Source organism: Streptomyces sp. NPDC096040, from assembly GCF_040303265.1.
Lineage (GTDB): Bacteria > Actinomycetota > Actinomycetes > Streptomycetales > Streptomycetaceae > Streptomyces.
In genome coordinates this window covers 1-89,760 of the sequence record NZ_JBEOTA010000031.1, presented here as the reverse complement: position 1 = coordinate 89,760, position 89,760 = coordinate 1, and the positions used below count along the sequence as shown (strand labels likewise).

Genomic DNA, 89,760 nt, shown 5'->3' with positions numbered 1-89,760 from the left:
TCGTCGAGCAGACCCGCCGGCACGCCGCGATCGCCGCCCTGCTGCGCGTCCCGCATGTCGTCCTCGCCGTCAACAAGATGGACCTGGTCGGCTACGAGCGGGCCGAGTTCGAGCGGATCGTCGCCGACTTCACCGCGCAGACCGCCGAGCTGGGCCTTCCCGAGGTCACCGCGATCCCGGTCTCCGCGCTGGTCGGTGACAACGTCGTCGGCCGTTCCCCGCACATGGACTGGTACAGCGGGCCGGCCCTGCTTGAGTTCCTGGAGAGCGTCCCGGTCGCCGCGGACGCGGCCGACGCCCCGGCCCGCTTCCCGGTCCAGTACGTCATCCGGCACGGTGACATCCGGCACTACGCCGGCCAGCTGGTCTCCGGCTCGCTGCGGGTCGGCGACCGCGTCACCGTCCACCCCTCCGGCGAGACCTCCGAGATCGCCGCGATCGACGTGCTCGGCAGCGGGGTCGAGGCCGCGCACGCCCCGCAGTCCATCGGGGTGCGCCTGGCCGACCAGCGGGACGTCTCGCGCGGCGACATGATCACCGCCGGGCCTGAGGTGCCCGTGCTCACCCGGGACGTCACGGCGGCCGTGTGCCATCTGGCCGACCGGCCGCTCCGGGTCGGCGACCGGGTGCTGCTCAAGCACACCACGCGGACCGTCGAGGCGATCGTCCGGGACCTGGCGGGCGCGGCCGAGCTCACCGCCAACGACCTGGGCCGGATCACACTGCGCAGCGCCGAGCCGCTGCCGCTGGACGCCTACGCGGTCTCCCGGCGCACCGGCGCGTTCATCCTGATCGATCCGGCGGACGGCGCGACGCTGACCGCGGGGATGGTCGACTTCGCCTGATCCCCTCTTCCGCGAAAAAGCCCCCGGCGTCCACCGGGGGCTCCTTCGCGTGTACGGCGGTCACAAGGTCACGGCGCGTCAATAAGGCGGTAACAGCGGGGCCGGTCGTGCGAGACGGCCCGCCGGGCGGGGTAAGCAGCCCGATACCGGGCCGAAAGTCCCGCCCGGGGCCCGCCGACAGGCTCCGGGACGGGACCCGTACCATTCCTACAGTTGAAAGCAGGACAAGCATGATCGCCTGCGCCACGAACGGAACCGCCGTGTACGAACCACCTTCCGCCGCCGCCTCCTGGCGCATCGCGCTGCCGCACACCGTCGCGGCCGTGCCGGTCGCCCGTGCCCTGGTGCGTTCGGCGATGGAGGAGTCGGGCCATGCGGCGGACACCGACACCGCCGAGCTGCTCACGGCGGAACTGGTCGCCAACGCCGTCGAGCACACCGCCGGCAAGGGGCCGATAGAGCTGGTCGTCGAGCTGATGCCGAGCGGCTGCAAGGTCGAGGTGCACGACCCGGACCCGGCGCCGCCCGGTCACCTCACCCGTCCGGTGATCGAGGAGCCCGACCTCATGCAGGAGGGCGGGCGCGGTCTGCTGCTGATCCGCGCCCTCAGCGCGTCCTGCGGGCACCGCCCCACCGAGTCCGGCAAGGCGGTGTGGTTCAGGCTTCCTGCAGTACCGCGTCAGTGGCGTCCGGCGTGATCACCTCGGCGCGGGCCAGCGTGGAGTTCCGGCGCCCGTAGCCGACGTAGACCAGCAGGCCCACCGCCAGGAAGACGGCGAACTGGATCCAGGTCGCCCACCCGGTCTCGTACATCAGATACAGGCAGAAACCGACGCCCAGCAGCGGCAGGACCGGGTAGAGGGGCACCCGGAAGGTGCGGGCGAGGGCCGGTTCGCGGCGGCGCAGCGCGATGACCGCGATGTTCACCACGGCCATGATCGCGAGGGTGCCGATGGTGCACAGGTTCATCACCGCGTCCAGCGAGGCGAAGGCCGCCGGCAGCGCGAAGACGACCGCGACGATGAGGGTGCCCGCGACCGGGGTGGCGGTCTTCGGGGAGACCTTCTCGAAGACGCGCGGGATCAGCCCGTCCCGGGACATGGACATGAGGATGCGGGTCTGGCCGTACATCACCGCGAGCACGACGGAGGCGATGGCGACGACCGCGCCGAAGGCGATCACACCGCCGCCGACCGTGGAGCCCGTGACCTGGTTGACGACGTAGGAGAGGGCCGCGGGACGCCCTGCCACCTGGTCGCCGCCGATGGCGCCGGTCGCGGCAAGGGCGACCGCGCAGTAGAGCAGCGTCACCACACCCATGCAGACGAGGATCGCGACGGGGATGTCCCGGCGCGGGTTCTTGGCCTCCTCGCCGGCGGTGGTGATCGCGTCGAAGCCGATGTACGAGAAGAACGCGGCGGTGGTGCCCGCACCGATGCCGCCGAGCCCTGCCGGGGAGAACGGCACCAGGTTGCCGTCCTTGAAGGCGCTGAAGCCGATCACACAGAAGGCGACCAGGATGACGAGCTTCACGGCCGCCATCGCGGCGGTCGCCCGTGCGCTCTCCCGCGCCCCGCGCACCAGCAGTACGGCGGCCATCGCGATGACGATCACGGCCGGGAGGTTCACGATCCCGCCGTCGCCGGGGCCCGCGGACAGGGCGTGCGGGAGCTGGAGGCCGGTGAGGCTGTGCAGCAGTTCGTTGACGTACTGGCTCCAGCCGACCGCGACGGCCGAGATCGAGATGCCGTACTCGAGGAGCAGGCACCAGCCGACCAGGAACGCGGTGGACTCGCCGAGACCGGCGTAGGCGAAGGAGTACGACGATCCGGAGACCGGGATCGCGCCGCCCAGCTCGGCGAAGGAGAGGGCGGTGAAGACGCAGGTGACCGCGGCGAGGACGAAGGAGATCACGACGGCCGGTCCGGCCTGGGCGACCGAGTCGGAGAGGCCGACGAAGATGCCGGTTCCGACGACCGCGCCGATGCCGAAACAGATCAGCTGGAAGAGGCCCATGGTGCGGCGGAGGCCGTGGCCCGCGCGGTCGGCGCCGGATTCGGCGACCAGCAGGTGCGGGGACTTGATGCGGGGCATGCGGGTGGTGCTCGTTTCTGGTGGTGCGGGTGCGATCCGGGGTCGGTCGCCGTGGCGGCCGCGGCAGGGGTGGCGCCGGGCCGCCGGACAGAATAGGGCCTGGTGGGGCCTTTGCGGTACGGCGGTCAGGCGAGCGTGGCCACCAGCACCGCCTTGATCGTGTGCATCCGGTTCTCGGCCTCGTCGAAGACGACCGAGTGCTCGGACTCGAACACCTCGTCGGTGACCTCCAGCTCGGTCAGTCCATGGCGCTCGTAGATCTCGCGGCCGACGTCGGTGCCCAGGTCGTGGAAGGCCGGCAGGCAGTGCAGGAACTTGACGTCGGCGTTGCCGCTGGCACGCAGCACGTCCATGGTGACGGCGTAGGGGCCGAGCAGCGCGATCCGCTCGTCCCAGACCTCCTTGGGCTCCCCCATCGACACCCATACGTCGGTGGCGATGAAGTCGGCGCCCCGCACGCCCTCCTTCACGTCGTCGGTGAGGGTGATCCGGGCGCCGGACGCGTCGGCGAGCCGCTCGGCCAGTTCGACGATGGTGCCGTCCGGCCACAGCAGCCGGGGCGCGACGATCCGCACGTCCATGCCGAGCAGGGCGCCGGTGACGAGGTAGGAGTTGCCCATGTTGTAGCGGGCGTCGCCGAGGTAGGCGAAGGCCGTCTCGGTGAGCGGTGTGTCGCTGTGCTCGGTCATGGTGAGCACGTCGGCGAGCATCTGGGTGGGGTGCCACTCGTCGGTGAGGCCGTTGTAGACGGGGACCCCGGCGAACGCGGCCAGCTCCTCCACGACGCCCTGTCCATGCCCGCGGTACTCGATCGCGTCGAACATCCGGCCGAGGACCCGGGCGGTGTCCTTCACGGACTCCTTGTGCCCGATCTGCGAACCGGCCGGGTCGAGGTAGGTCGTGACGGCGCCCTGGTCGGCGGCGGCGACCTCGAACGCACAGCGGGTGCGGGTGGAGGTCTTCTCGAAGACCAGCGCGATGTTCTTGCCGCGCAGGTACTGCGTCTCGGCCCCGGCCTTCTTGGCCGCCTTCAGCTCGGCGGCCAGCTCGACCAGCCCGCGGAACTCCTCCTGGGTGAAGTCCAGCTCCTTGAGGAAGTGGCGGCCGGCGAGGGCGGTCGGGACTGTCGCCATGGGGCGCTCCAGCAGTAGAGGTCGACGCGGGGACTTTTGGAAGTCTATACGATGTTTCACATTTCTATACAGCCAATGTCGCTCTTGGCACGGCCCTCCTTATACGGCGTCCCGCTCCACCGGGCAGCTCATACAGCGCGGGCCGCCCCGCCCCCGGCCCAGCTCGCTGCCCGGGATCTCGATCACCTCGACGCCCTGCTTGCGCAGATGGGTGTTGGTGGTGGAGTTGCGCTCGTAGGCGACGACCACACCGGGTTCGACGGCGAGGACGTTGCAGCCGTCGTCCCACTGCTCGCGCTCGGCCGCGTGCACGTCCTGGGTGGCGGTGAGGACCCGGATCTCACTGAGGCCGAGGGCGGCGGCGATCGCGCGGTGCATGTGCTCCGGCGGATGGTCGGTGACCTTGAGCTCCTTCTCACCGGCGCCCGGTTCGATGGTGTACGAGCGAAGCATGCCGAGCCCGGCGTACTGGGTGAAGGTGTCGCCGTCGACCATCGTCATCACGGTGTCGAGGTGCATGAAGGCGCGCCGCTTCGGCATGTCCAGGGCCACGATCGTCTGCGCGGAGCCCGCCGCGAAAAGCTTGTGCGCGAGCATCTCCACGGCCTGCGGGGTGGTGCGCTCGCTCATCCCGATCAGGACGGCCCCGCTGCCGATCACCAGGACGTCGCCGCCCTCGATGGTGGAGGGGTAGGCGGCCTGCCCCTCCGACCAGACATGGAACGTTTCGTCACGGAAGAGCGGATGGTGCCGGTAGATCGCCTCGAAGTGCACGGTCTCGCGCTGACGGGCCGGCCAGCGCATGGCGTTGATGGAGACGCCGTCGTAGACCCAGGCGGAGGTGTCCCGGGTGAAGAGGTGGTTGGGCAGCGGTTGCAGGAGGAAGTCGTCGAGGTCCATGACGTGGAAGCGGACCGAGGTGGGCTCCGCGTGCTCGTCCAGGAACTCCCGTTTGGTCATGCCGCCGACCAGTGCCTCGGCCAGCTGGGACGCGGGCAGGTTCTCGAAGGCGGCGCGCAGATGGTCGGTGGCCAGTGGGCCGTACTCCTTCTCGTCGAAGACCCGGTCCAGGACGAGGGCGCGAGCCGCCGGGATCGCCAGCGTCTCGGTGAGCAGGTCGCCGAAGAGATGCACGGCGACCCCGCGGTCGCGGAGCACGTCCGCGAACCCGTCGTGCTCGGCCCTGGCCCGGCGCACCCAGAGTAGGTCGTCGAAGAGAAGGGCGTCCTTGTTGCTGGGGGTGAGCCTTTTGAGCTCCAGATCCGGCCGGTGCAGGATGACGCGGCGCAGCCGCCCGGCTTCGGAGTCGACTTGGAATCCCATGCCTCCATCCTGACCATCGCGGACCGGGTTCACCCCCAGGTCGACCGTTTCTTGTTCTCGTCCCCTTGACGACAAACGAAGGGGAGGTAATTATTGTCATGTTGACTCTAAATCACGAGGGGGACTTCATGGCCGACATCACGCGGCGGCTGGGCAGGCGCCACCTGCGCGGGGCCCCGACGGCGCACATCAGACATCACCGGGGCGGAAGGCTGCTGCACGACGGGCCGGGCATCAGCTTCTGGTTCCGCGCGCTCACCGCGGCGATCTCCGAGATACCGGTCGACGACCGCGAGCTGGCGATGACCTTCCACGCGCGTACGGCCGACTTCCAGGACGTGGCGGTGCAGGCGACGGTCACCTACCGCATCGGCGACCCGGCGCTGGCGGCCGCCCGCCTCGACTTCTCGATCGACCCCGACACCGGCGTCTGGCGGGGCACCCCGCTGGAACAACTGGGCACCCTGCTCACGGAGACGGCCCAACAGCACGCACTGGCCGTGCTGGCCCGCACCCCGCTGGCGGAGGCGCTGGTCGACGGGGTAGCGGCGGTCCGGGAGCGGATCGCCGAGGGGCTGGGCGCGGAGCCCCGGCTGCCGGCGACCGGGATCGAGGTGGTGGCCGTGCGGGTGATGGCGCTGCGGCCGGAGCCGGAAGTGGAGCGGGCACTGCGTACCCCGGCCCGCGAGCAGATCCAGCAGGATGCCGACCGGGCCACCTACGAGCGGCGGGCGGTGGCCGTCGAGCGGGAGCGGGCGATCGCCGAGAACGAGCTGGCCAGCCAGATCGAACTGGCCCGCCGCGAGGAGCAGTTGGTCGAGCAGCGAGGCACCAACACGCGGCGCGAGGCGGAGGAGCACTCGGCGGCCGACGCGGTGCGCGCGGAGGCGGAGGCCGCGAGGTCCGTGAAGCTGGCAGAGGCGGAAGCGGCGCGCATGGTGCGGCTCGCGGAGGCGGAGGCTGCCCGGTCCGTGAAGCTGGGTGAGGCCGAGGCGGCCCGGGCGGTCACCCTCGCGCGGGCCGAGGCCGAGGGGGCCCGGGCGGTCGGCGAGGCCCGGGCCGCGGCACAGGCGGCCTGGCTGCGGGTGCACGGCGAGGTGGACGTGGCCACACTGCACGCCCTCACGGGCACGCGGCTAGCCGAGAACCTGCCGCGTATCGACAGCGTGACCGTGTCGCCTGACGTGCTGACGGGGTTGCTGGCGAAGCTGGGCTCGGCGGAGGGGCCGTGACCGCGGACCGCAGGCCCCCGGTCGCGGGCGGCACGCACGGCGCGGCCGCCCAGCGGGCCACTGAATCGGCGGAGCCCCGGCCGGCCGCCTCACCGAGGGCCTGTCGTTTGGATCAGGCCGGCCTGACGCACGGTTCCTTGTCGGCTGACCCGAGCGGAAGGCCTGCCGCCCGGCTCGGCCGGCCACCGGAGGCGGCGTCATGAGCCTCGCGCCCCGGGTGGTCCTCGTCCACCGGACCACCGAGTACGACGAGTTGGTGGCCCACCACGGCACTCACGGGCAGGCCGCCTTCTTCCTCTCCACCCGGGGGCGGGACATCGAGGAGGTCGCCGAGCGGCACCGCCGGACCGGGCGGGCACTGGCCGAGGTGGCCGCAGCGATTCCGCTGACCTGGCGTCAGGCGCGGGTCGAACGGGGCGACCTGGCCCGTTTCCTGTTCGCGCCCGAGGACGTGGTCGTGGTGGTCGGCCAGGACGGGCTGGTGGCGAACGTGGCCAAGTACCTGGACGGCCAGCCGGTGATCGGGATCGACACCGACCCCGGCCGCAACCCCGGTGTGCTGGTGCGGCACCGGCCGGAGCACGCGGCTGTCCTGCTGGCCTCGTTCCAGGGCACGGGCGCCGACGAGCTGACGATGGTCGAGGCGGTGGCCGACGACACACAGCGGCTCGTGGCGCTCAACGAGATCTATCTGGGTACCGCCGGTCATCAGACCGCCCGTTACCGCCTGGGCCTCGAGGACGACGGGGGTGTCGTCGAGGCCCAGGCCTCCTCCGGGGTGCTGGTGGGCACCGGCACGGGGGCCACCGGCTGGCTGCGCTCCCTGTGGCAGGAGCGCGGCGCCCGGCTGGCGCTGCCCTCCCCCACCGAGGACCGCCTGCTGTGGTTCGTCCGGGAGGCCTGGCCCTCGCCGGCGACCGGGACCTCCCTGGTCGCCGGCGAGCTGACCGCCTCGGCGGTGCTGACGCTCACGGTCGAGTCGGACCGCCTGATCGCCTTCGGTGACGGCATCGAGACCGACGCCCTGGAGCTCACCTGGGGGCAGACGGTCCGGGTCGGAGCCTGCGCCCACCGCCTCCGACTGGTCGGCTGACCCGACAAGCCGGTCGGCCGACCTCACAGCCGGGGGTCGACCGGCTCCGATTCCAGGGCCAGCACCCCGAACACCGCCTCGTGGATCCGCCACAGCGGCTCGCCGTCCGCGAGGCGGTCCAGGGCCTCCAGGCCCAGCGCGTACTCGCGGATCGCCAGCGACCGCTTGTGGTTGAGGAACCGGTTGCGCAGCCGGGCGAGGTTGTCGGGGCGGGTGTACTCGGGGCCGTAGATGATCCGCAGGTACTCGCGGCCCCGGCACTTGATGCCGGGCTGGGCCAGCCGGCCCTTCGGGTCGCGCACCACCGCGCCGAGCGGCTTGACGACCATGCCCTCGCCGCCCCGGCCGGTCATCTCCAGCCACCAGTCGACACCGGTCCGCACCGACTCCGGGTCCCCGGTGTCGACATACAGGCGCCGGGTGGTCCGGAGCAGTTCGGTCGGGTCGTGCTCCACCAGTCGGTCCAGGAGTGCGAGTTGCTCGTCATGCGGGAGCGTGGCGAGGCTGCGGCCCTCGACCGCGAGGATCTGGAAGGGGGCGAGGCGCACCCCGTCCAGGCCCTCGGTGGTCCAGCAGTAACGGCGGTAGGCGTCGGTGAACGCGGTCGCGTCGGCGGCACGTTCACGCTGCCGGCTCAGCAGCCCGGTGATGTCCACACCGCGCGCCGCCGCGCCCTCCAGGGCCGCCAGCGCACCCGGGAACACCGCGCCGGAGGCGGCGCCCACGGCCGCGTACTGGGTGCGCAGCAGGCCGCCGGCCTTGAGCGACCAGGGCAGCAGCTCGGCGTCCAACAGGAGCCAGTCGGTGGCGAGTTCGTCCCACAGTCCGGCCGTGTCGACCGCCGCGCGGATCCGGCCGAGGATCTCCTCCGTGACCGACTCGTCGTCGAAGAACGGGCGACCGGTGCGGGTGTAGAGGGAGCCGGTGGGGCCGGGTGCGACGCCGAAGCGCTTGTGCGCCACCTCCGCGTCCCGGCACACCAGGGCCACCGCCCGCGAGCCCATGTGCTTCTCCTCGCACACGACCCGGGCGACCCCGTCCTCCGCGTACCGCGCGAAGGCCTCCACCGGGTGCTCCAGACAGCCGTCGATGTGACTCGTAGCGGTGGGAGCCATGGTCGGCGGCAGGTACGGCAGCAGGCGCGGGTCGATCGCGAAGCGGCTCATCACCTCAAGGGCGGCCGCCGCGTTCTCCTCGCGGACCGCGATCCGGCCCTGGTGCCGGGTCTCCACGACCCGCCGGCCGTGCACGTCCGCCAGGTCGAGCGGGCGTCCGTCCTGGCCGCCGGGTGCCTCGGAGCGCAGCGGCCTGGCCGGCTCGTACCAGACCCGCTCGGCCGGTACGTCGACCAGCTCCCGCTCCGGCCAGCGCAGCGCGGTCAGCTTGCCGCCGAAGACGGCGCCGGTGTCCAGGCAGATGGTGTTGTTCAGCCAGGTCGCCTCCGGGACGGGTGTGTGGCCGTACACGACGGCTGCCCGGCCCCGGTAGTCCTCGGCCCAGGGGTAGCGCACCGGCAGGCCGAACTCGTCGGTCTCGCCGGTGGTGTCGCCGTACAGGGCGTGCGAGCGGACCCGGCCGGAGGTACGGCCGTGGTACTTCTCGGGCAGTCCGGCATGGCAGACGACCAGCTTTCCGCCGTCGAGGACGTAGTGGCTGACGAGTCCGTCGATGAACTCCCTTACCTGCTGCCGGAACTCCTCGCTCTCGCCGTCCATCTGCTCGATGGTCTCGGCGAGTCCGTGGGTGTGCTGGACCTTGCGGCCCCTGAGGTACCGCCCGTACTTGTTCTCGTGGTTGCCGGGCACGCACAGCGCGTTGCCCGACTTCACCATGGACATCACCCTGCGCAGCACGCCCGGGCTGTCCGGGCCGCGGTCGACGAGGTCGCCGACGAACACGGCGGTCCGGCCGTCGGGGTGCACGCCGTTCGCATAGCCCAACTCGGCCAGCAGGGCCTCCAGTTCCGAGGCGCAGCCGTGGATGTCGCCGACGATGTCGAAGGGGCCGGTGAGGTGGGTCAGGTCGTTGAAGCGCTTCTCGGTGACGACGCTCGCCGACTCGGCCTCCTCGACACCGCGCAGGATGTGCACCTTGCGGAAGCCCTCGCGCTCCAGGTGCCTGAGGGAGCGGCGGAGTTCGCGGATATGGCGCTGGATGACCCGGCGGGGCATGTCGGCCCGGTCGGCGCGGGCCGCGTTGCGTTCGGCGCACACCTCCTCGGGCATGTCGAGGACGATGGCGATGGGCAGCACGTCGTACTGCCTGGCCAGGTCGATCAGCTGGCGCCGGGACTCCTGCTGCACGCTGGTCGCGTCGACGACCGTACGGCGGCCGGCGGCCAGCCGCTTGCCGGCGATGTAGTGCAGCACGTCGAAGGCGTCCTTCGTCGCGCCCTGGTCGTTCTCGTCGTCGGAGACCAGCCCCCGGCAGAAGTCGGAGGAGATCACCTCGGTGGGCTTGAAGTGGCGGCGCGCGAAGGTGGACTTGCCGGAGCCGGAGGCGCCGACGAGGACGACCAGGGAGAGGTCGGTGACGGGAAGGACCCGTCCGTGTGTCCGCTCGGTCATGCTGCCTTCGCCTCCTTCACGGCGGGAGTGGTGCTTATGTCGAAAACGGCCATCTGGGTGGGCGGGCCGACCTCGGGGTCGTCCGGGCCCACGGGGGTGAACTCGACGTCGTAGCCGTGGAGTTCGGCGACCCGGGTGGCCCAGGCGCGGAACTCCTCGCGGGTCCATTCGAAGCGGTGGTCGCCGTGCCGGACGTGTCCGGCGGGGAGGGACTCCCAGCGGACGTTGTACTCGACGTTCGGCGTGGTCACCAGGACCGTGCGGGGGCGGGCGGCGCCGAACACGGCGTACTCGAGGGCGGGCAGCCGGGGCAGGTCGAGGTGTTCGATCACCTCGCTGAGCACGGCGGCGTCGTACCCCTTGAGCCGCTGGTCGGTGTAGGCCAGTGAGCCCTGGAAGAGCTTGACGCGGGACGCCTGCCGCTCGCCCATACGGTCCAGCTTGAGCCGGCGCGCGGCGATGGTGAGCGCCCGCACCGACACGTCGACGCCGACGATCTCGGTGAAGGCGGGGTCCCTCAGCAGCGCCTGCACCAACTGGCCCTGCCCGCAGCCGAGGTCGAGGACCCGGGCGGCACCGGACCGGCGCAGCGCGTCGAGGATCGCCCCCCGGCGCTGCACCGCGAGCGGCGCCGGCTTCTCCTCCGCCTCCGTCTCCTCCTCGACCGCGTTGTCGATCTCCTCGACCTCGCTGTCGTCGGCCTCGGCGAGCCGCACCAGCTCCAGCCGCTCCATCGCCTGCCGGGTCAGCGACCAGCGGCGGGAGAGGTAGCGGGTGGTGATGAGCTTCTGCTCGGGGTGGCCGGGGAGCCAGCCCTCGCCCGCCCGAAGCAGCTTGTCGACCTCCTCGGCGGACACCCAGTAGTGCTTGGCGTCGTCGAGGACGGGGAGCAGGACGTAGAGGTGGCGCAGCGCCTCGGCGAGGGTGAGCGACTCGGACTCCAGGACGAGACCGACGTACCGCGAGTCGCCCCACTCCGGGAACTCGGTGTCCAGGGCGACCGGTTCGGCGGTCACCGTCCAGCCGAGCGGCTCGAAGAGGCGTCGTACGAGGTCGGGTCCGCCCCGTGCGGGCAGCGCCGGGACCTCGACGCGCAGCGGGAGCGGGGCGGCGGCGCGCTCGGGGCGGGCCCGGCACACTCCGCGCATCGCGCTGGAGAAGACGTTGCCTATCGCCACGGCGAGCAGCGAGGAGGCCGCGTACGGGCGATCGTTGACGTACTGCGCGAGCGCCGCGTCGGGTGCCCCGCCGCGTCCCTTGCCCTTGCCGCGCCGGACCAGCGCCACCGCGTCCACCTCCAGGAGCAGCGCCGCCGTGCAGCGCTCGGCATCCGCCTCGGGGTAGAAGACGTGCGCGATGCCGTAGGAGGTCGAGAAGGTCTGCGCGTTGTCGGGGTGCTTGTGCAGCAGGAACCCGAGGTCGGTGGCCGGGGTGGCGGCGGTGCCGCTCGTGGAGATCGTCAGGAACACATGCCCGAGTCTGCTGGGTTTGCCCCGCCGTGACCACTGGTTTTACCGGTACGGCCGTTCGCCGCTCCGTCAGTTCGGCAGTGCGGTGAGCACCCCGGACGTCCGGTCGAGCAGGTACTGGAGCGGTTCGGTGGTCCACGGGCCGCGTCCGGCGACGAGTTCTCCGGCGTGCCGGCCGAGGTCCTCGGCGCTCAGCCAGCTCGGGCTGTCCGCGCCCGTGGCCGCGCGGGGGCGGGTGCGGATGGGGCCGATGACCAGTTCGTGGATGCGCGGGCCCTTGCCGCCCAGCTCGGCCGTCAGGGTGCGCAGCAGGGACTTCTTGGCCGCGTTGGTGGCACCGACGAGGGCGTTGCCCGGGTAGGGGATCTCGGCGCTGAAACCGGTGAGGTGGACCAGGGCGCCCTCGGGGTCGAGCAGCGGGGTGATGGCGCGCAGCGCCCGGAAGTGGCTGGTGAGGTTGTCGGCGATCATGGCGTCCCAGGTCTCGTCGTCCACCTCCAGCAGGCCGGTGCCGCCGGGCGGCCCCCAGTTGCCGATGGTGAGCACGGCCCCGTCGAAGTGGCCGTGACGGTCGGCGAGCCGGGCGCCCACGGCAGCGCTGTCGGGGTCCGACACGTCGACGAGGTGGGTGCGCAGGGTGCCGGGACCGGTGCCGCCCGCGTAGTCGGCGAGGGCGCGCAGCCGGTCCTCACTCCGGCCGGCCGCGACCACGGTGGCCCCCAGCGTGAGCAGCGCTCGCGTCACGCCTTCCCCGATACCGCCGGTGGCGCCCACGACGAGCACGCCACGGCCGCGCAGAAACGGTTCCTCGGACCCTGCTGAACGACTGGTCATCTCCCCGAGCGTAGCCCTCGGGCGCACTAATGACCAGCTGTACATTAGGCCTCGTGACCACGACGTCCGACAGCAAGCCACCGGCCCGCAAGCGGGTGCGGGCGCCCGAGGCGCACCGTGAGGCGATTCTCGAAGCGGCGCGCGCCGCGTTCGCCGAGCGGGGATACGCGCGGGCCACGATCCGGGAGATCGCCGGGCGGGCCGGGGTCACCCACGGCCTGGTGATGCGGCACTTCGGCTCGAAGGAGCGGCTGTTCCTGGCCGCCGTGCCCGGCACCCGGGACCTGCCGGAACTGGTGCCCGGGCCGCCCGGGACCCTGCCGGACCGGATCGCCCGGGCCTTCGTCGAGCGGATGGAGCGCGCCGACGGCGGCGATCCGTTCCTCGCACTGATCCGCGGCGCCGCCTCCGACGAGAGCGCGGCGACCGCCCTGTACACGGCGATGCGGCAGAGCAGCACGGAGGCCTATCGCACGGTACTGACCGGGCCCGACGCCGACGAGCGCATCGATCTGCTCGGCGCGCATCTCATCGGGGTCGCCTTCAGCCGGTATGTGCTGCGCAGCGGGCCGGTGGCCGAGATGGCGCCGGAGCGGCTGGTGCGGTATCTGACGCGGACGCTGCGCTGTGCGCTGGAGCCGCTCGACGAAGCCGACGAGGCCGACGAGGCCGATGGCAAAAAGGAAGGGAACACCCCGTCATGACGTCCACGCTGCCGCCGGTCCCGCCGTCCCTGGCCGGGCGGATCGTCGTACCGGGCGACGCACGGTACGAGCGGTTACGGCACGGCTATGTGCACCGCGGCTCCCCCGCCGCCGTCCTGCTGCCCGAGGACGCCGGGCAGACCGCCGAGGCGCTGGGGTACGCGCGCTCGCTGGGCTCGGTGGTCTCGGTGCGCAGCGGCGGGCACGGCATCAGCGGCCGCTCCACCAACGACGGCGGTGTCGTCGTCGACGTGTCCCGGCTCGACGAGGTGCGGATCCTCGATCGGCCCCGGCGGCGGATCCGGGTCGGGGCGGGCGCCCGCTGGGGTCAGGTGGCGCAGGCCCTCGCGCCGCACGGGCTCGCCGTCAGCTCCGGGGACACCGGGGACGTGGGCGTGGGCGGGCTGGTCACGGCGGGCGGCATGGGCTGGTTCGCGCGGCTGCACGGGCTGACCGTCGACCATGTGACCGCGGTCGAACTCGTCCTGGCCGACGGCACGTCGGCACGGGCGGACGCCGAGCGGGAGCCCGACCTGTTCTGGGCCGTGCGCGGGGCCGGCGGGAACTTCGGCGTCGTCACCGCCGTGGAGCTGGAGGCGTACGAGACGGATGACGTGGTCTTCGCCGACCTCGTCTTCGACGCCGGGGACGCGGCGGCACTGATCGAGGCGTGGGGTGCGGCACTGGAGGCGGCGCCGCGCGAGCTGACCAGCTTTCTGACGTTCATGCCCGGCGGACCGGGGCGCCCGCCTCTGGCCCGTTTGGCCGCGGTGTACGCGGGCGACGAAACCCGGTCGGCCGAACGGGCGTTGACCCCGCTGTCCGGCCTGGGACCGCTGCTCCAGCAGCGGGCGGTGCTCGCCCCGTACCCGGCGCTGGTGCCGGTGAGCGGTGCCGCGCACCACGGGCAGCAGCAACTCAGGGCCACCCGCTCCGGGTTGCTCGACCATCTCACCCCGGACGCGGCACGGGCGGTCGCGGACGCCCTGGAGTCGGGGCAGGTGCTGATGGAGCAGTTCCGTTCGGTGGGCGGGGCGGTCAACGACACGGACCCGGCCGCCACCGCCTACGCCCACCGCACCCAGAACTTCTCCCTGCTCGCCGCGACCGTCCCCGAGCTGGAGCGGGACCTAGACGCCCACTGGGCGAGGCTCGCCCCGCACCTGAACGGCATGTACCTCAGCTTCGACACCCGGCGCACGCCGGAGGTGCTGGCGCAGGCGTTCCCCGAGCCGGCTCTGTCCCGGCTGCGCACCCTCAAGGACCGGTACGACCCGGAGAACGTCTTCGACCGGAACTTCCCCCTGAGGTAGCCGGCTTCAGGCCGTCCGAGGCGGCGGAGCTCAGAACGCGCCGTGCGTCCGCGCACCCTCCATCGCCTTCTGGTACGACGCCGCGGCCATCTCCTGGAACTGGGCGAGCCGGGGCACATGCGCCGACTTGGTCATTTCGGCGTGCAGGAAGGTGAGGTCGGTCGCCAGGCCGACCATGCCGAGGGCGGCCTTCAGGTACCGCTCCTGGTGGTCGGAGTCGTGGCGGGGCGTGCCGGGACCGTAGGCTCCGCCGCGCGCCGAGGCCACCACGACCTTCTTGCCGGACAGCGGGCCCTCACCGGTGGCCGGGTCGACGATCAGCGGGGCGATCAGCACACGGTCGAACCACGCCTTGAAGGTCGACGGCACCGAGAAGTTGTACATCGGCACGCCGAGCAGGATGGTGTCGGCGGCGACGAGTTCCTCGATCAGCGGCCAGGTGACGGCCCAACTGGCCTGCTCCTCGGGCGTGGTGGCCGCCTCCCGGGCCGCGGTGAGGTCGCGCACACCCTCCTTCTCCAGGCGGTGCATCACCTCGATCTGCGGGTGGTCGACATGCGGCACGGGGTCGGCGGCGAGGTCGCGGTAGACGTGGGTGCCCTCGGGGTTGGCCTTGCGCCAGGCCTCGGCGAACTCGCCCGAGATCTGGCGGGAGACCGAGTTCGCACGCGGGCTGGAGTCGAGGTGGAGCAGCGTCGGCATGATGGGAATCCCCTGTCTGATCAGGTCGTTCGTGTCCGTCTGTGATCCATTGAAAGTCCCGGCAGGAGGGTTGTCCCGTAATCTGGCGTGGCAGTTCATAACCGGAAGCGTTAGCGAGGGTGACGGTGCTGGACGTACGGAAACTGGTTCTGCTGCGTGAGGTCGGCGCCCGGGGGTCCATCGCCGCAGCCGCGCAGGCCCTCAACTACACGCGGTCCGCGGTCTCCCAGCAGCTCTCCGCCCTGGAGTCGGAGACCGGCACCGCTCTGCTGGACCGGGGCAGCAAGCGGGCGGAGCTCACCGCGGCCGGGCGGCTGCTGGTGGCGCACGCGGACAAGATCGTGAGTCAACTGGAGGCGGCCGAAGCACAGTTGCTGGCCAGGGACGGGGAGATCGGCGGCGAGCTGCGGGTGGGCGTCCCGCTGCACGAGGGGCCCGCGCTGCTGGTGCCGGCGCTGAACCGGCTGCGCGCGGACCATCCGCAGCTACGCATCACGCTGCACGGGGTGGCCCCGGACGAGGGGCGGCAGACGGTGCGGCTCGGCCGCCTCGACGCGGTGCTGGCCGCCGGCTACCCGCAGGTGCCCGAGCCACGGGTGCCCGGCCTGTACGAGGAGGAGGTGCTCAGTGACCGGATCCGGCTGATCGTGGCGCCGGACCACCCGCTGGCCCGGCGTGAACACCCTTGCCGACTGGAGGAGCTCGCCGGGGAGCAGTGGCTGCTCGACCGGACCTCGCGGCTCGGCCGGCTCGCCCTGCACGCCTGCGCGGGGGCCGGTTTCGTGCCCGACATCGTCTCCGACATCGGCGACATGCAGGCCGTGTTCGGGCTGGTCTCGCTGGGCTGGGGCGTGGCGCTGGTGCCCGACCTGGTGCCGAGCCGGCCGGGACTCCCGGTCGCCCGGGTCACCCCGGACGGACCCGAACTGACCCGCCGTATCACCCTGGTGGTGCGCGAGGGCGCCGTACGGAGTCCGCAGGTGGCCGCACTGCTGCCGGCCGTGCGCGAGGCCGCGGCCGAGCTGACAGAACGTCAGGATGCGGCGGACCAGCGGGGATAGCTGCCGAGGAACCGCACCTCCACATCCCGGGCCCCGACCTCCGCCATCGCCATCCTCAGCCGTCTGCTGTCGATGTGCGCGTCGACGTCGAGGAACACGTGGTAGCGGCCGAGGCCCTCGCCGGTGGGCCAGGACTGGATCCAGGACAGCTCGACCGCGCGGGACCGGAAGGCGTGCAGGACGTCGGGCAGCAGCGCGGGGCCGCCGTCCCCCAGGGCGAGCAGCAGCGAGGTGCGTTCGCGTGAGGTGCGGGCCGGGTGGTGCCAGCGGGGCGCCACCGACACGAAGCGGGTCACCGCGGCCGCCTCCCGGCCGAGACCGACGGCGAGGATCCGCAACCCGTACAGCTCGGCTGCGGCCGGTGCCGCGACGGCCGCCCGGCCCGGGGTGTCGGTCCGGGCGACCTCCTGGGCGGCCGCCGCCGTGGACGCCGCCGCCAGGGTCCTGGCCCCGGGCAGGCGGGCGCGCAGCCAGTCCTCGCACTGGCCGAGCGCGTGCGGATGACTGAGCACCTCGGTGACGTCCGCCGGGCCGGTGCCCTCGGGAGCCATCAGCGCGAAGCTCACGGGCACCTCGACCTCGGCGTTGATATGCATGTCCGCCGCGGCCAGCTGGTCCATGGTGGCGGGTACGACCCCGCGCACCGAGTTCTCCAGGGGCACCACGGCCGCCTCGCACTCCCCCCGCCGGGCCGCCTCCAGAGCGGCCGGGACGGTGGGGAACGGGCGGTGCGGGCCGCGCCGGCCCGGCGGGACCACCGACAGCAGCCGCCGTACGGCGGTCTGGGTGAAGGTCCCCTCGGGGCCGAGGTAGGCGTAGGTCATCGCGGGCCGTCAGCTCTCGATGACGCGGAGGAAGGCGACGGTGTCGAAGATGTCCTCCATCCGCACCGCACGCCCGTCGCGCAGCACCCAGGAGTGCACGAACGGCAGCGACTCGGTGTGGCCGGACAAGGAGACGACGTCGCGGTGGCCGAAGACCACCACCCGGTCGCCCTCGCGTACGAACTCCTCGGGGTGCAGCCGCATCCCGCCCACCACGGTCGGCACGTGTGCCAGGAACTCCTTGACGCCGGCGTGCCCGTGCTTGGTGCCGCCGAGACCGTACTTCGCCATGCCCTCGGGGTGCACCCACTCGATGTCCGGGTGGAAGGCGTCGAGCAGCGCGCCCACGTCCCGGGCGGCGAAGGCCGCGTAGGCGGCGTGGACCGGGGCCAGTGGATCGGTGGTGTTCTCGCTCATGTGTGCCTCAGCCCTTGAGGTGGTCGGGATACAGCGCGGCCAGGGTCCTGCGGAGGCCCTCGCGCCAGGGCACCTTGCACGGGCCGGTGATCGAACGGCGCAGGGTCGAGTCGAACTGGTAGGTCTCGCGGGTGACTTCGCTCGGGACGAGGTTCGCCTCCACCCCGGTCAGCTCCTCCAGGTACCGGACGCAGTCGGTGATGCCCACCGACTCATCGCCGCCCCAGTTGGTCAGGGTCACCGGCACACCGGCGGCGTTCCACAGATGGGGGACCTGCTCGACGAGGTCGTCGGTGTACAGCAGGGAGCACCAGTTCTGTCCCTGGGCGGGCACCGGGATGGGTTCGCCGGCGAGCATCCGCTTGAAGTAGAGCATCGGGACACCGCCGTAACCGCCGGGCCCGTAGGCGATGTTGAGGCGGGCGATGACGGTGGGCAGGCCGAGGGTCTGGGCGAAGGCGCGGACGGTACCCTCGGCGGCGATCTTGACCACGGGGTAGGCGGGCAGCCAGTCGGCCCTGCCGTCCAGCGGGTCGGTCTCGGTGTACTTGTGGTCGAGGGTCTGGCGGGCGTACAGAGCGCCCGTGGACACGTAAAGGAACGCCTCGGCGGTACGGCAGTGGGTCATCAGGCGTCCCGCGGCGACCGAGTTGACCTCGACGGCCGCGTTGAAGTCACCGTCCTCGCCGCGCCGCACCGCCGAGTGGAAGACATGGGTGAAGTCCTCGGGCAGGCCCTTGAGGGAGCCGGCGCCGGTGTCGTCCATGTCCCAGCGGAAGGTGCGGACGCCGTGCCGGGTGAGGTCCTGCTCCGCGCCGGGGGTGCCGAAGCGGCCGAGCGCCCATACCTCGTTGTCCGGGACCAGGGCCTTGGCCACCGGTCCGGCGACCTGTCCGGTGGCGCCGGTGACCAGGATCTTCTTGCCGTTCACTGATTCTCTCTCCTGTGGTCAGGCGTCGCCGAGGGCGCGGTCGAGTTCCTTGCGGAGGATGGACTGGAAGGTCGCCACGTGCCGCGGACCCATCAGGGTGTAGTGCTCGCCGGGTACGTCGATGTAGCGGTTGGCCTCGGTGGTGTGCTCGTCCCAGCGGCGCAGTTCGTTGTTGAGCCAGTCCTCCTTGGTGCCGCGCAGCGGGATGGCGTAGAAGACGCTCATCGAGCGGACCTTGCCGCCGGGGGCGTAGGTGCGGCCCAGGTTGGTGAGGCCGTCGGCGAGTTCCGCCCAGGCCCGGAACTTCTCGAACGTCAGGTCGAGTTCGGCGAGGCGGCCCTCGGGGGCGTGGTCGATGAAGTACGCCAGCTGCTCGTCCTTCGCCAAGTGGCGCAGCTTGTGCGGGAGTTCGAGGGACTGCTTCTTGTCGATGAGCTCCAGGAAGAACGCCAGGTTGGCCGCGGTCTCCACGAAGTCCAGTTCGTCCATGCGGTACTTGATGTGCGGCGGCAGGTTGAAGCTGCCGACGAAGTCGACACGTTCGCCCTGGTCCTGGAGCACCTTGGCGATCTCGAAGGCGACAGCACCGCCGTAGGAGTATCCGGCGACGGCGTAGGGGCCGTGCGGCTGCCGTGCGCGGATCGCCCGCACATAGGTGTCGACCATCTCGGCAAAGCTCTCGAAGGGGGTCTCCCCGGGGTTGAAGCCGCGGGCGCGCAGGGCGTAGAAGGGCCGGTCGCCGACGAAGTACTTGGCGAGGTTGACGAAGACGAGGACCTCGCCGACACCGGGGTGGACGCAGAACAGCGGGGTCTTGTCGCCGTTGACCTGCATGGGCACGATCGGGTCGTACTCCTGCTCGCCGTTCGCGGCGCCGTCGAGGTGGGCGGCGAGGGCACGGACCGTCGGGGCCCGCAGCACGGTGATGATCTGCAGGTCGGCGGCGCCGAGGCGCTGGGCGACCAGGGAGCGCAGCCGCAGGATGTCCAGTGAGGTTCCGCCGAGGTCGAAGAAGTTGGCGGTGGCGCTCAGCTTCTCCGGGTCGGTGTCGAACATCTCGGCGTAGATCCCGGCGAGGACCGTCTCGGTGTCGCCTTCGGGCGCGTTGTAGCCGCCGAGCCGCCGCAGCACCAGGTCGTCGACGGTGGCCCGGATCTCGTCGTACGCTCCCGCCTCCAGGCGTTTGCGCATGAGTGAGCGCTGGATCTTGCCGAGGCTGGTCTTGGGGAAGGCGTTCTCGGGCAGCGGCAGGATGAGGGCGGGCCGGAAGCCCCAGTGCATGACGACACTGCTGCGGACGGCGGTCAGCACCCGGTACAGGGCGAGTTCGTCGCCGTCGGCGGACTCCGGGTGGAAGGCGATCACCAGCTGCTCGGTGTCGCTGCCGGGGGCCCGGGTCGGGAAGGCGGCGACATAGGAGCGGGCCACGTCGTCGAGGCCTTCGAGAACCGACTCGATGTCGTGGCTGAAGTAGTTGACGCCATTGACGATGATGCTGTCCTTGCTGCGCCCGACCAGGGTGAGCCTGCCCTCGTCGAGGCGGCCGAGGTCGCCGCTGCGGAACCAGCCGTCGGGGGTGAAGGCGTCCCTGGTGGCCTGCTCGTTGTTGTGGTAACCGGCCGTGATCATCGGGCCGTTGAGCTGGAGCTCGCCCACCTCGCCCTCGGCCAGCTCGTGGTGGTCCTCCTCGTCGGCTATCCGGATGCGCAGTCCGTCGACGGGCCGGCCCAGGTTCGCGAACTCCTGGCCCTGGTCGGCGGCCGGGAACTCGACGGAGTAGATGCTGCCGGCGCAGGTCTCGGACATGCCGAAGGCGGGCCAGAGGGCGTCCGCGCGCAGGCCGTAGGGGGCGAAGCGGCTCAGGAAGGTCTCGCCGGTGGTGCGTACGACGGCCTCGCCGCCGCTGATGATGTGCCGCAGCCGGGACAGGTCGAGGCCCGCGCCGTCCTCCTCGTCGAGCCGGTCGGCCTGTGGATTGATCAGCCCCAGCAGGAAGTTGGGGGTGAAGGTCACGGTGACCCCGAAGCCGGATATGAGCCGCAGGAAGTTGAGCGGCTCCTGGAGAACGACGGGCGCCTCGACGTGCAGCTGGGTGCTGCCCGCGTACAGCGGCAGCATGTGGCACTCCAGCAGGGCGGCGACATGGTCGAAGGAGACCCAGTTGAGGGTGGTGTCCGTGTCGGTCAGCCGGTGGTAGCCGTTCTTGCCGGCCATGGAGGCGAGCAGATTGCCGTGCGAGAGCATCACGGCCTTGGAGTTGCCGGTGGATCCGGAGGTCAGCACCAGGACGGCGGTGTCCTTCGGGTCGGCCTCGTGGAAGGCGTCGGCGGGCTCGGCGTACAGCTCCTCCAGGGCGACGACCGACAGGCCCTCGGTGCGCGGGAGTTCGGCGGCGAGGGTCTCGCTGGTGACGATCAGCGGGTGGTCCAGGAGGGTGTCGACATGGGCGAGCTGGGCGGCCCAGCGCTCCGGGTCGCCGCCGAGCGCGGCCATCGGGCAGGGCACGAAGCCGCCCAGCTGGCAGGCCCAGAACGCGGCGAGGAACTCCTTGGGCCGCTCCAGGAGCAGTACGGCCTTGTCGCCGGCGGTGAGCCCGCGCTCGCGCAGGCCGCCGAGCACGGACCGGGCCGCGTCGAGGAGTTCGGGATAGCTCTGGAAGGGTGCGTCGGGGTCGGTCGCGGTCCGGGGGTAGCGCAGCCCGGATGTGGCGTGGTTCCGGGCGGCGTCGCGCAGCAGGTCCACGATGGTGCGTGTGGTGGATACGGCTGTGGTCATGGCGATGCCTTCTCTTCCTGTCGCGTCGATGGCCGAGGTGTGGCGGCCGTGGACGGGTGGCGGCCAGGTTGCGGCCACGAGGGGTGGCCGAAACGCCGTGCCGGTACGGCGGGTCGAATGGCTTACGGCGCGCCGGCCAAGGGCGTACGGCACACCGTTCAACTGAGGAAACCGGGCAGGTCAGCCGGGGAAACCGGGCAGGAAAAAACTCCGGGAAACCACACCGGAAGCGTGCACGCCCAGGCTCAGAGGCATCTACAGGGCATCACGACGGAACCTCGGAAACAGAAATCGACCGTTCCGGAACATCGGGCAAGTACCTGTACATCGTCCCCCACCGACCAGGTCAGTACCGAGAGCCACGGCGCCGGAGCTCTGAATACCCGCCGAGAATAGAAACCTGCGCACCGAGTTGTCAAAGGACTCAGGAAAGCACAAAGTAAAAACCGGTTGGCGCAGGAAAGCACGGTACCTGCGACTCGCTCCCGCAAATCCACCACTTGCCTCTCGGCATTAAGTCCTGGAAGGCCCGGAATGAGGCGGGTGGAATTTTTTCTTACGGTCGGTGTCACTAATAGCGACGTCCGGAAAAGCAACCGCCCCCGGCCCCGGTGACGGGGGCCGGGGGCGGCCGGGCCGGTCCGGGTTACGACAACTGCGACTGGACCTGGGCGGAGATCAGCTCCAGGTGGTCCAGGTCCGAGAGGTCGAGGACCTGGAGGTAGAAACGCTGCGAGCCGATCTCGGCGTAGCGGCCGATCTTGTCGACGACCTCGGCCGGGGTGCCGGCCAGGCCGTTCGCCTTCAGCTCGTCGACCTCACGGCCGATGGCGGCGGCGCGGCGGGCGACCTCCTGGTCGTCCTTGCCGACGCAGACCACAAGGGCGTTGGAGTACGTAAGGTCGTCGCCCTTGCGGCCGACTGCCTCGGCGGCGGCGCGCACCCGGCCGAACTGCGCCTCGCTGTCCTCGATCGAGGCGAACGGCATGTTGAACTCGTCGGCGTACCGGGCGGCCAGCTTCGGGGTGCGGGTGGCGCCGTGGCCGCCGATCAGCACCGGGATCCGCGCCTGGGCGGGCTTGGGCAGCGCGGGCGAGTCGGTCAGGTCGTAGTAGGTGCCGTGGAAGTCGAAGGTCTCGCCGAGCTTGGTCTCCCACAGCCCGGTGACGATCGCCAGCTGCTCCTCCAGGCGGCCGAACTTCTCCTTCGGGAACGGGATGCCGTACGCCTTGTGCTCCTGCTCGAACCAGCCCGCGCCGAGACCGAGTTCGACGCGGCCGCCGGACATCTGGTCGACCTGGGCGACCTGGATGGCGAGCACACCGGGCAGCCGGAAGGTGGCCGCGGTCATGAGGGTGCCGAGGCGGATCCGCTTGGTCTCGCGGGCGAGACCCGCCAGGGTGATCCAGGCGTCGGTGGGGCCGGGCAGGCCGTCTCCGTCGCCCATCTTCAGATAGTGGTCGGAGCGGAAGAAGGCGTCGAACCCGAGTTCCTCGGTCGCCTTGGCGACGGTGAGAAGGGTGTCGTAGCTCGCGCCCTGCTGAGGCTCGGTGAAGATGCGAAGGTCCATGCGTCCATCCTGCATGGCCGTGGCCCCGTCAACCGCATCGGCCCGGGGCGTGGCGTGCGTCCCCGCCAGGGGGAATATCGTCAACGGCGGTTCGCGGAGCGGGGCCGGGCCAGTGACCGGCCTCTGCGGTGATCGTTGGCTGGAGGGAGCCGGGCCGTCCGGCACCCGCGCCGGACGGTCCTCGCCGTCGCGCGTAGTTCGTGCCCCGCCGACGGCGGGCCGGGGGCCGGGGAGGCCGTCTTGTCCGAAGAGTCCGTTCCACACCAGGGTGGCCCCACCGGTCAGCCGAAGGGGCTGCTCCAGCAGATGGAGGAACTCATGGCAGCGTTGAACGCGGATCTCTCCGCGCTGGACGCGGATCTGCAGCGGGCCCCGAAGGAAGAGGCCGACCTGAGGTAGGGCCTGCCGTTCGGACCAGGTCGCAGAAAAGGGACAGTGCCGAAGCAGCGCTGGTGAGCGGGGCCCGTGCGTGCGGTTGCAAGGCGGAGGAGACGTGAACATCGGCCTCCCCCATCGCGGCGGGCGACACGGTGGGGGCACCCCCGGCCGAAGGCTGGGAACGTCGGCAACCGACGACAACGCCACTGGGCCCCCTCTGGGAGTGCCAGACCCCGCGTCCTGCGGCATGATCCAAACCACAGGCCTTGGGGGCTCCTGGCCGTCGCCGCAGCTCCGGCGGCCACATCCTGATCGCCTCCCGGCCGGCCGCCGACGGCCCGTGCGCGTCCGGCGCCGCGGGCGACTCGGCCAGCCACCGGGGAAGATCGACGGGCAGATCAGCGGGCTGATGCCCGGCGGCGAGCCGGCGGCGCCAGGACCGCAGGTGCGACTCGAACCGCCGCAGCCGCCGAGTACGCCCTGACGGAGCGGGACGGGTACGAAGACCTCCAGTCCTGGCTGCAGGCAGCCCGAAGACGTGCCGCTGCCGCACGGGAGGTGCCCGCTCCTGGCCCGGCGCCGCCGGCGCACCTGTCACTGGCCGAAACGCCCAGGGGACGGTGAGACGCGGCACAGGTTCAACGGGACAGTCGGGTTGGCCAGTTCATCCTGACCGTGTGACCTGCACATTCTTCCGTTGCAGGCGGCGCCCGCCGTCTAGCCGTCGCGGACTTCCTCCCGTGCCGCCAGTTTGCGCAGCATCTCCAGCACCCGGTCCCGCGACTCGTCGGCCGCGTCGATGGCCTCCATGCACTGCCAGTACGTCGCCTCGTCGGCCGCGGCGCTGGCCATTCCGACCAGCGTGATGCCGACCTCGCCCAGAAGTCCGCCGAGACTCAGCAGGGTCAGCCGCGCGTCGTCCAGTTCGGTGAGCTGGGCGGCACGCAGGGTGCCGGGGTCCAGGTCAGGGGCGCCCAGAATCCCGCAGCCCCGGCCCGCCAGCTCGGTCAGGCCGAGGGCCTCGCCGCGCAGTTCTGGTGGGCCGGAGACGGCCAGCCGGCTGCCGATCGCCTGGGCCAGGGCCTGGGCCTGCCACACCTCGGTCATCATTTCCGGTACGCCGGCGCCGCTCGCCAGCGCCCGTCTGCTCGCCACGATGAGCCGCATCGCGTCCATCCGTCGCCCCGTCCCCGTCGGTCCGAACTGCCTTGCAGCACTCAGTAGTTCACTACCCAGAGTGAGGGCATGTGAGACGTGGAGCCAGAGGAAGAGGGAAATCTGTGGACAACAATTCGGATTCGGGCGGGGTTTTGGCTACCGAGCGTTATTCCGGAGTACCGCACTTCCGCCGTGACCCTCCGTCAGGGGCGCGGGAACCGCTTCTCGTTGCGCGCGATCTTGGCGTCCAGTGCGGCCAGCGGGTCGATGTCGAGGACTCCACAGAGCTGGAGCAGATAGGACAGGACGTCGGCGACCTCGTCAGTGACCTTGTGGGCGGTGTCGGGGTCGTCCATCACGCGGGAGGACTCCTCCGGGGTCAACCACTGGAAGATCTCGACCAGTTCGGATGCCTCCACGCTGAGGGCGGCCACCAGGTTCTTGGGCGTGTGGTACTGCTGCCAGTCGCGGGCGGCGGCGAACTCGGCCAGCCGGCGCTGGAGCTTCGCCACGTCGAGGGGTTCTTCGTCGGTCACGCGTCCAGATGTACCACTGTGATCGCCCCCGCTCCGACGGCCCAGGTCGCGTCGCTCACCGCGCCGACGAAGCGGATGTGGCCGCGCTCGCCCATCAGGACGGCCGTGCGCAGGAGTTCGGTGCGCTGGCGGGGGTCGAGGCAGCGGTCGAAGCCGTCGGCGAGGACGGTGAGGCTGCGCATCGCGTCGGGGACCTCGCCGGGTGTGTCGACCTCCAGGACGCCGGGGCCGGTGAAGAGGACCAGGGCGAGGGCGAGGTAGCGCAGCTCGCCGTCACCGAGCCGTGCCAGCTCCGAGCGGTGGCCGTCGCCGCGGTCGAGCAGCGCCCGTACCGTGCCGTCGCCGAGCGGCTCGGCGAGCAGGTCGGTCACGGGGCCGGCGCAGCCGGTGCGCACCGCGTCGACGAGCAGTCCGTGCCGGCGGCCGCATTCGGAGCGGGTGCGCCAGAGGACGTCGGCGAGGTTGTCGCAGCCTCGCAGCAGCCGACCGGAGCCGACGAGGACCGGGGTGCGCATGCCCTCGGGCCGCGGATCACAGGCGAACACCGACCGCAGGGCGACGACCATCTGCTCGGCGGCGGCGAGGACCTGGCGCTGGCCGTCGGTCTTTCCGGCGACGCGCAGGGGCAGCAGGGCGGTGCCGAGCCGGTCGTCGGGCAGCGGGGCCCTGGTCACCGGGGAACTGCCCGCCGTGTGCCAGGCGGCCTGTACGGACCGCCGCCCGGGGTCGCGCAGGGCCGTCTCCAGCAGCACGAGGCCGCCGGCGGTCAACCGCTCGCCGACGATACGGAGTTCGGGCTCGGCCTGCACGGCGACATCGAGCCGTACGGGCCCTTCGGGGCCGTCGGCGGTACAGCCGATCCGGAACCCCCGCCGCCGTTGCGCATCGGGCCGCGCCCGTTCCGGCACCAGTGCGACAGGATCGGGAAACACCTCCGCGAGCGGGGCCCCGCCCCCCAGCCGTGCCAGCGCCTCATAGGCCGCGAGCACAGCGGACTTCCCACTCCCACTGGGCCCGGCGAAAAGAGTGACCCGCCCAAGCGAAAAACTCGCCCCCCGATGCCGAGCGAAGGCGGAGAGCCGAAGCTCGGTGACCCGGGGGCGGGGGTCGCGCCGGGGGGTGGCCACGGGGGCGGAGGGGACGGCAGGGCCAGCGGAGGCACCGCCCGGGCGGGCGACCGACACGGGGCCGGACGGACCGTTGGCCCGTACCGCCGCACGCGAACCCGACACCGCGGAGGACCCACCAGCAGAACCCGCACCCGAACCCACAACCGACACCGAGCCAGACAAACCACCGGCACCTACCGCCGCACGCGAACCCGACACCGCAGACGACGCACCAGCAGAACCCGCACCCGAACCCACAACCGACACGGAACCAGACAAACCACCCGGACATGCCGCCGCACGCCAAGCCGACGCAACGGCGGACGGATCGCCAGAACCGGCCCGACCGGCGGTCGAGAGGTCGGCCGACGAGCGAGCAGCCGGACCGCCGGCACGTGTCGCCGCGCGCGGAGCCGACGCGGTGGCGGGCCGACCGGCGGAACCGGTCTCCGAGGGCGCGGTCGGCACCGGGGCAGCCGCATCGCCGGACGCGGACCGCGTGGCCGATGCCGCGGCGGGTGGACCGGCGGGCTCCGCGGTCGGTGGTGCGGTGCGGGCGCGGGGCACGGTCTCTCGCGGTTCCGTGGGGGTAGCGGGGCGCGACCCGTGGGGGCGTTTGGGCGGGAGGCCGTCAGGGCCCGTCGAGGCACTCGACATCGCCGACAGCGGCGCGGCTTCGGGTGACGTCGGCGTGTCGTCCGGGGCGGAACCGGTGGGCGGAGAGTGGTGGGACGCGGGTGAGGCAGAGGGGACGGGCATATGCGGACAGTAGGGCTCCGGCCGACCGGTGAACCGTTCCGCCGTCAGGACCTTCCTACGATCGGGGGACGAGCGCGCAGCCACCCCATGACCGACGCCCCGAAGGCCGAGCCGGAGACCGTGCTCCCCTCAGCCGCCCGAGACCCCCGCCCCCTCCATCAGCCCGCTGACCTCCGTGCCGGGCGGGGTGAGGAGGAAGACGTTGCGGTCCACCCGGTGCATCGCACTGGCCAGGCCGAAGACGACGCCCGTGCTGAAGTCGAGGACGCGCTTGGCGACCTCCGTCTCCGCACCGGTCAGGTCGAGCAGCACCGGTACACCCGCCATCAGCGTCTCGGCGACCTCACGCGCGTCGGCGAAGACATTCACCCGCAGCACGACGAAACGGCGCCGCGTCTCGGTCTCCGCGTCCGGCAGCGACCGGTGGCTCACGGCCGACGGCCAGGCGTCACGGCCCCGCAGCGGCACGACCTGGGCGAGCCCCTCCCACTGTTCATCGGTGACGTCGTAACGGCTCACCGGCTCCCCCTGACCTGACTCGCGTTCGATGCCTGCACCAGCCAATTCTTACGCCAAGTCACCCGTTCGGCCCAACAGCGACACGAGGCGCGAACGCGTGTGGGCACCCATGCGGAGAAAGAGTGATCTTGTCACTATTCAAGCGATTGCCGCGCATTAGGGGCTTCTTACCCCCCTCACACCGGACTCTTCTCCTCCAGCCATGCCCCGCTCACCGCCCGCGATTACCGTCCGGTGCGTGCACTTGGCAGAAACACAACAGGTGACACCCGGCCGGCGGACGCTGTCGGCGGTGTCCGCCGCTCCGGGAGACCTCACAGACCTCGGGGCCCCGGCGCCGTGGCACCGCGTCCTGACCCTCCTCTCCGACATCGGTCTGTTCATCGGCACCCGCTCGATCTGGGCGCAGGCGGCGACGCACCACCTGGCCATGGCGGCCCTGATCTCGGTCTGCTACGTCTCGATCCTGGTGACCGGCGTACTGACGCTGACGGTGCGCAGGACCCGGTCGCTGGCCCGCCTCGACCTGCTGGTCCTGGTCACGGCGGTCACCCTCGCCCTGTGCGCCTGGGCACTGAACCACAACGGCGGCGACGAGGGCGTCCTCACCACCCAGGCCGCCAAGGAACTCGTCGCGGGGCACACCGTCTACGGGCAGCCCTGGCCCTGGCTGTTCCACGGCACGGGCATCGCCCTCACGCCGACGATAGGTGGCGGCTACGACTACACGTACGGCTATCCCCCACTGGCCCCGCTGCTCACCGTCCCGCTGCTGTGGCTGGGCCACTCCGGCGCCCCGGCGACGGCGGTGTGCACGGGCGCGCTGATCGCCGGCACGATCACGCTGTGGCGGATGCTCCCGCTGCCGTGGCGGTCGGCGGCGACGCTGGCGTGTCTGGGCTTCGGTTTCCTGCCGACGTACGCCCGGGTCGGCTATCCGGCGATCATCGGGCTGGCCCTGCTGATCCCGGTGGTGGTGCGCTGGCCGCGGATCGGCGCGGGCGGCCGGCTGGGCGCGGCGGGGGTCGCCCGGGCGGCGTGCCTGGGCGCCGCGTGTGCGGCGCAGCAGCTGCCGTGGTTCGTCACGCCGTTCCTGCTGGCCGGGATCTACGCGGTGCGGCGCGGGGAGCTGGGCGGCCGGGCCGCCGCTCTGGTGGTGCTGCGGACCGTCGGCGTCGCCGTCACGGTCTGGTTGCTGATCAACATGTACTTCATCGTGTCCGAGCCCGGCCGCTGGCTGGGCGGGATCGCGCTGCCGCTGACCCAGGGCGCCGTGGTGCACGGCCAGGGCCTGGTGGACGTCACGCTGTACTTCACGAACGGCAGTGACCGCATCGACTGGTACTCGCACGCGAGCATGCTGCTCGCGGCGGCCCTGCTCGCTCTGTTCGTGATGTTCGTACGGCGCCTCGGCCCGGCCGCGACCGTGCTGCCCTGGCTCGCCTTCTTCCTGGCGACCCGCTCGCAGGACGGCTACTACCTGCTGATGACCCCGCTGTGGCTGGCGGCGGCCGTCACCGCACCCCTGTCGGAGTTCGGGCACGCCTGGCAGCCGCGCCCGGCCTTCCTGACCGGGCCCCGCCGCCGACCCGTCCTGGTCGCGACGGTCGTCCTGCTGTTCGTGCCGGCGCTGGTGAGCGCCGGCCTCGCGGTGTCCGGCAGGCCACCACTGCGGATGGAGATCACCACCCTGCGCCGGGCCAAGCAGTCGGCAGCTGTGGTCCGGGCGATGACGCTGAAGGTGGTCAACACGGGCAGCGTCCCGCTCACCCCGCACTACACCCTCACCACCGGCCAGGGCATGAGCAAGTACTGGCTGCTGGTGCGGGGTCCGGCGACGATTCCCCCGCACGGCACGGCGAGTGTGGAACTCCAGCCGCCGAACGGCCGGTTCGGCATCCCCACCAAACCGAGCACCCGGATCCGGCTGCGCGCCTTCACGGCGGATCCGCAGACCTTGTCCAGCAAGGACGTCAAGCTGCGCAGGACGGCCGGATAGCCGGTCACGCGAAACCCCGCAGATCACAGGAGAGTCGGTCAGGCAGTCACACGCGTGAAGCGGAGGGTGGCGGCCACCGTGGTCGGCCCGCCCATCATGCGCATCTGGTTGAGGGTGACCCCGAACTCCTCGCGCACTACCGTGAACTCGGCCTGAAGCGTCAGTCCGTCGGCGTCGGCCGAGACCAGCGTCGCGGTGACCTGCTGCGGCCTGCTGACGCCCCGGACGGTCAGCTGACCGTCGACGTGCACCACGTCACCCGCGCGCCGCTCGGCACCGCGCACCGCGAAGGTGATCTCCGGGTGGTTGGCGGCGTCGAAGAAGTCGGCCGAGCGGAGATGGTCGTCCCGCTTCTTGTTCTTGGTGTCCAGGGAGGCCGCGTCTATCGCCAGCGTGCCCGTGGCGGTGCCGTCGGCGGCGACCTCGCCCCGGCCGGTGACGCCCGTGAAGGTGCCCTTGACGGTCAGCAGGCCCCAGACGGACTTGTGCCGTACGGCGACGGTGGAGGCGGTCGGGTCGAGCTGCCAGAGGCCGGTTTCCACGGTGACGGTCATGGCCGTACTCCCATCGAGTAGTGGTCCGAGTATTGGTCCAAATTTGGATGACCGTCACGCTAGCCCACTATTCAAATTTGGACAACAGGTAGACTCGATGCCATGACGGCCTCCCAGGAAGACCCCGCCGAGCTGCCCCAATGCCCGTCCGTCACAGGCGGCGGACTGCTCCCCGGCGAACTGCGCGCCTGGATGCTGCTGCTGGCCGCGACGGGGGCGGTGGAGCAGCGGCTGCGGTCGGTCGTGAAGGAGACGCTGGACGTCTCCCACGACGAGTTCCTGATCCTGTGTCTGCTGGCCGAGCAACCGAGCGAGGGCCTGCGCATGACCCGGATCGCCGAGCTGCTGGGCCGCCCCAAGACCCGCCTCACCTACCAGATCGCCTGCCTCCAGCACGCCGGCCTGGTCACCCGCAAGGCCGTCTGCGGTGACAAGCGGGGCGTCGAGGTGGCACTCACCGACAAGGCCCGCGGCCTCCTCGGTGACGCCTCCGCCACCCTCGCCGAGACGGTCGGGCAGGCGTTCGCCCACGTTATCGGACCGGAACAGCGCGAGGCCCTGTGCGCGCTCGTGCCGAAGCTCCCCGACGGCACGCACTGACCGCACGAATCCGGTCACTTCCCCCGGGAGAGGCTCAGGTCACAACCACGGAGAGGGCAAGGTCACAGCCCCGTCACCCGTGCACTTTTGGCGCTCTGCCCTAGCATCCGAGCATGACGGTCCTGCCTGACGACGGGCTCTCACTGGCCGCCGAGTTCCCTGACGCGACACACGAGCAGTGGCAACGCCTCGTGGAGGGTGTGCTGCGCAAGTCGGGCAGGGAAGTCTCGGGCGAGGCCGCTGAGGACGCTCTGTCCACGACGCTGGAGGACGGGCTGCGCACCCGTCCCCTCTACACCGCGCGCGACACGGCGCCCGACCCCGGCCTGCCCGGCTTCGCGCCGTATGTGCGCGGCGGACGGCCCGAGGTCGGCACCGCGGGCGGCTGGGACATAAGGCAGCGGCACGCGGCAGCACACGACGGCGCGGTCCTCGCCGATCTGGAGAACGGCGTCGCCTCGCTCTGGCTGATCGTCGGCCAAGGCGGTATCCCGGTGTCCGGCCTCGCCCGCGCCCTCGACGGCGTCTACCTCGACCTGGCCCCGGTCGCACTCGACGCCGGTCGTGAGGTGGCGGAGGCGGCCGCCGAGCTGTTCCGGCTCTACGACGAGAAGGGCGTCGACCCCAAGGCCGTACGCGGCAATCTGGGCGCCGACCCGCTGGGGTTCGAGGCGCGTACCGGTGAGTCCCTGGCCTTCGCCCCCGTCGCCGAGCTGGCGAAGCAGTGCGCCGAGGAGTTCCCGGGGGTGCGCGCGCTGACCGTGGACGCGCTGCCGTACCACGAGGCGGGCGGCTCGGCCGGCCAGGAGCTGGGCGCCTCGCTGGCCACCGGGGTGGCCTACCTGCGAGAGCTGACCGAAGCCGGGCTGGGCATCGAACAGGCCCTCGCGCAGCTGGAGTTCCGGTACGCGGCGACCGCCGACCAGTTCCTCACGATCGCCAAGCTGCGCGCCGCGCGCCGGCTGTGGGCGCGGGTCGCCGAGGTCAGCGGGGCGGCCGACGCGGGCGCCCAGGTGCAGCACGCCGTCACCTCGCCGGTGATGATGAGCCGCCGCGACCCGTGGGTGAACATGCTGCGCACCACGGTCGCCACGCTCGCGGCCGGGGTCGGCGGCGCCGACTCGGTCACCGTACTGCCGTTCGACCACGCGCTGGGCCTGCCGGACGCGTTCGCCCGCCGAATCGCCCGCAACACCTCCACGATCCTGGTCGAGGAGTCGCATCTGGCCCGGGTGATCGACCCGGCGGGCGGCTCCTGGTACGTGGAGCGGCTCACCGACGAACTCGCCCACGCCGGCTGGGAGTTCTTCCGGTCCATCGAGCGGGACGGCGGCCAGGCGGCCGTGCTGCGCTCGGGCCGGCTGCGCACCGACCTCGCGACGACCTGGGCGGAGCGCTCCAAGAAGCTCGCCAAGCGCCGCGAACCCATCACCGGCGTCAGCGAGTTCCCGAACCTGGCCGAGAAGCCGCCGGTGCGCGAGCCCGCGCCCGAGCTTCCGTCCGGCGGGCTCCCCCGGGTGCGCCGGGACGAGGCGTACGAGGAACTGCGCGCCCGCTCGGACGCGCACCTCGCGGCGACCGGCGCCCGCCCCCGGATCTACCTGGCGACGATCGGCCCGGCCGCCGCGTACACCGCCCGTGCCGGCTTCGCCGCCAACCTCTTCCAGGCCGGTGGCATCGAAACCGTCACCGAGGGCGGCTTCGAGGAGAGCGGCGCCACCGAGGCGGTGCTCTGCTCCAGCGACGCGCTCTACGCCGAACATGCCGAGGAGACGGCCCGGTCGCTGAAGGCGGCCGGTGCCGGTCACGTGTTCCTCGCGGGCCGGGGCGAGTACGCCGGCGTCGACGCGTACGTCTTCGCGGGCTGTGACGCCGTGGCCGTGCTGTCCGAGACCCTTGACCGCATGGGAGTGTCCTGATGGGAATCCCCGACTTCTCCGGCATCGAGCTGGGAACCCCCGTCACCGAGGGCGGTGACGCGGAGTGGCGTACGGCCGTCAAGCACGCCACCGGCTCCGAGGCCCCGGTGTGGGAGACCCCGGAGGGCATCGGGGTCAAGCCGCTCTACACCGGCCGTGACCTGGAGGGCCTGGACTTCCTCGGGACGTACCCGGGCATCGCGCCGTATCTGCGCGGCCCCTACCCGACGATGTACGTCAACCAGCCCTGGACCATCCGCCAGTACGCGGGCTTCTCCACGGCCGAGGAGTCCAACGCCTTCTACCGGCGCAACCTCGCGGCCGGGCAGAAGGGCCTCTCGGTCGCCTTCGACCTGCCCACGCACCGGGGTTACGACAGCGACCATCCGCGGGTGACCGGTGACGTCGGCATGGCGGGCGTGGCCATCGACTCCATCTACGACATGCGCCAGCTGTTCGACGGGATCCCCCTCGACAAGATGACCGTGTCGATGACGATGAACGGCGCCGTGCTGCCGGTGCTCGCCCTGTACATCGTGGCGGCGGAGGAACAGGGCGTACCGCCCGAGAAGCTGGCCGGGACCATCCAGAACGACATCCTCAAGGAGTTCATGGTCCGCAACACCTACATCTATCCGCCGAAGCCGTCGATGCGGATCATCTCCGACATCTTCGCCTTCACCTCGCAGCGGATGCCCCGCTACAACTCGATCTCCATCTCCGGCTACCACATCCAGGAGGCGGGTGCCACGGCCGACCTGGAGCTGGCGTACACGCTCGCGGACGGCGTCGAGTACATCCGGGCGGGTCGCGAAGCCGGCCTGGACGTGGACGCGTTCGCGCCCCGGCTCTCCTTCTTCTGGGCGATCGGCATGAACTTCTTCATGGAGATCGCCAAGCTGCGGGCGGCCAGGCTCCTTTGGGCGAAGCTGGTCGGCCAGTTCGAGCCGCAGAACACCAAGTCCCTCTCCCTGCGCACCCATTCGCAGACCTCGGGCTGGTCGCTGACCGCGCAGGACGTCTTCAACAACGTCACGCGGACGTGCGTGGAGGCGATGGCGGCGACCCAGGGCCACACCCAGTCGCTGCACACCAACGCCCTCGACGAGGCGCTCGCCCTGCCCACCGACTTCTCGGCGCGTATCGCCCGCAACACCCAGCTGCTGATCCAGCAGGAGTCGGGGACGACGAGGGTCATCGATCCGTGGGGCGGCAGCGCCTACGTGGAGCGGCTGACCTACGACCTCGCCCGCAAGGCCTGGGCGCACATCCAGGAGGTCGAGCAGGCCGGCGGTATGGCGCAGGCCATCGACGCGGGTATCCCGAAGCTGCGCGTGGAGGAGGCGGCCGCGCGGACGCAGGCGCGGATCGACTCCGGGCGGCAGCCGGTGATCGGCGTCAACAAGTACCGGGTGGAGACCGACGAGGCGATCGACGTCCTCAAGGTGGACAACTCCTCGGTGCGCGCCCAGCAGATCGAGAAGCTGCGGCGGCTGCGGGCGGAGCGGGACGAGACGGCGTGCCGGGACGCGCTCGACGCGCTGACCCGGGCGGCCGACGGCGAGGGCAACCTGCTGGAGCTGGCCGTGAACGCGGCTCGCGCCAAGGCGACCGTGGGCGAGATCTCCGACGCCCTGGAGAAGGTCTACGGCCGGCACGCGAGCCAGATCCGTACCATCTCCGGTGTGTACCGCAACGAAGCCGGTGAGTCCCCGAACGTGGACCGCACCCGGGCCCTGGTCGACGCCTTCGACGAGGCCGAGGGGCGGCGGCCGCGCATCCTGGTCGCGAAGATGGGCCAGGACGGCCATGACCGCGGCCAGAAGGTGATCGCCACCGCCTTCGCCGACCTCGGTTTCGACGTCGACGTCGGCCCGCTGTTCCAGACCCCGGAGGAGGTCGCCCGCCAGGCGGTCGAGGCGGACGTCCACGTGGTCGGCGTGTCCTCGCTGGCGGCCGGTCACCTCACCCTCGTACCGGCGCTGCGCGAGAAGCTCGCCGAGGAGGGCCGGGCGGACATCATGATCGTGGTCGGCGGTGTCATCCCGCCGCAGGACGTGCCGACCCTCCTGGAGATGGGCGCCACGGCCGTGTTCCCGCCCGGGACGGTGATCCCGGACGCGGCCTACGACCTGGTCGAGCGGCTGTCGGCGGAACTCGGGCACGACCTGTGATCGATGTCGACGCCTATGTGAAGGGTGTGCTCGACGGGAGGCGCGCGGTCATCGCCCGCGCGATCACCCTCGTCGAGTCCACCCGGCCACAACACCGGGCGCTGGCGCAGGAGCTGCTTACCGAGCTGCTTCCGCACAGCGGCCGGGCGCGGCGGATCGGCATCAGCGGGGTGCCGGGCGTGGGCAAGTCGACGTTCATCGACGCGTTCGGCACGCTGCTGACGGGGCTCGGTCATCGGGTGGCCGTCCTCGCCGTGGACCCGTCGTCCACCCGGACCGGCGGCTCGATCCTCGGCGACAAGACGCGGATGGAGCGGCTGTCGGTCGACCCGAGCGCCTTCGTCCGCCCCTCCCCCAGCGCGGGCACCCTCGGCGGGGTCACGAAGGCGACCCGGGAGTCGATGGTGGTCATGGAGGCCGCCGGGTACGACGTGATCCTGGTCGAGACCGTCGGCGTCGGGCAGTCCGAGACGGCGGTCGCCGACATGGTCGACTCCTTCCTGCTGCTCAGCCTGGCCCGCACCGGCGATCAGCTCCAGGGCATCAAGAAGGGCGTCCTGGAGCTGGCCGACGTCATCGCCGTCAACAAGGCGGACGGCCCGCACGAGCGTGACGCACGGTCCGCGGCACGGGAGTTGGCGGGCGCGCTGCGCCTGATGCACGGCAAGGACGCCTTCTGGACGCCGCCGGTGCTGAGCTGCAGCGCGCGGGAGTCGACCGGGCTCGAGCTGGTCTGGGAGCGCCTCGAGCAGCACCGGGCGCTGCTGGACTCGACGGGGCGGCTCGCGGACAAACGCCGTGAGCAGCAGGTCGGCTGGACCTGGTCGATGGTGCGGGACGAGCTGCTCGGCCGGCTGTCCGCCCATCCGGCGGTGCGCGCGGCCGCCCCCGGCCTCGAACGACAGGTCAGGGACGGCACATTGACGGCGACGCTGGCCGCCGAGCGCATCCTGAAGGCCTTCGAGGGGCCTCAGGACAACTGACCCTGGAGCGCCTCGCGGGCCCGGGCCACCCGGGAGCGGACCGTGCCCACGGGGCAGTCGCTGACCTCCGCGGCCTCCGCGTACGGCAGCCCGACCAGCTGGGTGAGGACGAACGCCTCCCGCCGCTCGTCGGGCAGCGCCGCCAGCAGGTCAAGCAGCGCGACCCCGTCGTCGAAGCCGGGCAGCCCGCACGGCTGGGCCCGCTCGACGGCGAGTTGCCAGTCGGGGACGTCCGCCGGTCGCGGCCGGGCGGCGGCGTACCGGTGACTGTCCACGACCGCCCGGCGGGCGATCGACAGCAGCCAGGACCGGGCCGAACAGCGGCCCTCGAAGCGGTGCAGGCTGCCCAGCGCACGCAGGAACGTGTCCTGGGCGAGGTCGTCGACGGCCTGCGGGTCGGCGCACAGATGGGCGACGTACCGCAGTACGTCGCGGTGGAGGGCCCGTACGAACCTGTCCACGGCGACCGTGTCACCGGACCGGGCCGCGAGCGCCCAGGCCGTGATCGACTCGTCGCGTTTCTCGTCCGGCGCAGGGCGTGCGGGCAGCACGGAAGTGATCACTCGGTGTCCTTGTGAGAAAGGTGAGAGGGGAGACGGCCGGCCCTGCGGTGCGTGCACGGGCGTACGGCCGCCGTGTTCGTCCGGGGCGCGCATGGGCGGCCCGGAACACCGGCTGTCGTCAGGCCACAGCCGTCCGCACGGGCGGACCCCGGGAAGTGATCGCGTGGACGAGGAGCAGCAGCCTCGGCGCCCGGTCCGAGCGGCGGCGGAGCGGGTGGGGGCGCGGGCGCTCGGGTGTGGCGGGCAGAGCGAGCAGTAGCCGCAGGGGTGCGGTGAGGCGACCGGCGACAGCCCGCAGGATGCGGAAGGCGGCCCGTTCGCCGTGGCCGAGCCACAGTCCGCACAGCAGTGCGGCGAGGAGGTGGGCGGCGAACATGCCGGTGGAGGCCGTGCCGCCGGTGCCGAAGCCGAGGTATGCGAGGGGAGCCAGGTGGGTGGGGCCCATGTGCATGCCTGCCATGTCGCCGGCCATGTCCATGCTCATGGAGGCCATGTGCATGGGAGCCATGTGCATGGAGGCCATGGCGTCCTTCTGGGACGTCCATGCCTGGGCCGTGGAGAAGCCGCTGTGCAGTGCCGTCTGGGCGCCGACCGCGGCGGACACGACCAGCGGCAGCCCGCGTTCACGTCCGGCCAGGGCCAAGCCCAGGGCGCCGGTGGCCACCAGGCCCGCGGCCAGCGCCCAGCCGGGCACCGGGCCGCCGGACATCATGACGTGGCCCAGGGCGGCGAGCAGCACACAGACGACCGCGAACACCGCGGCCCGTAACGTGCGCGCACACCACCCTGCCGTCATGGCGCCTCATCCTGGCAGCCGGCGCCGGCTCAGCAGGGAGACGCACCGCGATCCACAGGAGGCGTGCTCAACTCACAGGCGCGGTGAGCACCCGCACAGTCGGCGGCGCCCCGCGCTTCTTATTCGTTTGCCGCCGGCCGGCCCGCTCGGATAGGAAGCTCGCATGCTCAGCGGCAGCAAGGTCGGGCTCAGGGCCCGGCACGAGGAGGACGTCCCGGTCCTGCAGGCCGAACTCCACGACGACGTGGTCACCCACTCGCGGGCCCAGGGCCGGCCATGGCGGCCGATCACGCCCGGCTCGAAGGAATCGCGGTTCGTGGTGGACGACAAGGAGCAAGGGCACGTCCCGTTCTCCGTGGTGGAGCTGGACGGCGGCACGCTGGTCGGCTCCGCGGTCCTGTGGGGCATCGACACCCACAACCGGTCCGCGCATCTCGGTCTGGGGCTGCGGCCGTCCGCCCGCGGCAAGGGCTACGGCACCGACGTGGTCGCCGTGCTGTGCCACTACGGTTTCGTCGTACGCGGCCTGCAGCGGCTGCAGATCGAGACACTGGCGGACAACACCGCGATGCTGCGCTCCGCCGAGCGCAACGGCTTCGTCCGCGAGGGCGTACTGCGCTCCGCGGCCTGGGTGATGGGCGAGTTCCTGGACGAAGTACTCCTCGGCCTCCTCGCCCGGGACTGGAAGCCGGCCTCGGAGGGCTAGGTTCGGCTTGTCCTTCACGCCGAAGGAGGCAGCTGTTCGCGCACCCATTCGGGATCCGGGTTGGTGTGCGGCCGCCCTGCCACGAAGACAGTCGGCACGGTCTCGTTCCCGTCGTTGACCGCCCGCACCGCTGCCGCTCCCGCCGGGTCACGCCAGATGTCGACCCAGTGCAGTTGACGGGCGCTGCGGCCCAGCCTGAAGCGCAGCCGCATGCAGTACGGGCAGCCCGGCCTCCAGAAGACGACCGGTCGGCCGTCGGCCGCGCTGCGGCGTTGTGCCTCCGGCGCACTGATCGACCGCGGGAACACCAGCGGTGAGTTCACGCCTGCGAGCAGCACGAACACCAGCAGGAGCGCCGCGGCAGCGGCCGGGCTCCCCCGCAGGAGCAGGCCGGTCGCAACGGCTGATCCACAGAGCACGAACAGCATCGGCGAGGTCCAGGCGCGCGTCATGGTGACGCAGACTATCGATGACTCGAACCGCTCCTGGGTCACGACGGCGAGGGCCGCGCACGGTCGGCACCGGTGCGCGGCCCGTTCTGCATCGCCCTCGCGGGGTTACTCCGCGGCGAGGTTCTTGACCGCCTCGCGGATCAGGTCGGCGACCTTGTCGGGGTGGGCGAGCATGACCAGGTGGGACGAGTCGACCTCGACCGTGGTCATGCCGGCGCGCTCGTAGCCGTAGCGCTCGACGTCGGGGTTGATGGTGTGGTCCGAGGAGGACACCAGGCCCCAGGACGGCTTGGTCTTCCAGGCCGCGACCGGGGCCGCCTCGGCGAAGGCCGCGCCGGCCAGGGGCCGCTGGGAGACGGCGAGCACCCTGGCCAGGTCCGGGTCGACGTCGGCGGCGAAGATCGCGGGGAACCTGTCGATCTCGACGGTGACATCGGTGCCGTGCTCGTCCGAGCCCTCGACCGGGAACGGCGTGTACACCAGGGCGGAGGCCAGCTCGGAGTCGGGGAACCGGCCCTGCAGCTCGCCGAGGCTCTCGCCCTCCTCCAGGGCGTAACCGGCCAGGTAGACGAGGGCCTTCACGTTGTCCTCGGCGCCCGCGACGGTGATCACCGCACCGCCGTAGGAGTGCCCCACCAGGACGACCGGGCCGGGTATGGCGCGGACGACCGAGGCGATGTAGGCGGCGTCGCCGGTCAGGCTGCGGTTGGGCACGGCCGGGGCGAGCACCTTCAGCCCGTCGGCGAGCAGTTCGGGGATGACCCGGGCGAAGCTCGACGCGTCCGCGAAGGCGCCGTGCACCAGGACGACGGTGGGTGTGGCGTCGGTCATGGGAGTTCCTTGTCTGCTTGTCTGCTGTCCGAGGTCCGGCCGGCCGGCTGGTGCGGGTCGACGCCGATGTCCGTGTCGACGTCGTATCCGCTCGCCGTGTGGCCGGCGGCGGGGTGCGCGATGTCGGCGCCCAGGTCGAAGGCGGCGGTGTCGATCGCCTCCTCCAGCTCGGCATCCTCGTGCTCGGCCCGGGCCTGGCGGTGGTGCTCGGTCAGCTGTTCCTTGAGGTGCCTGAGGTGCGGGTGGCCGTCGTGCTCGGACGGCTCGCCGGTGGTCACGCCGGTCACCGGATCAGGCGGTGTGGAGGGCCGTGTGCAGGGTGCGTACGGCCATCGAGATGGCGGCCTCGGCGGCGTGCGTCTCGCGCAGGGCGTTGAGCATCACGAAGTCGTGGATGATGCCCTGGAAGCGGACCGCCGTGACGGGGACGCCGGCCTCGCGGAGCTTGTTGGCGTATGCCTCGCCCTCGTCGCGCAGCACGTCGGCCTCACCGGTGATGACCAGGGCCGGGGGCAGGTCCTTGAGCTGCTCAAGGGTGGCGCGCAGCGGGGACGCGGTGATCTGGGCGCGCTCGGCCTCGTCGGTCGTGTACTGGTCCCAGAACCAGAACATGCCGTCGCGGCGCAGGAAGTAGCCCTCGGCGAACTGGTGGTACGACGGCGTGTCGAAGTTCGCGTCGGTGACCGGGTAGAAGAGGACCTGCTGGAGCAGCGGGAGGCCGCCGCGCTCCTTGGCCATCAGGGTCAGCGCGGCCGTCATGTTGCCGCCGACCGAGTCGCCGGCCACCGCGATCCGGGTGCCGTCCAGGTCCTTGGTCGCGCCCTGCTCGACGACCCACTTGGCGACGGTCCAGTTCTGCTCGATGGCGACCGGGTAGCGCACCTCGGGCGAGAGGTCGTACTCGGGGAAGACGACGGCGGCGTTGGCGCCGACGGCCAGCTCGCGGACCAGGCGGTCGTGGGTGTGGGCGTTGCCGAAGACCCAGCCGGCGCCGTGGATGTAGATGATCACCGGCAGGGTGCCGGTGGCACCGGCGGGCTTCACGATGCGGGCACGGACGGTGCCGGTGGGGCCGCCCGAGACGGTGATCCACTCCTCGTCCACCGCAGGCTTGGCGGTCTCCCCGGACTGCACCTCGTCGACGGCCTTGCGGCCCTCCGCCGGGGCGAGGTCGAAGAGGTAGGGCGGGTTGGCGGTGGCCTCGACGAAGGCCTGGGCGGCGGGTTCGAGCACCGGCTTGACGGGCGTGAAGGCTTCGGACATGCGAGTCTCCTGGGATTGCGTGGGGCACACCGGTCGTTCCGGCGCCGTCACGCCTCACCGTAGGAGCCCGGCGCGCTGGGCAGTTGCCCCCGAGCGCACTTCCGGCGGCCCCGCAGCGCACGCTCCGGCGCGGTGCGCTGCGGGGCGGGTGCGTGTGCACGGAGGGGGACACAGCGCAGTGGGGAGCGGACCTGGCGTGACGGCTCGGCTGCCCGGTTCGCCTCTGCCGGGGCGATCGCCGTCCGAGACGCTTTATCACGGTCGTCGGCGACGACAAGGACCTGGTCCCGCACGTCGGCCCAGCACCATGTCCGGCTGACGGCCACCGACCGCCGCTTCGAGGAGGAGTTCCGCGCTGGTCACCCCGGGAGCGCTGCCCGAGGTGACACACGCCGTCGGCACGTCGGGCGGACCGGCCGTGCCGAGCCGCGCGCTCAGGCGCGGGGAATGTTGCGGAGGTTGGCCCGCGCCGGGTGGACCATGCGGCCGGCGCCGCCGCTCAGCACCGTCCGGCTCGCGGAGAGCGCGAAGCCGCTGATCCGGTCGGCGGTGGTCTTCGGGGGGACGGCGAGGGCGGCGGGGTCGGTGACGACGTCGACCAGGGCCGGTCCGTCATGGGCGAAGGCCTCGCGCAGCGCACCGCGTACGTCGGCGGGCCTCTCGACCCGGATGCCGCGGGCTCCTGCCGCGGTGGCGATGGCGGCGTCGTCGGTGTGCGGGTAGGTCGTCGCGTGCGGGGGCAGGCCGTCGACCATCCTCTCCAGATCGACCATGCCGAAGGGAGGAGTTGTCGAAGACGACGACCTTCACCGGCAGGCCGTACTGGACGAGGGTGAGGAAGTCGCCCATGAGCATCGAGAAGCCGCCGTCGCCGGAGAGGGAGACGAACGAAGACGGCCATCTGCCACGGAGATGACTGACATTCCGGACCATCGCCGTGCAGGGGGAAGCATGGCGGGCGGCGGAGCGCTTGTGCTCAGTGAGAGCAACACCTCCTGTGAGGAAGGTTCCCCGTGTCCCAGTCGTCGTCCGAAGTCCGTTCCCCGCGCCGGAAGGCAGCCGCCGAGCCCGCCCACGGGGTGCCGGGCTGGCTGATCGCGCTGTTCGCCGTCGCCTCCGGTATGACGGTCGCCAACCTGTACTACGCCCAGCCCCTGCTGTCCGAGCTGCGCGGCGTCTTCCACGTCAGCGAGGCCACCGCGGGTGCGCTGATCACGCTCACCCAGGTCGGCTATGTGATCGGCATGGTCTTCCTGGTCCCGCTCGGTGACCGGCTGGAGAAGCGGAGCCTGATCACCGCCCTGCTGACGATCACCACGCTCGCCCTGGTGGCGGCCGGTCTCGCGACCGGGTTCCCCATGCTGCTGATCGCCTCGCTGATCAGCGGTGCCACCTCGGTGGTCGCGCAGATCCTCGTGCCGTTCGCCGCGAGCCTGGCGCCCGACCACGCGCGGGGCCGGATCGTGGGCCGGGTGATGAGCGGCCTGCTCACCGGCATCCTGCTGTCCCGGACGCTCAGCAGCCTGGTCTCCAGCGTCGCCGGCTGGCGGGTCGTCTACCTCGGCTCGGCCGTCCTGATGGCCCTGCTGGGCGTGGCCCTGCGGCTGGCCCTGCCCCGGCACGCGCCGACCACGTCCGTGCCGTACCACCATGTGCTGCGCTCCACCGTGGCGCTGGTGCGCACGCACCCCGCGCTGCTGCGCCGCGGCCTCTACCAGGCGGCGATGTTCGGTGCCTTCAGCGCCTTCTGGACCACCGTCTCGTACGTCCTGACCGGGCCGTACTTCCACTACTCCGCCGTCGGTGTCGGTGTGTTCGCGCTGGTCGGAGCCGCCGGTGCGGCCGTGGCGCCGCTCGCCGGACGCTGGGCCGACCACGGGCTGACCCGGAAGATGACCGGTGCCGCGTTCGTGCTCGCCGCGGTGGCCTTCGCGATAGCGGGCTTCGGTCAGCACAGCGTGATCCTGATCGCCCTCGCGGCCGTCGCGCTGGACACGGCCGTCCAGACGAGCCTGATCCTCGGCCAGCACACCGTCTACCAACTCGATCCCCTCGCTCGGTCCCGCCTCAACAGCGCCTTCATCGCGATCTTCTTCATCGGCGGCGCCCTCGGCTCGCAGTTCGGCTCGATCGCCTACCGGGCCGGCGGCTGGAGCGCGGTCAGCCTCTTCGGGGCGGCCCTGCCGGTGCTTGGGCTGCTGTACTGGCTGACCGAACGCCGGCAGCGCGTGGAGCGCTCGGCGTAGGGCAGCCAGGGCCGCTTCCGCCGGTTTCAGGGCGGTGCGGCCGGCGGCCGTGCCTGTGCGTGCACGGCTGCCGGTCCGGGAGCGAACCGGGTGCGCTCACGGGCGCCACCGCATGCGCTACGGGGCAAAGCCCGGCTCGCGTGGGCGCCTAGCGTCAGCCGGTACCTACCCGCACAGCACATCCACCAGGAGGCGCACATGACCACCAGCTCCGAGCCCGGGAACGCCCTGGGGCACAGCCAGCCGTGGCTGCACCAGAAGGGCGAGGTCATCCAGGAGTTCGGGACCGTCAAGCAGTTCCCGCTCGGCCTCACGTACGACGCGCGCATGTACTCCTGCCAGCGTCTGAACCGGGTCCTGGCGGACACGCAGATCCTGTACGGCCTCTACAAGAAGCACCACTGGCTGCTGCGCGGCGCGACCTTCTACCAGCTGCACCTGCTGCTGGACAAGCACGCGGGCGAGCAGCTGGCCCTGGTCGACACTCTCGCCGAACGGGTCCAGACCCTCGGCGGTGTCGCGGTGGGCGACCCTCGGCACGTCGCCGAGATCACGTCGATCCCGCGCCCGCCGGACGGCGTCGAGGAGGTCCCGGCCATGCTGTCGCGGCTCCTGGAGGCCCACGAGACCATCCTGGTCGACGCCCATGACGCGGCCGCCCGCAGCGCCGAGCTGGGCGACGACGGCACCAACGACCTGCTGGTGTCGCAGGTGATCCGCACCGGGGAGCTGCAGGCCTGGTTCCTGGCGGAGCACCTCGTCGACACTCCCCTGGTCCGCGCCTAGAGAGGCCGACGGACACGGCCGCCTAGGATGCGGCGAAGATCGCCGCCTTGCCGAGGCGGGCGCTGCGCCGGCGGGAGCGGATGATGGACCTACGCCAGATGGAAGTCGTCGTCGCGGTGGCGGACGCGGGCGGGTTCACGGCTGCGGCGCGGCGGCTGCACGTGGTCCAGTCCGCCGTCTCCGGCACGGTCCGCGCGCTGGAACGCGAGCTGGGCGCCGCGCTGTTCACCCGGACCACGCACCGGGTCGGGCTCACCCCGGCCGGCGAGGCGTTCGTCCCGGCGGCACGGCAGGCGCTGCGCGCCGCCGAGCTGGCCCGCGAGGCGGTCGACGCGGCAAAGGGGGAGCTGCGCGGCCGGGTGACGGTCGGCACGATGCAGGGGGTCTGGGCGAACCTGCACCACGCGCTGGCCGCACTGCGGGCGGAACACCCGCGTGTGGTGGTGCGGCTGCGGCAGGAGGCGGTCATCGACCTCCGTCAGGCGCTGCGCGAGGGCACGGTGGACCTGGCGGTGGTGGCACTGGACCGCCAGCAGCAGCGCGGGCTGGTGACCAAGCTGCTGTCCCACGAGGAGATGGTGCTGGTGGCCTCGCCCCGCCGGAGCCTCACCGCGAGCGGCCCCGAGGGCACGGTCGACCTGGCCGGCATCGCCGAACTGCCGCAGGTGGAGTTCACCCCCGGCTGGGCAATCCGCGACGCGGCCGACCGCGCGTTCCGGGCGGCCGGCGTGGAACGCGCCACGACCTTCGAGGTCAACGACATCGTGGCCGCGTCCGAACTGGTCCGCAACGACCTCGGCGTCTGCATCATGCCGCCGACCATCGCCCACCGATTCCCGGACCTGACGACCTACCGGTTCACCCGGCACGCGCCGAGCTGGAAGGTGATGGTGGTACGGCCACCGGGGGAGCCCCCGGCAGCCGTCGCGGCACTGTTGCGCCACATCGTCTGACCGAGCCCGCCCCAGTCGAACCGCAGGTCGGACAGCCGCCGTTCGAGAGCACCGATCTCGTCGCCTCCGGTCCCCCAGTCCTCGGACGCCGCGTACACGGCGGTGGGGACGACGACGGCACGCAGGTAGGCGAAGGTCGGTTTCTCGGTGCGGGCGGCCACGGGCGGTGTCGAACGGTAGCCGCCGGCCGGCCAAGCGCCCACGGGTGCCGGTTGTCAGAAGTTCTCGGACTCCGGGATCACATGCATCGCAGCCTCCTCCGCCGACGCCCCGGCGCCGTCCAGGCCCCGGTCGGAGGCGAACAGGTCGGTCTCGGTGTTCTCGTGGGCGCCCTCGTCCGGTGCGACGAGGCGTCCGGCACGGCCGTCGCCGACCTCGTCGTCGAGGAGCTCGCCGTCCGTGTCCCAGGCGTCGCCGATGCCGTCGCCCTCCAGGTCGGCGGTGTCCGGCACCTCCTCGGCGAGCCGCTCGTCGAGGGTCTCCCCGCGCCGCCCCTCCGCCGCCGTGACGCCCGTGTGCTCCACGGCCCAGGGCCGTTCCGGCGGCGAGTACCCCTCGTCCAGGGCCTCCTCGCCCGCCCGGTAGTCCAGGGTGTCCGACGCGTCCAGCACACCGGCGTCGTCCTGCACCTCCGAACCGTCCGGCTGGTAGACGTCGTCACCCATCGCCTCGTCGGTCATACGTGCTCCATCGTCACTCGGGCCATCGGTTCGTTCCGGCCGTCAACGGAAAGGGTAGGAGGTCCGGGCCGCGGCCCGGGGGTGTTCTCGGCCGTCGCCCTCCGCCACTGTGCCGGTGACATGCCGTACAGGTCCCGGAAGGCCCGGCTGAAGTGGGAGGGGGTGGTGAAGCCCCAGCGGGCGGCCACCGCGGCGATGGACCGGTGAGCTGCGCCGGGCTCGGCGAGTTCCTCGCGGGCCGACTCCAGGCGCCGGGTCCGCACCCAGGCGCCCACGGTGGTGCCGTGGCGCTGGAAGAGGCGGTGCAGATAGCGCAGCGAGATGGCGTGCTGGTCGGCGATGTCCTGCGGGGTGAGTCCGGGCTCGCCCAGCCGGGCCCGTACCGACGCGGTGATCCGCTCCCACAGGGCCGGCTCGGGCTGCCGGCCGGCCTGGTCGAGGGCGACGGTGGCCAGGATGTCCACCGCGGTGCGGGCGAGTTGTTCGCGTCGGGCCGGGGTGGCCCGGGTGACCTCGTCGACGAGCCCGTCGAGGAGCGGCAGCAGCAGGGCCGCCGCGCCCCCTTCGGCCTCGTCCACCACCGTGGCCGTGAGGGCGCGCAGGTGCCGTTCCTCCAGGCGCAGCAGGGCGCGGGGCACCATGAGGATCCGCGCCCGCTGGCGCTCCGGGAGCACGATCCGGAAGGGGCGCCGCGCGTCGTGGAAGGCCAGTCGTCCGGGCCGGAGTTCGGCGGTGCGGCCGTCCTGGAGCAGCAGGGCGGTGCCGGCCAGCTGGCGGCGGACCAGGATGTGGGTGCGCGGGTCGGTGGCCACCGAGCGGGCGCTGCGCAGGACAGTTCCGGGCCCTGACTCCTCGACGGCGATCTGGAGGGCGCCCAGGCGTTCGGCGGTGAGCTCGCCCGTCCAGGGGCGGCCCCGTCCCACCGTGACCTCCAGGTCGACGAAGGTCTCCGACAGCGCCCGCTGCCAGGCGGCGAGGCGGTCGCCGGGTGCCGGTTCCCGGGTGGCACGGGACACCGCGGTCAGCATGGCGTCCCGCCCGCCCGTACCCGGTCCAGCCAGTCCGTCGGTGACAGCCCGAAGGAGTTGCGGAAGGCCTTGCCGAACCCGGCGGGGCTGGCGAAACCCCAGCGGCGGGCGACCTGGCCCAGGCTGACGGCTCCGGGCGGCTGGGCGGCGAGTTCCCTGCGGCACTCGTGCAGGCGCAGTTCGCGGATCCACTGGCACACCGTGGTGTCCTCGTCCTGGAACAGCCGGTGCAGATAGCGGACCGAGATGCCGTGGACCGCGGCGATGACGGAGGGGGTGAGTCCCGGGTCCGACAGATGCCAGCGGATGTACGTCTTGACGCGCAGCAGCAGGACGCTGTCGGCGCCCGGCAGCTCGGCGGGGTCCTCCCCCAGCTGGTCCGCCACGGTGGCGGCCACCAGGTCGATGACGCTCTCGGCCAGCCGCTCGGCCGTCGGTGTCGCATACGACTCGGAGGTGTCCGCCAGCCGCTCCAGCAAGGGCGCGAGCAGGGCGGGGAGCCCGCCGCTGGGGCGTACCGCGCGGCCGGTGAGCCGCCTTACGTCGGCCTCCGGAAGTTCCAGCAGCCGGCGCGGGATCGCGAAGATCTTCAGCCGGAAGCGTTCCGGGAAGGTGGCGCGGAACGGGCGCACGGTCTCGAAGATCCCGATGTCGCCGGTCCGCAACTCGGTGGTTCGGCCGTCCTGTTCGACCCGCGCGCGGCCGGTGCTCTGGACGGCGACGAAGACCTTGCGTCCGTCGCCGCGGGCGATGAAGCGCGGCGCCCGGTGGACCTGGCCGGGGTCGGCGTCCACCGTGGTGATCTCCAGATCCCCGAGCCGGTCGGTCCGCATTGTCGCGTCGTAGGTGCCGCCCCCGGTGGCGATGTCCATCCCCACCAGGGTGTCGAGCACGGCGTCGTGCCAGTAGTCCAGGCTCTCGCCCGGCGGCACCGAGCGGGTGGTCAGGACCCTGGCTCGGGCATGCGCCGAGGCGGTCGGACGCCGCCGTGTCTCCTCGTGGGAACCGGTCGCGATTGGCATGCCGCCAGCTTCGCCGGGCGAGGGGCGGCGGCGCATCAGTCGGCCGACTGGTCCTCGGTCGATTCCGGGCCCGTCAGGACAAACGGGCACGTAGGAACGCGCAACCCGTCAGGATCGCCGCCCGGGTGGGCATGCTGTCGGCGAGGGCGTGCAGCGCCACGAAGTCGTGGATCGTGCCGAGGAAGCGCACGGACAGCACGTCGACGCCGGCCTCGCTCAGCCGGCGCGCGTACTGCTCGCCCTCGTCGCGGGCCACATCGGCCTCGGCGGTGACGACCAGGGCCGGCGGCAGTCCGGCAAGTTGCTCCGTGCTGGCCCTCAGCGGCGCCGCGGTGGGTTCGGCGCGCCGGGCCTGGTCGGGGACATAGCGTGCCCAGTAGGCGCGTAGCGCCCGGCGGGTGAGCAGGTAGCCGGTGGCGAACCGCCGTTGCGAGGCGCTGTCGCAGCGGGCGTCGGTGAGCGGGTAGTAGAGCAGCTGCGCGGCGATCCGCGGCCCGTGCCGGGACTTCGCCAGCATCGTCACGGCGGCCGCCAGCGTGGCCCCGGCGCAGTCGCCCGCCACCGCCAGCCTGTCCGGGGCAAGGCCGAGTTCACCGGCCCGGCCGGCCGCCCAGGTCAGCAGGGCATAGCACTCCTCCAGTGCCAGCGGGTAGCGGGCCTCGGGGGTGCGGCTGTACTCGGGGACGAGCGCGCACACGCCCGCGCCGGTGACGAGTTCGCTGATGAGGCGGGCGTGGGTCTGTGCGTCGCCGAGCGTCCACCGGCCGCCGTGCACATACATCACGGCGGGCAGCGGGCCGGTCGCCCCCGCCGGGCGGACGGTCCAGAAGCCGAGCAGCCCCGACGGGCCGACGGGGGCCACGCGGAAGGACGCGTCCACGCCGAAGTCCCCGAACCGGTCGGCCTGGGTCTCCCGCAGCGCCCGCCGTGCCGCGTCCGGAGCGAGGTCGTCCAGGGCGGGCGGGGCGGCGGAGGCGGTGACCAGGCGCTGCACCACACGGTCGAGGACGACAGCCGTGTCCGCTGGTCCGGGCCTCATGCACGCTCCTCCGGCCGGCCTGCCGGCTTCCTCACCGGCCCTGCACCAGGTCGCGGAGCTGGTGGCGGCTGCTGATGCCGAGCTTGGGATAGACATTGTAGAGGTGCGAGCCGACCGTGCGCGGCGAGAGGAAGAGCCGTTCGCCGATCTCGCGGTTGGACAGGCCGCGTGCCACCAGCTGCACGATCTCGCGCTGCTGTGCCGTCAGCTGTTCCAGCGGGCCGCCGGCTTCGGGGGCGGGTGCGGCTCCGCTGGCGCGCAGTTCGCGGCGGGCGGCGTCCGCGAGGGGGCCGGCGCCGAGGTGTTCGGCGGTCTCCAGGACCGTGGTCAGCTGCCGGCGCGCCTCCAGGGTACGGCGGCAACGGCGCAGCCACAGGGCGTAGTTGAGGCGGACGTGGCCGCACTCCCACGGCCAGCGGTTCGCCGCGTGGTTGACCAGGGCGAGCTGGAAGTGCTCCTCGGCCTCGTCGTCCGGGCCGAGGAGGGCGGTCGCGTGGTGCAGGAGCAGCGTCATCCTGGTGCTCGGCCGGTCCCCCTGCTCCTCCCGCACCCGCGCCAGGATCGGCAGCGCCTCGGCCGGCCGGCCGGTCCGCTGGGCCGCGACGGCGAGTTCGGCGATGCTCCGGGGCGACAGGAAGGGGTGCAGTGGCGAGCCGTCGGCGGTGAACAGCTCGCGCAGCTGCCGCCAGCCATCGTCCCAGTCCCCGCGCGCGATGGCGGCAAGGCCGTGGGCGCGCAGCAGGCGGGCGTGGGTGGCCCGGTTCTCCTGCAGGCTGACGGTGCTCCAGACGGCAGGGGTGAGCCAGGGCTCCGGGGGGAGGGTTCCGCGCAGCGCCCGCAGGGTCAGCGCCTGCGTCTCCAGATCCGCGTGGAGGCGTGGCAGACGCAGCACCGCGGCCTCGGTCATGGCGTTCTGGATCACGTCCTGTGCCTCGCTGAACCGTCCGATGGCCAGGAGGGTGTCCACGAAGCCGAGGACCGACCAGCCGCGCAGACCGAAGGCGCGGGCGACGCGCAGCCGGTCGTCGGCCATGCGGGACTGCCCCAGGTCCAGGTCGGCCTCGTCCGCGTGGTGGGCCACCGCGGCAGCGGCGAGCCGGCCGGCCGGCGCGTCGGGGCCGCCGAGCGGCGCGCGGGGCGGCCGACCGAGGCCGCGCAGTGCACCGGTGGCGGTCTCGGGCCGGGCGACCACGGCAACCAGCGCGTCCATGGCCCGCCGACTGTCCGGTGTGTCCAGTCCCCCGAGGGGTCCGGCCGCACCGGGGTGCCATCGCCCGCCCCCGCCGCCCCCCTGGTCGCCCGGTATGCCCAGACGCCCGAGGGACCCGGCCACACCAGGATCCCCCCGCTCGCCCACGTCGACCCCCTGGGTGTCCGACGCCCCCACGCGGCCAAGAGACCCGGCCACACCAGGACGCCCCCGCTCGCCCGCGTCAGCCCCCTCGGGGCCCAGTGCGCCCACACGCCCGACGGGTCCCGCCACACCAGAGTGCGCCTGCTTGCCCCCGTCACCCCGCAATATGCCCTCCGTGCCCGGATCCCCGAGAGGCCCGGGCGCGGTCGGGTGGCCTCGCTCGGGCCCGGCGGCCCGGTGGGCCCGTTCGAGCAGTGTGGGTAGGGACGCGCGGTGCTCGGGCAGGCCGGACTGGGCGGCGATGGCCGCCGCCAGCGCCGTCAGTGCGAGCGCGAGCGGTGCGCTGACCAAGGGAAAGTACTCCGAGGCGGCGGCCAGCAGGTCGAAGGCCTCGCGCTGGGCGGACTCGTAGGAGAGGACGGAGGCCAGGGCACCGGCCGCGACACAGACGAACTCCGGCTCGGCGGATTCCTGGAGGAGCCGGCCGAACAGGTCCCGTACCCAGTCGGGGTCGCCCACCGTCTGCGCCGCCGTCAGCGCCTCGGCCAGCCGGCGGGCGTGGGCCGGCCGCCCGGGGGTGAGCCGGGCCGCCTGTTCCAGGGCGCGGGCGGCCCGTACGGCGTCCCCGCACCGCCAGGCGGAGGTCTCCAGCCCGGCGGCGACGAACGCGTTGGCGCCCACGGTGGCGGCTGCCAGGTGCCTGGCCCTGACCTCCGGCAGTACGGCGACCTTGGCAAGGTCCCGGTGGGCCTGCTGGCGCTCGCCCGCGGGTTGCCGCAGATATGCGGACGACCGCGCCAGCGGATGCCGGAAGACGAGCCGGTCCTCGACCAGCGAGACGAGTCCGGCGGTCTCCGCCGGGGCCCACACCGCGAGGTCGCCGGTGTCCAGGGCTGTCATGACGGCGGCGACGGTCTCGCCGGGTCCGGCGGCCGCCGCGTACAGCAGGGCGCGGCGGGTGTCGGCGGGGAGCGCGTCGAGTCGTACGCCGAAGACGGGCTCGGCGGGCGCGCGCCGCACCGCTCCGGCGGGGCCGGGTGCGGCGCGGCTCAGTTCGACGAGGGCCAGCGGGTTGCCCTCGGCCTCCGCCAGGATCTCCAGCCGGTGTCTGCCGGTGGGCGGCGCCGGCTGCCGGTCGAGGAGCGCGGCGGCCGAGGCGTCGTCCAGCGGGCCCAGGCTCAGGGTCTCGGTGCCGGGCGGCAGACCGGGCAGGGCGGTCTCGTGGCGTGCGGCGAGCAGCACCGTCAGCGGGCGGCCGGCCAGCAGCCGGGCGGCGGCGGACAGTGCCTCCAGGGTGGCACGGTCGCACAGGTCGGCGTCGTCCACGCACACCAGCACCGGCCGCGCGGCGGCGAGCCGGTCGAGCAGCGCGGTCAGCGCCGCCCGCAGCTCCCCCTCGTCCGGCGTCTCGTCTCCGTGGAGTACGGCGGTCAGCACCCGGTGCGGCACGGCGGGCAGGGCGGCCACCTCGTCGAGAACCGGCGGCGCCAGCAGCTGCTGGAGGCAGGCCCGGGCATGCTGTGGGTCACCGGCCCAGCCCTGTGCCGAGAGCACCGACACGCCCTCGCCGGCGGCCAGTTCACGAACGCGCCGCAGCAGAGCCGTGCGTCCGATCCCCTCCTCGCCGAGGACCAGCAGGATCTGGGGAGTGCCGAGCTCGCGTGTCACGCACCGCAGGAGCCGCTCGATCTCGCCGTCCCGGCCCAGAACGACGGCCTCGGCGCCGATCGCGGACTGCTGGGGTGGCTGGACCGTCATGCACATACTCCCCTGGCGGTGGACGTTCTCCCTGGCCAGGGACATCGTCGCGCACACCGGGCAGTCACGCTTCTGTCACATGACCAGTCACCCGCGGCCGCTGCCGTAAGGACGGCCGCTGGCAGGATGGCCGTATCAGGAGCCCGGCCCCTCGACCACAAGGACCGCTCATGCACACCGGCACCGACCGTCCCGCCGATCCGGCCGTCCTGGGCCGGGCCGCCGAACTGGCCCGGCTGGACCGGCTGCTCGAGGCGGTGGACGGCGGCGGTCCCCAGGTGCTGGTGCTGACCGGGGAACCGGGGGCGGGCAAGAGCACCCTCGTCGACCGGGCGGCCGAGCGGGGGCGGTCCCTGGGCCTCGGGATTTTGCGGGTGCGCGGCAGCGAGGGCGAGGCCGGCCTCGGTCTGTCGGGCGTGCACCAGCTGCTGCATCCGCTGCTGCCCGGCGACGGTCTGCCCGCGGCGCAGCGGGAGGCCCTGGAGCAGGCCTTCGGGCCGGGGGCGGCGGAGTACGAACTGCGACTCGACCAGCTGTCTTTGTGCGTCAGTGTGCTCGGGCTGATCGCCGAGGCCGCGACGCGCCGGCCGCTGCTCCTGCTGGTGGACGACGCCCAGTGGCTGGACCTCGGCTCGGTGGACGTGCTGGCCTTTCTGGCCCGGCGGCTGGAGGGAAAGCCGGTGGTGATGCTCCTGGCCGCCCGTGAGGAGAGCGTGCCGGCCCGTTTCGACCGGGACTTTCCGCAGGTGACGGTGGGCCCGCTGAGCCGGACCGCGGCCGGGCAGCTGCTGGACGCGCAGCCGGATCCGCCCCGGGGCAAGGCGCGCGCGGAGATCCTCCAGCAGGCGGCCGGCAATCCGCTGGCCCTCATCGAGCTGCCGCGCGCCCTGGCCAGGGGCGGATCCGGGGGCGCTGGAGGTGCCGGGGGCGCGGCTCTTCCGCTCACCGCGCGGCTGGAGAACCTGTTCGCCGCCGATCTGCCGAGCCTGCCCGCGCCCACCCGGGAGGCCCTGCTGCTGGTGGCCGCGGCGGGCACGGCGGAGCTGACCGACCTCATCCGTGCCGCCCCGGAACTGGACGTCGTCCGGGCCCTGGACCCGGCCGAGCGCGTCGGCCTGGTCCGGGTGGCGGACGGCCGGGTGCTGCCGCGGCACCCGCTGGTCCGCTCGGCCGTCTACCACGCGGCCTCCTTCCACGAGCGCCGGCGGGCCCATCTGGCCCTGGCCGCGGCGCTCACCGGGGAGCCGGACCGCCGCGCCTGGCATCTGGCCGCCGCGGCGACCGGCCAGGACGCGGAGGTCGCCGACGCCCTGGCCGAGAGCGCCGAGCGGGCCCGTGGCCGGGGCGGTTACGCGGCGGCCGCGACCGCGCTGGAACGCGCCGCCGAGCTGACCCCGGCTCCGGAGCTGCGCGCCCGGCGGCTGCTGACGGCCGCGCAGTCGGCGATGTTCGCCGGTCATCCGCAGTGGGTCGGCGAGATGAGCGGCCGGGTCGGCGATCTGACCGAGGATCCCCGGCTGCGCGCCGAGGCCTCGCTGCTGGGCGGCTGGGCCCTCGGGGTCACGCTCCGCCACGAGGACGCGCTGGCGCTGCTGCTGGGCGTCGCCGAGGCCACCGCGGCGTCGGCTCCGGGACTGGCCCAGGGCGCCCTGAGCACCGCCGCGACGTCCGTGTACAACTCGGGCGCGCCGTACTACCGCGCGGAACTGGGCCGGATCGGCGAGCTGATCGACGGGGACGGCGATCCGGCCGGCCGCTCCTGGGCCCTGGCGGTCGTCGACCCCCATCGTGAACGGCCGCTGCTCATGGGGCACTTGGCGGAGGGACTGGCCGCGCTGGCACGGGAGGAGACCCTCGGGAACCTCACGGCGCTGGGCGGGACGACCTGGCTCCTGGACGAGACCGAGCAGGCCGTACGCATTCTCGGCCGCACCATCGACGTCCTGCGCCGCGCGGGCAGCGCGGGTACGAACGCGACCGTGACCCAGGCGCTCGCCCTCGCCCTGTTCGAGAACGGCTCGTGGACGGCGGCGGAGGAGGCGGCCGATGAGGCGTTCTGGATGGCGACGGAGGCGGGCGCCGACAACGTGACCGTGGGCGCCCGCGTCCTGCGGGCCACGCTGTGCGCGCTGCGGGGCGACCCGGCGGCGGCGCGGACCCGGGCGATGGAGGCCGTACGCGAGGTGGACCTGCGCAAGTCCCTGAGCCTCCAGGTCCGCCACCGGTACGCCCTCGGCATGGCCGCGTTCGTCGCCGGGGACCACGCCGGCGCCTATGACCAACTGCGCGCGGCCTTCACCCGCGACTTCCGCCCCGCCCCCGTCCACTACCACGCCTCGCTCTACTGCCTGGGCGACCTGGCCGCCGCGGCGGTCCGCGCCGGGCGGGCGGACGACGCGCGCACGGTGGTCGACGGTGTGGCGCAGGACCTGAAGCCCGACCCCTCCCCGCGCCTGGCCGCCGTACTCCACCGGGCCACCGCCCTGCTGACCGACACCGACGACGCCGAGCAGCACTTCCGGGCCGCCGTGGACGGCTCCGGCACCGACTGCTGGCCCTTCGAGAAGGCCCTGGCCCACCTGGACTTCGGCGAGTGGCTGCGCCGGCGCCGCCGCGGTGCCGAGGCCCGCCGGCAGCTCGGCGCGGCACTGGAATGCTTCGAGCGACTCGACGCCCGTCCCTGGACCGAGCGCGCGGCGGCGGAACTGCGGGCTGCGGGTACGGCGGCGGGTACGGCGCTGGGCACGGCTCCGGCCGGTGAACTCACCCCGCAGGAACGCCAGATCGCCGAACTGGCCGCCCAGGGCCTGACCAACCGCGGCATCGCGGCCTGTCTCTATCTCTCGCCCCGCACGGTCGGCTACCACCTGCACAAGATCTTCCCCAAGCTGGGCATCACGGCAAGGGCCCAGCTCCGGGACGCGCTCACCGCGGAGGGAGACGCCGGCGCCTGAGGCGCCCTGCGCGGCCCCGGTTCTGGGCGACGAGGTCGAGTTCGGCCATCGCGAGAACTCCCCGGAAGCGGCGCTGACGGGGCTCGAAGCGCCCGGCCCTCGTCAGACCGTCCTCGATGTCGCTGACGGCCTCCTCCAGCAGGCGTTCGACCAGGTCGGTGAGGCCCGGTTCGACCACCGCGGCATCGCGGCCGACGCGGATGATCGGCCGGATACCCGGCCAGCTGTCGGCGGCCTGCCGCAGCCAGGCCGTGATCGCCTCCGGCGTCCCGTCGGCGGTCGCGATGTCGTCGACGGTGGTGGCGTACCCCTTGGACTTGAACAGTTCGAGCCGAAACAGTGGGCCGCTCAATGACGTGTCCGTTCAGTCGATGCCGGGTCCTGCCAGGGTGCAGGCGGCGGCCACGGCGCCATCGGCCCCGCCACGGTGCGTCGCTCCCGGTGACCGACGGCTCTCATCGTCCATGAGCCGGGGGCACCGGTGCGTGCGGTTGTCGTCCGTCCTGTGGCACGGGATGCTGAGGGAGCACGAAGGGAAGCGGTGCCATGGATCGTTTTCCGAATGCTCCCAACGTCGATTTCCACAGTCCTCTGGACCTCACCAGGGCCGCCGCCGCGGTACTGGACGCGGAAGGCCGTATCTCGGGGTGGAGCACTTCGGCCCAGCGGCTCCTCGGGCATCTGCCTGAGGACGTGCTCGGCCGGTCGGCCGAGCGGCTGCTGGCGGCGGCCCCGGGGCCGCGGCTGTCCGCTTTCTGCAAGGCGCACAGCCCCCGCAGCACGGTCCTGGACCTCTGCTGCCGGGACGGACACAACCTGCGCGCCGCTGTGACGTTCAGTCCGCTGGTGCACAGGGGCGTCGCCGCGACCGTCGTGGTCGCGGCGGACCTGGCGGCCCTGCGCGGCTGGGAGGCCCAGCTGGCGATGTTGCAGGGACTGGCGACCGAGTCCTCCGTGGGCCTGACGATCTTCGACACGGACATGCGCGTCGTCTGGGGGAACGCCTCCACCGATCAGGAGCTGGCGGGGGTCGCCCAGTACGTCGGCCGCCCCGCCTCGGCTCTCTTTCCCGAGGGCGAGTTCATCTCCCGCCATCACCCCCCGGACGAGGACCAGGTGATGGAACAGGTGCTGAAGACGGGGGAACCCATTCTCGGCATGCACTATCGCGGGCGGGCCCCCGCCGACCCGGTGCGCGAGCACGTCTGGTCCTGCTCGTACTACCGGCTGGTGGACGCCAGGGGCGAACCGCTGGGTCTGTTCGAGGAGTCCCTGGACATCACCGACCGCTACCGCGCCCAGGAACGGTTGTCGCTGCTCGTACGGGCCGGAAAGCGCATCGGTGCCTCGCTGGACGTGCGGCGCACGGCCGCGGAGCTGGCCGACGTGGCGGTGCCGCAGCTGGCCGACGAGGTGCTGGTGGATCTGCCGCCGGCGGTCATCGAGGGACGGCAGCCGCCGACCGGCTCGGCGCCCGGCCACAGCCTGTTGCGGATGCACGGCCGTACCCCGGAGGAGTTCCGGACCAGTCCCGTCTCCTATCCGCCGTCGTCACCGCAGGCCCTGAGCCTGGCCACCAGCCGCCCCGTCGTCGACGCCTCCCCACCACCGGGAGAAGGGGTGTCGGCCGCCCGGCGCTGCGACCTCTTCGTCCCGCTGCTCGCCCGCGACGCGGTGCTGGGCCTCGCCACCTTCCGGCGCAGCGACAACCCCGACCCCTTCGGGCCCGAGGAGCAGACGCTCGCCGTGGAACTGGCCGAGCGGGCCGCGGTCGGCATCGACAACGCCCGCCGTTACACCAGCCAGCACGCGGCGGCGCTGGTGCTGCAGCGAAGCCTGCTGCCCCGGCATCTGCCCGAGCAGACCGCGGTCGAGGCGGCGTACCGCTACCTGCCCGCCGACAGCCGGGTCGGGGTGGGCGGCGACTGGTTCGACCTGATCCCGCTGTCCGGCGCCAGGGTGGGGCTGACCGTCGGCGACGTGGTCGGCCACGGCGTGCACGCGGCCGCGACCATGGGCCGGCTGCGCGCCACCGTACGGACCCTGGCACTGCTGGATCTGGACCCGGCCGAGTTGCTCACCCGGCTGGACGGCCTGGTCGCGCAGGACTCGGAACCCAACGCGGCCGGCGGGCTGAGCGACGAGGCGCTCGGTGTGACCTGCCTCTACGCGATCTACGACCCGGTCGGCGGCCGCTGTGTCTGGGCGAGCGCCGGCCATCCCCCGCCGATCGTGGCCGACGCGAGCGGCTCGGTGGCCCCGTCCGCGCTGGCGCCGGGGCCTCCCCTGGGGCTGGGCAGCCTGCCGTACGAGAACGTCGAGCTGAGTCTGTCCGAGGGCAGCGTGATGGCGTTCTTCACCGACGGTGTCGTGGAGGACAGGCGCACCGACATCGACAGCGGGATCGACCGCCTCGCCCATGTGCTCACCTGGCAGCGCTGCCCGCTGGAGGAACTGTGCGACCGGGCGATGTCGACCCTGCCGCCCGGCCCGCAGGCGGACGACGCCACGCTGTTGCTCATCCGCACCCGGCGGCTCGGCGCCGACCACGTGGCGGACCTGCAACTGCCGCCCGACCCGGCCATGGTGGCGCACGCCCGCACGGACACCGAGCGCCAGTTGGAGGACTGGGGCCTGTCCGAACTGTCGTTCACCGCCGCGCTCGTGGTGAGCGAACTGGTCACCAACAGCATCCGGTACGCGCCCGGCCCCGTGATGCTACGGCTGATCAGGGACCGCGGTCTGCTCTGCGAGGTCTCCGACCACGCACACACGGCGCCTCATCTGCGACGCGCCCGCCGCGACGACGAGGGAGGCCGCGGCCTGTTCCTCGTCGCCCAGGTGTCCCAACGCTGGGGCACGCGCTACACCGCGTCCGGAAAGACCATCTGGGCGGAACTGGCCCTGCCCTAGGCCTGTCTGCCAATTCCCGTCGTCGCCCGGGGGGGGGCGGCCTCGCGGCGTCAGGTGCGTGCTCTGGGGGTCCCCCCGGCCGGAGGCTGTGGGAGTGCCGGGCGTAGGCCTCGTACCGGACGTACTCGGGTCGGCGCCCGATGCGGCGAGAGTGCGTGCATGGCGCCGCGAGGCAGACGGGAACTGTCAGGCAGCCCTAGCGCTCAGTCCGGGGACCCCAGGTGCAGCAAGGCGCCGCCGACAGCCGGTCGCTGCCGATGCCCGCCGTACCCGGCGCACGGCCGCCGGTAAGGGCCGGAGGCGGGGACATGGCAGGAGGTCGCGCGTGCTCCATCGCGCGTGCCCGCCCCGCCCCCGACTGCAACTCGCGTACCCCTGACGCGGTTTGCGACACCTATGGTGCCGTATGTCCTCTTACGGGTCCGAACGCCTACGCGTACGGCATGCGCACGGGGCCCGGCCGATGTCGGCCGGGCCCCGTGACGAGGACGCGCGTGCGGGTCAGATCACCATCGGTACCAGCGCCCTCGCCCCCCACCGGCATTGGTGGAGCGCATGACGAACCCGAGAAGCCACAGCACCAGGACGACGACGGCGACCCACCAAAGGATCTTGATGGCGAAGCCGGCGCCGAAGAGGAGCAGTGCAAGGAGCAGAACTAGCAGCAGGGGAACCATGTTTATCAACCTCCTGCAGCCCGTGTGCCCTGCAATTCCGCCTTCATTCACCAACGGCGCTTTGTTTGTGCAGGGAATGCCGGGGCACACGGGTTACCGCGACAGCGACGCACGACCTATCAGGAGGTGCTCTTCCATGACTGCCGGCGAGAAGGCCAAGGCAAAGACCGAGCAGGCCGAGGGCAAGGCCAAGGAAGCCGTGGGAAACGCTATCGGGAACGAGCGTATGACAGCTGAGGGACAGGCGGAAAAGAGCACAGGTGATGCTCGCGAGGCCAAGGAAAAGGCCAAGGACGTGTTCAAGCACTGACTCCGCATTCTCCAGCGAGAATTCGAAAAAGGGGCCTGCCCGGCGTGATTCCGGGCAGGCCCCTTTTTTTCGGTCACCGTCGTCGTCTGCTGTGGCTGTCCAACCTTGCTCTTCTGATGGGCGCTCAGTCCGATGTGGGGCCGGCGAAGCCCACGGTTCGCGCAGACCCGTGACCGGCAGCGCTTCCGGACGAACGACGATGCCCCTCGACTCGGCCCGTACTCGGGCGACTTCCCGTCGAGGGGCAACCCTCCTTCGCCCCAAGGGCATGGACCTGCGGAGAGCGTCAGGTGGTGCTGAGCATGCCTTGGCGCAGGCGGGCCAGGAGACGGGTGATCAGCCGGGAGACGTGCATCTGGGAGACGCCGAGACGTTCGCCGATCTGGGCCTGGGTGAGTTCCTCCACGAACCGCCAGTGGATGATCTTGCGGTCCCGTTCGTCGAGTTCCGCGATCATCGGGGCCAGGGCGTGAAAGTCCTCGATCAGGCCGAGGGCGGCGTCCTCGTCGCCGATGAAGTCCGCCAGCGCGGCCTCGCCGTCCTCACTGCCGTTGATCGCCGCGTCCAGGGAGGCCGACTTGTAGCCGTTGGAGGCCAGCCGGGCCTCGACGACCTCGTCCTCAGGAAGGCTCATCAGCTCGGAAAGCTCTTTGGTCGTCGGTGTCCGGCCCAGTCGGCTGCGCAGTTCCTCGTTGGCACGGGCGAGTTGGACGCGGGCTTCCTGGAGCCGGCGCGGGACGTGCACGGCCCAGGACGTGTCGCGGAAGAACCGCTTGATCTCCCCCACGATGTACGGCACGGCGAAAGAGGTGAACTCGACCTCGCGGGACAGCTCGAACCGGTCGATCGCCTTGATGAGCCCGATCATGCCGACCTGGACGATGTCCTCCATCTCGTCCGCCCCCCGGCTGCGGAACCGGCCGGCCGCGTAGCGGACCAGGGACATGTTCATCTCGATCAGCGTGTTGCGCGCGTACTGATACTCGGGAGTGCCCTCCTCCAGCACCGCCAGCTGGTCGAAGAACAGCTTCGAGAGTTCCCGCGCGTCCTTCGGCGCGACCTTGGAGGGGTCCGCCACCTCCGGAAGGTCCACCATCTGCCCAGTGGTCTGCGCGGTCGTGGCCATCATGTGCCCTCCCAGTCGATCGGCCTCGTCGTCGCCGGTCCATCGTCCGGCAAGCAGGCGACTACCCCGGTGGCCGACCGGCATTCCTCGAACTTCTGTCAGTCCCCGCCCGGTTCTCCGTGGCTGCGTACGATTTCCTTCATCTTGGCCACCGCGAACCCCCAGCCCTGTTCGACGGTCGGCTTGGCCGGCACGGCGATCTCGTCGGGGTTGGTGAGGACGTCGAGCAGGACCGGGCCCGGAGTGCGGAAGGCGCGTCGCACGGCGCTCTCCACGTCGCCCGGATCGGTCACGCGGATGCCGGTGATGCCCATGGCTTCGGCTACGGCGGCGAAGTCGGGGTTGTCGAGCACGGTGCCGAACTCGGGCAGTCCGGCCTGCTCCTGTTCGAGTTTCACCATGCCCAGCCGGCGGTTGTCGAAGACGACGAGCTTCACGGGAAGGCGGTACGTCTTCAGGGTCATGAGGTCGCCGAGGAGCATGCTCAGTCCGCCGTCGCCGCAGAAGGCCACGACCTGGCGCTCGCGGTCCAGGCTCTGGGCGCCCAGAGCCTGGGGCATGGCGTTGGCCATCGAGCCGAGGTTGTAGGAGCCGATGAGGCGTCGCTCGCCGCGCATCTCGACGAAGCGGGACAGCCACACCGTGGCCATGCCCGTGTCGGAGGTGAAGACGGCGTCGTCGGCGGCGATCCGGTCGACGGCCGCGGCCAGTGCTTCCGGGCGGATGTCGTGGGCACGGTTGTCCAGCGCGGAGCGGATGCGGCCGGCGACGCCCTTGTCGTGCGACGGGTCGGCGAGCCGGGCCTGACCTGTGCGCCACTGGGTGAAGCGTTCACGCGCCTTCTCCAGGTGCGAGCGGTCACGCGCGCCCCGGGACCCGGCAGGCGCGGCGGTGAGCTGGCCCAGGAGGTCGCGTACGGTGGCGCCGGTGTCCCCCACGAGCCCGACGTCGACGGGTACCCGGCGTCCGATGTGGGTGGCCTCGGTGTCCACCTGGATCACGGTCCGGCCCTCGGGATACCAGTCCCGGTAGGGGAAGTCGGTGCCGAGCAGCAGGAGGGTGTCCGCGTCCTGGAGGGCCGCCGCGGCGGCGGGGTTGCCGATCAGTCCCGTCTGGCCGACCTGGAAGGAGTTGTGGTCGCCCTCGAAGCCCGCCTTGGCCTTCAGCGTGAGCACCATCGGTGCGGCCAGGCGGTCGGCGAGGGTGAGGACGTCCTCGCGGGCGGCCCGGGCGCCCTCGCCGACGAGCAGGGTGACCCGTTCGGAGCGGTCGAGGAGTTCCGCGGCGCGGCGGACGGCCGACCCGTCCGGCCGGCTCAGCGGAGCGTTCAGGGAGAAGCGGGCCGGCCGGTCGGCGGTCAGTTCCCGCTCGCCCAGGTCGCCCGGCACGGTGAGGACGGCGACGCCCTTGCGGCCCAGTGCGTGACGCACCGCCGTCTCCAGCATCTGCGGAAGCTGGTCGGGAGAGGTGATGGTCGCGCGGAAGACGGCCACGTCGCTGAAGAGGGCGTCGTTGTCGACCTCCTGGAAGTAGTCGCTGCCGAGTTCGGGGAGCGGTACCTGACCGGCGATCGCCAGGACCGGGGCATGGCTCTTGGCCGCGTCGTACAGCCCGTTGAGAAGGTGGACGGAACCGGGTCCGACGGTGCCCATGCACACGCCGAGCGTGCCGGTGAGCTGTGACTGGGCGCTCGCGGCGAAGGCCGCCGCCTCCTCGTGCCTGCAGCCCACCCACTCCAGGCCGTCGGCGGTACGGATGGCGTCAGTAAGGGGATTGAGCGCATCTCCCACGACGCCGAACACCTGGCGCACGCCGAGCTCGCTCAGCGCGTCCACGATGACGCGGGCAACAGTACGGGCCACGTGAGTCCTCCAGGTCACACGGTGAAACGGTCAGGGTCGGCGGCCTTCCAGTCGGCCGCCCAGGAGTCCGGCGGCTCGGCCGGCAACTGCCCAGGCTCCAGCCACTCGTACAGCTCCTCGTAGGAGCGCTCGGTGAAGGGGTCCACGCGCTGGCGGAGCATGTGCGGACGCAGTTCCGCGGGATCGGTGACGCCCATGGACGCCATGATCTGCAGGGCGCCGGCCACGGTCGCCTCCTGGAAGCGCTGGACGCGCGCCGTCTTGTCACGCACGTCGAGGGCGCGGGCTCGGCGGGGGTCCTGGGTCGTGACGCCGGTGGGGCAGGTGTTCGTATGGCACTTCTGTGCCTGGATGCAGCCGACGGCGAACATCATCGCCCGTGCGGCGTTGCCGTAGTCGGCGCCCTGCACCATTCGTTTGACCAGGTCACTGCCGGTGGCGATCTTGCCGCTGGCGCCGATCCTGATCCGGTCGCGCAGGCCCGTGCCCACGAGGGCGTTGTGCACGGTGAGCAGACCCTCGGTGAGCGGGGTGCCCACATGGTCGGCGAACTCCAGCGGCGCCGCACCGGTCCCGCCCTCGGCGCCGTCCACCACGATGAAGTCAGGCGCCGTGCCCTCCTCCAGCATGGCCTTGCACACGGCCAGGAACTGCCGGCGCGAGCCCACACAGAGCTTGAACCCGGCGGGCTTGCCACCGGACAACTCACGCATGCGGGCGATGAAGCGGACGAGTTCCCGCGGGGTGGAGAACACCCGGTGGTACGGCGGGGAGACGACCGTCCGTCCCTCGGGCACGCCCCGGACCCGGGCGATCTCGGCATTCACCTTGGCTCCCGGCAGCACACCGCCGATGCCGGGTTTCGCGCCCTGCGACAGTTTCAGGGACACGCACTTGACGTGATCGTGTGCGGCCTTGTCGGCGAACTCGGCCGCGTCGAAATCGCCATTCTCGGTGCGGCAGCCGAAGTACCCGGTGCCGATCTCCCAGACGAGGTCGCCCCCCGGACGGAGGTGATATTCGGACAGACCGCCTTCACCGGTGTCCTGGGCGAAACCCCCGGCCGCGGCACCCCCGTTGAGCGCGAGGACGGCGTTGGCCGACAGCGAGCCGAAACTCATCGCCGAGACGTTCAGCAGTGCCATGTCGTACGGCCGGCCGCAGTCCGGGCCGCCGATCCGCACGCGCGGCGGGTTCTCCGGCACCGGGCAGGGCGCCATCGACGGCACCAGGAACTCGTGACCGGGCCGGTACACGTCCCGTTCGGTGCCGTACGGCTCCTCCGCGTCGGTGCCCTTGGCGCGCTCGTAGACGATGCTGCGCACGTCCCGGTCGAAGGGGCGCCCGTCATAGTTCCGTTCGATGAAGTACTGCTGCAGCTCCGGGCGTATGCGCTCCATGAGGAAGCGGGCATGGCCGAGCACGGGATAGTTGCGCAGCACCGAGTGCCGGCGCTGCAGCAGGTCCCAGGCGCCCAGCACACCCACGAACGTGAGCGGAAGGGCCGCGAACCACCAGTAGGGCGAGGCCCCGAGGGCAGCAGCCAAGGCCCCGAGAGCGGTCACCAGAGTCAGGACGACGATTCCAACGCGTGTCACCCCTGACGCATTGCCCGGTTTTCGATCGCCATGCACGACAACCGCGCACCGGAGGGACACAGGTCCCGAACCGAATGCCTGGCCGGCCCGCGCCCGGTGCCCTGGGGCGGGTGCCGTCCTGGTCGATACGGTGTGCGTCGCAGGGATCAGGCTGCTGATCTTGCGGGCCAGGACCTCGGTGTTGCCGACCTGCAGGGTGGTGCGTAGGTCATGCGTCGAGGCGGTGCTTGGCGAGCCGGATGACGTTCTCCGGGTCGCGGTGGTCGAAGAACAGCGAGCTGCCGGTGTCGAGGGTGGCGATCTGCGCCATCTGCCCGTCGGTGAGCTGGAAGTCGAACACGTCGAAGTTCTCAGCCATCCGTTCGGGCCGGACGGACTTGGGGATGGCGATGACGCCGCGCTGGGTGAGCCAGCGCAGCACGACCTGCGCGACCGACTTGTCGTACTGCTTGCCGATCTCGGCCAGCAACGGGTTGGTGAACAGGTCGTTCCTGCCTTCGGCGAAGCCGCCCCAGGACTGGATCTGCACGCCGTGCTCGCGCATCAGGTCCTGGTAGTCGGCGCGTTGGAAGAAGGGGTGGGTCTCGATCTGGTTGACCGCCGGGGTGATCTCGTTGTTGACGATCAGGTCGAGCAGCCGGTCGGGGTAGAAGTTGGCGACCCCGATCGCCCCCGCTGCGCCTTCGCGGTTGAGGGCTTCCATGGCGCGCCACTGGCCGTAGACGTCGCCGAACGGCTGGTGCATGAGGTACAGGTCGAGGTGGTCCAGCCCGAGCTTGGTCAGCGAGGTGTCGAACGCGCGCCTGGTGTTGTCCTCGGCCGGGGCGTCCTGGATCCACAGCTTGGTGGTTACGAACAGTTCCTCGCGCGGGATGCCGCTGGACTTGACGGCGCGGCCTACGGCCTCCTCGTTGCCGTAGGCGGCGGCGGTGTCCAGCAGACGGTATCCGGCGGCCAGCGCGTCGGAGACGGCGCGCTCGGTGTCCTCGGCGGGGATCTGGTAGACGCCGAAGCCGAGGAGCGGTATCTCGACGCCGTTGTTCAAGGTCACGTACTGCATGGGGAAGTCCTTTGCGGGGCGGACGAGTTGGGAGTCAGGGGCGGATGAGGGCCTTGAGGACCTGGCGGTCGGCCATGGCCCGGTAGGCGTCGGGGGTCTGGTCGAGGGGGAAGGTGTGGTCGAAGACGCGGCCGGGGGCGATGGTGCCGTCGAGCACCTCGGGCAGCAGCTGCTCGATGTAGGCGCGGGCGGGGCTGGCGCCGCCGGTCAGGGTGATGTTCCGCATGAAGACGGCCGGGCCGATCGGGCCCTGCTCGTACTGGGGGACGCCGAGGCGGCTGATGGTGCCGCCGTCCAGGACCGTGCCGAGCGCGGTGTCGAGGGCCGGGCGGGTGCCGACGGCCTCGATCACCTTGTCCACGCCGCCGGTCAGGTCACGAATGCGGGCGATGCCCTCCTCGCCGCGTTCGGCGACCACGTCGGTGGCGCCGAAGTGACGGCCCAGTGTGGTGCGGGCTTCGTGGCGGCCGGCGAGCACGATCCGTTCGGCGCCGAGCCGCTTGGCGGCGATCACCGCGCACAGGCCGACCGCGCCGTCCCCGACGACCAGCACCAAGTCGCCGCGGCGGACGCAGGCGGTGACGGCGCCGTGGTGGCCGGTGGTCATCACGTCCGACAGCGCCAGCAGGGACGGCAGGAGCGCGGAGTCGGCGGCCACCGGCAGCCTCACCAGAGTGCCGTCCGCGTACGGGACACGGACGGCTTCGCCTTGACCGCCGTCCACGCCGTCGAAGCCGTACCGGCCGCCGTTGCGGCAGGAGATGTGCAGGCCCTTGGCGCAGTAGTCGCAGGTGTTGTCGCTGTAGGTGAATGGGGCGACGACCAGGTCACCGGTCTTCAGGCCGGTCACGTCCGCGCCGGTCTCCTCGACAATGCCGAGGAACTCGTGCCCCATGGGGCGGCCGGTGTCGGTGGCGGGCATCGAGGCGTAGGGCCACAGGTCGCTGCCGCATACGCAGGCGGCGAGCGTGCGGACCACGGCGTCCGTCGAGTCGACGATCTTCGGGTCGGGCCGGTCCTCGACGCGGACGTCGCCGGCTCCGTACATCACTGCTGCGCGCATGAGGGTGTTACTCCGAACGGGGGTCGTGCTGGGGCGGGACGACGGGTGTCAGCGTTCGAGCATGCGGGCCTGGGTCTCGGTGTGGGTGGCGCCGGCGGCGGGCGGCAGGCTGGCGAGCCGGTCGAGCTGCTCGGCGGTCAGCGTGACGGCGTCGGCGGCAGTGTTCTCCTCGACGCGGGCCACGCGCTTGGTGCCGGGGATCGGGGCGATGTCGTCGCCCTGGGCGAGCAGCCAGGCCAGCGCCACCTGACCGGGCGTGGCACCGGCCTCATCGGCCAGGTTCTTGACCTCGTCGGCCAGCGCCAGGTTGTGCTGGAAGTTCTCGCCGGTGAAGCGGGGGTTGTCGCGCCGGAAGTCGTTCTCGTCGAACTGGTCGGTGGAGCGCACGGCGCCGGTCAGGAAACCGCGGCCCAGCGGGGAGAACGGCACGAGGCCGATGTGCAGCTCCCGCAGAACGGGCAGCACGCGCTCCTCGATCCCGCGCGTGAACAGCGAGTACTCGGACTGCACCGCGGTGACGGGCTGCACGGCGTGGGCGCGGCGGATCGTGTCCGGGCCGGCTTCGGACAGCCCGAAGGCACGCACCTTGCCCTCGGCGATCAGCTCGCCCACGGCGCCTGCGGTCTCCTCGATCGGCGTATTCGGGTCGACGCGGTGCTGGTAGTACAGGTCGATGTGGTCGGTGCCCAGCCGCTTGAGGGAGCCCTCGACGGCGGTGCGTATGTTGGCCGGACTGGAGTCCAGGTTCCACGGACCGTCGCCGCCGTGCGAGACCAGACCGAACTTGGTGGCCAGCACCACCTTGTCCCGGCGTCCCTTCAGCGCCCGTCCGAGCAGCTCCTCGTTGATGTAAGGGCCGTAGATCTCGGCGGTGTCGATGAGCGTGACACCCAGCTCCAGGGCCCGGTGCACGGTCCTGATCGACTCCGCATCGTCGGTGCCGGAACCGGTGTAGCCGTGGGACATTCCCATGGCACCCAGGCCGATCCGGGAAACCTCCAGGTCACGCAGCTTGATGTAGCGCATGTCGCCCTCTCCGTCTCGTGGCGTCGCCCGGCACTCTCACTCTCGCCCGACCCTCCAGACCGTGCCTGCGGCGGCTCTGGCCGGTCGGGGTACCGGCGTCTTGCTCCTTCACACCTTCACCCGGATGGTGCCCCTGTGGCAGGGCGGGCTCTTCGGGGGTAATGGCAGGGCCCCCCTCTCGCCCGCATGTGGGGGGATCAGCGGGTGAGACTTGAGGCATGGCATCCGAGAGCGCGCACAGCGAGGGCGCCGAGCTGGGCCGCTACCTGCGCGCCCGCCGCACCCAGACCAGCCCCGAACACGCCGGCCTCACCGTCGGCGCCGGCATCCGCCGCACCCCCGGCCTGCGCCGCGAGGAACTGGCCACCCTCGCCGGCATCAGCATCGACTACTACGTACGCCTGGAACGCGGCAAGGAGACCCGGCCCAGCCCCGCCGTCCTGGACTCACTCGCCCGCGCCCTGCGCATGGACGACCAAGAACACCAGCACCTGCGCGAGCTCGCCGCCCGCGCCGCCCGCTACGTTTCCGAACCCCCGCCCGCGCCCAGCCGCACCGTGCGCCCCCACCTGAGGCTGCTGCTGGAGTCACTGCGCCCGAACCCGGCCTACGTCATCAGCCGCAGCATGGACGTGCTGGCCTGGAACCCCGGCGGCCTCGCCCTCTACGCCGGCCTTGACGACTGGTCCGCCAAGCACCGCAACCTCGCCCGCTACCTCTTCCTGCACTCCGCAGCCCGGGATCTGTTCACCGACTGGGACCGACGGGTCACCGCCTGCGTCGCCCGCCTGCGCGCCACCGCCGGAACCGCTCCCGACGCCCCCGACCTCACCCACCTCGTCGGCGAACTCCTCGTCAAGAGCCCCGACTTCGCCGGGCTGTGGGAGCGCTACGAAGCAACCGGACGCAAGCCCGCACAGAAGACCTTCCAGCACCCGCAGGTCGGCCCGGTCACCCTCACCTCGCAGTCACTGCACGTGGAAGGCACCCCCGGCCAACGCATCGGTGTCTACACCGCCGAACCCGGCAGCGCCGACCACGATGCCCTGCTCCTGCTCGACATGACCGCACCGCGAGACGCGCACCGTCCGTCGCCCTCCCCCAACGCCACCGGCCGGCAGCCGTGAGCCGACTCGAGGCGGTGTGCGAGGGCGTCGGCCGCGGCGATCATCGGGGCGTGAGTGAGCTGTTCGGCCTGCGGGCCCGGCACGGTCGGCGGATGCGTGCTGTGGCCGGCCGCGGTGCGGCCGGTGCACGAGCCTTACGGCAGCTCACTCGGCTGCCCGCCCCCAGGCGGCGTCGCGCAGCAGCCGCAGGCCGTTGAGGCCGACGATGACAGTGGACCCCTCGTGGCCGGCGACGCCCAGGGGCAGGGGCAGGGTGCCGGCCAGGTCCCAGACGACCAGGCCGGCGATGAACGCCCCGGCGATCACGAGGTTCTGCACGACGAGCTGACGCGCCCGCCTCGAAAGGGCGATCACCGTGGGGACGGTGGCGAGTTCGTCGCGGACGATCACCGCGTCCGCGGTCTCCAGGGCGAGGTCGGAGCCCGCGCGGCCCATCGCGACGCCGGTGTGGGCCGCGGCAAGGGCGGGGGCGTCGTTGACACCGTCTCCCAGGACCAGGACCCTGCGACCCGCTGCCCCCAGTTCCCTGACCGCGCTCACCTTGTGCTGCGGCAGCAGGCCGGCCCGCACGTCGTCGATGCCGACCTCGTCGGCGAGACGGGCGGCGGCGCGCGGGTTGTCGCCGGTCAGCAGCAGCGGCTTCGTCCCGGTCAGCGTGGTCAGGGCCGTCACGGTGCCGGCCGCGTCCGGGCGCAGCCGGTCGGCGATGCCGATGACGCCCACGGGAACCCCGTCCACGGTGACGAGCACGGCGGTCCGTCCGTCGTCCTCCAACTCGGCCACGAGCACGGCCGCGTGTGCTGCGGACGGGTCCGAGGCCCCGTCGAGCAACCGGGCCGGCGCTCCGACCGCGACCACGCGTCCGTCGACTCCGGCGGTCACCCCGACCCCGGGCGAGGACTCGAAGTCCGCCGCCGCGGGCAGCACGAGACCGCGTTCGCGAGCCGCGTCCACGACGGCACGCGCCAGCGGATGCTCGCTCGGGTGCTCGGCCCCGGCCGCCAGCCTGAGCAACTCGCTCTCCCGCAGTCCGGATCGCAGCCCGGATCCGGCCAGCGGCCGTAGGTCGGTGACCTTGGGTGTGCCCTCGGTCAGCGTGCCGGTCTTGTCCAGCGCGACGGCGTCGACCTGGCCCAGCCGCTCCATCACCACGGCCGACTTGACCAGCACACCGTGCCGTCCGGCGTTGGCGATCGCGGACAGCAGGGGCGGCATGGTCGCCAGCACCACCGCGCACGGCGATGCCACGATCATGAAGGTCATGGCCCGTAGCAGCGCCCCGGTCAGCTCCTCGCCCAACGCCAGCGGCACCAGGAAGACGGCCACGGTCGCGGCCACCATGCCCAGTGAGTAGCACTGTTCGACCTTCTCGATGAACAGCTGGGTGGGTGCCTTGGTCTCGGACGCCTCCTCGACCATGCGGACGATCCGGGCGATCACCGAGTCGGAGGCGTCGCGTTCGACGCGGACGCGCAGGGCGCCGGTGCCGTTGACGGTGCCCGCGAAGACCTCGTCTCCGATTTCCTTCGGCACGGGGAGCGGTTCGCCGGTGATGGTCGCCTGGTCGACCTCGCCGGCCCCGTCCAGCACCCGGCCGTCGGCTCCCACGCGCTCTCCGGGCCGTACCAGGATGATGTCACCCACCACCAGCTCCCCGGCCTGCACCGGCTGTTCGCCACCGCCAGGGGTGAGCCGGGTGGCCGTGGCGGGGGCGAGGTCGAGCAGCCCGCGGACGGAGTCGGCGGTGCGGGCCGTGGCGAGTGCCTCCAGCGCGCCGGACGTGGCGAAGATGACGATCAGCAGGGCGCCGTCCATCACCTGGCCGATCGCGGCCGCACCGAGCGCGGCCACGATCATCAGCAGGTCGACGTCGAGGGTCTTGTCCTTGAGTGCCCGCAGCCCCGCCCAGCCCGGTTCCCAGCCGCCGGTGACGTACGACAGCGCGTACAGCGGACCCCATGTCCAGGTGGGGGCACCGGACAGCTGCAGGGGCAACGCGAGCAGGAAGAGGACCGTGGCCGCGGCGGCCCAGCGCGCCTCGGGCAGCGCGAACACGCGGGTACGCCGCCAGGGCGAGCCGGCCTCACGCGGGAGTGTGCCCCGGTCGGCGGACAGAGGGGGAAGTGTGGAGGTCATCGGCGAGGTGGTCCTTCACAGGGGACGCCATGAGGTCATGCAACAGGGAACGCACAAGGGCATAGCGGACACATCGACGCCCCGCGGCCGCCCCTCCATCATACAGGAATACATGAAGAGCCATTCATTCCTTCATGTCAGTAGGATGAGGGCATGGGCCACGGAGCTGACGTCAGGACCGACGCGACCGCGCGCGAACGCCTCGAAACGGTGGGTGCCGCCGACGTGGCCGCCACGCTCCAGGCCCTGGCAACGCCCTCCCGCCTACGGATCCTGGCCCGCCTCCAGGAGGGTCCCTGCGCGGCGACCGAACTCGCCGACGCCGTCGGCATGGAGCAGTCCGCCTGCTCCCACCAACTGCGCCTGCTGCGGAACCTGGGCCTGGTCACCGGCGAGCGCCGGGGCCGCTCGGTCATCTACGCGCTCTACGACAACCACGTCGCCGAGCTTCTGGAGCAGGCCCTGTACCACGTCGAGCACCTGCGCCTCGGCCTGCGCGACACCCCGGCGGCCACCGACGCCGACGCCGCGGCGGTCCTGGGCTGACCAGCCGCACACCAGGCCCGCGCACCCCCACGCCCCTCCAGGGACCGGAACACCTCAACACATGACTCATCATTCATGTGGACATGGATTTCATTTCCATCTACGTTGAGGGGGTACCGATCCGGCGAGTGCCTCTGGGGGTGATCTGCCGTGGGCAGCCGGACGACCCGGCAACGGAGGGCGGTGCTGCGTGCGCTCGCGACCTGTACGGACTTCGTGGCCGCACAGGACCTGTACGCCCGGCTGGTCGCCGATGCTCACTCGATCGGCCTCACCACCGTCTATCGGGCGCTGCGTGAACTGGAGGCCGAGGGCGGCGTCGACGTCATACGCGAAGACGACGGCGGACGGCTCTACCGGCTGCGCCCGGCCGACGGGCACCGCCACTACCTGATCTGCCGCTGCTGCGGGCGCAGCCGCCCGGTGGACTCCGAGGTCGTCGAGGACTGGGCCGCGCGGATCGCCACCGACACCGGGTTCGCCGCGGTGGAGCACACCGTCGAGCTCACCGGCCTCTGCACCGACTGCCACCTCACCGGGGACGAACAAGGAGAGCCACCATGCCGCTTGGAGCCCGACAGCCGGGACCGCCGCAGCAGCTACGCGCGCTGAAGGAGACCGTACGCGGCCTGCTCGGTCTCGACGACGACACCGCCGTCATGGTCCGCCGGCTCGCCTGCACCGAACCCGGCTGCCCACCGCTGGAGACGGTCGTCGCCGTGCTCCCCATGGACGGCGCCGCCCGCCGCTGGACCCTGCACCAGGCCGCCGACGAGATCACCGAGGACGACCTCCGGCGCGCCCTGCTCACCGACGAACACCACCACCAGGACCACTAGGAGGCCGACTTGACCACCCCGGACCCGCGGGAACCGCGCGACGAGCGTGTCCCCGTCACCGTGCTGACCGGCTTCCTCGGCTCGGGCAAGACGACCCTGCTCAACCGCATCCTCACCGAGCACCACGGGATGCGGATCGCCGTCATCGAGAACGAGTTCGGCGAGGTCGGCATCGACGACGCCCTCGTCCTCGACGCCGAGGAAGAGATCTTCGAGATGAACAACGGTTGCATCTGCTGCACCGTACGAGGAGATCTCATCCGCATCCTGGGCGCCCTGATGCGCCGCCGCGAGAAGTTCGACCACATCCTCATCGAGACCACCGGCCTCGCCGACCCGGCGCCCGTCGCGCAGACCTTCTTCATGGACGACGAGATCGCCGCCCAGCTGCGCCTGGACGCCATCGTCACCCTCGTCGACGCCGTCCATGTGCTCCAGCACCTGGACGAGGTCAAGCCCGAGGGCGTGGAGAACGAGGCCGTCGAGCAGATCGCCTTCGCCGACCGGGTGGTGCTCAACAAGACCGACCTGGCCGACGACGAGACGATCGTGGAGGTCGTCCGCCGGATCCGTGGCATCAACAACGGCGTACGGGTCATCCCGGCCCGGCACGCCGAGGTCGACCTCCAGCAGGTTCTGGACGTCGGCGCGTTCGACCTGGAGCGGGTCCTTGCCGATGACCCGTCCTTCCTCACCGAGACCGAGCACCAGCACGACCTGACCGTCACCTCGGTCGGTATCGACCTGCCCGGCGAGCTCGACGAGGACCGACTCAACGCCTGGCTGGGCAACCTGCTGCGCACCAAGGGCGTCGACATCTTCCGCTCCAAGGGCATTCTCGCCATCGCGGGCGCTCCGAAGCAGTACGTCTTCCAGGGCGTGCACATGCTGTTGGACGGCGAGTTCGGCCGGGACTGGCGGGACGGTGAGGAGCGGCGCAACAAGCTCGTCTTCATCGGCCGCAACCTCGACCGGGACGGCCTGGAGCGCGGCTTCGCCGCCTGCCTGGCCACGGCGGGAGCGGTCGCGTGAGCGTCAGCAGTGTGGAGGCCGCGCTCGCCTGGGAGGTCTCCGTCGACGACGCCCCGGTCGCGCTGAGCGCGCGGGGGGATCTGGTGGCGGTCGCGGGGGCCGAGGGCACGGTACGGGTCCTCGATGCCGCGTTCGGCGCCGAGATCGGGGCACTGGACCTGCCCGGCGGGGCACTGCGCGTCGCACTCTCCCCGGACGCGCAGCACTTGGCGGTCACCGGGCCCATGGGGTACGCCCTGTGGCGGCGCGTGGACGGCCGTACGACGGTCAGAGAATCCGGTGCCTGGTCGGCGGCCGCCGCCTGGGCGGACCAGGAACGGCTCGCGGTCGCCTCCGGCCGGCGCGCTCTCGTCCTCGACGCGGACGGGGGCCAGTTGTGGCGTACGGAGCCTGCCGCGTCCACGGTCACCGACCTCGCGTGGCTGCGGCAGGGACGGCGGCTGGCCGTGGCCGCTTACGGCGCGGTACGCGGCCATGAACGGCACACCGAGCAGCCGGTGGTCACGTATCCGTACGTCGGCTCGCATCTGGCGCTCGCCGTCGCACCGACCGGGAAGTGGATCTGCAGCGGCAACCAGGACGCGTCGATCCACATCTGGCGCACCCGCGACGGCAGTGAACTGACCATGTCCGGTTACCCGGAGAAGGTCTCACGGCTCGCGTTCGACGAGACCGGGTTCTGGCTGGCCGCCGACGGCGCGCCGGACGTGACGGTGTGGGACTTCGCCGGCAAGGGCCCGGAGGGCACCGCGCCACGCTCCCTGCGTTGCCACGAGACGGTCACCGCGCTCGCGTGGCGGCCGGGGGCCGCCGGTCACCTCGCCAGCGGGGGTGACGACGGCACGGTAGCGCTGTGGCACGCGACCGCCGGTCGGCCCGAGGCGCGGCTGCGACCGGCGCGGACGGTCGAAGGCGACGGCGCGGCGGTCGCGGCGCTCGCCTGGGCCGGTCCCCATCTGCTGGTGAGCGCCCACCGGGACGGCCGCGTCCGGGCGCACGCCGTACCGTCCAGGACTGCCCTGTGAGTCCCCGTACCGTGACGATCGGCGCGGCCCGGGACAGGCCCTGCACACTCGTCGTCTGCCGGGGCTGCTGCTGCGGCAATGCGCGCAAGCACCCCGGCACCGACCACACCTGGCAGTTGGAGCGGCTGCGCGCCGGTGCCGCCGAGCACGGCTTTCACGTCCGTACGACGGACTGCCTCGGCCCCTGCGACCAGGCCAACGTCATCGTCGTCCAGCCCTCCGCGGCCGGTCGGCGGGCCGGGGGCAGGGCCACCTGGATCGGCTTCGCCATGGACGACGACTGCACGGAGGAGCTGCTGCGCTGGGCGGCCGAGGGCGGGCCCGGGATCGCGGCGCCTCCGGTGGCGCTGGAGCTGCAGTTCGTCCGCCCGCCGCGTGAGGCCCGGCTCCGTGCACGCCGGTGACCCGGTACGGGCCGACGAGGCCGTCGGCGGCCGCGACGTCATCGCGGCCGCCCGCCTCGACGAGGCCACGGCGGCATCCGTGGCGGCCACGCTCCAGGCCCTGGCCACCCCCTCCCGGCTGCTGATCCTCACAGCCCTGCGGCAGGCGGACACGTCGGGCGTCTCCGTCACCGAACTCGCCGCCGCCGTCGGCATGGAGCAGTCCGCCGTCTCCCACCAACTGCGCCTGCTGCGCGCGTTGGGCCTGGTCACCGGCCGACGCGACGGCCGACGCGTCGTCTACCGCCTCTACGACGACCACGTCGCCCAACTCCTCGACCAGGCCGTCCACCACATCGAACACCTACGGATCGGCATGCGCGACCCCCGCTGAACCGAGGCCAGACCACCCACACGCCCTCGGCAACGGCAGAGCGATCCGCCGTCCCCCACCAGATCCACCCCCCACATACCCTCACCACGCCGGCACGCAAGGGGTGCGGGCGACGCCGCCGCCTTCCCGACGTCACCGCCGCCGTTCCCGACGTCATCGCCGCCGCCATGGAGCAATCCGCCGTCCCCCACCGACTCCACCCGCCGCACACCCTGACCACATCGGCATGCACGTCCCGCGCCGAGCCGACGTCAGGCCGCCACACCCCGTCGAGGCCGCACGGCGATCACCGTCGTCGCGTACACGGCCGTCGCCGTCGCCAGGATGGCGAAGCTCGGCGGCAGCACCGGCGCGGCGTAGCTGAGGGCCAGCCCCGTCCACATCTCGGCGACCGCGAGCCCGGCCGACAACAGCAGGGCGTGGTAGGGGCGTTGGGTCAGCCGGTGTGCCGCTCCCGCGGGTGCGGCGAGCAGGCCGAGCAGCAGCAGTGAGCCGACCGCCTGGGTGGCCTGCGCTGTGCAGGCCCCGACCAGGACGAGGAAGGCGGTACCGACGGCCCGTACGGGTACTCCGCGCGCCGCCGCCACCGCCTCGTCGACCGAGGCGAACAGCAACGGGCGGGCCAGCAGTACGACGGCCCCGCAGATCCCGGCGCCCGTCGCGGCGGCGGTCCACGCCTGGCTTCCCGACAGCCCGAAGACCGAGCCGAACAGGACGCTCACCCCCGCCGTGCCGTGCGTGGCGCCCCGCGAGGTCGTGTACAGCGTGAGGAAGAAGGCCCCCAGGCCCAGCAGCCAGGAGAAGACACTGCCGATGGCCACGTCGTCGGCGCGTCCCCGGCGTCCGACGGCCCCGAGCAGGACGGCCACGGCGATGGTGCCGGCGAACAGGCCCAGCCGCGGGTCCACCCCTACCGCGAGGGCACCCAGGGCGCCCGTGAACGCGACATGGCCGAGCGCGTCGCCGGTGAAGACCTGGGCGCGCAGCACCAGGAAGTAGCCGACCAGCCCGGCGGCCGCCGCGATACCGGTGCCGGCGAGCAGGGCATGGACGAAGAAGGGATGCGCGAAGGCGCTCATGCGAGCTTGCCTTCCACGAGCCTTCCGAAGCGGGTCAGCACGTACGCGGCGAAGGCGAACGTCGTCACATAGAACCCGATCGGATACGGCGAGTAGTACGCGGCCACCAGTGCGGCCCACACCGCCGCGACCGCGATCAGCACGGACAGCGCGAGGCTCACCACCGGTCGTGCGGTGAGCTGTTGTGCCGTGGCCGCCGGCATCACGAGCAGCGCGAAGACGAGCAGGCTGCCGGTGATCTGGCTGGCGCCGGCCGTGGCCAGGCCCAGCAGGACCAGGAACGCCGCCGACAGGGCCCGTACCGGAACGCGCCCTGCCGCGGCGACCGCCGCGTCGAGCGAGGCGAACAGCAACGGCCGCCCGATCACCGCCAGCACGCCCAGCGCTACGGCCGCGATCACGGCCAGGGTCAGCACCTGCGCGTCGGTGATACCCAGGAAGCTGCCGAACAGCAGGGAGTTGACCCCTCCGAGGAAACCCTTGTACAGGGCGACGAAGAGATACCCGCAGGCCAGCAGGAACGCCTGCACGGTCCCGGTCAGCGCGGCGTCCTGTCCGGCCTCGCGCCGGGACACGGCTGCCAGGACCAGGGCCGCGCCCACACAGAACGCGAAGTAGCCGAAGACCGCGCTGATCCCGAGCAGTGTCGCGAACGCGGCGCCGGGGAAGCTCACCATCGCGAGGGTGTGGCCGGCGAAGCTCTGCCGCCGCAGGACCATGAACCAGCCCATGACGGCGGCCAGTACGGCCACGATCGTGCCGGCGCGGAAGGCGTTGACCATGAACGGATAGGCCCACAGCTCGCGGATGACGCTCATGAGGCGTGCCGATCGCTGTGCACGGCCGGCGGCTCGGGGGCGCCGACCACGACCAGCCGCCCGTCCGTCGCGCGCAGGACCTCCACGGGCGCTCCGTACAGCCGGGTCAGCGTCTGTGTCGTGACGACGTCCTCGGGCCGCCCCGCGGCCACCCCGCCCCCGGCGATGTACACGACGCGGTCGAGCCACGGCAGGATCGGGTTCACATCGTGGGCGACCATGACCACGCTCGTCGCCCGCTCCCGGCAGATCCGCCCGACCAGCGCGGCGACGGCACCCTGGTGCGAGAGGTCGAGACTGTCCAGCGGCTCGTCCAGCAGCAGCAACTCCGGCCTACGTACGAGGGCCTGGGCGATCAGCAGCCGTTGTTGCTCGCCGCCCGAGCAGGCGCCGATCGGCCGGTGCGCGTACGAGGTTGCGCCTGCCAACTCGATGGCCTCCGCGACCCGTTCGTCCTGCTCACGCCGGCGCGCGCTGAAGCGGGCGGGAACGGGCAGCGGGACGCCCCAACGGTCGCCGTCCAGACCGAGCCGGACGATGTCGACGCCCCGGATCCTGAGCGACACGTCGAAGTTGCGGCGTTGGGGCAGGTAGCCCACACGGTCCCCGGTCCGGCCGGGCACCCCGCCCAGCACCCGCACGTCGCCCCCGGCGGGCGGCACCATCCCCAGCAGCATCTTCACCAGGGTCGACTTGCCGGCGCCGTTCGGGCCGAGCACCGCCACGAACTCCCCTGCGCCGACCGTGAGATCCACGTCCGACCACAGGGTTCGCCCGCCCACCCGCGCCGCCGCGCCCCGCAGGGAGACAACCGGCGCGTCCGCACCCGACCGCTGCGTCGGCACGAGTGCCCGTACGGCCTCGGAACTCATCGCCTCCCCGCCGCCTCGGCCAGCGCCGCCTTCAGCGCGCGCAACTGCCGTACCTGCCAGTCCTGGAAGGACGCGGTGGCCGGGGTGGGCGTCTCGGTGACGGTGACCACCGGAATGCCCGCCGCCTTGGCCGCCTTGACCTGGGCCTGGACGTCCGGGGTGGAGTTCTGGCTGTTGTAGACGTAGACCTTGATCTTCTTGCCCGCGATCTGGCCGTCGATCGTGGACTTGTCCTTGGCCGTCGGGTCGGTGCCCTCGCTGATCGCGTCGAGGAAGCTCTCCGGCGTCAGCATCTTCAGGCCGAGGCCGTCGGCGAGCGGAGTGACGATGGACTCCGAGGCTCCGATCGGGGTGTCGGCGTAGGTCTTCCTGATGCTCGATATGAGCTGGTTGTAGGGCGCGAGGGTGGTGTTCTCGAAGGTCTTCGCGCGGCCGTCGAAGTACGCGGAGTGGTCCGGGTCGATCTTCTTGTAGTCGGCGGTGATCTTCTCGATGACCTGGTGGACGTCGTCCGGGGAGAACCAGCGGTGCGGGTTGTCGCCGGGCTTGAGGCCGACCAGGTCGCCGACCTTCAGCTCGGTGCGGCCCGAGTCCGGGTTGGCGGCGAGCAGCTTGTCGGCCCAGGCGTCGTAACCGATGCCGTTGACGATGGCGTAGCGGGCGGTGGCGACCTTGCGGCCGTCGGCGGCTGTGGGCTCGTAGTCGTGCGGGTCGGCGTTCGGGTTGCTGATGACGCTGGTGACCTTGACGTGGCTGCCGCCGAGTTGCTGGGCGATGGAGCCCCAGAAGTTCTCCGCGGCCACCACCTGGATCGGGCCGTCGGACGATGTGGCGGTGTCCGAGGAGGCCGCTGTGGAGCAGGCACTCGCCCCGGCACTGAGCAGGAGGGCCGCGAGGACGGCGGCGGAACGGCGGGACGGGGCGGGGCGCATGACGGGGGTCTCCTTCGGGAAGCATCAATGAAAATGATTTTCATGACCATACTCCAGAGGCCTCCTCGCCGTCATTAGTAATGGGATCCATTTTCATGTAGCGTTCGGTCCGCCATCAGCTCACCAGGAGGAGGACAACATGGCCGTGCCCAAGCGGAAGATGTCCCGCAGCAACACCCGCCACCGCCGCGCGCAGTGGAAGGCCACCACCCCGCAGCTCGTACCGGTCACCGTCGACGGCGTCCCCTACCTGGTGCCGCAGCGGCTGGCCAAGGCGTACGAGCGCGGGCTGCTGCGCCCCGAAGGCTGACCATCGATGTCGTACGACTCCTCCGGGCGACTGCCCGTCACCGTCCTGTCCGGCTTCCTCGGCGCCGGCAAGACCACCCTCCTCAACCACGTTCTCGGTAACCGCGAGGGCCTGCGCGTCGCCGTCATCGTCAACGACATGAGCGAGGTCAACATCGACGCCGCCCTGGTGCGCGGTGGCGAGGCCGCACTGTCGCGCACCGAGGAGCGGCTGGTCGAGATGACCAACGGGTGCATCTGCTGCACCCTGCGTGACGATCTGCTGGTGGAGGTCGACCGGCTGGCCCGCGAGGGCCGCTTCGACTACCTGCTGATCGAGTCGTCGGGCATCTCCGAACCCATGCCGGTGGCCGCCACCTTCGCCTTCGCCCGCGACGACGGGGCGACGCTCGACGACCTCGCCCGGCTGGACACCATGGTCACCGTCGTCGACGCGGCGAACTTCCTCGCCGAACTGGCGAGCGGGGACGAGCTGGTCGAGCGCGGCCTTGACCAGTACGAGGACGACGAACGCACCGTCAGCGACCTGCTGATGGACCAGATCGAGTTCGCCGACGTGATCGTGCTCAACAAGCTCGACCTCATCGACACGCAGACCGCCGACCGGCTCCGGGCGACCCTCGCCCGCCTCAACCCGGCCGCCCGCATCGTCCCGGCCGTCCGGGGCCGCGTGCAGATCGGTGACGTACTCGGTACCCGCCTGTTCGACCTGGAGCGCGCCCAGCAGGCGCCCGGCTGGGTCAGGGAACTCAACGGCGACCATGTACCCGAGACGGAGGAGTACGGCATCTCGTCCACCGTGTTCCGCTCCGAAGTGCCCTTCCACCCGGCCCGGTTGTGGACGTTCGTGACCGAGGAGCTCGACAGCGGGGCCTACGGGCGGGTCCTGCGGTCCAAGGGCTTCTTCACCCTGGCCAGCCGCCCGCACGTGACCGGTCTGTGGTCGCAGGCGGGCTCCGTGGCACGCTTCGAGCCCTCCACGGCCCGCGACGACGAGGAGAGCGCCGACCGTCAGGAACTGGTCTTCATCGGCACGGACCTGCACGCGGACGCACTGACGGCGGCCCTCACCGACTGCCTCATGGCGGACGGCGAGAGCCTGCCGCCCGTCGACCCGTTCCCCGCCTGGGAGACCTACGGCATCGACGACACCTGCGATCACGAGCAGCCCGCGCTCCTGGCGGGCACCTGAGACCCCGGGCCGGGCGATGGACGCAGCCACGGCATCGCCCGGCCCGGTAAGGACATCGACCGGACCGCCCCGCGGCGGCACGTCTGGCAGGGTGATCGCCATGAAGGCGCACGTGACAGGGACGACAGCCGAGTTCGCACAGCTCACCCGGCCCCAGGACGCCACCGCCGACCTCAGACGGCAGCTGATCGACTGCTGGACGACGGTGACCAACGCGGGCGGGGCGGTCATCGCCGCCAGTTTTCCGCTGCCACCGGTGTGCACGCGGGTCGTCGAGCCCGAGGTCGACCGGCTCGTCCGCGAACTCGATCCGCACCGCGGCAGGCTGCTCGTGGCCACCGTCGAGGGCATGCTCGCGGGCTGGCTGCTGCTGCGCCGCGATCAGCATCCGCTCGTCGCGCACTGCGGGGTGGTCAACCACGTCCAGACCCACCCCCGGTTCCGAGGCCTGGGCATCGGCGCGGCACTGATGCGCCGCGTCCCCGGCATCGCCCGCGACGAGATGGGCCTGGAACGGCTGGGACTCACCGCGCGAGGCGGGACGGGGCTCGAGGTGTTCTACCGGAAGCTGGGCTGGACGGAGGTCGGCCGCTGGCCGGGGGCACTGCGGGTGGCCCCCGGCGACGACCGCGACGAGATCCTGATGAGCCTCAGCCTCTGATCCCTCGGAGGGGGTCAGTCCTTGACGGCGACGAGGACATGGCTGTCACCGAACTGCCAGACGGGGGCGACCTGGGCAAAGCCCGCCTGCCGTAGCAGTTCCATGTGGCGTGCCGCTGTCAGGTCGTAGTCGCCACTGCTCGCGGCGTGTACGGCCAGGCGCCGCTCGCGCTCGGTGAACAGATCGGCCAGTTCGGGATCCTCGGCCACCGCGCTCCACCAGGACCGCCAGTCCTCGTGCGCGTGGGAGTGCGAGCGCTCCGCCCGGCAGCGGCCCACATGCGCCGTGAGTTCGGCGCAGGACCGGCCGGCCGCCGGGAAGTGGTCCCCGTTGACGAGGGCGCCACCGGGGCGCAGGAGTGCCGCGAGACGGCGGTAGGTGCGCAGCAGGGTCGGCTCGGGGAGGTAGTGCAGGGCTGTGGTCGACACGGCCGCGTCGAGCGGGCGGTCCAGGTCGAGGGCGTCGGTCCAGCCGTCGTCGCCGATCACGGTGTCGACGTAGCGGGCGGTGCCCGCGCGGTGGGTGCGGGCGAGTTCCAGCAGCAGCGGGTCCATGTCGACGGCGACGATCTCGGCGTCCGGCAGCCGCTCGGCGAGCCGGGCGGCCAACGAGCCCGGCCCACAGCCCAGGTCCAGCAGCAGCGGCCTGGCCCGGTCGGCCGAGATGTGCTCGACGACATCGGCGATCACGGTGAACCGCTCCTCGCGGTCCACGGCGTAACGCTGTTGCTGCCGCTCCCAGCGTTCCACCCAGTGTTTGGCCGTCGCCATGCTCACGCCCATCTGGCCGCGCCACCTCTTCCGTCGTTCACCTGTCGCAGCCGAATCTACAGGCGGAAACGGTTTTCATTGGCGTGTTGGACGCGGTGTCAGTCAAGCGATGCGAGAACGCTCAGCAGACGGTCGATTTCCTCCTCCGTGTTGTACACATGCAGGCTGACCCGCACCGAACCGTCCTTCTCGGTCGCCCCGGCCTGGCACAGGCTGTCGGCCCGCACCATGAAGCCGTGGCTGAACAGGATGAAGCCGAGGTCGTCGGAGGGGATGCCGTGATGCCGGAAGGTGACGATGCCGTGGCGCCTTTGCGCTGCCGGGAGGGCGGAGTCGGCGCCGAGGCTGGACTGGCAGCCCAGGGTCTCGTACGAGGCGAGGTGCCGCAGTCCCTCGGTCAGCCGGCCCGTGAGGGCGCCGGTCCAGCGGGCGATCCGTGCCGTGCCCGCCGCGTCCAGCCAGTCGAGCGCGGCCTCCAGGGAAGCGATACCCACGGTGTTGGGGGTGCCGCGCCAGCCGCCGGGCTCGAACACCGGGCCGCGCGCGTTCCTCGCCCACACCGCCCCGGTCCCGGGCAGGGCCAGCGCCTTGTGCCCGGAGAAGACGACGAAGTCGACGTCGAGCGCGGACTCGGCCACGGACACCGGGAGATGGCCGACGCTTTGGGCCGCGTCCAGGCAGATCGGCACGTCCGGGCCGACGGCCGCGCGGAGGCGGTGCACGTTCATGTCACCGCCGTAGACATGGTGGATGTGCGTGGCGGCGACGAACCGGGTGCGTGGGCCGACGACCTGGTCCAGGGCCCGGTGGTCGTAGTCGCCCGACTGCGGCTGGTACGGCAGTGCTCGTACCCGCACGCCGATCCCCCGCTCCGCCAGCAGCCGTTGGGCCTCCAGCCAGGGGTCGAGGTTCGCCCGGTGGTCCGCGAAGGGGACGAGTATCTCGTCGCCGTCGGTGAGATACCCGGTGAGCCAGTCGCGGGCGATGGTGCGCAGCCCCTCGGTGGTCCCGCCGGTGAAGTGGACGGCGGAGCGCTGTGGTTCGGGGTCGGCGAGGAACTCCTTCACCCGCTGTCGGGTCCGCTCCACCAGCTCCGTGGTCCGGTTGGCCCATGGGTAGGTGCCCCGCCCCGCGTTGGCGTTGGCCGTCGTGAGGTAGGCCTGTACGGCGTCCAGCACGGCCCGGGGCTTCTGCGAGGTGGCCGCGCTGTCGAGATAGGTCAGTTCGGGGTGGGCGGTGATGATGGGAAACTGCTCCCGCAACTCCCGCTGCCACAGTGCCGGTTCGGCCCGGCTGGTCGACTCGACGCTCATTCCCGCACCAGCGGCGCACCCGCGTCCCGCCACGCGACGATCCCGCCGGCCAGGCTACGGACGTCCGGATGCCCCATTCTGGTCAGCAGCGCCGCATACCGCGCGGACTTCTCGCCCACCGGGCAGGCCAGCAGCACCGGCTGCGCCTTGCTGAAGGGCAGCCCGGCGCGGACCAGTTCGTCGAAGAGCTCGTCGACGATGTTGACGGACCCCTCGATGTGCAGCGCGGCGTAGGCGTGCGGGCCACGCAGGTCGACGACGAGCGGGCGCGGGTCGCCTCCGGCGATCCAACGCCGGGCGCCCTCGGTGTCGACGACTCGCGCCCCGGCCCGGACCTCGGCCTCGGTGAGGGCTGCCGCGGAGTGACCCCGGCGCGGGCTGCCCAGCAGTTCGGGACGGCGCTGCCGTACGTAGCTCAGATAGCTCTCGGCCCGGTCGCAGACGATGAAGACCGCCGTGCGGCGCGGTTCGGAATCCGTCAACTCCTCGTCCACGGACCGTAGATGGCGTACCGCGCCCAGGTAGGCGGCGCCACCGGTCGGCCCGGTCAGCAGTCCGCAGCGGCGGATGAGGGTGAGCATGCCGTCGATGGCCTCGTCGGAGCTGACCGACTCGATCGTGTCGTACGTCGCCGGGTCGAAGAGGCCGACCTGGTGGACCTCGTCGATGGTGCGGATACCGGGGATGAAGTCCGACTTGTCGGCGACCAGGCCGAGGACGCGTACGTCCGGGTCGTGCTCGCGCAGCACCCTGGCCACGCCGGTCGACGAACCGGCCGTACCGACGCAGGCGATGAACCAGTCGGGCGCGCGTCCGTCCAGGTCCTTGATGATCTCCGGGCCGGTGCCGGCCGCGTGCGCCTCGGTGTTGCGCGGGTTGAAGTACTGGTCGGTGTGCAGATACATGCTTCCCTGCTCGGAGAGCGCCTGGTGGAAGCGGGTCAGCGGATCGTCGGTGTCGGTCGGGTCGAGGCACTCGCTCTGTCCGGGCAGTTCCTCGATCTCGGCGCCCAGCAGCAGGAGCAGTTCCTTGATCTCCGGTACCCGCATCCGGTTGGTGACGCTCTTGAAGCGCAGGCCGTGCATCCCGGCGAGGAGGGCGAGGGCCTTGGCGGTGTTGCCGCTGGAGAGTTCCACGACCGTCTCGCCGTTCTCGGCGGCGGCTTCGAGCAGCGGGCGGGCCATGTTCCAGGCGGGCCGGTCCTTGACCGAGCCGAAGGGGTTGAGCATCTCCAGTTTCGCGTACAGGTCTATGTGGTGAAGGCCGTGCACCGTCGGGTCGATGCGTACCAACGGCGTGTTGCCGATGGCCTCCGTGATGCTGTCGTATCTCATGACCAGTCTCCCCCGGGATGTGTGATCGGCCAGTACTCCTCGTCCAGGCACCAGCGCCAGGAACCTCCCTCTCGCACCACGGCCACCGTGCGGGCGACCGGCTGCCGCTGGGCGTGATGGGCGTGGAAGTCCATCGCGTACCCCGCGGTGTTGGCGAAGGCGAGCAGGTCCCCGGCGTGCGGCAGCCGGGGCAGGAAGACCGTGCGGCGCGTGATCAGATCGGCCTCCAGGCAGAGATTGCCGACGAGGTGGACGCCCACCGGGCCTTCCCCCTGCGTCGCGGTGCGGGGCAGCAGTACGGGGTCGACGAGCACACCGTGCTCCTCCAGGCTGACGTCCCCGGCGTTCATGCCGAGGCGCACCAGATACTCGCCCGAGCCGGAAGCCGAGCCGGAAGTCCCTTCTGTACGCCGCACGTCCAGGACGCGTGCCAGGGAGAGCCCGCACTGGTCGACCAGGGCCCGGCCGGGTTCGGTGTACAGGTCGTACAGGTGCTCCAGGAGCAGGGTGGCCGACGAGCGGCCCAGGGAGGGGGCGGGCAGGGAGAGGAGCTCGTCGAGGTAGCCGGGGCCTGCGGTGGGGCGGTGCGCCGGATAGAGGGCGGCGTTCCCGCGTACCGTGCCTCCCTCGTTGCGCAGCCCGTAGCCGTGGCCGCGCCAGGTCAGCGGCGGGCGGGTGCCGAGCACCGCCTCGGTCAGCGCGGTGGTGTAGCGCTCCCACTCGTCGGCGTCGGCGACGTAACCGGCCCCGAAGCCGCCGCCGATGTCGAGGACGCGCGGCGCCAGGCCCCGGGCCCGGCACTCGTCCATGACCCTCACACAGCGCTCCAGGGCACGGGCCTTCTCCGCCTGGGCGGTGGTGTCCAGGTGGTAGGCGATGCCCGTCAACTCGACGGCGTCACCGTGCCGTTCGACTGCGGAGAGCAGCTCACCGACGTCCCGGGCCGGAGAGCCGAAGCGACTGCGCCGCGAGAGCACGCGCACGCCCTGGAGGTCGCGCTCCGACTCGAACTCGGAGAGCCGCAGCAGTACATCGACGCGTGGCAGGCCGTACTTCCTTACCAGTTCGGCCAGTTGGTCGAGTTCGCCGCGCGAGTCGGCGTTCACCGTCACCCCGGCGCGGGCGGCCAGCCACAGGAACTCCGGGTCCTTGGGGCCGGTGGCCATGATCCGGTCCGGGGTGAAGCCGCACCCCAGGGCGTGTTGCAACTCCCCCAGCGAGGCGACGTCGATGCCGACCCCGGCCGGATGAGCCGCCGCCAGCCGCCGCACCAGCGCGCTGGACCGGTTCGCCTTGTGCGCGAAGTACACCCGCCCGGCGAGGTGGTGCGCGCGGTAGACGGCCTGGAACCGATCGGCGTTCTCGGCGATCCGCTCCGGGAGCAGCACGTTGAGCGGAGAGCCGAGTGCGTCGACGAGCGAGTGCAGTAGTGATCCGGCGTCCAGCAGCGAGCTGAGCGGCGGTTCAAGTCGTGGTCGCAGATACAGGGGCACTCCCACGACAGGCACCTTCCCTTTCGGCCTGCATCGGCCGAGCGGCTCCGACGACGGTTCGGGCGTAATCATTTCCTCGTACAACCGTCATTAAGCGCTCACGAACGGACACATCAAGACAGGCGGCCGCGACTCGCTCCACCAACACATGCGGGCATTGCTATATATTGATGTCGCCATGCGCTGCAGGCACCCCTCCCTCAAGCGACCCCAAGAGCACGTCAGGAGCACGAGATGACCAGCGCCACCGAGCACCGCACGCACGACGATCACACGCACACCCACGGCGAGGGCTGCGGGCACGTCGCCATCCCGCACGGCGACCACACCGACTTCGCGCACGACGGGCACCTCCACCGGACCCACGAGGGCCATGTCGACGAGTGCGCCAGCGCCGACCATGCGACCCACCAGGGCCACGACCACCAGCACGGCGAAGGCTGCGGGCACGTGGCCGTGCCGCACGAGGACCACGTCGACTACGTGCACGACGGCCACCGTCACGCTGCGCACGAGGGGCACTGGGACGACCACTGAGCCGGTCCCGCACCCAGGACGCGGAGGAACCGAAAATCATTGCCACATGCTAATATCTGCATGTGACAACCGTTCCCCCTTCCCCGGCGACCCCTGCGGACGAGCCGATACGCGCCCTCCAGGCGGCCAGTGACCTCCTCAAGGCACTGGCCTCCCCGGTGCGTCTCGGCATCGTGCGCGAACTGTCCGAGGGCGAGAAGTACGTCCATGAACTGGTCGCGGCCCTCGGCGTGAGTCAGCCGCTGGTCTCCCAGCACCTCCGGATCCTGCGCGCCTCCCGCATCGTGACCGCACACCGGCAGGCCCGGGAGATCCGGTACGGCCTCACCGACGACCACGTCGCCCACATCGTGCTGGACGCGATCCGGCACGCCCAGGAGTAGCCCGGCATCGCCGCGATCCGGTGGCGCCGGGCCGAGACCATATGGAAACCGGCCACGCGGATGGGCTTCCCCGAGGCCACCGACACTCGCACTTTTGCGCTTCCCGCAAGTTACGTTGCCAATGTTGCACGGCTTCGAGCACGGTGGGCCCCTCGGAACCGGACCAACGAGGAAGCGGGTGCCGCACGATGGCATACGGCCGGGACATCACGGGTGGACGATTCACACTGGACTGGAAGGCGTGGCGGGCGGGATGGGAGCAGTGGCTCCTCGCACCCCTGGCTGGCTGTCGGCGCGATCGCTGTACTGGCTGGATGCCACCCCCCGGCGCTACCCGGGGCTGCCGGGCCTGTGGTCCCAGGAGCAAGGCGAGGTCGTCATCGACCCGGAAGAGGCGACGACGTCGTTCGGGGGCGAGAGTTTCGACACCGTGAGGCGGCTCGCGCAGGCCGACGCCCCCGACGACCAGCGGGTGACGGCAGGCGAGCTGGAGGTCGGCATCACCTACCGTGATTCCTACATGATCGTGGTCTACGACCCGGACGCACCGACGCGACGGAACCTCAGTGGGGTCCCCGTCTTCGAGCCGAACCCCGACTGGGTGCTCACCGGACGCTACGAACCGTACGAGTCGTCCAGCCCGATCAAACTCGGCTCCGTCGACCCGGAGTTGAGTGAGCACACATACGACTCCCCCGGGCTTGTCCACTTCCAGCACGCCCATCACACCTGCACCCTGCGGGTGCTGCGCTCCGGCGGCACGCTGCACACGGTGTTCGCCGACGGCACCAGTGGCGTCACCACCTACAGCGCGGGCCGCTCGCTGGTGATCTCCGACGTGGGCGAGGACGGAAGGGTGCTCCTGGACTTCAATCGGGCGGTGAACCTGCCGTGCGCGTTCAGCGACAACTTCCCCATCTGCCCCGTCCCTCCGCCGGGCAACCGACTGCCCTTCGCCGTCGAGGCGGGCGAGCGGACACCACGCGAGAAGACCGGCTGACCGCCGTAGCCATCTGGCTGGTCACGGCGCACACCTCCGGTCTCTGCCGAGGAACGGCATGCCGAGGTTCGGGCCCCGGTCCGTGAAAGCCCCTGGGCGAAAACAACACTCGCTTATGGGAATCGTGTTCAATTACGGTGGAGGGGAATCAGCCCAAGCGTCTCGGGAGGTCCGCCCCATGCAGGACTCGTCGGTCGGGCAGTCGTCCCCGGCCTGGCGCACGACCCGGCAACGGCTCGCGGTCATGGGCGCGTTGCACGACTGCCCCGGCTTCACGTCCGCGAGGGAACTGCATGCGGCGCTCGAAGCCGGCGGCGCCACGGTCGGACTGACCACGGTGTACCGGACCCTGCGGACGCTGGAGCGAACCGGGCACGTCGACGTCGTACGGGAAAAGACCGGCGAGCGGCTGTACCGCCCGCGCCCCACCGACGGGCACCGGCACTACCTCGTCTGCCGGCTGTGCGGCGTCAGTCACCCCGTGGACGCCGACGCCGTCGAGCGATGGGCGGACGGCGTGGCGGCGGCCACGGGATTCGCCGAGGTCGAACACACCGTGGAGCTCACGGGGATCTGCGATCACTGCCGGCCGGTGGAGCCGGACCCAGGGCCGCCCGTCTGGGAGCGGGAGGCACCGATCCACTAGCCGGCGATGGCGGTCGGTAGCGGAACGCATCGCACGCGTAGCCGTCATGTCAAGCCTTGGCAACGATTTTCATATTGACCGCAATCGGCCATGGTCCTGACATTCATTTCCACCTAGCGTGGTAGGTGACCGGCTTCGACCGGCCGTTCCCACCCTTGCGAAGACTCCCGCTCCAACCCGTCGTGGAGGACCCATGCCCTCGTCCCCGTCCCGCAGCCTGGCGCTGATAGCCGGCGCCTCCCTGGCCCTGCTGGCAGGCTGCGGCAGCTCGTCGGACACCAAAAGCGACGGGAGTTCCGCGTCGGACTCGGCCTCGTCGTCCAAGGTCGCGGTGGTCGCCTCGACGAACGTCTACGGCGACATCGCCGAGCAGATAGGCGGCGACCATGTCGACGTCACCTCGATCATCAGCGACCCCGACCAGGACCCGCACTCCTACGAGGCCGACACCCAGAACCAGTTGACCCTGTCCAAGGCGAAGGTCGTCATCGAGAACGGCGGCGGCTACGACGACTTCATCGACCGCATGCTGAAGAGCAGCAACTCCTCCGCCGAAGTGATCAACGCCGTCAAGGTCTCCGGCAAGACCGCTCCCAAGGGCGGCGACCTCAACGAGCACGTCTGGTACGACTTCCCCACCGTCGCCAAGATCGCCGACAGCATCTCCACCGCTCTGGGCAAGGCCGATCCCAACGACGCCGCCGTCTTCACCAAGAACGCCGAGACCTTCAAGTCGAAGCTCACTCCGCTGGAGTCGAAGGAAGCGCAGATCAAGAAGGAGCACAGCGGTGCGGGCATCGGCATCACCGAGCCGGTACCGCTGTACATGACCGAGGCGAGCGGTCTGGTCAACAAGACACCCGAGGAGTTCAGCAAGGCCATCGAGGAAGGCAGCGACGTCTCCCCGAAGGTGCTGCAGGAGACCCTGGCCCTGTACAGCGGCAAGCAGGTCAAGGCGCTGGTCTACAACGCGCAGACCTCCGGCCCGCAGACGGTGAAGGTCGAGAACGCGGCCAAGGCGGCCGGTGTTCCCACCGTGCCCGTGACCGAGACCCTGCCCAAGGGCAAGGACTACCTCGGCTGGATGACGTCGAACGTCGACGCGCTCGCGAGCGCGCTGGCCAAGTGAGGCGGGCGGCCGTGGCCCCCGTCCCGCAGTCCCGGCAGGGCGACAGCGGTACCGCGCCGGTGCTCAGCCTGCGCTCGGCCGCCGTGTCCTACGGCGAGCGTGTGGTGTGGCAGGGCCTCGATCTCGACGTACGGCCCGGGGAGTTCCTGGCCGTGCTCGGCCCGAACGGGTCGGGCAAGACCAGCCTCGTCCGGGCCCTGCTGGGCCGGCAGCCACTGTCCGCCGGAACGCTGACGGTCCTCGGCCGGCCCGCGTCCAAGGGCGGCCGGCACATCGGGTACGTCCCACAGCAGGCGGCCCTGTCCGCGTACGCGATGCTGCGCGCCCGCGACCTCGTGCGGTTCGGGATCGACGGGCACCGTTTCGGGCCGAGGCTGCGCACGGGTGCCGCCCGCCGTCGGGTGGACGAGATCCTGGAGGCGGTCGGGGCCTCGGCGTACGCCGATGTCCCGCTCGGGCTGCTGTCCGGCGGCGAGCGCCAGCGCGTGCGCATCGGGCAGGCCCTGGCGACCGACCCGCGGATCCTGCTGTGCGACGAGCCGCTGCTCTCCCTCGACCTGAACCACCAGCGGGCGGTCACCGAACTGGTGGACGCCCGACGCCGTTCCCACGGCACGGCGGTGGTCTTCGTCACCCACGAGATCAACCCGATCCTCGGGCTGGTGGACCGGGTGCTGTACCTGGCGCGCGGCGGCTTCCGGATCGGGACACCGGAGGAGGTCCTGACCTCCGCATCGCTGTCCCAGCTGTACGGCACCCAGGTGGACGTCGTCCGCGTGCACGGCCGGGTCGTGGTCGTAGGAGCACCCGACGAGGTCGCCGCACCTCCTCACCACTCCGCCCAGGAAACCCACGAGACCGACGGAGTCCGCTCATGACGCTCGCCGACGGGATCTGGCAGCAGATCTTCGCCTTCGACAACTACGGCGAACTGCTGACGCTGGTCCGCAACTCCCTCATCGTCGGCGCCGCGCTCGGCCTGGTCGGCGGCCTGGCCGGGGTCTTCGTCATCATGCGCGACCTGCCCTTCGCGGTACACGGCATCAGCGAGCTGTCCTTCGCGGGCGCGTCCGCGGCGCTGCTGCTGGAAGTCAACATCGTGGCGGGTTCGATCGTCGGCTCCCTGGTGGCGGCAGGCGCGATCGGCGTCCTCGGAGCGCGCGCCCGGGACCGCAATTCGGCCATCGGCATCCTCATGCCCTTCGGTCTCGGCCTCGGCGTGCTCTTCCTCGCTCTCTACAAGGGCCGTGCGGCCAACAAGTTCGGCCTGCTCACCGGACAGATCGTCGCCGTGGACACCCCACAGATGAACTGGCTGCTCGGCACCTCCGCCCTGGTCCTCGTCGTCCTCGCGGTCATCTGGCGCCCCCTGGCCTTCGCCAGCGCCGACCCGGACGTCGCCGAGGCCCGCGGGGTGCCGGTGCGGGGACTGTCCTTCGCCTTCATGGTCGTGCTCGGCCTGACGGTCGCCCTGTCGGTACAGGTCGTCGGCGCTCTGCTGGTCCTCACCCTCGTCGTCACGCCGGCAGCCGCCGCGGCCCGCGTCACCGCGTCGCCGATCCTGCTCCCCCTGCTCAGCGTGGCCTTCGCCGTGGTCTCGATCGAGGGCGGGATCCTGCTCGCCCTGGGCAGCAGCATTCCCATCAGCCCCTACGTCACCACCATCTCGTTCACCATCTACGTCGCCTGCCGACTGGCGGGCGGCTACCGCACCCGACGGTGGGGAGCCAGGAGGTCAGCCCCGCAACCTGCGTGAACCACGGTCTCGCGGTGGTCTAACTGAGACCACCACACAGCCGCTCCCGTACTCTTCCTCAGAGCCGTCGCGAAGGCCCGGCTTCGGAGGGGGAAGGACAACCACGAGGGAGACGGCATGGGAACCGCTGACCGGCAGAGTGCCGGTGACTGGTTCGGGGCCGACGACCGGCCCCGAACCACGGGTGATCGGGCGAGCGAATACGGCCACGACTACGCGTACGGGGAACCTCCCCCGTCCGCACCTCACCCCGGCTACGGACCCGATGACGGCGCGGACCGTACCTCCTCCTCGGCTGTAGACCACGGGCACCCGCCTGCTCAGGGACCCGGTCAGGGCGGCTCCGGTGCAGGCGGCGGGCACGGTCACTCGCACAGCCACAGCCACGGACCCGCCGCGCCGGTCTCCAAGCA

83 protein-coding genes and 2 pseudogenes are annotated in these 89,760 nt (G+C 71.7%); 38 read left to right on the top strand and 47 right to left on the bottom strand.

All coding sequences use genetic code 11. The features are described from left to right. Window positions 1–845: elongation factor 1-alpha C-terminal domain-related protein (locus ABTY98_RS33780; protein WP_352224894.1), on the top strand; the 845-nt coding region annotated here is incomplete at its 5' end. A gap of 230 nt (window positions 846–1,075) precedes the next feature. After that, window positions 1,076–1,543 carry an ATP-binding protein gene (locus tag ABTY98_RS33775; protein ID WP_352224893.1) on the top strand — a complete coding sequence of 156 codons (468 nt, stop codon included), beginning with the start codon at window positions 1,076–1,078 and terminating at the stop codon, window positions 1,541–1,543. Here the strand turns inward: ABTY98_RS33775 and ABTY98_RS33770 are convergent. From ABTY98_RS33770 to ABTY98_RS33760, 3 genes are all read right to left on the bottom strand, one after another. Continuing rightward, window positions 1,503–2,939 (bottom strand): amino acid permease, encoded by a 1,437-nt coding sequence (locus tag ABTY98_RS33770; protein ID WP_352224892.1) that lies wholly within the window; start codon window positions 2,937–2,939, stop codon window positions 1,503–1,505. The genes ABTY98_RS33775 and ABTY98_RS33770 overlap by 41 nt on opposite strands. 125 nt (window positions 2,940–3,064) lie before the next feature. After that, entirely contained in the window at window positions 3,065–4,072 is a 1,008-nt protein-coding gene (argF, locus tag ABTY98_RS33765) for an ornithine carbamoyltransferase (RefSeq protein ID WP_352224891.1), read from the bottom strand. 99 nt (window positions 4,073–4,171) lie between these two features. Then, window positions 4,172–5,395, bottom strand: a complete 1,224-nt coding sequence (locus tag ABTY98_RS33760) for an arginine deiminase (RefSeq protein ID WP_352224890.1) — start codon at window positions 5,393–5,395, stop codon at window positions 4,172–4,174. 128 nt (window positions 5,396–5,523) lie between these two features. Here ABTY98_RS33760 and ABTY98_RS33755 point away from each other — a divergent pair, with 128 nt between their 5' ends. Next, the gene (locus tag ABTY98_RS33755) at window positions 5,524–6,627 is read left to right on the top strand and encodes an SPFH domain-containing protein (RefSeq protein WP_352224888.1); all 1,104 of its coding nucleotides are present in this window, start codon (window positions 5,524–5,526) and stop codon (window positions 6,625–6,627) included. A 199-nt stretch (window positions 6,628–6,826) separates the two neighbouring features. Beyond that, the gene (locus tag ABTY98_RS33750; protein WP_352224886.1) at window positions 6,827–7,720 is read left to right on the top strand and encodes a hypothetical protein; all 894 of its coding nucleotides are present in this window, start codon (window positions 6,827–6,829) and stop codon (window positions 7,718–7,720) included. Between the two features lie 23 nt (window positions 7,721–7,743). Here ABTY98_RS33750 and ABTY98_RS33745 read toward each other — a convergent pair whose 3' ends face one another. The 3 genes from ABTY98_RS33745 to ABTY98_RS33735 form a co-directional block, all read right to left on the bottom strand. Beyond that, entirely contained in the window at window positions 7,744–10,287 is a 2,544-nt protein-coding gene (locus tag ABTY98_RS33745) for a polynucleotide kinase-phosphatase (RefSeq protein WP_352224885.1), read from the bottom strand. Next, window positions 10,284–11,756 carry a 3' terminal RNA ribose 2'-O-methyltransferase Hen1 gene (locus tag ABTY98_RS33740; protein ID WP_352224884.1) on the bottom strand — a complete coding sequence of 491 codons (1,473 nt, stop codon included), beginning with the start codon at window positions 11,754–11,756 and terminating at the stop codon, window positions 10,284–10,286. The genes ABTY98_RS33745 and ABTY98_RS33740 overlap by 4 nt, the downstream gene beginning before the upstream one ends. A gap of 69 nt (window positions 11,757–11,825) precedes the next feature. Continuing rightward, window positions 11,826–12,590, bottom strand: coding sequence for an SDR family oxidoreductase (locus ABTY98_RS33735; protein ID WP_352224883.1), 765 nt, complete (start codon window positions 12,588–12,590; stop codon window positions 11,826–11,828). A gap of 53 nt (window positions 12,591–12,643) precedes the next feature. Between ABTY98_RS33735 and ABTY98_RS33730 the strand changes: the two genes are divergently transcribed. Both ABTY98_RS33730 and ABTY98_RS33725 read left to right on the top strand, forming a co-directional pair. After that, window positions 12,644–13,294: a TetR/AcrR family transcriptional regulator gene (locus ABTY98_RS33730; RefSeq protein WP_352224882.1), complete on the top strand. Its 651-nt coding sequence runs from the start codon at window positions 12,644–12,646 to the stop codon at window positions 13,292–13,294. Continuing rightward, complete coding sequence (locus tag ABTY98_RS33725) at window positions 13,291–14,607, top strand: FAD-binding oxidoreductase (protein ID WP_352224881.1); 1,317 nt, start codon at window positions 13,291–13,293, stop codon at window positions 14,605–14,607. Before ABTY98_RS33730 ends, ABTY98_RS33725 begins: the two co-directional genes overlap by 4 nt. Window positions 14,608–14,637: 30 nt before the next feature. Here ABTY98_RS33725 and ABTY98_RS33720 read toward each other — a convergent pair whose 3' ends face one another. Further along, window positions 14,638–15,309 carry an FMN-dependent NADH-azoreductase gene (locus ABTY98_RS33720; RefSeq protein ID WP_352224880.1) on the bottom strand — a complete coding sequence of 224 codons (672 nt, stop codon included), beginning with the start codon at window positions 15,307–15,309 and terminating at the stop codon, window positions 14,638–14,640. Between the two features lie 119 nt (window positions 15,310–15,428). Here ABTY98_RS33720 and ABTY98_RS33715 point away from each other — a divergent pair, with 119 nt between their 5' ends. Next, on the top strand, window positions 15,429–16,370 hold the full coding sequence (locus ABTY98_RS33715) for a LysR family transcriptional regulator (protein WP_352224879.1): 942 nt from the start codon (window positions 15,429–15,431) through the stop codon (window positions 16,368–16,370). Here the strand turns inward: ABTY98_RS33715 and pheA are convergent. From pheA to ABTY98_RS33690, 5 genes are all read right to left on the bottom strand, one after another. After that, entirely contained in the window at window positions 16,343–17,194 is an 852-nt protein-coding gene (pheA, locus tag ABTY98_RS33710; RefSeq protein WP_352224878.1) for a prephenate dehydratase, read from the bottom strand. The genes ABTY98_RS33715 and pheA overlap by 28 nt on opposite strands. Before the next feature lie 9 nt (window positions 17,195–17,203). Further along, window positions 17,204–17,611 carry a nuclear transport factor 2 family protein gene (locus tag ABTY98_RS33705; RefSeq protein WP_352224877.1) on the bottom strand — a complete coding sequence of 136 codons (408 nt, stop codon included), beginning with the start codon at window positions 17,609–17,611 and terminating at the stop codon, window positions 17,204–17,206. Between the two features lie 7 nt (window positions 17,612–17,618). Further along, complete coding sequence (locus ABTY98_RS33700; RefSeq protein ID WP_352224876.1) at window positions 17,619–18,542, bottom strand: NAD-dependent epimerase/dehydratase family protein; 924 nt, start codon at window positions 18,540–18,542, stop codon at window positions 17,619–17,621. An 18-nt stretch (window positions 18,543–18,560) separates the two neighbouring features. Continuing rightward, the gene (locus tag ABTY98_RS33695; RefSeq protein WP_352224875.1) at window positions 18,561–21,317 is read right to left on the bottom strand and encodes an alpha/beta fold hydrolase; all 2,757 of its coding nucleotides are present in this window, start codon (window positions 21,315–21,317) and stop codon (window positions 18,561–18,563) included. A gap of 646 nt (window positions 21,318–21,963) precedes the next feature. Further along, window positions 21,964–22,887, bottom strand: coding sequence for an LLM class F420-dependent oxidoreductase (locus tag ABTY98_RS33690; RefSeq protein WP_352224874.1), 924 nt, complete (start codon window positions 22,885–22,887; stop codon window positions 21,964–21,966). Between the two features lie 240 nt (window positions 22,888–23,127). Between ABTY98_RS33690 and ABTY98_RS33685 the strand changes: the two genes are divergently transcribed. After that, window positions 23,128–23,286, top strand: coding sequence for a hypothetical protein (locus ABTY98_RS33685; RefSeq protein WP_352224873.1), 159 nt, complete (start codon window positions 23,128–23,130; stop codon window positions 23,284–23,286). A gap of 696 nt (window positions 23,287–23,982) precedes the next feature. Here ABTY98_RS33685 and ABTY98_RS33680 read toward each other — a convergent pair. The 4 genes from ABTY98_RS33680 to ABTY98_RS33665 form a co-directional block, all read right to left on the bottom strand. Beyond that, window positions 23,983–24,441 carry a DUF6099 family protein gene (locus ABTY98_RS33680; protein WP_352224872.1) on the bottom strand — a complete coding sequence of 153 codons (459 nt, stop codon included), beginning with the start codon at window positions 24,439–24,441 and terminating at the stop codon, window positions 23,983–23,985. 185 nt (window positions 24,442–24,626) lie between these two features. Beyond that, window positions 24,627–24,959, bottom strand: coding sequence for a nucleotide pyrophosphohydrolase (locus ABTY98_RS33675; RefSeq protein ID WP_352224871.1), 333 nt, complete (start codon window positions 24,957–24,959; stop codon window positions 24,627–24,629). After that, window positions 24,956–26,143: an AAA family ATPase gene (locus ABTY98_RS33670; protein ID WP_502994420.1), complete on the bottom strand. Its 1,188-nt coding sequence runs from the start codon at window positions 26,141–26,143 to the stop codon at window positions 24,956–24,958. Before ABTY98_RS33670 ends, ABTY98_RS33675 begins: the two co-directional genes overlap by 4 nt. Window positions 26,144–26,956: 813 nt before the next feature. Next, window positions 26,957–27,346, bottom strand: coding sequence for a cell division protein SepF (locus tag ABTY98_RS33665; protein ID WP_352224869.1), 390 nt, complete (start codon window positions 27,344–27,346; stop codon window positions 26,957–26,959). Window positions 27,347–27,638: 292 nt separating this feature from the next. Here ABTY98_RS33665 and ABTY98_RS33660 point away from each other — a divergent pair, with 292 nt between their 5' ends. Beyond that, window positions 27,639–29,345, top strand: coding sequence for a hypothetical protein (locus tag ABTY98_RS33660; RefSeq protein ID WP_352224896.1), 1,707 nt, complete (start codon window positions 27,639–27,641; stop codon window positions 29,343–29,345). Window positions 29,346–29,383: 38 nt separating this feature from the next. Here the strand turns inward: ABTY98_RS33660 and ABTY98_RS33655 are convergent, their stop codons facing one another. Beyond that, window positions 29,384–29,899, bottom strand: coding sequence for a YceI family protein (locus ABTY98_RS33655; RefSeq protein WP_352224868.1), 516 nt, complete (start codon window positions 29,897–29,899; stop codon window positions 29,384–29,386). A gap of 102 nt (window positions 29,900–30,001) precedes the next feature. On the opposite strand from ABTY98_RS33655, the gene ABTY98_RS33650 reads away from it, so the two are divergent. The 4 genes from ABTY98_RS33650 (at window position 30,002) to meaB (ending at window position 35,575) form a co-directional block, all read left to right on the top strand. Then, entirely contained in the window at window positions 30,002–30,499 is a 498-nt protein-coding gene (locus tag ABTY98_RS33650; RefSeq protein ID WP_352224867.1) for a MarR family winged helix-turn-helix transcriptional regulator, read from the top strand. A gap of 113 nt (window positions 30,500–30,612) precedes the next feature. Then, on the top strand, window positions 30,613–32,418 hold the full coding sequence (locus ABTY98_RS33645) for a methylmalonyl-CoA mutase family protein (RefSeq protein ID WP_352224866.1): 1,806 nt from the start codon (window positions 30,613–30,615) through the stop codon (window positions 32,416–32,418). After that, window positions 32,418–34,592 carry a methylmalonyl-CoA mutase gene (scpA, locus tag ABTY98_RS33640; protein ID WP_352224865.1) on the top strand — a complete coding sequence of 725 codons (2,175 nt, stop codon included), beginning with the start codon at window positions 32,418–32,420 and terminating at the stop codon, window positions 34,590–34,592. The genes ABTY98_RS33645 and scpA overlap by 1 nt, the downstream gene beginning before the upstream one ends. Beyond that, window positions 34,589–35,575, top strand: a complete 987-nt coding sequence (gene meaB / locus ABTY98_RS33635) for a methylmalonyl Co-A mutase-associated GTPase MeaB (protein WP_352224864.1) — start codon at window positions 34,589–34,591, stop codon at window positions 35,573–35,575. The genes scpA and meaB overlap by 4 nt, the downstream gene beginning before the upstream one ends. Here the strand turns inward: meaB and ABTY98_RS33630 are convergent. Together ABTY98_RS33630 and ABTY98_RS33625 are read right to left on the bottom strand one after the other, a co-directional pair. After that, window positions 35,563–36,138 carry a sigma-70 family RNA polymerase sigma factor gene (locus ABTY98_RS33630; protein WP_352224863.1) on the bottom strand — a complete coding sequence of 192 codons (576 nt, stop codon included), beginning with the start codon at window positions 36,136–36,138 and terminating at the stop codon, window positions 35,563–35,565. The genes meaB and ABTY98_RS33630 overlap by 13 nt on opposite strands. Window positions 36,139–36,256: 118 nt before the next feature. Then, the gene (locus tag ABTY98_RS33625) at window positions 36,257–36,934 is read right to left on the bottom strand and encodes a hypothetical protein (protein WP_352224862.1); all 678 of its coding nucleotides are present in this window, start codon (window positions 36,932–36,934) and stop codon (window positions 36,257–36,259) included. Between the two features lie 163 nt (window positions 36,935–37,097). On the opposite strand from ABTY98_RS33625, the gene ABTY98_RS33620 reads away from it, so the two are divergent. Beyond that, window positions 37,098–37,640: a GNAT family N-acetyltransferase gene (locus ABTY98_RS33620; RefSeq protein WP_352224861.1), complete on the top strand. Its 543-nt coding sequence runs from the start codon at window positions 37,098–37,100 to the stop codon at window positions 37,638–37,640. Window positions 37,641–37,654: 14 nt separating this feature from the next. Here ABTY98_RS33620 and ABTY98_RS33615 read toward each other — a convergent pair whose 3' ends face one another. The 5 genes and pseudogenes from ABTY98_RS33615 to ABTY98_RS33595 form a co-directional block, all read right to left on the bottom strand. Beyond that, complete coding sequence (locus tag ABTY98_RS33615) at window positions 37,655–38,092, bottom strand: glutaredoxin domain-containing protein (protein WP_352224860.1); 438 nt, start codon at window positions 38,090–38,092, stop codon at window positions 37,655–37,657. A 105-nt stretch (window positions 38,093–38,197) separates the two neighbouring features. Next, a complete protein-coding gene (locus ABTY98_RS33610; RefSeq protein WP_352224859.1) occupies window positions 38,198–38,923 on the bottom strand; it encodes an alpha/beta fold hydrolase in 726 nt (241 codons plus the stop codon). After that, entirely contained in the window at window positions 38,920–39,201 is a 282-nt protein-coding gene (locus tag ABTY98_RS33605; RefSeq protein ID WP_352224858.1) for a hypothetical protein, read from the bottom strand. Before ABTY98_RS33605 ends, ABTY98_RS33610 begins: the two co-directional genes overlap by 4 nt. Window positions 39,202–39,214: 13 nt before the next feature. Beyond that, window positions 39,215–40,186, bottom strand: a complete 972-nt coding sequence (locus ABTY98_RS33600) for an alpha/beta hydrolase (RefSeq protein WP_352224857.1) — start codon at window positions 40,184–40,186, stop codon at window positions 39,215–39,217. A gap of 434 nt (window positions 40,187–40,620) precedes the next feature. Further along, a pseudogene (locus ABTY98_RS33595) lies at window positions 40,621–41,071 on the bottom strand (thiamine pyrophosphate-dependent enzyme); the annotation flags it as partial. Window positions 41,072–41,199: 128 nt separating this feature from the next. Between ABTY98_RS33595 and ABTY98_RS33590 the strand changes: the two are divergent. From ABTY98_RS33590 to ABTY98_RS33580, 3 genes are all read left to right on the top strand, one after another. Beyond that, the gene (locus ABTY98_RS33590) at window positions 41,200–42,432 is read left to right on the top strand and encodes an MFS transporter (protein ID WP_352224855.1); all 1,233 of its coding nucleotides are present in this window, start codon (window positions 41,200–41,202) and stop codon (window positions 42,430–42,432) included. 198 nt (window positions 42,433–42,630) lie between these two features. Then, window positions 42,631–43,218, top strand: a complete 588-nt coding sequence (locus ABTY98_RS33585; RefSeq protein WP_352224854.1) for a Dps family protein — start codon at window positions 42,631–42,633, stop codon at window positions 43,216–43,218. A 47-nt stretch (window positions 43,219–43,265) separates the two neighbouring features. After that, window positions 43,266–44,171, top strand: coding sequence for a LysR family transcriptional regulator (locus ABTY98_RS33580; protein ID WP_352224853.1), 906 nt, complete (start codon window positions 43,266–43,268; stop codon window positions 44,169–44,171). Here ABTY98_RS33580 and ABTY98_RS33575 read toward each other — a convergent pair. The 6 genes and pseudogenes from ABTY98_RS33575 to ABTY98_RS33550 all read right to left on the bottom strand — a co-directional run. Continuing rightward, window positions 44,069–44,311 (bottom strand): annotated as a pseudogene (locus ABTY98_RS33575) (oxidoreductase); the annotation flags it as partial. The gene ABTY98_RS33580 and the pseudogene ABTY98_RS33575 overlap by 103 nt on opposite strands. A gap of 75 nt (window positions 44,312–44,386) precedes the next feature. Then, entirely contained in the window at window positions 44,387–44,851 is a 465-nt protein-coding gene (locus ABTY98_RS33570) for a DUF5709 domain-containing protein (protein ID WP_352224852.1), read from the bottom strand. Continuing rightward, entirely contained in the window at window positions 44,848–45,867 is a 1,020-nt protein-coding gene (locus ABTY98_RS33565) for a helix-turn-helix domain-containing protein (protein ID WP_352224851.1), read from the bottom strand. The genes ABTY98_RS33570 and ABTY98_RS33565 overlap by 4 nt, the downstream gene beginning before the upstream one ends. A 5-nt stretch (window positions 45,868–45,872) precedes the next feature. After that, window positions 45,873–46,901, bottom strand: coding sequence for an AraC-like ligand-binding domain-containing protein (locus ABTY98_RS33560; protein WP_352224850.1), 1,029 nt, complete (start codon window positions 46,899–46,901; stop codon window positions 45,873–45,875). A 73-nt stretch (window positions 46,902–46,974) separates the two neighbouring features. After that, the gene (locus ABTY98_RS33555) at window positions 46,975–47,940 is read right to left on the bottom strand and encodes an alpha/beta hydrolase (RefSeq protein WP_352224849.1); all 966 of its coding nucleotides are present in this window, start codon (window positions 47,938–47,940) and stop codon (window positions 46,975–46,977) included. Between the two features lie 31 nt (window positions 47,941–47,971). After that, window positions 47,972–51,052 carry a helix-turn-helix transcriptional regulator gene (locus ABTY98_RS33550; protein ID WP_352224848.1) on the bottom strand — a complete coding sequence of 1,027 codons (3,081 nt, stop codon included), beginning with the start codon at window positions 51,050–51,052 and terminating at the stop codon, window positions 47,972–47,974. A gap of 170 nt (window positions 51,053–51,222) precedes the next feature. Here ABTY98_RS33550 and ABTY98_RS33545 point away from each other — a divergent pair, with 170 nt between their 5' ends. Then, window positions 51,223–54,006, top strand: coding sequence for a helix-turn-helix transcriptional regulator (locus ABTY98_RS33545; RefSeq protein WP_352224846.1), 2,784 nt, complete (start codon window positions 51,223–51,225; stop codon window positions 54,004–54,006). Here the strand turns inward: ABTY98_RS33545 and ABTY98_RS33540 are convergent. Continuing rightward, entirely contained in the window at window positions 53,978–54,358 is a 381-nt protein-coding gene (locus ABTY98_RS33540; RefSeq protein WP_352224845.1) for a hypothetical protein, read from the bottom strand. The two genes, ABTY98_RS33545 and ABTY98_RS33540, sit on opposite strands and share 29 nt — an antisense overlap. 194 nt (window positions 54,359–54,552) lie before the next feature. On the opposite strand from ABTY98_RS33540, the gene ABTY98_RS33535 reads away from it, so the two are divergent. Then, entirely contained in the window at window positions 54,553–56,919 is a 2,367-nt protein-coding gene (locus ABTY98_RS33535; protein WP_352224844.1) for a SpoIIE family protein phosphatase, read from the top strand. Between the two features lie 506 nt (window positions 56,920–57,425). Here the strand turns inward: ABTY98_RS33535 and ABTY98_RS33530 are convergent. After that, window positions 57,426–57,596, bottom strand: coding sequence for a hydrophobic protein (locus ABTY98_RS33530; RefSeq protein ID WP_352224843.1), 171 nt, complete (start codon window positions 57,594–57,596; stop codon window positions 57,426–57,428). Between the two features lie 136 nt (window positions 57,597–57,732). On the opposite strand from ABTY98_RS33530, the gene ABTY98_RS33525 reads away from it, so the two are divergent. Beyond that, complete coding sequence (locus ABTY98_RS33525) at window positions 57,733–57,906, top strand: CsbD family protein (protein ID WP_352224842.1); 174 nt, start codon at window positions 57,733–57,735, stop codon at window positions 57,904–57,906. A 286-nt stretch (window positions 57,907–58,192) separates the two neighbouring features. On the opposite strand, the gene ABTY98_RS33520 is transcribed toward ABTY98_RS33525, so the two are convergent. From ABTY98_RS33520 to ABTY98_RS33495, 6 genes are all read right to left on the bottom strand, one after another. Then, window positions 58,193–59,035: an RNA polymerase sigma factor SigF gene (locus ABTY98_RS33520; protein WP_352224841.1), complete on the bottom strand. Its 843-nt coding sequence runs from the start codon at window positions 59,033–59,035 to the stop codon at window positions 58,193–58,195. A gap of 95 nt (window positions 59,036–59,130) precedes the next feature. Next, a complete protein-coding gene (locus ABTY98_RS33515) occupies window positions 59,131–60,894 on the bottom strand; it encodes a thiamine pyrophosphate-dependent enzyme (protein WP_352224840.1) in 1,764 nt (587 codons plus the stop codon). Between the two features lie 14 nt (window positions 60,895–60,908). Beyond that, complete coding sequence (locus ABTY98_RS33510) at window positions 60,909–62,492, bottom strand: FMN-binding glutamate synthase family protein (RefSeq protein ID WP_352224839.1); 1,584 nt, start codon at window positions 62,490–62,492, stop codon at window positions 60,909–60,911. Between the two features lie 208 nt (window positions 62,493–62,700). Next, complete coding sequence (locus tag ABTY98_RS33505) at window positions 62,701–63,552, bottom strand: aldo/keto reductase (RefSeq protein ID WP_352224838.1); 852 nt, start codon at window positions 63,550–63,552, stop codon at window positions 62,701–62,703. A 34-nt stretch (window positions 63,553–63,586) separates the two neighbouring features. After that, window positions 63,587–64,615: a zinc-binding dehydrogenase gene (locus tag ABTY98_RS33500; protein ID WP_352224837.1), complete on the bottom strand. Its 1,029-nt coding sequence runs from the start codon at window positions 64,613–64,615 to the stop codon at window positions 63,587–63,589. A gap of 48 nt (window positions 64,616–64,663) precedes the next feature. Then, entirely contained in the window at window positions 64,664–65,641 is a 978-nt protein-coding gene (locus tag ABTY98_RS33495; protein WP_352224836.1) for an aldo/keto reductase, read from the bottom strand. Between the two features lie 218 nt (window positions 65,642–65,859). On the opposite strand from ABTY98_RS33495, the gene ABTY98_RS33490 reads away from it, so the two are divergent. Next, entirely contained in the window at window positions 65,860–66,768 is a 909-nt protein-coding gene (locus ABTY98_RS33490; RefSeq protein ID WP_352224835.1) for a helix-turn-helix transcriptional regulator, read from the top strand. Window positions 66,769–66,912: 144 nt separating this feature from the next. Here the strand turns inward: ABTY98_RS33490 and ABTY98_RS33485 are convergent, their stop codons facing one another. Next, the gene (locus ABTY98_RS33485; RefSeq protein ID WP_352224834.1) at window positions 66,913–68,904 is read right to left on the bottom strand and encodes a heavy metal translocating P-type ATPase; all 1,992 of its coding nucleotides are present in this window, start codon (window positions 68,902–68,904) and stop codon (window positions 66,913–66,915) included. A gap of 153 nt (window positions 68,905–69,057) precedes the next feature. Between ABTY98_RS33485 and ABTY98_RS33480 the strand changes: the two genes are divergently transcribed. The 7 genes from ABTY98_RS33480 (at window position 69,058) to ABTY98_RS33450 (ending at window position 73,123) form a co-directional block, all read left to right on the top strand. After that, window positions 69,058–69,450: an ArsR/SmtB family transcription factor gene (locus tag ABTY98_RS33480; protein WP_352224833.1), complete on the top strand. Its 393-nt coding sequence runs from the start codon at window positions 69,058–69,060 to the stop codon at window positions 69,448–69,450. Between the two features lie 150 nt (window positions 69,451–69,600). Further along, a complete protein-coding gene (locus ABTY98_RS33475) occupies window positions 69,601–70,062 on the top strand; it encodes a Fur family transcriptional regulator (RefSeq protein ID WP_352224832.1) in 462 nt (153 codons plus the stop codon). Next, the gene (locus ABTY98_RS33470) at window positions 70,011–70,289 is read left to right on the top strand and encodes a hypothetical protein (RefSeq protein ID WP_352224831.1); all 279 of its coding nucleotides are present in this window, start codon (window positions 70,011–70,013) and stop codon (window positions 70,287–70,289) included. Before ABTY98_RS33475 ends, ABTY98_RS33470 begins: the two co-directional genes overlap by 52 nt. 9 nt (window positions 70,290–70,298) lie before the next feature. After that, window positions 70,299–71,321 carry a CobW family GTP-binding protein gene (locus tag ABTY98_RS33465; RefSeq protein ID WP_352224830.1) on the top strand — a complete coding sequence of 341 codons (1,023 nt, stop codon included), beginning with the start codon at window positions 70,299–70,301 and terminating at the stop codon, window positions 71,319–71,321. Next, window positions 71,318–72,346: a WD40 repeat domain-containing protein gene (locus ABTY98_RS33460; RefSeq protein WP_352224829.1), complete on the top strand. Its 1,029-nt coding sequence runs from the start codon at window positions 71,318–71,320 to the stop codon at window positions 72,344–72,346. The genes ABTY98_RS33465 and ABTY98_RS33460 overlap by 4 nt, the downstream gene beginning before the upstream one ends. Next, on the top strand, window positions 72,343–72,750 hold the full coding sequence (locus ABTY98_RS33455) for a (2Fe-2S) ferredoxin domain-containing protein (protein ID WP_352224828.1): 408 nt from the start codon (window positions 72,343–72,345) through the stop codon (window positions 72,748–72,750). Before ABTY98_RS33460 ends, ABTY98_RS33455 begins: the two co-directional genes overlap by 4 nt. Further along, on the top strand, window positions 72,737–73,123 hold the full coding sequence (locus ABTY98_RS33450) for an ArsR/SmtB family transcription factor (RefSeq protein WP_502994419.1): 387 nt from the start codon (window positions 72,737–72,739) through the stop codon (window positions 73,121–73,123). Before ABTY98_RS33455 ends, ABTY98_RS33450 begins: the two co-directional genes overlap by 14 nt. Before the next feature lie 251 nt (window positions 73,124–73,374). Here ABTY98_RS33450 and ABTY98_RS33445 read toward each other — a convergent pair whose 3' ends face one another. Genes ABTY98_RS33445 through ABTY98_RS33430 form a run of 4 tightly spaced genes read right to left on the bottom strand, consistent with a single transcriptional unit; the run spans window position 73,375 to window position 76,824 of the window. Beyond that, window positions 73,375–74,202 carry a metal ABC transporter permease gene (locus ABTY98_RS33445; RefSeq protein WP_352224827.1) on the bottom strand — a complete coding sequence of 276 codons (828 nt, stop codon included), beginning with the start codon at window positions 74,200–74,202 and terminating at the stop codon, window positions 73,375–73,377. After that, complete coding sequence (locus ABTY98_RS33440) at window positions 74,199–75,020, bottom strand: metal ABC transporter permease (RefSeq protein ID WP_352224826.1); 822 nt, start codon at window positions 75,018–75,020, stop codon at window positions 74,199–74,201. The genes ABTY98_RS33445 and ABTY98_RS33440 overlap by 4 nt, the downstream gene beginning before the upstream one ends. Further along, complete coding sequence (locus tag ABTY98_RS33435) at window positions 75,017–75,892, bottom strand: metal ABC transporter ATP-binding protein (protein ID WP_352224825.1); 876 nt, start codon at window positions 75,890–75,892, stop codon at window positions 75,017–75,019. The genes ABTY98_RS33440 and ABTY98_RS33435 overlap by 4 nt, the downstream gene beginning before the upstream one ends. After that, complete coding sequence (locus ABTY98_RS33430) at window positions 75,889–76,824, bottom strand: metal ABC transporter solute-binding protein, Zn/Mn family (RefSeq protein WP_352224824.1); 936 nt, start codon at window positions 76,822–76,824, stop codon at window positions 75,889–75,891. The genes ABTY98_RS33435 and ABTY98_RS33430 overlap by 4 nt, the downstream gene beginning before the upstream one ends. 139 nt (window positions 76,825–76,963) lie before the next feature. Between ABTY98_RS33430 and rpmF the strand changes: the two genes are divergently transcribed. From rpmF to ABTY98_RS33415, 3 genes are all read left to right on the top strand, one after another. After that, complete coding sequence (gene rpmF / locus ABTY98_RS33425) at window positions 76,964–77,134, top strand: 50S ribosomal protein L32 (protein ID WP_181658604.1); 171 nt, start codon at window positions 76,964–76,966, stop codon at window positions 77,132–77,134. A gap of 6 nt (window positions 77,135–77,140) precedes the next feature. Next, the gene (locus ABTY98_RS33420; RefSeq protein WP_352224823.1) at window positions 77,141–78,325 is read left to right on the top strand and encodes a GTP-binding protein; all 1,185 of its coding nucleotides are present in this window, start codon (window positions 77,141–77,143) and stop codon (window positions 78,323–78,325) included. Window positions 78,326–78,425: 100 nt separating this feature from the next. Then, window positions 78,426–78,986 carry a GNAT family N-acetyltransferase gene (locus tag ABTY98_RS33415; protein ID WP_352224822.1) on the top strand — a complete coding sequence of 187 codons (561 nt, stop codon included), beginning with the start codon at window positions 78,426–78,428 and terminating at the stop codon, window positions 78,984–78,986. A gap of 14 nt (window positions 78,987–79,000) precedes the next feature. Here the strand turns inward: ABTY98_RS33415 and ABTY98_RS33410 are convergent, their stop codons facing one another. The 4 genes from ABTY98_RS33410 to ABTY98_RS33395 all read right to left on the bottom strand — a co-directional run bounded on the left by ABTY98_RS33410 (window position 79,001) and on the right by ABTY98_RS33395 (window position 83,902). Further along, a complete protein-coding gene (locus tag ABTY98_RS33410; protein WP_352224821.1) occupies window positions 79,001–79,768 on the bottom strand; it encodes a class I SAM-dependent methyltransferase in 768 nt (255 codons plus the stop codon). A gap of 86 nt (window positions 79,769–79,854) precedes the next feature. Continuing rightward, window positions 79,855–81,069 (bottom strand): aminotransferase class V-fold PLP-dependent enzyme, encoded by a 1,215-nt coding sequence (locus tag ABTY98_RS33405; RefSeq protein ID WP_352224820.1) that lies wholly within the window; start codon window positions 81,067–81,069, stop codon window positions 79,855–79,857. Next, the gene (locus ABTY98_RS33400) at window positions 81,066–82,403 is read right to left on the bottom strand and encodes a pyridoxal-phosphate dependent enzyme (protein ID WP_352224819.1); all 1,338 of its coding nucleotides are present in this window, start codon (window positions 82,401–82,403) and stop codon (window positions 81,066–81,068) included. The genes ABTY98_RS33405 and ABTY98_RS33400 overlap by 4 nt, the downstream gene beginning before the upstream one ends. After that, window positions 82,400–83,902, bottom strand: a complete 1,503-nt coding sequence (locus tag ABTY98_RS33395) for a Y4yA family PLP-dependent enzyme (RefSeq protein WP_352224818.1) — start codon at window positions 83,900–83,902, stop codon at window positions 82,400–82,402. The genes ABTY98_RS33400 and ABTY98_RS33395 overlap by 4 nt, the downstream gene beginning before the upstream one ends. A gap of 228 nt (window positions 83,903–84,130) precedes the next feature. Here ABTY98_RS33395 and ABTY98_RS33390 point away from each other — a divergent pair, with 228 nt between their 5' ends. From ABTY98_RS33390 to ABTY98_RS33360, 7 genes are all read left to right on the top strand, one after another. Continuing rightward, complete coding sequence (locus ABTY98_RS33390) at window positions 84,131–84,433, top strand: hypothetical protein (RefSeq protein ID WP_352224817.1); 303 nt, start codon at window positions 84,131–84,133, stop codon at window positions 84,431–84,433. Window positions 84,434–84,495: 62 nt separating this feature from the next. Continuing rightward, window positions 84,496–84,816, top strand: a complete 321-nt coding sequence (locus ABTY98_RS33385) for an ArsR/SmtB family transcription factor (RefSeq protein ID WP_352224816.1) — start codon at window positions 84,496–84,498, stop codon at window positions 84,814–84,816. Between the two features lie 262 nt (window positions 84,817–85,078). Next, window positions 85,079–85,816 carry a DUF1684 domain-containing protein gene (locus tag ABTY98_RS33380; protein WP_352224815.1) on the top strand — a complete coding sequence of 246 codons (738 nt, stop codon included), beginning with the start codon at window positions 85,079–85,081 and terminating at the stop codon, window positions 85,814–85,816. A gap of 178 nt (window positions 85,817–85,994) precedes the next feature. Then, window positions 85,995–86,462: a Fur family transcriptional regulator gene (locus ABTY98_RS33375; RefSeq protein WP_352224814.1), complete on the top strand. Its 468-nt coding sequence runs from the start codon at window positions 85,995–85,997 to the stop codon at window positions 86,460–86,462. 193 nt (window positions 86,463–86,655) lie between these two features. Further along, window positions 86,656–87,591, top strand: a complete 936-nt coding sequence (locus ABTY98_RS33370) for a metal ABC transporter solute-binding protein, Zn/Mn family (RefSeq protein WP_352224813.1) — start codon at window positions 86,656–86,658, stop codon at window positions 87,589–87,591. Between the two features lie 11 nt (window positions 87,592–87,602). Then, on the top strand, window positions 87,603–88,469 hold the full coding sequence (locus ABTY98_RS33365) for a metal ABC transporter ATP-binding protein (protein WP_352224812.1): 867 nt from the start codon (window positions 87,603–87,605) through the stop codon (window positions 88,467–88,469). Further along, the gene (locus ABTY98_RS33360; protein WP_352224811.1) at window positions 88,466–89,347 is read left to right on the top strand and encodes a metal ABC transporter permease; all 882 of its coding nucleotides are present in this window, start codon (window positions 88,466–88,468) and stop codon (window positions 89,345–89,347) included. Before ABTY98_RS33365 ends, ABTY98_RS33360 begins: the two co-directional genes overlap by 4 nt. Window positions 89,348–89,760 lie beyond the last annotated feature (413 nt).

Excerpts from the sequence above, each read along its gene's own strand:
- ABTY98_RS33775 (WP_352224893.1), top strand. The coding sequence starts at position 1,076 with ATGATCGCCTGCGCCACGAACGGAACCGCCGTGTACGAACCACCTTCC.
- ABTY98_RS33770 (WP_352224892.1), bottom strand. The coding sequence starts at position 2,939 with ATGCCCCGCATCAAGTCCCCGCACCTGCTGGTCGCCGAATCCGGCGCC.
- argF (WP_352224891.1), bottom strand. The coding sequence starts at position 4,072 with ATGGCGACAGTCCCGACCGCCCTCGCCGGCCGCCACTTCCTCAAGGAG.
- ABTY98_RS33760 (WP_352224890.1), bottom strand. The coding sequence starts at position 5,395 with ATGGGATTCCAAGTCGACTCCGAAGCCGGGCGGCTGCGCCGCGTCATC.
- ABTY98_RS33755 (WP_352224888.1), top strand. The coding sequence starts at position 5,524 with ATGGCCGACATCACGCGGCGGCTGGGCAGGCGCCACCTGCGCGGGGCC.
- ABTY98_RS33750 (WP_352224886.1), top strand. The coding sequence starts at position 6,827 with ATGAGCCTCGCGCCCCGGGTGGTCCTCGTCCACCGGACCACCGAGTAC.
- ABTY98_RS33745 (WP_352224885.1), bottom strand. The coding sequence starts at position 10,287 with ATGACCGAGCGGACACACGGACGGGTCCTTCCCGTCACCGACCTCTCC.
- ABTY98_RS33735 (WP_352224883.1), bottom strand. The coding sequence starts at position 12,590 with ATGACCAGTCGTTCAGCAGGGTCCGAGGAACCGTTTCTGCGCGGCCGT.
- ABTY98_RS33725 (WP_352224881.1), top strand. The coding sequence starts at position 13,291 with ATGACGTCCACGCTGCCGCCGGTCCCGCCGTCCCTGGCCGGGCGGATC.
- ABTY98_RS33720 (WP_352224880.1), bottom strand. The coding sequence starts at position 15,309 with ATGCCGACGCTGCTCCACCTCGACTCCAGCCCGCGTGCGAACTCGGTC.
- pheA (WP_352224878.1), bottom strand. The coding sequence starts at position 17,194 with ATGACCTACGCCTACCTCGGCCCCGAGGGGACCTTCACCCAGACCGCC.
- ABTY98_RS33705 (WP_352224877.1), bottom strand. The coding sequence starts at position 17,611 with ATGAGCGAGAACACCACCGATCCACTGGCCCCGGTCCACGCCGCCTAC.
- ABTY98_RS33695 (WP_352224875.1), bottom strand. The coding sequence starts at position 21,317 with ATGACCACAGCCGTATCCACCACACGCACCATCGTGGACCTGCTGCGC.
- ABTY98_RS33690 (WP_352224874.1), bottom strand. The coding sequence starts at position 22,887 with ATGGACCTTCGCATCTTCACCGAGCCTCAGCAGGGCGCGAGCTACGAC.
- ABTY98_RS33680 (WP_352224872.1), bottom strand. The coding sequence starts at position 24,441 with ATGGACGCGATGCGGCTCATCGTGGCGAGCAGACGGGCGCTGGCGAGC.
- ABTY98_RS33655 (WP_352224868.1), bottom strand. The coding sequence starts at position 29,899 with ATGACCGTCACCGTGGAAACCGGCCTCTGGCAGCTCGACCCGACCGCC.
- ABTY98_RS33650 (WP_352224867.1), top strand. The coding sequence starts at position 30,002 with ATGACGGCCTCCCAGGAAGACCCCGCCGAGCTGCCCCAATGCCCGTCC.
- ABTY98_RS33645 (WP_352224866.1), top strand. The coding sequence starts at position 30,613 with ATGACGGTCCTGCCTGACGACGGGCTCTCACTGGCCGCCGAGTTCCCT.
- scpA (WP_352224865.1), top strand. The coding sequence starts at position 32,418 with ATGGGAATCCCCGACTTCTCCGGCATCGAGCTGGGAACCCCCGTCACC.
- ABTY98_RS33625 (WP_352224862.1), bottom strand. The coding sequence starts at position 36,934 with ATGACGGCAGGGTGGTGTGCGCGCACGTTACGGGCCGCGGTGTTCGCG.
- ABTY98_RS33620 (WP_352224861.1), top strand. The coding sequence starts at position 37,098 with ATGCTCAGCGGCAGCAAGGTCGGGCTCAGGGCCCGGCACGAGGAGGAC.
- ABTY98_RS33615 (WP_352224860.1), bottom strand. The coding sequence starts at position 38,092 with ATGACGCGCGCCTGGACCTCGCCGATGCTGTTCGTGCTCTGTGGATCA.
- ABTY98_RS33610 (WP_352224859.1), bottom strand. The coding sequence starts at position 38,923 with ATGACCGACGCCACACCCACCGTCGTCCTGGTGCACGGCGCCTTCGCG.
- ABTY98_RS33600 (WP_352224857.1), bottom strand. The coding sequence starts at position 40,186 with ATGTCCGAAGCCTTCACGCCCGTCAAGCCGGTGCTCGAACCCGCCGCC.
- ABTY98_RS33585 (WP_352224854.1), top strand. The coding sequence starts at position 42,631 with ATGACCACCAGCTCCGAGCCCGGGAACGCCCTGGGGCACAGCCAGCCG.
- ABTY98_RS33570 (WP_352224852.1), bottom strand. The coding sequence starts at position 44,851 with ATGACCGACGAGGCGATGGGTGACGACGTCTACCAGCCGGACGGTTCG.
- ABTY98_RS33560 (WP_352224850.1), bottom strand. The coding sequence starts at position 46,901 with ATGCCAATCGCGACCGGTTCCCACGAGGAGACACGGCGGCGTCCGACC.
- ABTY98_RS33555 (WP_352224849.1), bottom strand. The coding sequence starts at position 47,940 with ATGAGGCCCGGACCAGCGGACACGGCTGTCGTCCTCGACCGTGTGGTG.
- ABTY98_RS33550 (WP_352224848.1), bottom strand. The coding sequence starts at position 51,052 with ATGACGGTCCAGCCACCCCAGCAGTCCGCGATCGGCGCCGAGGCCGTC.
- ABTY98_RS33545 (WP_352224846.1), top strand. The coding sequence starts at position 51,223 with ATGCACACCGGCACCGACCGTCCCGCCGATCCGGCCGTCCTGGGCCGG.
- ABTY98_RS33535 (WP_352224844.1), top strand. The coding sequence starts at position 54,553 with ATGGATCGTTTTCCGAATGCTCCCAACGTCGATTTCCACAGTCCTCTG.
- ABTY98_RS33530 (WP_352224843.1), bottom strand. The coding sequence starts at position 57,596 with ATGGTTCCCCTGCTGCTAGTTCTGCTCCTTGCACTGCTCCTCTTCGGC.
- ABTY98_RS33525 (WP_352224842.1), top strand. The coding sequence starts at position 57,733 with ATGACTGCCGGCGAGAAGGCCAAGGCAAAGACCGAGCAGGCCGAGGGC.
- ABTY98_RS33520 (WP_352224841.1), bottom strand. The coding sequence starts at position 59,035 with ATGATGGCCACGACCGCGCAGACCACTGGGCAGATGGTGGACCTTCCG.
- ABTY98_RS33505 (WP_352224838.1), bottom strand. The coding sequence starts at position 63,552 with ATGCAGTACGTGACCTTGAACAACGGCGTCGAGATACCGCTCCTCGGC.
- ABTY98_RS33500 (WP_352224837.1), bottom strand. The coding sequence starts at position 64,615 with ATGCGCGCAGCAGTGATGTACGGAGCCGGCGACGTCCGCGTCGAGGAC.
- ABTY98_RS33495 (WP_352224836.1), bottom strand. The coding sequence starts at position 65,641 with ATGCGCTACATCAAGCTGCGTGACCTGGAGGTTTCCCGGATCGGCCTG.
- ABTY98_RS33490 (WP_352224835.1), top strand. The coding sequence starts at position 65,860 with ATGGCATCCGAGAGCGCGCACAGCGAGGGCGCCGAGCTGGGCCGCTAC.
- ABTY98_RS33485 (WP_352224834.1), bottom strand. The coding sequence starts at position 68,904 with ATGACCTCCACACTTCCCCCTCTGTCCGCCGACCGGGGCACACTCCCG.
- ABTY98_RS33480 (WP_352224833.1), top strand. The coding sequence starts at position 69,058 with ATGGGCCACGGAGCTGACGTCAGGACCGACGCGACCGCGCGCGAACGC.
- ABTY98_RS33470 (WP_352224831.1), top strand. The coding sequence starts at position 70,011 with ATGCCGCTTGGAGCCCGACAGCCGGGACCGCCGCAGCAGCTACGCGCG.
- ABTY98_RS33445 (WP_352224827.1), bottom strand. The coding sequence starts at position 74,202 with ATGAGCGCCTTCGCGCATCCCTTCTTCGTCCATGCCCTGCTCGCCGGC.
- ABTY98_RS33440 (WP_352224826.1), bottom strand. The coding sequence starts at position 75,020 with ATGAGCGTCATCCGCGAGCTGTGGGCCTATCCGTTCATGGTCAACGCC.
- ABTY98_RS33435 (WP_352224825.1), bottom strand. The coding sequence starts at position 75,892 with ATGAGTTCCGAGGCCGTACGGGCACTCGTGCCGACGCAGCGGTCGGGT.
- ABTY98_RS33430 (WP_352224824.1), bottom strand. The coding sequence starts at position 76,824 with ATGCGCCCCGCCCCGTCCCGCCGTTCCGCCGCCGTCCTCGCGGCCCTC.
- rpmF (WP_181658604.1), top strand. The coding sequence starts at position 76,964 with ATGGCCGTGCCCAAGCGGAAGATGTCCCGCAGCAACACCCGCCACCGC.
- ABTY98_RS33420 (WP_352224823.1), top strand. The coding sequence starts at position 77,141 with ATGTCGTACGACTCCTCCGGGCGACTGCCCGTCACCGTCCTGTCCGGC.
- ABTY98_RS33415 (WP_352224822.1), top strand. The coding sequence starts at position 78,426 with ATGAAGGCGCACGTGACAGGGACGACAGCCGAGTTCGCACAGCTCACC.
- ABTY98_RS33410 (WP_352224821.1), bottom strand. The coding sequence starts at position 79,768 with ATGGGCGTGAGCATGGCGACGGCCAAACACTGGGTGGAACGCTGGGAG.
- ABTY98_RS33405 (WP_352224820.1), bottom strand. The coding sequence starts at position 81,069 with ATGAGCGTCGAGTCGACCAGCCGGGCCGAACCGGCACTGTGGCAGCGG.
- ABTY98_RS33400 (WP_352224819.1), bottom strand. The coding sequence starts at position 82,403 with ATGAGATACGACAGCATCACGGAGGCCATCGGCAACACGCCGTTGGTA.
- ABTY98_RS33390 (WP_352224817.1), top strand. The coding sequence starts at position 84,131 with ATGACCAGCGCCACCGAGCACCGCACGCACGACGATCACACGCACACC.
- ABTY98_RS33375 (WP_352224814.1), top strand. The coding sequence starts at position 85,995 with ATGCAGGACTCGTCGGTCGGGCAGTCGTCCCCGGCCTGGCGCACGACC.
- ABTY98_RS33370 (WP_352224813.1), top strand. The coding sequence starts at position 86,656 with ATGCCCTCGTCCCCGTCCCGCAGCCTGGCGCTGATAGCCGGCGCCTCC.
- ABTY98_RS33360 (WP_352224811.1), top strand. The coding sequence starts at position 88,466 with ATGACGCTCGCCGACGGGATCTGGCAGCAGATCTTCGCCTTCGACAAC.